The sequence below is a fragment of the Pseudomonas sp. R5(2019) genome (genome assembly GCF_009905435.1).
Lineage (GTDB): Bacteria > Pseudomonadota > Gammaproteobacteria > Pseudomonadales > Pseudomonadaceae > Aquipseudomonas.
In genome coordinates this window covers 1-113,371 of sequence record NZ_JAAAMT010000012.1, presented here as the reverse complement: position 1 = coordinate 113,371, position 113,371 = coordinate 1, and the positions used below count along the sequence as shown (strand labels likewise).

Here is a 113,371-nt window from a genome sequence, read left to right as displayed (position 1 = left end):
CGTCGCTGGGCAAGTGCCAGCCCAGGCTTTTGTTCAGCTCGCGCAGGGACGCGGCGCCTTCGATGACGAAGCGGCCATCGGCCTGGGGGTGGATATGTGGGTTGTCGAGGCTGTGCTCGTCTTCGAATTCGCCGACGATTTCTTCGAGAATGTCTTCAAGGGTAACAATGCCCTGTACCTCACCGTATTCGTCGACCACGATGCCCAGGCGCCGCTGCTGTTTGTGAAAGTTCAGCAGTTGCAGCGGCAGCGGCGTGCTTTCGGGGACGAAATAGGCCGGGTAACAGGCTGCCAGCAGGGCTTCGCGGGTCAGCTGCGACTTGGGTAGCAGGTGGCTGATCTGGCGGGTATTGAGCACCGACTCGACCTGGTTGATATCGCTGTGAAACACCGGCAACCGGGTGTGGCGGCTGATGATCAACTGCTCGGTGATGGCTTCGATGGAATCATCAAGGTTGATGCCATCGACTTCGCTGCGGGTGACCAGGATATCGTTGACCGTGATCCGCTCCAGTGCCTGGATACCGCTGAGCAGGTGTGGCTTGGGCGGGCGTCCGTTGTGGTCCTGCGTGTCGAGGGGCAGTGCGCCCGGTTCTTCATCGTCCTGATGATTAACGGCACTCGGCCGAGCAGTGAAGGGGCGCAACAGCAGGCGAGCGATGCCTTCCAGCAGCCAGGCCAGCGGATAAAGCGCCTTGAGCGGCAGGGGCAGCAGGCCATTGCCCAGGCTGATGAAGGCCAGCGGCTGGCGCTTGGCGAGCAGGCGCGGCAGGTAGTCGGCCAATACCAGCAGAATAATCATGGCGCAGACGCCACCCAGCCAGATTCCGGGCTCCCCCCATTCGCGCTGGGCCAGCAGGATGGCCAGAATGACCGTCAGCCCCTTGCACAGCAGGTTGCCCAGCACCAGGCTTTGCAGTGGGAAGTCCAGCCTCGGCCGGTCGCCGGCGCGGGTTTTTGGCCGCTGTGCGGCCAGGTGCTGATGAGCGGCTTCAACGCCGCCCAGCAAAATTGACCAAAGCAGCGCCAGGACGAGGATGCCGAGCAGCGGGCCGGTGGGCAGGTTGGTCATGGGCGCTCAGATATGCAGGATGAATTCGCGTACCAGCTTGCTGCCGAAGTACGCCAACATCAGCAGGCAGAAGCCGGCCAGGGTCCAGCGAATGGCCTTGTGGCCACGCCAGCCGAGACGATTGCGCCCCCAGAGCAGAACGCTGAACACGAACCAGGCCAGGCACGCCAGCAAGGTCTTGTGCACCAGGTGCTGGGCGAACAGGTTGTCGAGGAACAGCCAGCCGGAGATCAGCGATAGCGACAGCAACACCCAGCCGGCCCACAGAAAGCCGAACAACAGGCTTTCCATCGTTTGCAGCGGCGGGAAGTTGCGAATCAGCCCGGACGGGTGCTTGTGCTTGAGCTGGTGGTCCTGCAGCAATAGAAGCAGGCTCTGCACCACGGCAATGGTGAACATGCCGTAGGCCAGGATCGACAGCAGGATATGCGCAAGAATACCGGGTGATTCATTGATCACCGGCACCGTACCGGTGGGGGCGAACTGGGCGATCAAGGTGGTGAGCAGGCCCAGCGGAAACAACAGCAACAGCAGGTTTTCCACCGGAATGCGGGCGCAGGCCAGCAGGGTCAGGCCGATCACGGCGGCGGCAATCAGGCTGGCGGCGCTGAAAAAGTCCAGGCTCAGGCCCAGAGGCGTCAGCAACTGCCAGAACAGCGCTGTGGCCTGGGCAATGACGGCCAGTGTGCCGAGCAGGCACAACAGCCGTTTGTCGGCCTTGGCGCCTTGTCCTAGACGCAGGCCTTGATAGAGGATCGCAGCGGCATAGAGAAGGGCGGCGGCGAGGCTGGGTAGCAAGCTGGGTGACAAGGGGAGCATAAGTCCTGTTAGGCGAACCCGAAAGTCGCTGAGTTTGGCATAGAACGCCGTTCACACGAAAGACTGCGGCACCAGACATATGGTGTCCGTGTCGCGCAGTCTTCGCTATAATCCGCGACCTGCTCACGCCACAGGCTCGCCGAGAATGTTTGAAAACCTTACCGACCGTCTTTCCCAGACGCTGCGCCATGTCACTGGCAAGGCCAAACTGACCGAAGACAATATCAAGGACACGCTGCGCGAAGTGCGTATGGCCTTGCTCGAAGCCGACGTCGCCTTGCCGGTCGTCAAGGACTTCGTCAACAAGGTCAAGGAACGCGCCGTCGGTACGGAAGTGTCGCGCAGCCTGACCCCGGGCCAGGCGTTCGTGAAGATCGTCCAGGCCGAACTCGAAGAGCTGATGGGCGCAGCCAACGAAGACCTGTCGCTGAACGTCGCGCCACCGGCTGTGGTGCTGATGGCGGGCTTGCAGGGTGCGGGCAAGACCACCACCGCCGGCAAGCTGGCGCGCTTCCTTAAAGAGCGCAAGAAAAAGACCGTGATGGTGGTGTCGGCCGACGTCTACCGTCCGGCGGCGATCAAGCAGCTCGAAACCCTGGCCAATGACATTGGCGTCACCTTCTTCCCTTCGGACTTGAGCCAGAAGCCGGTAGCGATCGCAGAAGCCGCGATTCGCGAGGCCAGGCTGAAGTTCATCGACGTGGTAATCGTCGACACCGCCGGCCGCCTGCACATCGATGCCGACATGATGGCCGAGATCCAGAGCCTGCACGCGGCGGTCAAGCCGGTCGAGACGCTGTTCGTCGTCGACGCCATGACCGGCCAGGATGCGGCCAACACCGCCAAGGCTTTCGGTGACGCGCTGCCGCTGACCGGTGTGATCCTGACCAAGGTCGACGGCGACGCCCGTGGCGGTGCTGCCCTGTCGGTGCGCGCGATCACCGGCAAGCCGATCAAGTTCATCGGCATGGGCGAGAAAACCGAAGCCCTTGAGCCTTTCCACCCTGACCGGATCGCCTCGCGCATCCTCGGTATGGGTGACGTGCTGAGCCTGATCGAACAGGCCGAGCAGACGCTGGACAAAGAGAAGGCCGACAAACTGGCCAAGAAGCTGAAGAAGGGCAAGGGTTTCGACCTGGAAGACTTCCGCGACCAGCTGCAACAAATGAAGAACATGGGTGGCCTGGGCGGCCTGATGGACAAGCTGCCAAACATCGGTGGCGTCAACCTGGCCCAGATGGGCAACGCCCAGGGCGCGGCCGAGAAGCAGTTCAAGCAGATGGAAGCCATCATCAACTCGATGACCCCGGCCGAGCGTCGCGACCCTGACCTGATCAGCGGCTCGCGCAAGCGCCGGATCGCCCAGGGCTCCGGCACCCAGGTGCAGGACATCGGCCGCCTGATCAAGCAGCACAAGCAAATGCAGAAGATGATGAAGAAGTTTTCTGCCAAGGGCGGCATGGCCAAGATGATGCGCGGCATGGGTGGAATGTTGCCAGGTGGCGGCGGCATGCCCAAGCTGTAAAGAATTCTGATGAACGGCAGTCGCACTCGCCTGAGTGCTGCCTTTTATCCGAACCCGCCTCGGCGGGAACCTAGTGCCGCTGCGTGCAGCGGCTTCAATGGCAAGTCATGACGGCAAGCACCTGCGCGCCGGAAAAAGGCATTTGCAAAAGTCCGTATATTCCTTGAGAATATGCGGCCTTTCGGGCACCCGTGTGCCCGCTGTGCATTATGATTTGCAGCACCGACTACAGGAACGATGTTCAATGCTAACCATTCGTCTTGCCCGTGGCGGCTCTAAAAAGCGCCCATTCTACCAACTGACCGTAACCGACTCCCGCAACCCGCGTGACGGTTCCCACAAAGAGCACGTTGGTTTCTTCAACCCGGTTGCTCGTGGTCAGGAAGTCAAACTGTCTGTGAACCAAGAGCGCGTAGCCTACTGGCTGAGCGTTGGCGCACAGCCTTCTGAGCGTGTTGCTCAGTTGCTGAAGGAAGCTGCCAAGGCCGCGGCCTGAGCAATATGAACGCGACGCCAGAAAATGCAGATGACCTGATCGTTGTCGGCAAGATTTTTTCGGTTCACGGCGTTCGCGGCGAGGTGAAGGTGTTTTCCTTTACCGATCCGATTGAAAACCTGTTGGATTACCCTCGCTGGACGCTTCGGCACGAAGGCAAGGTAAAGCAGGTAGAGCTGGTCAGTGGCCGTTCCACTCAAAAGGACCTGGTCGCCAAGCTCAAAGGCCTCGACGATCGCGATGAAGCCCGTCTTCTGAGCGGTTACGAGATTTGTATCTCGCGTAGCCTTTTGCCCAACCTGCCTGTCGACGAGTACTACTGGTACCAGTTGGTAGGTCTGAAAGTCATCAATCAGGACGAACAGCTGTTCGGCACGGTTGATCACCTGTTGGAGACCGGCGCGAACGATGTAATGGTGGTCAAGCCTTGCGCAGGCAGCCTGGATGATCGCGAGCGTCTATTGCCCTATACGGAGCAATGCGTGCTGGCAATCGACCTGGGTGCAGGCGAAATGAGGGTTGAATGGGACGCGGACTTCTAAACGATGGCGAGCCTTCGTGTCGAGGTCATTACGCTGTTCCCCGAAATGTTTTCGGCCATCAGCGAGTACGGCATTACCAGCCGCGCGGTGAAACAGGGGTTGTTGCAACTGACCTGTTGGAATCCGCGGGACTACACCACTGATCGACACCATACGGTAGATGATCGGCCGTTTGGCGGTGGTCCGGGGATGGTGATGAAGATCAAGCCCCTCGAAGATGCTCTGGTTCAGGCCAGGCAGGCAGCAGGGGAAGCGGCGAAGGTTATTTACCTGTCGCCACAAGGCCGTCAACTGAATCAGTCGGCGGTACGCGAACTGGCGAATGCGGAATCGTTGATTCTCATCGCAGGTCGTTATGAAGGCATCGACGAGCGGTTCATTCAGGCTCATGTCGATGAAGAGTGGTCGATTGGGGACTACGTATTGTCTGGCGGCGAGCTGCCAGCGATGGTCCTGATTGATGCGGTTACACGACTGCTGCCCGGAGCTTTAGGGCATGCGGACTCCGCGGAGGAAGATTCCTTCACGGATGGGCTGCTTGATTGCCCGCATTACACCCGACCGGAAGTATATGCGGATCAGCGTGTTCCCGACGTGTTGCTCAGTGGCAACCATGCACACATCCGGCGATGGCGTTTACAGCAGTCCCTTGGGCGGACCTATGAACGACGCGCCGATCTTCTGGAAAGTCGCTCACTTTCTGGAGAAGAGAAGAAGCTGCTGACGGAGTATCTCCGTGAGCGGGACGATAGTTAACGTATCGATGGTAGATCAGACGATTTACCTTAGGAGCACAGCATGACCAACAAAATCATTCTGCAACTCGAAGCCGAGCAGATGACCAAAGAGATCCCGACCTTTGCCCCGGGCGACACCATTGTCGTTCAGGTGAAAGTGAAGGAAGGTGACCGTTCCCGTCTGCAGGCGTTCGAAGGCGTTGTCATTGCCAAGCGCAATCGCGGCATCAACAGCGCATTCACCGTTCGCAAAATCTCCAACGGTGTTGGCGTTGAGCGTACTTTCCAGACCTACAGCCCGCAAATCGACAGCCTGGCCGTGAAACGTCGTGGTGACGTGCGTAAAGCCAAGCTGTACTACCTGCGTGACCTGTCTGGTAAAGCAGCTCGCATCAAGGAAAAACTGGCTTAAGTCCAGTTTTGCCAGCGGTCACGGGGCCGCGATGCAGAAAAAAGCAGCCTTCGGGCTGCTTTTTTGTGCCTGGAATTTGGCTTGGCCCGCTCATGTGTGGGCCACCTGCTGGTCAACACATTCAGCGACCGGGCAAATTCGTTCATTCAAGCTCCCTAACCTGGCTGTGTTGTGGAAGACTAGCGCGGTGTTTTGCCAATCTCTATTTTTCGAGCCCTCATGCCTGCCGTCGAACACCCCCTGATCGATCAATACCTCGATGCCCTCTGGCTGGAAAAGGGCCTGGCCGACAATACCCGCGAGGCTTACCGCAGTGACCTGGCGCTGTTCAATGGCTGGTTACAGGAGCAGGGCGTGGAGTTGCCCAAGGCCGGCCGGGAGATGATTCTCGACCATCTGGGCTGGCGCCTGGAGCAGGCCTACAAGCCCCGCTCGACCGCGCGATTTCTCTCCGGCGTGCGTGGCTTTTATCGCTATCTGTTGCGCGAAAAGCTGATCGAGCTCGACCCGACCTTGCAGATCGAGATGCCACAGCTGGGTAAGCCATTGCCCAAATCCTTGTCGGAAGCCGACGTCGAATCGCTGCTGCAAGCTCCTGATACCAGCGAGGCGCTCGGTCAGCGCGATCGGGCGATGCTTGAAGTGCTCTACGCCTGTGGCTTGCGCGTCACTGAACTGATCAGCCTGACGCTGGACCAGGTGAACTTGCGCCAGGGCGTGTTGCGGGTCATGGGCAAAGGCAGCAAGGAGCGGTTGGTGCCGATGGGTGAGGAGGCCGTGGTATGGCTCGAGCGCTACCTGCGCGATGGTCGCAACGACTTGCTGGGCGGGCGTCCCAGTGATGTGCTGTTTCCCAGCCAGCGTGGCGACATGATGACCCGCCAGACGTTCTGGCACCGGATCAAGCACCACGCCACCGTCGCCGGCATCGGCAAGGCCCTGTCGCCGCATACCCTGCGGCATGCCTTCGCGACCCATTTGCTCAACCATGGCGCGGACCTGCGTGTGGTGCAGATGCTGCTGGGGCACAGCGACCTGTCCACCACGCAGATCTATACCCATGTGGCCAAGGCGCGATTGCAGGAATTGCACGCCCGACATCACCCGCGGGGTTGAATTTCAGAAAGTGTCTTGTCCGCGAAGGCGGTCGTGCACGAAAAGCTGCCGTATGGCGCGCATGCGCAGTCGGCCACGCCGGGCATCTATGGTAGGCTTGGCCGGTTTGATGTCCGCCTTCAGGAGTTTTCATGCGCGTGACCCAGTTTTTTGCCGCCGCCGCGCTTGCGCTGGTCAGCACTTTCGCCCTTGCCGACAACCCCGAACAGGCCATTCGCAAGACCCTCGATGCCTTGAACCTGGATGTGCCGGTCGACAGCGTCGCCGCCAGCCCCGTCAATGGTCTGTATGAAGTCAAGCTGCAGGGCGGCCGCGTGCTCTATGCCAGCGCCGACGGCCAGTTTTTCATGCAGGGTTACCTGTTCCAGATGAAAGACGGCAAACCGGTCAACCTGACCGAGAAGGTCGAGCGCCAGGCCATTGCCAAGAGCATCAACGGCATTCCAGCCGGTGAGATGGTCGTTTACCCGGCAGTGGGCGAGACCAAGTCCCACATCACCGTGTTTACCGACACCACCTGCCCGTATTGCCACAAGCTGCACGAAGAAGTGCCCGAGCTGAACCGCCGAGGTATCGAAGTGCGTTATGTCGCCTTCCCGCGTCAGGGCCTGGGTTCTGAAGGTGACAAGCAGTTGCAGGCCGTCTGGTGCTCCACCGACCGCAACAAAGCGCTCGACAGCATGATCAAAGGCAATACCATCAAGGCGCCAACCTGCGCCAACCCGGTTGCCCGTCAGTTCCAGTTGGGCCAGTCGATTGGTGTCAGCGGTACACCGGCCATCGTTCTGGAAGACGGCCAGGTCATTCCGGGCTACCAGCCGGCCCCGCAAGTTGCGAAACTGGCGCTGGCAACCAAGTAATCATTCATCAGTACGTCGCAGGGCAGCCTGCGGCAGATTTTACGGCCGGCCTCGCGTCGGCCGTTTCATGGGGAGTTCACAGTGAAACCGGTCAAAGTAGGCATCTGTGGGTTGGGGACCGTCGGTGGCGGTACCTTCAATGTACTTCAGCGTAACGCCGAGGAGATCGCCCGCCGTGCCGGGCGTGGTATCGAAGTGGCACAGATTGCCATGCGTTCGCAAAACCCGAATTGCCAGATTACCGGTACCCCCATTACCGCTGATGTGTTCGAGGTCGCGACCAACCCCCAGATCGATATCGTCATCGAATTGATCGGCGGCTACACCGTTGCCCGCGAGCTGGTGCTCAAGGCCATCGAGAACGGCAAGCACGTGGTCACCGCCAACAAGGCGCTGATTGCCGTCCACGGTAACGAGATTTTCGCCAAGGCCCGGGAGAAGGGCGTGATCGTTGCGTTCGAAGCGGCCGTGGCCGGCGGCATCCCGGTGATCAAGGCCATCCGCGAAGGCCTGTCGGCCAACCGCATCAACTGGGTTGCCGGCATCATCAACGGTACTGGCAACTTCATTCTGACCGAGATGCGCGAAAAGGGCCGTACCTTCGAAGACGTGCTGGCCGAAGCGCAAGCGCTGGGCTACGCCGAAGCGGACCCGACCTTTGACGTGGAAGGCATCGATGCCGCTCACAAGCTGACCATCCTCGCCTCGATCGCCTTCGGTATCCCGCTGCAGTTCGACAAGGCCTACACCGAAGGCATCACCAAGCTGACCACTGCCGACGTCAACTACGCCGAAGCGCTGGGCTACCGCATCAAGCACCTGGGCGTGGCGCGCAGCACTGCCCACGGCATCGAGTTGCGTGTACATCCGACGCTGATCCCGGCCGACCGCCTGATCGCCAACGTCAATGGCGTGATGAACGCGGTGATGGTCAATGGCGATGCCGCCGGTTCCACCCTGTTCTACGGCGCCGGCGCCGGCATGGAGCCTACGGCTTCGTCGGTGGTTGCCGACCTGGTGGACGTGGTCCGTGCCATGACCTCCGACCCGGAAAACCGCGTACCGCACCTGGCGTTCCAGCCCGACTCGCTGTCGGCACACCCGATCCTGCCGATCGAAGCCTGCGAAAGCGCCTACTACCTGCGTATCCAGGCCAAGGATCACCCGGGCGTACTGGCCCAGGTCGCGAGCATCCTGTCCGAGCGCGGCATCAACATCGAATCGATCATGCAGAAGGAAGTCGAAGAACACGACGGCCTGGTGCCGATGATCCTGCTGACTCATCGCGTGCAAGAGCAACGCATGAACGATGCCATCACCGCCCTGGAAGCCTTGGAGGATGTGGTCGGCAACGTGGTGCGCATCCGCGTCGAACAATTGAATTGAGCAGCAACTGATTTAGAGGAATAGGTCATGCGTTATATCAGTACTCGCGGCCAGGCCCCGGCCCTGAACTTTGAAGACGTGCTGCTGGCAGGTCTTGCCAGCGACGGCGGTCTGTATGTGCCCGAGAACCTGCCCCGGTTCACCCAGGAAGAAATCGCTTCCTGGGCCGGTTTGCCCTACCACGAGCTGGCGTTCCGGGTGATGCGCCCGTTCGTCACCGGCAGCATCGCCGATGCCGACTTCAAGAAGATCCTCGAAGAAACCTACGGCACCTTCGAGCACGCTGCCGTGGCGCCGCTGCGTCAGCTCAATGGCAATGAATGGGTGCTGGAGCTGTTCCACGGCCCGACCCTGGCCTTCAAGGACTTCGCCCTGCAATTGCTCGGCCGCCTGCTGGACCACGTGCTGGCCAAGCGTGGCGAGCGCGTGGTGATCATCGGTGCCACCAGCGGTGACACCGGTTCTGCCGCCATCGAAGGTTGCCGTCGTTGCGACAACGTCGACATCTTCATCCTGCACCCGCACCAGCGCGTGTCGGAAGTTCAGCGTCGGCAGATGACCACTATCTTCGGCGAGAACATCCACAACATCGCCATCGAAGGCAACTTCGATGACTGCCAGGAAATGGTCAAGGCCAGCTTCGCTGACCAGGGCTTCCTGAAGGGCACTCGCCTGGTGGCGGTCAACTCGATCAACTGGGCGCGGATCATGGCCCAGATCGTCTACTACTTCCACGCAGCCCTGCAGCTGGGCGGCCCGGCGCGTTCGGTGGCATTCTCGGTGCCAACCGGCAACTTCGGCGACATTTTCGCCGGCTACCTGGCACGCAACATGGGTCTGCCGATCAGCCAGCTGATCGTCGCCACCAACCGCAACGACATCCTGCACCGCTTCATGAGCGGCAACCAGTACGTCAAGCAAACCCTGCACGCGACCCTGTCGCCGTCGATGGACATCATGGTTTCCTCGAATTTCGAGCGCCTGCTGTTTGATCTGCACGGTCGCAACGGTGCCGCGATTGCCGGCCTGATGGACACCTTCAAGCAAGGTGGCGGTTTCAGCGTCGACGAAGACCGCTGGACCGAAGCGCGCAAACTGTTCGACTCGCTGGCCGTGGATGACGAAGCCACCTGCGAGACCATCGCCCAGGTCTACGCCCAGACCGGCGAAGTGCTCGACCCGCACACCGCCATCGGCGTCAAGGCCGGCCGCGAGTGCCGCCGCAGCCTCGACACCCCGATGGTGGTGCTGGGTACCGCGCACCCGGTCAAGTTCCCGGATGCGGTCGAGAAGGCCGGTGTCGGCAAGGCGCTGACCCTGCCCGCGCACCTGACCGACCTGTTCGAGCGAGACGAGAAGTGCACCGTACTGCCGAACGACCTGAAAGCCGTCCAGGCCTTCGTCAGCCAGCACGGCAATCGCGGCAAGCCGCTGTGATTGAGGCCCGTCTTGTGACGGGTCTGTGAGTGTGACAAAAAGCCCCTGGTCGAAAGATCCGGGGCTTTTTGTTGGGTGCATGTCTTGCCGATTGACCGTTACCAGGGGCCATTGAACAGTTTGCGGGTGTCGATGCTGTTCTGCAGCGAGCGCTTGTGTACCTCGCGTTCGTGCTGGGCGGCTTCATGTTGTTGCTGCTCGGTGAGAGGGGCGTTGGTGATGGGGCGATTGCTGCCCCGGTAGATTCGGCGATAGCGCAGGTAACCCTGCGTCTCCCAGCTGCCGGGCACCAGGTCGACACAGCCGGTCAGCCAGTGGGGCTGATGGAGCGGGCGGAAACCGGCGTAGGAGTCGTGCACGTAGTTGGCGAACAGGAACGCTTCCGGCGTCAGGTTTTCCGGGTTCTCGGGTGTGCCCAGCGGTGCATGGGCCTTCAGGTGGGTCAGCACCTCACTGGCTTCCGCCGCCAGCGTGGCGCGCCGCAGGCCCTTCTGCACGGCCAGGCCGGCGAACAACTCGGGGCTCCACTGTGCCGCCAGCCGGTATCGGTCCATTTCCTCCTCGGTCATTCCCGTCAGCGCTGCAATGTCGGCCGACAGGGTTTCATTGGCACCGGCCATGTCCTTTCGGTCCTGCTCATTGGCGCGCTGTACCCAGGAGAGGCGGGTCGCGTAGACGGTGCGAACCTGATAGCGCCAGGCCAGGTAGGGGAGCAGCCATTGGGCGGTGGTGGCTTCGCAGGGGCTGGCGGACATGAAGGCGGTGTAGGCGTTGCGCACGTCGGGGTGGATGTCGAAGGGGTTATAGGCACCGTCGTTGGCCAATTTCTTATTCAATGGTACTTGCGCTGTTTTGGCTGCTTGGTACATCAATTCCAGCGGAATCTGCGACAGTACATCGCTGGCCTGGCCGCTGGGGCTGCGCCCTTGGGATGTGTGGCCGTAACCGCCGCCAACATCCGAGTGCATGCCCGGCAAGGCCAGCTGTATAGCGCGCTTGGGTAGGCTGCCGTCGGCCAGGCGGATGCTCTCCAACGGAAACGAGGTACGGTTCTCGTGCATGGCGATGTAATGCACGCATTGATGCACTGTGTCTGGAATGCGTAGCGACTCGGGCTTGGCCCAGGCGAAGTGGCCGTCTCCTCCCAGGCTGTCGGAAATGCCCACTGACGCCACGGTGTCGAATATGCCCAGAAAGCGCAGTTGAGTCGGCACGCCGCACAGTCGGTCGCCTTTGAGCAATGGGCTTAGCCAGTTGCAGAACACGCGTGCTTGCGCCGCCCCCCGTGAGAACCCGAACACATCGATGGTGATGTTGATGAGGGTGGGCTGCGTCGCCTTCGCCACCTTTTCGGCTATTCGCTGCGCTTGATTGTGGAAGAACGCCTCGGCGTGGGCTCGCCTGCCGTTGGCTTCACACAACAACCCGCCGATGGTGCGCATGCCCACGGCATCGAGGGCTTGGGAGTCTTGGACGCTACCTGCCAGGGGAGTGTAGGAGAGTGTTTTGGGGTTGTAGGTGCGTGTGCCGTTGCGGCACAGGGCCATGAAAGTTTCAGGTGCGTAGGCGCGTCTGCCACTCGCGACAGCTTGATGGATGAAGTCAAGAACACCCAACAAGGCGAAATTGATACGCCCATCTCCCCCGCGTCCCATGGAAGGGCCGAACATTGCGTAATCGTCCTCGCCAATATCCGGGAATGGTGTGCCCACGCCAGGGATGTAGAGTCGATGGAGTCCCAGCTGTGGTTGTTCCGGAAAAGCTTGATAGAGCCTTGCCACATTACTGTCTTTACGTGCCTGACGTTGAGTCATCCCCAGACCGGGATTGCAGCCCTCGGCCTCATCCCAATCCTGATTATTGCCAGTACCATCAAAAAAGACACCGATTTGCACGGTTGTTTCGCAGTTCTCGGTTTTAGTAAGGCATTGCGGAAAAAGGGGAAAAACGTCCGGTGTCGGACCTTTGGGATGAGCCTTGAATATTTCACTCACTCTAGTCGCTCCATGACGGTTGGTTGATCTTGCGGCGGACAATGGGAGGCCCAACCGTCGTAGACATCCCAGGGATGTTTCTGTGGGATTGGATCGTGCGGGCCGAGATAGTCGGCATTGGGTCCGTATATTCCGGGACCGATATCGGAAGAGACCACCCGCACTGAACCGTCACCCATGAAATGCACCCATGCATGGCCGACCTTGTCGTAGCGCTCCACGGGTACGCTGCGTTCAAAGCTTTCCCAACCGCAGTCGCGCCAGTTGGTGACATTCCACTGCACCACGGCGGTCAGGTCTGGTCGCCATGTTCTCGGCAAGCTGGCACAACAGACCACGCTCCCACCTTTACCGGCCTGGAAGCCGCTGGTGCCGTTGAGCGAGAAGTTCTGCACGCTCATGTGGTCGGGTAGGTGATCGATACCAGTCAAGCCGGCGGAAACGCTGTCCTCGCGGGTGTCGCAGGCCATAAGTGGAAGGCAAAGGCATAGGAGTAACAGACATCTTTCAATCACTGGAGTCGCTCCATGACAGTTGGCTGGTCTTGCGGCGGGCAATGGGTACTCTGGGGGCCGTAAACTTTCCAAGGATGTTTTTGAGGGATTAGGTCATGCGGGCCGGGATAGTCGGCATTAGGTCCGTAAATACCGGGACCAATATCGGAAGACACCACCCGTACCGAACCATCGGCCATGAAGTGCACCCAGGCATGGCCGACTTTGTCGTAGCGCTCTACCGGTACGCGGCGTTCGAACCTTTCCCAGCCACAGTCGCGCCAGTTGGTCACATTCCACCGCACCACGGCGGTCAGGTCCGGCTGCCACTTTCTCGGCAAGCTGACGCAACAGACTTCGCGTCCGCCTTTACCGGCCTGGAAGCCGCTGGTGCCGTTGAGCGAGAAATTCTGCACGCTCATGTGGTCGGGTAGGTGATCGATACCAGTCAACCCGGCGGAAACGTTGTCCTCACGGGTGTCGCAGCCCATTAGCAGCAGACAAAGGCTCGGGAGTACCAGCCATTTTTTTTTCATTGCAATCGCTCCATGACTATTGGCTGGTCTTGCGGCGGGCAATGAGAGGCCCAGCTGCCGTAGACGTCCCAGGGATGTTTCTGCGGGATCGGATCGTGCGGGCCTGGGTAATCGGTATTTGCTACACGGATGCCCGGACCAATATCGGAAGAAACCACCCGTACCGAACCATCGCCCATGAAGTGCACCCAGGCATGGCCGACCTTTTCGTAGGGCTCCACGGGCACACGGCGCTCGTAGCTTTCCCAACCGCAGTCGCGCCAGTTGGTCACATTCCACTGCACCACGGCGGTCAGGTCTGGCCGCCACGATCTAGGCAAGCTGACGCAACAGACTTCGCTACCACCTTTTCCGGCTTGAAAGCCGCCAGTGCCGTTGAGCGAGAAGTTCTGCACACTCAGGTGGTCGGGCAGGTGATCGATGCCGGTCAACCCGGCGGAAACGCTGTCCTCGCGGGAGTCACAACCTGCCAGCACCAGGCTCAGCAGCGGTGCGGCCATTCTCAGGGGAAAGATCATGTCCGCCTTCCCGTTCCAATCTGGGCGAACTCCAGCACTCGGCTGATATCCCCGCTGCGCTGTGCCTGTAGCAACGCCGACTGGAACTGCTCTTGCTTCAACAATAGGCCGGCGGTCTGCCAGATCACCCGATTGGCCGCCACTTGAACCGGTACGCTTTCCACACCCATGCGGCGCAACCAGGCGTAGGTCTGGCAAGTCCAGTGGTAGCGCTCGTGGGGCTGACCGTGCGGGGGCAGGCCGTCGTCGATCTGGGCGGTAGCGTCGAACAACTCACCGATTCGACCGTTCTCGATGAGTTGATGCCACTGCTGCGGTTGCAGCCGCAAAGGTAATGAGACCTCGGCAGCCACCTCGTCGGGATGCGGTGCCAGGGCCTTGTGAACGTTGCCGGTCAAATCGAGGTGATTCCAAGTGTTGATAGGGCCCAGCGTGGCACGGCGTTGTGCGGGCGTCAGGGTGCGCCAGAGATCGCTGAAGGCACGGCCGTCCGCATAGCGGAAATAGTAACGTTGCGTGCCGCCGGATTGCAGATAGCGCAGGGCTCGCAGGTGCTCCAGCAACGCAGGGAGTGGCGCCCGGCAAGTCAGGCCGCTGCAGGCAAAACGCTGTTCGGTGCCACTGGTGAGGAGGGTGCGGGTGTATTCGTTGACAGGGTCGGTGGTGGGCAGCAGCCAGGGCCCGACGCTGGCTGCCTGCTCGCCCAGATCGTCGTAAAGACGATACAGGCCAGGTTGCTCCAGCAGCCATGACGGGGCGGTGCTGTTCAGCAACGCCCCGTCGAACAGGTAATAACGCTGCGTGTTGGCTGGAATATTCATCGTACGGGGACCACAGCGCCGCCCGTGCGGGCCGCGCGCAGAAAGCATGCCAGGCAGAAGTCGCTGGCCTCCCCGGCATCGGGCTTGCCATCGATGACATAGGGGGTGCCGCGGCCTTCTGTAGCGACGCTTATGGGGGCTTTGACGTAAATGGCCACGGCATCCAGTGTGATGCCAGCATCGTCGATGCTGATGGTGCCGCCTGGCCCTTTGATGATCAGGCTTTCTCCAGCCTGCAGCTCGTACAGCCGAGTTCGACTGCGGATTGCTTGCCCGGCCTGCAACTCGACATGCCCTGCGACGGTCTGCTCAAGGTTACCGCCGATGTTTACCCAGTGATTGGCGCCGGTCTTGTCACGGCGGTTGTTGTCGACCTCTTCGGTGCGGTCCTTGCCGGTGCGGATGCTGTGGTTGCGGCCAATAGTGAGAAATTCGTCCTGACGGATGTCGTGGCGGCGGTCCTGGCCGATATGGACCTGCTCGTCATTGCCTACGGTCTCCTGGCGGTCGTGGCCGATGGTGATGGTTTCATCGTGTTCGACCTGTTCGCAGCGGTCATGACCGACGAAGGTGGTTTCATCGTGGTTGACGTGGAGGTTCTGATCCTTCTGAGCGTGGACGTAGATTTTTTCCTGCCCCGCCTCGTCCTCGAAACGCAGTTCGTTGAAACCCTTGCCCTTGTGGGTTGCGCTCTTGATGGTCATCCGCGTCTTGTGTTTCGGCAGTTCATAGGGCGGCAATTGCAGGCGGTTGTAGGTGCGGCCGATGATCAGCGGCTGGTCGCAGTCGCCGTCGAGATAATGGATGACCACTTCCTGGCCGATGCGCGGAATGGCCATGTGGCCCCAGGTGGCGCCAGCCCAGTTCTGCGCCACGCGGATCCAGCAGGAGCTGTGCTCGTCGTGCTGGCCTTGGCGGTCCCAGGGGAACTGGACTTTCACCCGGCCGTATTCGTCGGTGTAGATTTCTTCCCCCGGCGGGCCGACCACCACGGCGGTCTGCGGGCCGTCGATGCGCGGGCGGGGCAGGGGTTCGGCGCGCCATTCGGCGTCGTCTGCCACCAGGTCAGCGACGTAGCTATAGCGGGTACCCTGCTGGGCGTCGGCGCTGTCTTCGGCCTGGCTGGTGTGCTGGATGCCGTGGTGGACCATGCGCACCGGCCGCCAGCCACGATTGAGGTCTTCTCGGGGATGGCCTTCCAGATAAAAAGAGATTCCTGGTTGCAGGCGCGGATCATCGCCCTCGACGCAGGCCATGCGTGCATCGCGGCGATGGCCGCGCAGGCGGTTGGTCAGGATCGGCTTGGCGACCTCGTCGAATTTGTGTCGGCCGGGGTAGTCGTAGCGCTCGTAGCCACGGCCCTGGTGGTCGAGGTCGGAGCCCTCCAGGCTGTGTTGGTGGGTGTAATTCGGGTGCTGGAAGGTGTAATCGCGCTGGGTCTGGCGGGCGGTGCGCACGTTTTCGCTGTAGGCGAAGCGGCGCAGCGCCGGTTGCGGTTGATCGCCGCCGGGCGCCGGATTGTAAAGCACGGGTTCGTCGTCGAGACGACCGTGGATAAACAAGCGGTCGCTGTGGACCAGCTGGTGGCCTTCGGCGCTGTGGCGGAAGGAATAGAAGAAGCCTTCCTCGCGCAGGATCCGTTCGATGAAGTCGTAGTCCGTGTCGCCGGCCTGCACGCAGTACTCACGCGGTTGGCGCGCCTCAGTGACGCGTTGCTCGTAGTCCAGCGTGAGGCCGTGGGGCTTGAGCACGGCGTGGGCGATTTGCGGGACAGTCAGGGTCTGGAAGATGCGCCAGTCGGAACACAGCTTGAGCCGCGCTAGGCGCGGTTCGACCATGGCGCGGTAACGGGTCCGTCTGAACCCCGTGTCACCTTGCACGAAGGACGACACTGCGCCATGAACAAAGCGTACCGGCGTCTGGCCATGCCAGATCGTCAGCAGCCCCGGGCGATCGAGGACCTGGCCGAAGTCGATGGCGGGGTTGGGGCTGGTCAGTTCCAACGATAGAAGGAAGGTTTCGGACAAACCTTCGGTAAGAGTGAACTCGACGACATCGAAGGCGCCGGGGGTTTCACCGCCGAGAATGTCGAAAGTAAAGCGCAGATCGGATTGGCTGGGCATGACGAGCTTCCTGCTATTCCATCCCGCCCACCGTGAGTTGGCGGACGGTTAAAAGGGTAAGCGTCAGCGCCTGGATGGGGGCGAATATCAAGCCATTCAGGGTGCTACGACAGTGAACGCCCGAATCCTGCGGTCATTTCCAGGCTCAGAAAATAAGACGCTTCCCAAATGCAGGCTGATTTTTCCGCTGCTTCCGAGAGGGTGACATTTCCCGACTGCTTTAGGATTTGTCCTATGTGAGTGGCCGGTACTGTTTATTAGAGTGCCGACTCGCCGCTTGGGAGCAACGCCGATGCAGTCACTCAAAGTCCTGATTCTGGAAGACCATCCTTTTCAATTGATGGCGTTACATCAGATGCTCAACGCCAATGGCGTTTTTGACGTCTTGACGGCTTCCAGCGTCGAGGCTGCGTGCCAGTCTCTGGAAAAACGCGGGCCGATCGATATCGCCATCTGTGACCTGCTCATGGACGGGCTTGACGGCGCGGCCTTTATCCAACATCTGGCTGATAAGCAGTGGGCCCAGGCGATCATTGTGCTGAGCAGTGCCGAACGCACGGTGCTCGACAATGTCGTGCGATTGGCCGAGCACCAGGGCCTGCGGGTACTCGACAGCGTGCAAAAGCCGGTCAACATCCCCACCTTGCATGCTTTGCTCAAACACTATCAACAGGCCTGCTCGCCGCGCACAGAGGACGTGCCGGTTGCTCAAGCCTTCGAGCGCAAGGCCCCGTCAGCCCGGGTGAACCGGCGTAAACCATTCAATCTGTAACATTCGCCCGGCATTCTCGAAGTCAGCGGCCCTCCTGTTGCAACTTGACAGGCCGACCATCGGTCATTGCTTAGCACCTTTGACGTTAAACAAGAGAATGGTGATCGAGATGGAAACTATCAGCGTATTGCTTAACGAAGCCCTGACGCCCTATCAGGTGCGCCTGGACGCTTGGGATGTGGAGGGCGGCTGTCGTGTAACCCTGACTGACACGGACGGCAGCCTGGTGCTGGCCCGCGGTTTGAGCCGGGCTCAACTGGCCGACAAGCGCCTGCTGATCGATGTGGTCGATGGCTTGCACCGTGACCTGCGAGTGGCCGAAGGGCGCCTGCAGCCTTGTGTGATCGCCGCCTTGCGCAATGCCGAACAGGGCAGGGCCTTTGTCAGCTCGATGGCCTGACCCGGGGAACCTTCTGGAAATGCTGCACTCCTACATGACAGGACAGGTGGACAGACATTGAGCTCCGATGCTTGCCCTCCCTGTCACGCTGGTCCATCCGGACCTGGTTTAGCCCCGATTGGCCTCCCCACCAGTCGGGGTTTCTTTTTGCCTGAATTCAGGGGCCAGGATGAGCAAAGAAGCGCTGGGCGTCCTTGAGGTATTGCTCGCGCAAGTCCGGGTCCAGCCAGCGGGCATAAAAGGCGTCCACCCTCGAATCCTTGCGCAATAACAGCAACTGCGCGTTGATCAGAGCGATCGCCTCGCGGCCTTGGGCGGTATTGGAGCAACCGATATGGATCAGTTGATACTGATCAACCCCCTTGATCGGCACAAAGTCGAATTCATCGGCGCTCAGGCCCAGTTTCTGGCGGATATAGCGGATTTCCGGCCAGTACCCGAGCAGCGCCTGCAGGCGCCCCAGGTGCTGCATCTGCAGCAGGCTGCCGACGGCATCGTTGCCGTAATGGGGGGCGAGTGTCTGTGGGTTGGCGTTTTTCAGCATGCTGTCAATCTGAGTGCCATAGCTGCGTTCGGCCACCAGCCCCACTTTGAGGGTGCCTGCCGCCAGCAATGCCGGAAAATCCAGCGCTTGGCCATGCATGAAGGGAACAAGCTTCTGGCGGTCCTGATCGCGGACGATCAAACCATTGCTGAGGGTTCGATAGCTGGGGGTTGAATAGGCGACGAATTTGGCCCGTTCCGGCGTCCAAAGCAAGGTCGGATCGCAGGTGAACGCGGGCGTCTGGAGCATCTGCAAGCCCCGCGCCCGGTTGACTCGCAGTAGCCTGTGGTTGTATTGCGGCAGGCCCTCGATCAGCAGCGGCAGCATCTGATCGACGGCTCCCTGACCCTTGAGATCGCCTTCCAGGATGGTCAAGGGCGGCAAGTCGCGCAGCAGCCAGGTCAGGGTCGGCTTGTCATCGGCCACGGCAACTGCACAGGCCAACCACAGGGTCAGCCACGCAGCGGTTCTCCAAGGCTTCCAGCGATGGGTCATGGCCTGATCGTTCCTTGAAAGTGGATGAACCCTTTTTACCTATCGCTGGCGGCTAGATGGCGCCTAGTTCGCGCAAGCGCGCAATGGCCTGTGAATCATAGCCCAGCGTTGTCAGCACTTCGTCGCTGTGGGCGCCCAGCTGCGGGCCGACCCAGTCGGCGCTGCCGGGGGTATCGGAGAGCTTGGGCACGATGCCTGGCATCTTGAACGGCTTACCGTCCGGCAGACGTGCCTGGAGGAACATTTCCCTGGCCAGGAATTGCGGGTCCTGGAACATGTCTTGCGCCGAATAGATGCGGCTGGCCGGCACCTGGGCCTGATTAAGCACGTTCATTACCTCATCGAGCGGCAAGGTTCGGGTCCAGCGGTCGATGACCCCATACAGTTCGTCACGGCGCAGGTCACGACCATCGTTGCTGGCTAGCGAGGGGTCGTTGGCCAGATCGTCACGACCGATGGCGGCCATGAAGCGCTTGAAGATCGCATCGCCATTGGCACCGATCTGCACATGCCGTCCGTCGGCGGCAGTGTGGATCGAGGAGGGCGTAATACCCGGCATGATGTTGCCGGTGCGCTCACGTATAAAGCCGAACACGTCGAACTCCGGCACCATGCTTTCCATCATGGCGAAGATGGCTTCGTACAGCGCCACGTCCACCACCTGGCCCTGGCCGCCGTTGACCTCCCGGTGACGCAGCGCCATCAGGGCGCCGATCACGCCCCACAGCGCTGCAATCGAATCGCCGATGGAGATCCCGGTCCGCACCGGCGGACGGTCCTCGAAACCGGTGATATAGCGCAGCCCGCCCATGGATTCACCGACCGCGCCAAAGCCCGGCTGGTCTTTCATCGGGCCGGTCTGGCCGAAGCCCGAGAGGCGCACCATCACCAGTTTCGGGTTCAAGGCATGTAGGGTCTCCCAGCCCAGCCCGAGCTTTTCCAGCACGCCGGGGCGGAAGTTCTCGATCAGGATATCGGCCTCGCTCAACAGCTTTTTCAGCACGTCGATACCGTCGGGGTGCTTGAGGTTGAGCGTCAGGGATTTCTTGTTGCGGGCCTGCACGAACCACCACAGCGAGGTCCCTTCGTAGAGTTTGCGCCACTTGCGCAACGGGTCGCCGCCGTCCGGCGATTCGACCTTGATGACATCGGCACCGAATTCGGCGCAGATACGCGAGGCGAATGGACCGGCGATCAAGGTGCCGAGTTCGATGACTTTCAGACCGGCGAGGGGTTTGGCGGCGAGTGACATGGAAGGTCCGTGGCAGCTGGGCAGAGGCAATGGTTTTATCACAGCCCGGGGCCGCCCAGAAACACAATCGGCGAATCTGCGTGGCGGGCCGGTCGTTCCCCGCCTGCGCATCGGTTAGACTGTGCGACTTTTCCTTGATGCAAGAAGTCCCGTACATGGCCCAGCCGTCCACGACCTACAAGTTTGAACTGAACCTGACTGACCTCGATCGGGGTGTGTACGAGAGCGTCAAGCAGACCATCGCCCGTCACCCGTCGGAAACCGAAGAGCGCATGGCGGTGCGGTTGCTGGCCTACGCGCTGTTCTATAACGAGCGCCTGGCTTTCGGCCGTGGACTGTCGGATGTGGACGAACCTGCCCTGTGGGAAAAAAGCCTGGATGACCGCGTGTTGCACTGGATCGAAGTCGGCCAGCCTGACGCTGACCGCCTGACCTGGTGCTCACGCCGCACCGAGCGCACCAGTTTGCTGGCCTACGGCAGCCTGCGTGTCTGGCAGACCAAGGTGATAGACGCGGTCAAGGGGCTGAAAAACGTCAATATCGCGGCGGTTCCTCAGGATGTGTTGGAAGTCCTGGCCCAGGACATGCCGCGCGCCATCAAATGGGACGTGATGATCAGCGAGGGCACCGTGTTCGTCACCGACGACCGTGGCCAGCACGAAGTGCAGCTGGAGTGGCTGCTCGGCGAGCGCGGCTGATCCACCCCCCTGAGCGGCGACCCCTGGCGGGCGCCGCTTCACCTCACCCCAAGCCACGGAATGTCCTCTCGTCCCATGCGTATCGAACCGCGTCTGCTGCCCGAAACCCTGCCTTTTCTCGGTGACCTGCCGCCCTTGCTGACCCGGCTATATGCCGCGCGCGGGGTGCAGTGCGAAGCGGAGCTGGATAAAAGCCTGGCACGGTTGATCCCGTATCAGCAGCTCAAGGGCATCGACGCGGCGGTGGACCTGCTGGTCGAGGCGCTGGCACAGCGCCAGCGCATTCTGATCGTTGGCGACTTCGATGCTGACGGCGCCACCGCCAGTACCGTCGGCGTGCTCGGCCTGCGCTTGCTGGGGGCGGCGCATGTGGACTACCTGGTGCCGAACCGCTTCGAGTTTGGCTACGGCCTGACCCCGGAAATCGTTGCCGTTGCGCTGCAACGCCAGCCGCAGCTGCTGATTACCGTGGACAACGGCATCTCCAGCACTGAGGGTGTAGCCGCCGCCAAGGCCGCCGGGCTCAAGGTGCTGGTCACCGACCACCACCTGCCGGGCAACGAACTGCCGGCCGCCGATGCCATCGTCAATCCGAACCAGCCGGGCTGTGCGTTCCCGAGCAAGGCGCTGGCCGGTGTCGGGGTGATTTTCTATGTGTTGATGGCGCTGCGGGCGCGCCTGCGTAGCCTGGGCCACTACGAGACCCGGCTGCAGCCGAACATCGGTGAACTGCTGGACCTGGTGGCACTGGGCAGCGTGGCTGACGTGGTGCCGCTGGACGCCAACAACCGCATCCTCGTCCATCAGGGCCTGGAGCGCATTCGTGCCGGCCGGGCACGGCCAGGGCTCAAGGCGATCCTGGAGGTGGCACGCCGTGAGCATGGGCGCATTACCTCGACAGACCTGGGCTTCATCCTCGGCCCGCGCCTGAACGCGGCCGGCCGGCTGGATGACATGAGCCTGGGGATCGAATGCCTGCTGTGCGATGACTCGACGCTGGCGCGGGAAATGGCCGTGCAGCTCGATGAGCTGAATCAGGACCGTAAATCCATCGAGCAGGGCATGCAGCGCGAAGCCCTGGCCCAGCTCAAGGACTTGCCGCTGGAATCGATGCCGTTTGGCCTGTGTCTGTTCGACGCGGATTGGCACCAGGGCGTGATCGGCATCCTCGCCTCGCGCCTGAAAGAGCGTTACCACCGCCCGACCATCGCCTTTGCCGACGCTGGCGAAGGCATGCTCAAGGGCTCGGCGCGCTCGGTGCCGGGGTTTCATATCCGTGATGCGCTGGATGCGGTCGCCGCGCAAAACCCACAATTGATCAGCAAGTTCGGCGGCCACGCCATGGCCGCCGGGCTGTCGCTGCCAGCGGACAACTTCCCGGCCTTTGCCGCCGCCTTCGACGCCGAAGTGCGCCGGCAGCTGCGCGAAGACGACCTGACCGGGCGGCTGCTGTCGGATGGCACCCTGGCGGTCGAAGAGTTTCACCTGGAACTGGCGCGTGCCTTGCGCCACGCCGGGCCCTGGGGCCAACACTTTCCCGAGCCGCTGTTCCACGGTGTGTTCCAGTTGGTAGAGCAGCGGGTGGTCGGTGAGCGGCATTTGAAGGTGGTGCTCAAGACCGAATGCGGTTCGGTGAAGCTCGACGGGATCGCCTTCGGCATCGACCGCGAGGTCTGGCCGAACCCGTCAGTGCGCTGGGTGGAGCTTGCGTACAAGCTTGACCTCAACGAGTTTCGCGGCCAGGAAACCGTGCAGCTGCTGATCGCGCACATGGAGCCGCGCTGATCAAAGGTTGGCGGTTAATCGTCCGGGCGGCGGTCAAACTGGTCTAGGCTCAAATCACTGTCTGATGGGTCGTGTGAACCTGCGGGGAAGATTCTCGTCTTCGGCCTTTCAATCAGCATCTGGAGCCTTACCACTTGATTTGAGAGGTGCCCCATGAGTCTGCTGCTCGAACCCTACACCCTGCGTCAATTGACCCTGCCCAATCGTGTCGCGGTTTCACCCATGTGCCAGTACTCCAGCGTCGATGGGCTGGCCAATGACTGGCATCTGGTCCACCTCGGCAGCCGTGCCATTGGCGGCGCCGGCCTGGTCATTACCGAGGCGACTGCCGTGACGGCCGAGGGCCGAATCACTGCGCAAGACCTCGGTCTGTGGAACGACGAGCAGATCGAGCCGTTGCAGCGTATCACCCGCTTTATCACCGCCCAGGGCGCCGTCCCTGGCATTCAGCTGGCCCACGCCGGGCGCAAGGCCAGTACCTACCGGCCCTGGTTGGGCAAACACGGCAGCGTGCTGGTCAGTGAGGGTGGCTGGGTACCGGTGGGACCTTCGAAAATCGCGTTCGACCCCGAACACACGGCGCCGACGGAATTGACCGAGGCGCACATCCAGGAAGTCATCCAGGCCTTTGTCGATTCGGCCAAGCGCGCGTTGGTGGCCGGTTTCAAAGTGGTGGAAGTCCACGCAGCCCATGGTTATCTGCTGCACCAGTTTCTATCGCCCTTGAGCAATCAGCGCCGAGACGCGTACGGCAGCTGCTTTGAAAACCGTATTCGCCTGACCTTGCAAGTCACCGAAGCGGTGCGGGCGGTCTGGCCAGAAGAACTGCCGGTGTTTGTCCGCCTGTCGGCCACCGACTGGGTCGAGGATGGCTGGAACCCCGATGAAACGGTGGAGTTGGCGCGCCGGTTGAAAGCGCTGGGAGTGGACTTGATCGATGTGTCCTCGGGCGGCACCTCTGTGAAAGCCGAAATTCCGGTAGGCCCGGGCTATCAGACCCAATTCGCCGAAAAAATCCGCAAGGAATCGGGGATTGCCACCGGCACCGTCGGCATGATCACTGAACCTGCCCAGGCCGAGCACATTCTGCGCACCGGTCAGGCCGACATTATCCTGCTGGCTCGCGAGTTGCTGCGCGACCCGTACTGGGCGCTGCATGCCGACGACGACCTGGGTGGCCACAAGGCGGTCTGGCCCGCGCAATATCAGCGGGCGACTCACCGCGACCAGCCGATTCATGAGTCTGATTTGAGGGATTGAACAAAACCTCGCCGGGCGCTTTTGATTTTGAATGCAGGAGCAGAGCGTGCTCGCGATACAGGCGCTGCGGTGTATCAGATGCAACGCGGTGATGCCATCGCGGGCAAGCCTCAATGCCAGTCAGTTAAGGCATTGAACGACACAAAACTTGTGGGAGCGGATTTACCGGATCGCCGGACCGCCGCGAATCCAGACACCGCGGTTTTCAGGTATTGCGCGTCGTCATTATTCGCGGATAAATCCGCTCCCACATGTAATTCGCCTTAACTGACTGGCATTGGGGCAAGCGACAGGAATGGAGACCGGTGTGTGAGCAAAGCTTGCTCGCGATGCAGGCGCTGCGGTGTATCCGGCACACCGCGTTGATTTCATCGCGGGCAAGCCCCATCAAAAGCCTCGGCCGTTGAGTGTGTCGGTTTGTATCTATTTATTACGCATACGGCACCGCACCCTGGATCCACTGTCTGATTCTGTGTCGACAAGTATCCGCGCGTCGACGCCGACCAGCGCCGCTGGGATGTGCAGTTTCGCGGTCCAGGAGGCCGCCCCATGTATCGCCGACTTTTGCTGATCGTTTTGCTGGGTTTGCTGACAACGGCTTGTGTACCTTACGGAGGATCTGCCTACTACCGCGCTGATGTGTACACCGTAGACCGCTATTCCTATCCGGGCTATCGAACCTACTCTCCCTACCCGTACAGCCGCGGCTATTACATGGCGCCGCAGCCTCGTTATTACTATGCGCCGCAACCGCGTTACTACCGGGCACCGCCGCCTCATCACTACTACCACCCGGCACCTCCGGGGTATCGGGGCCACCCGAACCGTGGCTACTCCCCCCGTTATCGCCAAGGATCGCGTCATGGGTATGACCGCGGCTATCACCGAGGTTATGACCGCAACCACGACGGTCGTCCTGATCGCGACTGGAACCATTGATCGCCAATCAATAACTGCAAAGGTCCGCCAGCGGATGGCGGCCTTCCCAGGCCTTGCTGAAATGCGCATCCACCACCTCCTGGGCAATGGCGGCAATGTCCGGCCAGTGCCAGCGAGGCTGTTGGTCCTTATCGATCAGCCGGGCGCGCACACCCTCACTGAACTCCGGATGCCGGCAACAATTCAGGCTCATGCTGTATTCCATCTGGAACACCTGCGCCAACGACAGGTGGCGGGCACGCTTGATCTGCTCCCAGACCAACAGCGCAGTCAGCGGGCAGCCTTCGTTCAAGGTGCGTGAAGCGCGGGCCAGCAGGGCGTCCGGGTGATTGCGCAGATGGCTGATTGCGCGCCAGGCACAGACCGGGTCACTGACATCCAGCAACGTATCGATCAGGTGACGGCGGGGTAGCCACTGCGCTTCAGGCAGCGCCTTCTGCGCTTCCTGCTCCAGGGCTTTGAGCAGGCTATTGAGCTGCATTTGCGTCTGTTCCTGCCAGTTCAATTGCAGCAGGCCGTTGAGCAGTTTTTCCTGATGCTCGTCGAGCAGAAAACGGTCCCCCAGGCCCAGGTCCAGCGCGTCGCGAGCGTTGATATGGGCGCCGGTCAAGCCCAGAAACAGGCCCAGTTTCCCCGGCATGCGCGTCAGGAACCAACTGGCGCCGACGTCGGGGTAAAGGCCAATGCTGATCTCTGGCATGGCCAGCCGGCTGCTGGGGGTGACAATGCGAATATTGGCCCCCTGCAACAGCCCCAGGCCACCCCCCAGCACGTAGCCGTGGCCCCAGCAAATCAGCGGCTTGGGGTAGGTATGCAGGGTATAGTCAAGTCGGTATTCGGCAGCGAAGAATTGCGCCGCCACCGGTGGCACTTGACCTGGATGATGGCGACAGGCCTCGACCAGGCTGCGGACTTCGCCGCCGGCGCAGAACGCCTTGCGGCCTTCACCGCGAAGCAGCACGCAGACGATCTGATCATCCTGGACCCAGTCGGCCAGTTGTTCGCTGAGCATCTCGATCATGGGGAACGACAAGGCGTTCAGGCTGTTTTCGGCGTTCAACGTGGCGATGCCGATGCGGGCACCATCGACGCCAGTTCGCTCCTCGAATAGCAGGTTCATGGCAAACCTCGGTCGGTTACGTGGTTATCCAGTATGGCGCCTTGACGGGAAAACGCCCGTTGCCGGTCGGATCGATTGACAAGCGCGGCGCTGTTTCCTAGTGTCCGCGCATTGTTTTTTCAGGTAGCCCCATGACCACCGACGACGACCGCATCAAACTCGAAGCCAGCTGGAAGCAGGCATTGCGCCGCGAATTCGATCAGCCTTACATGCACCAGCTGCGTGAGTTCCTGCGCCAGGAACATGCCGCCGGCAAGGAGATTTTTCCGCCAGGGCCGATGATCTTCAATGCCCTGAATTCGACGCCATTGGATCAGGTCAAGGTCGTCATCCTCGGCCAGGACCCGTACCACGGCCCGGGCCAGGCCCATGGCCTGTGCTTCTCGGTGCAGCCAGGGGTGGCGCCGCCGCCGTCGCTGGTCAATATTTACAAAGAGCTCAAGCGCGACCTGAATATCGACATTCCCAATCACGGCTACCTGCAGCATTGGGCCGATCAGGGCGTGCTGATGCTCAACACCACCATGACCGTGGAGCGGGCCAACGCGGCCTCCCACGCCAACAAAGGCTGGCAGCATTTCACCGACCGCATTATCAGCCTGGTCAGCGAACATCAGTCCAATCTGGTGTTCCTGCTCTGGGGCGCCCATGCCCAGGGCAAGCAGAAACTGATCGATGCGACCAAGCACTTGGTGCTGACGTCAGTACACCCGTCGCCACTGTCGGCTTATCGCGGGTTTATCGGCAACGGCCACTTCAGCAAGACCAACAAGTTTCTCGAGCAGCGCGGGCTGACGCCGATCGACTGGCGCTTGCCGCCGCTTTAGGAGCGCTCGTTCTCGCTGATCACCACAGACTGTAGGAGCATGGCTTGCCAGCGAAGAGGGCAACGCGGTCTGTCTGGATGATCGCGGTGCATTCGTCGCGAGCGAGCTCGGCTCCTACCGGGGAGGGGGTGTTTCGGGTTGTTTGCTCCAGTGCCGGAACAAGGGTTCGGCCAGGAACAGCACGAATAGCAGCCGCATCACCTGCAAGGCTGTAACCAGCGGTACTGAGAGTTGCAGGGTTTGAGCCGTCAAACTCATCTCCGCGATACCGCCGGGCATCATGCCCAGCGTCAGCGAGCGCAGATCCAGTTGGGTCAGCGCGCTCAAGGCCCAGGCCGAAAGGCCTGCGATCAGCATCGTCAGAGCCGTTCCCAACAGGGTGCGGCCCAGAAACGACGGTGCCCGGCGAAAGAAAGCCCGATTGAAATGGCAGCCCAGGCCGCTGCCAATCAGCCACTGGCCAATCTGGCTGGCGCCATTGGGCAGGCCGATGTGCAAGTCCAGGCCAATACTCGCCAACGCCGCGATCAATAAGGGGCCAAACAGCCAGGGGTTGGGTTGCTTGAGCTTTTGCCAGATCCAGGCGGCGAGGGCGCCCAAGGGGAACACCAGCGCCAGCCAGCGCCAATCGACGGTGCCACCATGAACCACGGGCACACCGTCTCCGAGCAGGTACTTGAACACCGCCGGCACGCACAGCACCACCACCAGCACCCGCAGGCTCTGACCTGCCGCCACGCGGCTCAGCGAGGCGCCATGGCGAGCACCGAGGTTGACCATCTCGCCGGAGCCGCCGGGCATGCTGGAGAAGAACGCGGTGGCGCGATCTTCACCGGTGCGGCGCAGTAACCACACGCTGACCACGCTGGCGACACTGGTCACCCACGCGCCGAAAAAAATCAGCCAGAAATGGCTGACGACCTGCTCGATCACCACCGGCGTGAAGTGCAGGCCGATGCCGATCCCGATGATCCACTGCCCGCACTTGCGCCCGCCGGGGATCTCGGTCAGTTGCCAGGGTGTCAGGCAGCGGACCAGCAGGATGGCCAGCAGTGAGCCGATCATCCACGGCAAAGGCCAGCCGATCTGGCTGGCCACAAACCCGCCGGCCAGACCGACCAGCGGGGTTCCCCACCACGATTGCAGAAACCGTTCAGACATCGGCTACCGCACGACGCGAAACGCTGCGCCGACGCCAGATGCGCACCAGCGGGAGCATCAACATGAGGGCGGTCAGGACCCAGACACCGAAGGTGATCGGGCTCGACCAGAGGATGTCCAGTGCACCGTTGGAAATCGACAGCGCCCGGCGCAGGTTCTGCTCCATCAGGCCGCCGAGGATAAAGCCCAGCAGCACCGGCGACAGCGGGAAATCCAGCTTGCGCAGGATGTAGCCGAAGATGCCGATGCCGATCATCAGGAACAGGTCGAAGGTGGTTGCATGCACCGCGTACACGCCGATCGCGGTGATGATCGCGATCATCGGCACCAGCGCCCAGTTCGGCACGGCGAGGATGCGGGTGAAGATGCGGATCATCGGAATGTTCAGGATCACCAGCATGATGTTGGCGATGAACAGCGAGGCGATCAGGCCCCAGACGATGTCCGGCTGTTGTTGGAACAGCAGTGGGCCAGGGGTGATGTTGTACAGCGACAGGGCGCCGATCATCACCGCCGTGGTGCCCGAACCCGGTACGCCCAGGGTCAGCATGGGCACCAGCGCGCCGCAGGCCTCGGCGCCAATGGCGGTTTCAGGCGCCGCCAGGCCGCGCTTGTCGCCCTGGCCGAATTTGCCGCTGGCACCGGCCAGGCGCTTTTCGGTCATGTAGGCCACGGCGCTGGCCAGTGTCGCACCGGCGCCTGGCAATACACCCATGATGAAGCCGAGCAGGCCGCAACGGACGTTGACCGCAAATACCGACGCCGCTTCCTTGAAGTTGAACATCATGCGCCCGGTGGCCTTGACCGCCTCCTGGCCATGGTGGGTCTTCTCCAGCAACAGCAGGATCTCGCTGATGGAAAACAGGCCCAGCACCAGCACCACGAACTGGATACCGTCGGCCAGGTGCACGCTGTCACCGGTAAAGCGGTAGACGCCGCTGTTGGCGTCGATCCCGACACCCGAGAGGAACAGGCCCATCAGCGCCGCGATAAAGGTTTTCAGTGGCTTGTTACCGGCCATGCCGCCCAGGCAGACGATGGCAAACACCATGAGCACGAAATATTCCGCCGGCCCGAAGGCAATCGCCCATTTGGCCAGCAGCGGCGCGAACAGCACCATGCCGCAGGTGGCGATAAAAGCACCGATGAACGAGCTCCAGGCCGACAGCGACAGGGCCACCCCAGCCATGCCCTGGCGTGCCATCGGGTAGCCGTCCAATGTGGTCATCACGGTAGAGGCTTCACCGGGGATGTTCAGCAGGATCGAGCTGATCCGCCCGCCGTATTCACAGCCCAGGTACACCGCCGCCAGCAGGATCAGCGCCGATTCCGGCGGCAGGCCAAGGGCGTAGGCAATCGGGATCAACAGGGCCACGCCGTTGATCGGGCCCAGGCCCGGCAGCAGGCCGACCACGGTACCGATCAGGGTGCCACACAGGGCGGTCACCAGGTTGTACGGGCTCAGCGCAACACCGAAGCCCTGGCTCAGATAGCTGAAAGTATCCATATCAATTCTCCAGAACGTCGAGTAGGCCGAGCGGCAGTGGCACGTCCATGGCTTTATCGAACAGCAGATAAATACCGACGCTCATCAGGCAGATGATCACCACGCTGGGCAACCAGCGCCCGCCGTACAAGCGTGCCATCGGCACACCGATCAGGATGCTGCTGAGGATGAAGCCCAGGGGCTCGAACAGGCCGGCGAAGACCAGCAGCAACAGCACGCACAGGCCGATCTTGGTCAGCGTGGGTCGGTCCAGTTCGGGTTCCTCATCGCCGCGCTCGATCGGCGTCGGCAAAACGGCCAGGTACAGCAGCGCTACGGCCATCAGGCCAAGCATCAGCAGAGGGAAGGCGCGGGGGCCAACCGGTTCGTAGGAAAATGCGGCCTGATAGGGCCAGGCCATGACGGCCAGCGTGGCGCAGACAAGCAGCAGCACCAGCGCAAAGATGCGTTGCAGGACCATGGGGAAACTCCTTCGCGGCGCCCGCCGTTGAACGGGCGCGACCGGGGGTGCCTGCCTTGGCTCAAGGCAGGTTGCTTATCACTGGATCAGGCCGAATTCCTTGGCCAGCAATTTGTAGTCGGCCACCTGTTTCTTCACGTAGGTGTCCAACTCTGCACCGGTCATGGCGAACGGGAACAGCTCGCGCTGGTCACGCAGCTTGGCGAATTCTTCGGAGGCCAGCAGCGTGTCAAAGGACGTTTTCCACCAGTTGTATTCCTCGTCAGTGACCTTGGGCCCGACGTAGAAACCGCGGACCACCGGCCAGACGATGTCATAGCCCTGTTCCTTGGCGGTGGGGATGTCTTTCATTGTCGGCTCGTCCAGGCGCTTGTCGGAGAACACGGCCAACAGGCGCATGTCGCCGCTGAGAATGTGCGGCATGGAGTCGGAGATGTCGGTACTGCCGACCTGGATATGGCCACCGAGCAGCGCGGTGGCGATTTCGCCGCCGCCTTCCAGCGCGACATAACGCAGGTCGCGCGGGTTGATCCCGGCGGCCTTGGCGATCAGCGCGGTCTGCATCCAGTCCTGGCTGCCGACGGTGCCACCGGAGCCGATCACGACTTTGCTCGGGTCTTTCTTCAAGGCCGCGACCAGGTCGTCGAGGGTCTTGTACGGCGAATCTTTCTTCACGGCGATAGCGCCGTAGCTGGTGCCGACCGCCGCCAGCCAGCGCACGGCATTTTCGTCGAAGCGACCGAACTTGCCCTGGGCCAGGTTCAACAGCGAGCCACTGGACCAGGCCACCACGGTGCCAGCATCGGCCGGGCGTTGAGCCACCACGGCGTTGTACGCGACCGCGCCGACACCACCGGGCATGTAGGTCACACGCATCGGCTTGGTGAGGATTTTCTCGTTGAGCAGGGCGCTCTGGATCAGTTTGCAGGTCAGGTCAAAACCACCGCCGGGCGAGGCCGGGGCGATACACTCGGGGCGTTTGGGCTCGGCCGCGAGGACGTTGCCGGCCAAAAGCAGGCAACTGGTGGCGAGGGCGATTCGGCGCAGTGAAAGATTCATCGACAGTCTCCAGAGGTATTGTTGTTATGGGTTATTACCAAAGAGCCACGCTGTAGCTCACCAGCAGTCGCACTTCGTCGGCATCACGGGCGAAGTTCGAACGGTAGGTGGCATTACGCAGGCGCACGGCGACGTTTTTCAGGGCGCCGCTTTGCACCACGTATTTGATTTCACTGTTGCGCTCCCACTCCTTGCCAGTGTTGCCGTTGGCCAGGGACACATTGTCGCCACTGATGTAGCGGCTCATGAAGGTAAGGCCAGGGATGCCCAGTTTGGCGAAGTCGTAGTCATAACGCAGCTGCCAGGAGTGTTCATCGGCCCCGGCGAAGTCGTTGATCTGGACGAAGTTGACCAGGTACGGGTCAGAGCCATCGACATACGGGAAAGCCGTGTCGCCCGACATGTGCTGGTAGGCCGCGCTGAGCTTGTGCCCGCTCAGGGCATAACTGACCAGGCCGTTGAGCGAAGTGTTGTCGATGTTGCCGCCACGGGCCTGGCCCTGGTCATCACTGAAGGCCATGCGCAAGTCGGTGCCGAAGGTGCCCGGGCCGAACGGCTGGGAGGCGATCAGGCCAACGAAGTGCTGACGATACACATCGTCCAGCTGGGCGAAGTGGTAGCTGCCGGTGATCTTGTCGGTGAGTTTGTAATCCAGGCCGGCCATGTCGAAATGATTGCCGGCCACGGTGCCGAGGAAGCGACCGTTCTTGTTGTTGAGCGCGATGTCTTCCTTGTTGGTGTCGTCGCGGTCCTTGGCCTTCTCCAGGCGCCCGCCGGTGAAGGTCAGCTTCTTGAATTCGCTGGAGGTCAGCAGACCGCCTTCGAAGGTTTGCGGCAGGATGCGGCCATCGTTGGGGCGCAGGGTCGGCAGTTCCGGGATCAGGGTGCCGATCTTCAACTCCGTGGCGGAAATCTTCACTTTGCCGGTCAGGCCGAGCTTGGAGTATTCGTCGGCGGCGCGGCCGTCATCGTGGGTCGGCAACAGGCCGGTACCGGTGCGGTCGGGGCTGGAGTCGAGCTTGACCCCGAGCATGCCCAGGGCATCGACGCCGAAACCGACGGTGCCTTCGGTGTAGCCCGATTCCAGGTTGAGCATAAAGCCCTGGGCCCACTCGTCACGCTTGGATTGCTGCGCGCTGGTGCCGTCGCGAAAGTCGCGGTTGAAGTACATGTTGCGGGTTTCGAAGGTGGCGCTGCTGTCTTCGAAGAAGGCGGCCTGGCCCAGCGGCGAGAAGCCTGCAAGTGCGGCGGCGCTGGCGAGAACAGTAGGGTGCTTACGGAAACTGCGGGCAGGCTTGGCGGCCTGAGTCTGCATAGACGGCATCGAGTGATGACTCCGTTATTGTTCTTATTAGTCGAAAACGCGTCGTGGCGTTTTTCGCTGTACAGCTCTGCTGGAGAGAGCCGTGAGGGGATACTAGGGGCTGAAACTTTCGCTAACCTTTCAATTGTCATTCATTGTTACAACACTTCACAGGCGCTGATCCGCCTGTAAACTCCGCGCCATCCAACGCCCTCCCATCAGGAGAAAACGATGCGTGTGCTGCTCGTCGAAGACCATCTGCAATTGGCCGAAAGCGTGGCTCAGGCCCTGAAAAGCTCGGGCCTGACCGTGGACGTGTTGCATGATGGCGTCGCTGCCGACCTGGCCCTGGCCAGCGAGGAATATGCGGCCGCAATCCTTGATGTGGGCCTGCCGCGCATGGATGGCTTCGAGGTGCTGGCCCGCTTGCGCGCCCGCGGCAAGAACCTGCCGGTGCTGATGCTGACCGCCCGTAGTGACGTCAAGGACCGGGTCCATGGCTTGAACCTGGGCGCCGATGACTACCTGGCCAAGCCATTCGAGTTGACCGAGCTGGAAGCCCGGGTCAAGGCCCTGCTACGCCGCAGTGTGCTCGGCGGCGAGCGTCAGCAGCGCTGCGGCGAACTGGTCTACGACCTGGACACCCGCCGATTCAGCCTCGCCGGCGAGCTGCTGACCCTGACTTCCCGCGAGCAGGCCGTGCTCGAAGCATTGATCGCACGCCCGGGGCGGGTCATGAGCAAGGAGCAGCTGGCGGCGCAGGTGTTCGGCCTGGACGAAGAGGCCAGCTCCGACGCCATCGAAATCTACGTCCATCGACTGCGCAAGAAGCTCGACGGCCAGGCCGTGGCCATCGTCACCTTCCGGGGGCTCGGCTACTTGCTTGAGAGCCGCGATGCGTGACGCCAACAGCCTGCGCTGGCGGCTGCTATGGAACCTGGCGCTGCTGTTGGTGGTGTTGATGCTTGCCAGTGGCCTGAGCGCTTACTGGAACGGCCGTGAAGCGGCCGATACCGCCTACGACCGCACCTTGCTGGCCTCTGCACGAACCATCGCCGCCGGGTTGTCCCAGCGTGACGGCACCTTGAGTGCCGATGTGCCCTATGTGGCCCTGGACACCTTTGCCTATGACAGCGCCGGTCGCATCTACTACCAGGTCAACGACATCCATCAACGGCTGATTTCCGGCTACGAGAATCTGCCTGCGCCGCCGCCCGGCACCCCGCGCACCGATGACTACCCAGCGCTGGCGCGCTTCTACGATGCCCAATATCTGGGCCAGGATGTGCGGGTGGTGAGCCTGCTCAAGCCGGTGACCGAGCCGAACATGAACGGCATGGCCGAGATTCGCGTGGCGGAAACCGAAGAGGCGCGGGTGCGTATGGCGCGCGGGTTGATGGCCGATACCCTGCTGCGTCTTGGCATGCTGGCTCTGGGGGCCTTGCTGCTGGTGTGGTTTGCGGTCAGCGCCGCCTTGCGCCCGCTGGAGCGCTTGCGTAGCGCCGTCGAGGAGCGCCAGCCCGATGATCTGCGGCCCTTGCCGTTGGTGGAGGTGCAGCGCGAACTGTGGCCGCTGGTGCAGAGTCTGAACCATTTCACCGAGCGCTTGCGCGGGCAGTTCGAGCGCCAGGCGCAATTCATTGCCGAAGCCGCCCATGAACTGCGCACACCGCTGGCGGCATTGAAGGCGAGGGTCGAGTTGGGACTGCGTTCAAACGAGCCACCGGTGTGGCGCCAGACCCTGGAATCAGTGGCGCAGGGCACTGATCGGCTGACGCATCTGGCCAACCAGCTACTGTCGCTGGCGCGGGTCGAGAACGGCGCCCGCGCCATCGCCGAGGGCGGTGCCCAGCGGCTCGACCTCAGCCAACTGGCCCGCGAGCTGGGCATGGCCATGGCGCCATTGGCCCATGCCCGTGGCGTCGCCCTGGCGCTGGAAGCGGAGCAACCGGTCTGGCTGCGCGGCGAGCCGACCTTGCTCAACGAACTGCTGAGCAACCTGGTCGACAATGCCTTGGCCCACACTCCGCCGGGTGGCAACGTGATTCTGCGGGTCAACCCGGGTGTACTTGAGGTCGAGGATGATGGCCCGGGTATTCCGGCCGATGAACGGGACCGGGTGTTCGAGCGTTTCTACCGGCGCGGTGCCCATGGCACCGGCCTTGGCCTGGCGATTGTCGGTGAAATCTGCCGCGCGCACCTGGCTCAGATCAGCCTGCACGATGGCGAGCAGGGCGGCCTGAAGGTGCGGGTCAGCTTTATTGGCGATTAACGGAACATGTGGCGGGCGTCGATCAGCTCGCCGCTGTTCAACAGCGCCGCCGGGTCCAGGCCCAGTCGCTTGAGCGCCGGCACGCTTTCAAGGGGCTGGTCGCCGCCGGGCGACTGGTTGAGCAGCGTCGCCACTTGCACCACATCGGCGTAATCCGCCTGGCTTGCCTGGCGCGCCAGCTGTTGGTACTGCCCGGGCACAGCGGCGAGCATCCGGGGAAATTCCCAGGCGCTGAGGATCTTGTCGCCCAGCACGGGGTGAATGTGCTCGATCACATGATTGAGGCGCACCGGGTCCGACAGCAGCTCGTTGTGCTCTTCGGCATAGGTGAGGATCGGCAGGATGCCAATCAGGTGCACCAGCCCGGCCAAAGCACCCTGATCGGCTTGCAACTGACGATGACGCTGGCACAGTTCATGGCTCAGGCCGGCCACGGCCAGGCTGCAGGCCCAGACATCGCGCATCTTCTGTTCAACCACCGGCGAGCGGGCATGGAAGATCTGTTCGATCACCAGGCCAATGGCGAGGTTGCAGCTGTAGTTGATGCCCAGCCGATTGACCGCGGTTTGCAGCTCGGTGACTTCTGTGCTGGCCCGCAGCATGGGGCTGTTGACCACCTTGATCAGGCGGGCGGAGAGGGCAGCGTCGCGGCCGATGACCTTGCTCAGGGTGCCGACGCTGATGTTGCTGTCTTCGGCGGCCTCGCGAATTCTCAAGGCTACTTCGGGCAGGGTGGGCAGTACCAGGTCATCCTTGTCGATGGCAGCCAGCAACTGCGATTGAACCAACTGGGCCAGCTCGCTCATCTTTCTTCTCTAGCGGGTGTCACAGGCCCATGCGCCATCCAGCCAGGCTGGCGGCGACAGGGGGCCTTGCACACAATCAATCAGCGCTGGATTTCGCGATCGCGATCCAGTTCGTAGGGCAGGGTCAGCAAAGACAGGCGTGGGCCTTCCAGGCTGCCCAGGTGCAGGATGCCGCCTTCAACGGCTTCGGCTTGCAGCACGGCGAGCAGCTCGATGCCGTTTTCGGCCTGTGCGGCGATGCAGACTTCACCGATGGCGCTGGTGTGAGTAGGCGAAAACACCGGGGTGCCGGGCTCGGGCAGGGCGTTGCCGGCCAGTTCCAGACGATACAGGCGGCGCTTGAGTTTGCCCAGGTACTGCATGCGTGCGACGATTTCCTGGCCGGTGTAGCAGCCTTTCTTGAAGCTGACACCGCCGACGGCTTGCAGGTTGAGCATCTGCGGGATGAACAGCTCACGGGTCTGGGCCATGACCTGGCCGATACCGGCGCGAATCTGACCCAGCAGCCAGGCGTTCAGGTCGGCTTCGGGCAGCGTGGTGGCCAGTTGGGCCTTGACTGCGTCGGCCTGTTCGGCCGGCGCCCAGAGCTCGCTGCGCTCAGCCGACACGCGGATGGCGAGCAGGCCATTAGCCCGCGCTACGCTGTTCTCTTCGATGGGCAGTTCCAGGCCCAGGCTGGCCAGGGTGGCATCGCCCTGGCTCAGGCCGAAGCGAACCCAGGCTGCCGATTCGTCGGTCAATTTGGACTTGGAAAACACCGCGTACTTTTTCAGGTCTGCCAGTTGCGGCTCGACCAGCTCGCTGGCCATGGCCAACAGGCAGCCATCACCTTCAAGTACCAGCCGGAAGCTGGACTGCATGCGGCCCTTCTGGGTGCAGCGAGCGCCGAGGCTTGCGGTGCTGTCGTTGAGGTAATTGAGGTTGCAGGTCAACTGGCCTTGCAGAAATTTGCCGGCATCAGAACCGCGTACGGCCAGGACGCCTTCGTGGGAGAGCATGCAGAAAAAAGCTGAGTCGGCCATTGGTCATCGCAAGATAAAGAGACTGGCGCTCATGATAGAGCGAGCCGGGAAAAATAGGTAGGCGAGTAACGTTTCCGGACCATCGGATAAGTGCCGCAGCGCCAATTGGCTCTGTATACTGTGCGGCCTATTTGAGGAGAGCTCCATGGTCGAAGATGTTGAACTCAACCGGCTCTACTGGCATAGCCGTCGCGGCATGCTTGAGCTGGACGTGCTGCTGGTCCCCTTTGTCAAGGAGGTCTACCCGCACCTCAACGACGTGGATCGCGAGTGCTACCGCAAGCTGCTGGAATGCGAAGACCAGGACATGTTTGGCTGGTTCATGGAGCGCGCGGAGTCCGAAGACCCTGAGCTGCAGCGCATGGTCCGGATGATTCTGGATCGTGTCCAGCCCAAGTGAAGGCTTCACCTGCCGCTGGCAACGCTCATGGCGTTTGCTGGCGGCGTACCTGCTGGCGCAGTGCCTGGCGCTGTTCGCCCTGCTGATGCTTGCCGTGCCGGTCTGGCTCAGCCTGATCGGTATCGGCGTGTGTCTGGCCCATGCCCTGTGGGCCTTGCCCCGCCACCTGTTATTGACCAGCCCCCATGCCGTCAGCGGCCTGCGCCGCGATGCCAGCACCTGGTACCTGTGGACCCGTGCGAATGGCTGGCAAGCGGTGCAGCTGTTGCCCGACAGCATGGCGCTGCCCGGGTGGGTGTTGTTGCGCTACAAAAGGCCCGGCGAGCGCCGGGTGCGTAGCGCCTGCATTCTTGCTGATGCGCTGGAGCCGGTGCAGCACCGGCGTCTGCGCTTGCGGCTGAAGTTCAGTCGACGTAGGTGGGCGGCACCAGAATAGTGTCCAGCGCTTCGGGCAGCATGTCCGGGTAGTCGAGGGTGTAGTGCAACCCGCGGCTTTCCTTGCGCTGCATGGCCGAATGGATCATCAGCTCGGCAACCTGGGCCAGGTTGCGCAGCTCGATCAGGTCGCGGCTGACCTTGTAGTTACTGTAGAACTCGTCGATTTCATCCAGCAGCAGGCGTACCCGGTGCTCGGCACGTTGCAGGCGCTTGTTGGTCCGTACGATCCCCACGTAGTCCCACATGAAGCGCCGCAGCTCATCCCAGTTGTGGGCGATGATCACGTCTTCGTCCGAGTCGGTCACTTGGCTGGCGTCCCAGCATGGCAATTGCTTGGGCATGCCGACCGCGTCGAGTTTGCCGATGATGTCCTCGGCGGCTGAACGGCCGTAGACAAAGCATTCCAGCAACGAGTTACTGGCCATGCGATTGGCCCCGTGCAGGCCGGTGAAACTGGTTTCGCCGATGGCGTAGAGACCCGGTACGTCGGTGTGGCCTTGCTCGTCGACCATCACGCCGCCGCAGGTGTAATGCGCCGCCGGTACCACCGGAATCGCCTGGCGGGTGATATCGATACCGAATTCCAGACACCGCTCATAGACAGTCGGGAAGTGGCTTTTCACGAACGTTTCAGGCTTGTGGCTGATGTCCAGGTAGACGCAGTCCACCCCCAGGCGTTTCATTTCGTGGTCGATCGCGCGGGCAACGATATCGCGCGGGGCCAGTTCGGCACGTGGGTCGAAGCGCGGCATGAAGCGTTCGCCATTGGGCAGCTTCAGCAGTGCGCCTTCGCCGCGCAGCGCTTCGGTGACCAGAAAGCTCTTGGCCTGCGGGTGATACAGGCAGGTAGGGTGGAACTGGTTGAATTCCAGGTTGGCGACCCGGCAGCCGGCACGCCAGGCCATGGCAATGCCATCGCCGCAAGCACCGTCCGGATTGCTGGTGTACAGGTAGACCTTGGCGGCGCCGCCGGTGGCCAGCACGGTGAAGCGTGCACCATAGGTATCGACTTCGCCACTGCGGCGGTTGAGCACGTAGGCGCCCAGGCAGCGATCACCGTCCTGGCCCAGGCGGCGCTCGGTGATCAGGTCGACGGCCACCCGCTGTTCCAATAGTTCGATGTTCGGCCGCAGGCGAGCCTGGTCCAGCAGCGTGGTGAAAATCGCAGCGCCAGTGGCGTCGGCCGCGTGAATGATCCGCCGGTGGCTGTGACCGCCTTCACGGGTCAGGTGAAATTCGAAGCTGCCCTCTTCGGGATTGGCGTGCTCGTCACGGGTAAAGGGCACGCCCTGGTCGATCAGCCACTGGATCGATTCGCGGCTGTGCTCAACGGTGAAACGCACGGCATCTTCATGGCACAGGCCACCGCCGGCATTGAGGGTGTCTTCAACATGGGACTGCACCGTGTCGGTGTCGTCGAGGACCGCGGCCACGCCGCCCTGGGCCCAGAACGTCGAGCCATTGGACAGGTCGCCCTTGCTCAATACCGCGATGCGCAAATGCGCCGGCAAGGTCAGTGCCAGGCTCAGGCCGGCGGCACCGCTGCCAATCACAAGGACGTCATGTTGAAACTGCTGGCTCATGTCTGGATTCCGCGCAAAACAACGTAGAAGGTGCAGGGCTGCTAGGGCCGGCCCACTAGTATATAGAGGGTGGGATCGGCACAATAGCCGGGCACTTATGGCAATGTGAAACTATCGTGAACGGGTACAGGGCGGTCTTTATAGCAGTGGTGCCAGCGGCTTTGCCACGTCCAGCGCTGTCTTTTGTCCTGTTTCGTTGCCCAGGCACCGGTATTCACCCCTGAATACGGGGGGGGCGGGACGATAACCGGGAACTTTCGGCGGTACCCGGTAATCCATAGAAGGTTGCCCGTCATAAGGGAAAACAGCGTCGAGGCGTGTGCCCGTTGGGGCGCTCGATTTCGATGACCAGATTATTGACGCAGCCGGCCCGGACCGCGCTGCGTTTTTCGTGCAGAGCCGACGAAGGGCCTGCAGGAAACTCGCTGGAGGGGAGAACTTTTGCGAAAAGCCCGAGTCTATGTTTGCAAGCCTGATCGATGGCTTTTGCAACGCTCCTTCCAGTTCAACGAGGAGTGTTCATGCTAACCCAGGAAGAGGATCAGCAGCTTGTCGAGCGCGTGCAGCGTGGTGACAAGCGAGCGTTCGATCTGTTGGTGCTGAAGTATCAGCACAAGATTCTCGGGTTGATCGTGCGATTCGTGCACGACGCCCATGAAGCTCAGGATGTGGCACAGGAAGCATTCATCAAAGCCTACCGAGCGCTTGGCAATTTTCGTGGCGACAGCGCGTTTTACACCTGGCTGTACCGCATCGCCATTAACACGGCGAAAAACTACCTGGTGTCCCGCGGACGACGGCCACCGGATAGTGATGTGAGTTCCGAGGATGCGGAGTTCTACGACGGCGATCATGGCCTCAAGGATCTCGAATCACCGGAGCGTGCACTGCTCCGTGATGAGATCGAAGGCACTGTCCATCGAACCATCCAGCAACTGCCAGAAGATTTGCGTACGGCGTTAACTTTACGTGAATTCGATGGTCTGAGTTATGAGGACATTGCGAGCGTCATGCAGTGTCCGGTGGGTACCGTGCGCTCTCGAATTTTCCGCGCTCGGGAGGCCATCGATAAAGCCCTGCAACCTTTATTGCAGGAAACCTGAGACAGCGGCGACAGCCAAGAGAGGAACCGTCATGAGTCGTGAAGCCCTGCAGGAATCGCTGTCCGCGGTGATGGATAACGAAGCGGACGAACTGGAATTGCGTCGGGTATTGAGTGCCCTGGACGACGCCGAAACACGTGCTACCTGGTCACGCTATCAAGTAGCGCGCGCCGTGATGCACAAGGACCTGCTGGTGCCGCGCCTGGATATCGCCGCCGCAGTGTCTGCCGCGCTGGCCGATGAAACCACCCCGGCCAAGGTTTCCCGTGGTCCATGGCGTAGCCTGGGACGTCTGGCCGTGGCCGCGTCCGTAACGGTTGCCGTGCTGGCGGGTGTGCGTTTGTACAACCAGGACGAGATTTCCGGTGTCGAACTGGCCGCACAACAGCCTCAACAAGGCCTGGCTGTGCCACAAGTTCAAGGCCCGGCCGTTTTGGCAGGCTATAGTGAAAGCTCCGAGCAAGCGACCGGTCCCATGGCCAGTGGCGTATTGCAAGGTCAGCCAGGCTGGCACGACCAGCGTCTGCCGGGCTACCTGCGTCAGCACGCCCAGGAAGCAGCCTTGAAAGGGACCGAAAGCGCTCTACCTTATGCCCGTGCGGCTAGCCTGGAAAACCGCTAAGACCGCTAAGGAGGATCATGCGCGCCATACCCTTCATCCCGCTCTTGCTCGGTGGATGTTTGACCTTGCCGGCACTTGCCGCTCAATCATCGACCGATGCCGCAGACTGGCTCAATCGTCTGGCGCAGGCCGAGCAACAGCAGAGTTTTCAGGGCACTTTCGTTTACGAGCGTAACGGCATCTTTTCCACCCACGAGATCTGGCATCTGGTCCAGAACGGCAAGGTCAGCGAGCGGCTGTTGCAGCTCGACGGATCTGCCCAGGAAGTCGTGCGTGTGGACGGGTATACCCAGTGCGTGAGCGGGACCCTGGCAGCAGGGGTAGGTAACGCTTCGAACGCCTCCAGGCGGGTCCTGGACCCCTTGAAGCTGATGAACTGGTACGACTTGAAAGTCGCCGGTGAATCGCGTGTGGCAGGTCACAAGGCGGTCATCGTTACGTTGGCCCCGCGCGACCAGCATCGTTTCGGTGTCGAACTGCATCTGGATCGTGAGACCGGCTTGCCGCTCAAGTCCTTGCTGCTCAACGACAACGGTCAGCTGCTTGAACGCTTCCAGTTCACCCGGCTCGACACGGCCGACACCCCCGCTGAAGCCCAGTTGCGCCCCAGCGGCAACTGTAAGCCAGTCAGTCAGGTCGCCGCCCTGGCTGACAACGACGCGGTCCGTTGGCGCTCGGACTGGCTGCCACCAGGCTTCGAGTTGACCAGCAGTTCTGTGCGTCAGGACCCACAAACCAAAAGCACCGTCAGTAGCTTGATGTATGACGATGGCCTGGCCCGTTTCTCGGTGTTCCTGGAGCCCCTGAACGGCAGTGCGGCCGTTGATACACGCACCCAACTGGGCCCCACCGTGGCTGTTTCGCGCAAGGTGACCACGCCCAAGGGCGAGGTGATGGTGACGGTGGTGGGTGAGATCCCCATCGGCACTGCTGAACGGATTGCGCTTTCCATGCGTGCTCTGGATGCCCAGGCCAGCAAATGAGTGAAACGGGACTATGAGTGCTCGACCACGGATTTGGCTGACGCGAGGTGGCCCATGCCCCTTGCGCGTCTGAGAGGCCGACATGTTTGGTGAGCATTGCGGGTTGCAAAATACTGAAAATTTTTCTATAGGTCAGGTCCTCCAGGGTCTGGCCTTGTTTGCTTTTGACAGCAATGTACAAGCCGACGCGTAAACCTGGTCTCAGCCTTCGGGGTGGGTCCGGGTTTTTTGCGTTTGCAGGGCCCTAATGCTTAACCATGCTCGTTTTGACGGGAGCCGTATGTCGATACCACGCTTGAAATCCTATCTAACACTGTTCGCCGCCTTGCTGATGCTCGGCCAGGTGGTCACGGCCCAGGCTGAAGCCTTGCCTGACTTTACGACGCTGGTCGAGCAAGCCTCGCCTGCCGTGGTGAACATCAGTACGCGCCAGAAGCTGCCAGAGCGTAAAGCTTCGGCGCAGATGCCCGACCTGGAAGGCCTGCCGCCCGGTATTCGCGAGTTCTTCGAACGCAACATGCCGCAGCAGCCGCGCCCGCCGCGTGGTGATCGTCAGCGCGAAGCCCAGTCGCTGGGCTCGGGTTTCATCATTTCCGCCGACGGCTATGTACTGACCAACAACCACGTAATCGAAGGCGCTGACGAAATCGTCGTGCGCCTGTCCGACCGCAGCGAGTTGCAAGCCAAGCTGGTGGGGACCGATCCGCGTACCGACGTGGCCCTGCTGAAGATCGAAGGCAACAACCTGCCGATCGTCAAGCTGGGCGACTCCAACAAGCTGAAGGTCGGTGAGTGGGTACTGGCCATCGGTTCGCCGTTCGGCTTCGACCATTCGGTCACCAAGGGCATCGTCAGCGCCAAGGGCCGGACCCTGCCGAACGACACCTATGTGCCGTTCATCCAGACCGACGTGGCGATCAACCCGGGTAACTCCGGTGGCCCGCTGTTCAACATGGACGGCGAAGTCGTGGGGATCAACTCGCAGATCTTCACCCGTTCCGGCGGCTTTATGGGCCTGTCGTTCGCGATCCCGATCGACGTCGCGCTGGACGTCTCCAACCAGCTGAAGAAGGACGGCAAGGTCAGCCGTGGCTGGCTGGGCGTGGTGATTCAGGAGGTCAACAAGGACCTGGCTGAATCTTTCGGTCTGGACAAGCCAGCCGGTGCGCTGGTCGCCCAGGTCCTGGAAGACGGCCCGGCGGCCAAGGGTGGCCTGCAAGTGGGTGACGTGATCCTGAGCATGAACGGCCAGCCGATTGTCATGTCTGCTGACCTGCCGCACCTGGTCGGTAGCCTCAAGGATGGCGCCAAGGCCAGCCTGGAAGTGATCCGTGAAGGCAAGCGCAAAAACCTGGATATCACTGTCGGCGCATTGCCTGACGAAGATCTGGACCTTGCCAGCAGCGGCAAGGGTGGCGTCGAGCGCAGCAGCAACCGCCTGGGTGTTTCCGTCACTGACCTGAGCAGCGACCAGCAGAAAGCCCTGGACCTCAAGGGCGGCGTGGTGATCAAGGAAGTGCTGGACGGCCCGGCCGCGCTGATCGGCCTGCAGCCGGGTGATGTGATCACCCACCTGAACAACCAGGCAATCCTCTCGGCCAGGAGCTTTACCGAAATCGCCAAGGAACTACCGAAAAACCGTTCGGTGTCCATGCGCGTGTTGCGTCAGGGGCGTGCGAGCTTCATCACCTTCAAGCTGGCTGAATAAGCCTGGGTGAATGAAAAAAAGGGGGCGGTCATCACTGACCGCCCCTTTTTACCTGAAGATCACTTTAATGTGGGAGCGGATTTATCCGCGAATAGCTTCGCTGCGGTTCGCCTGATACACCGTGGGGAAGCTATTCGCGGATAAATCCGCTCCCACATTCTCTGCTCAGCATTTGGCTTGTATCAGACCTCAATTCAAGACGTACGCCAGGTAATTTCCTCTTCCCCGTCGGCACTGATCCTTACCCAGCGATCGGCATCGTCCTCGCCTTCTTCTTCAACCCAGCTCCCCGGCGCACAGCGCACCTCGACGTTCAACGCGGCAAACGCGGCGCGGGCGCAGGCGATGTCGTCTTCCCACGGGGTCTGGTCGCTTTCCAGGTACAGGCTGTTCCATTTGCCGACGGCCTTGGGCAGCCAGGTGACCGGCACGCCGGCAGCGCTGCACTTCCAGGTCTGGCCCTTCTGCACCCACTCGGAGCAAGGCCCCAGGGCGCTGCCGAGCCAGGCGGCGATGGCCTTGTGGTCGACGTCGGCGTCTTTGAGGTAAATCTCGATATCGGGCTGGCGCATGGACATCCTCACGGGGTGGTTGAACAATCCATTCGCGGATTATTGCAGGACAAAATAATCGTAACGCATCGACACCGTCACCTCGAAAGGCTCGACTTGCTCGATGACCTGCGCCCGGCGCTCGGCGCTGGCGCGCCAGCCATGCGGCGTCATGGCCAGCAGATTGGCGCGCGCCTGGCTGTCGGCCAGGCTCAAGGTGAAACGCAGGGTCTCGCTGTGGGCATGCTGCATGCCCGCCGGGACCTGTGCCAAGTGCTTGTCATCGACGTAATCGCGCACTTCATCGTAGAGCTTCTCGCGCAGCTCGATCAGGTGCTCGCTGGTCGGGCCAACCCGCATCAAACCGCCCCCCGGGCTGAGCAGACGCTTGGCTTCGTTCCAGTCCAGAGGGCTGAAGACGCTGGCCAGAAATTGGCAACTGGCATCGGCCAAAGGGATGCGCGCCATGCTTGCCACCAGCCAGGTGACGGCCGGGTTGCGTCGGCAGGCACGTTTGACGGCCTCGCGGGAGATATCCAGCGCATAGCCTTGGGCCTGGGGCAGGGCGTCGGCGATCTGGGCCGTGTAATAGCCCTCGCCACAGCCGATATCCAGCCACTGCGAGGGCGCACGTTCGGCGGCCAGCTCTGCGAGGCGGCGGGCGACCGGCGCATAATGACCGGCGTTGAGGAAGTCGCGGCGGGCTTCGACCATGGCCTGATTGTCGCCCGGGTCGCGGCTGTTCTTGTGCTGCACCGGCAACAGGTTCAGGTAGCCCTGGCGGGCGCGGTCGAAACGATGGCCGGCCGGGCAGGCCACGCCGTTGTCCAGCGCCGCCAGGGCGGCGCTGCAAATCGGGCAAGTGAGCATCAGGCAAGCAGCTTGATCAGGGTGTGGTAGTAGATCTCGGTCAGCACATCCAGGTCGCTGGCCAATACGCGTTCGTTGACCTGGTGGATGGTGGCGTTGACCGGGCCCAGTTCGACGACTTGCGTGCCGAGAGTGGCGATAAAGCGTCCGTCGGAGGTGCCGCCGCTGGTGGATGCCTGGGTTTCACGGCCGGTGATCTGTTTGATACTGGCCGACACCGCGTCGAGCAGGGCGCCCGGCTCGGTCAGGAACGGCAGGCCGGACAGTGCCCAGTCGATGTGCCAGTCCAGCTCGTGCTTGTCCAGGATCGCCGCCACGCGCTGCTGCAGGACTTCGACGGTGGATTCGGTGGAGAAGCGGAAGTTGAACAGCGCCACCAGCTCACCGGCGATGACGTTGGTCGCGCCCGTGCCGGCATTGACGTTGGAAATCTGGAAGCTGGTGGGCGGGAAGAACGCATTGCCGTGATCCCAATGCTCGGCGGCCAGTTCTGCCAACGCCGGAGCGGCCAGGTGAATCGGGTTCTTGGCCAGGTGCGGGTAGGCTACATGGCCTTGAACCCCGCGCACTGTCAGTTTGGCGCCCAGCGAGCCGCGACGACCGTTCTTGACCACGTCACCGACCAGCGAAGTGCTCGACGGCTCGCCGACAATGCACCAGTCCAGGCGCTCCTTGCGCGCGGCCAGGCGCTCGACGACGGCTTTGGTGCCGTGGTGGGCCGGGCCTTCTTCGTCGCTGGTGATCAGGAAGGTGACCTTGCCCTTGTGGTTCGGGTAGTCGGCGACAAAGCGCTCGGCGGCCACTGTCATGGCGGCCAGGCTGCCTTTCATGTCGGCCGCGCCGCGCCCGCAGAGCATGCCGTGCTCGTCGATCAGGGCATCGAACGGGTCGTTCTGCCAGGCCTGGACCGGGCCGGTTGGCACGACGTCGGTGTGGCCGGCGAAGCACAGTACCGGGCCGTCTTGAGTGCCGTGGGAAGCCCAGAAGTTATCGACGTCTTCGATCCGCATCGGCTCCAGCGTGAAGCCTGCTTCGCCCAGTCGCTGCATCATCAGCTTCTGGCAGTCGGCGTCGACTGGCGTGACCGACGGACGGCGGATCAGGTCGCAGGCCAGTTGAAGGGTAGGCGAGAGGTCGGCTGGGGCCGTCATGGGGAAACTCCGAAAGCAAAGGCTGGGGCGCAGAAAAGGCCGATATCTTAAAGCAAAAACGGCGGCCAAAGGCCGCCGTTTAGTCCGTGCGCCGATTTTATCCGGCGGTCGCAGGTTCCGTTGCATCCGCAGGCTTGGGCAGCGACGACAACATCGCCATGATCAGCGCTGCCAGGTACGGCAGCGACTGCACCAGCAGCATGGCCACCCAGAAGCGCATGTCCGAGCTGGGCAGGCCCTGAACCAGGTAGATACCCAGGGCAGCGCCCCACAACAGCAGCATGATGAACAGCTCTTCACGGGCTTCGGAAAGTGCCACGAACAGGCCATGGCTGTCGGCGTTTTTCGGGGTGCGGAAGAACGGGATGCTGCTGGTGAAGAACCCGTACAGCACGGCCTTCGCGATGGTGTGCGACAAGGCCAGCCCCGCCAGCGCAGCCGCGAAGGCATCCTTGAGGTTGACCCCAACGGCGCGGCGGTACAGGAACAGGATCTTGCCGACCTTGAAGAAAAACAACGCCAATGGCGGGATCGCGAAGATCAGCAGCGGCGGGTCGACCCGTTGCGGCACGATAATCATCGCCGCCGACCAGAGCAGGGCGCCGACGGTGAAGAAGATATTCATGCCATCGGCCACCCAGGGCAGCCAGCCTGCGAGGAAGTGATAACGCTGGCCACGGGTCAGCTCGGTGTCCTTGCCACGCAACAGGCTCGCCGTGTGGCGCTTGATGATCTGGATCGCGCCATAGGCCCAGCGAAAGCGCTGCTTCTTGAAGTCGATAAAGGTATCGGGCATCAGGCCCTTGCCGTAGCTGTTGTGCGAATAGGCGGCCGAGTAGCCCTTTTCGAACACACGCAGACCCAGCTCGGCGTCTTCGCAAATGCACCAGTCAGCCCAGCCCAGCTCTTCGAGCACCGAGCGGCGGGTCATGGTCATGGTGCCGTGCTGGATGATTGCATCACGGTCGTTACGGGTGACCATGCCGATATGGAAGAAGCCCTTGTATTCGGAGTAGCAGAGCTTCTTGAAGGTGCTTTCGTTCTGGTCGCGGTAGTCCTGCGGCGACTGCACCACGGCGATTTTCGGGTCGGCGAAGTGCGGCACCATGTGCTTGAGCCAGTTACGGTCCACGCAGTAGTCCGAGTCGATCACCGCGATCACTTCGGCGTCTTTGGCGGTGTGCGGGATCAGGTAGTTCAGCGCGCCGCCCTTGAAGCCTGCCAGGGGCGATACGTGGAAGAACTTGAAGCGTTCGCCCAGGGTTTCGCAGTGGGCCTTGATCGGCTCCCAGACAGCCGGGTCCTTGGTGTTGTTGTCGATGATCAGGACTTCAAAGTCCGGATAGTCGAGGTTGGCCAGGGCATTGAGGGTCTGTTTGACCATCTCTGGCGGCTCGTTGTAGCACGGCACGTGCACCGAGACTTTGGGTCGGTAGGCGGTGTCGGTGTGCACCGGCAGGAATTCGCGCCGACGCTTGTGAATCCATACCGCCTCGGCCAATTCGTGCGCTTCGGTCAGCAAGACGATAAACACGCCCAGCGCCCCGAGCGCGAGCAAGAAGCCCACCGTCAGGCTGAACCAGGTGCTGTATTGCTGGCTGTAGTCATAACCGATCCACACCAGTACCGAACCGCACAGGAAGGCGATAAAGGTCAGGAAGGTGCGCCCGCGCTGACGCAGGGCCGAACCGTCGATCAACAGCAGCGCCAGCGACAGCATGGCCAACACCACCGAGCCTACAGCCAGCACGCGCCACTGTGGAATCGCCACCACTGGGCCTTCGAAGTTGAATTTCTGCTGGCGAGCGCCGTTGAACACGCCCCAGTAAGCGCCCACCGAGCCTTCGTCGCTGACTTTCCACGGCTGGTCGTAGGCTTCGATGACAAAGTAGTTGTAGCCCTGGCGGTTGAGCTTGTTCACCAGCGTGCGCAGGTAAATCGCCTGGTCGGCCGGGGTCGCATCGGCGCCGCCACGCATGCGGCCGTTGCTTGGCCAGCCCACTTCAGACAGCAGCAGCGGCTTTTTCGGGAACAGCTGCTTGAGGTCACGGGCGCGGTCGAGGACGAACTGGCCGGCGTCCTTCATGGGGATAAACTCCCAGTAAGGCAGGACGTGAGCGGCAATCAGGTCGACGTGCTTGGCCAGTTCAGGGTGTTCTTTCCAGATATGCCATTGCTCGGAGGTGGTGACCGGTACCTTGACCGCCGCCCGGACCCGATCCAGATACTTGATCAGCTCTTCGGGGGTGATTTCCTTGCGGAACAGCGCTTCGTTACCCACCGTCACCCGCACGACGCTGCGCGAGGTGTTGGCCAATTCGATAGCGCGGGTGACCTCGCGCTCGTTGCGTTCCTGGTCCGGGCTAATCCAGATCCCCAGGGTTACTCGCAGGCCGAATTCTTCGGCCAGGCGCGGAATATCCCCCAGCGAGCCGTCAACCGAATAAATCCGGATGCTGTCGGTCAACTTGCTCATCTGTTCCATGTCCTGACGCATTTCATCGTCAGACGGGTACTGATTCTTTTGCGGGGTTTGTCCAAGGCGGAACGGTGAGTAGGAAAAGCCGGAGATCTGCTCAGGCCAGTCGGGTGCTGACACAGGGCGGTTGATCAGCGCCCAGAACCCTGTGAACAGCGCGGCGATCGCCACGACAATCACCAGGTTGATTCCAAATTTACGCGATGACATAGGTCGTTCGAATTCCAAAGGGGGAAGCGGGCGGGGCGGCGTCCTGCCTGCGTTAATCCGGGTATACAGCGCACAAAAAGCCGGTGCGATTTGTAGGCTGGACATTGGATTTGTTGCAACGGACTAAGTTCGCTTGCCCGCGCATTTGTCGTCCAGGTCTGTGCGACAGTCGAACTATTAAAGCAGGATTACGCCCAAGGCTGGTAATTGGCTGGCCGGCCGGCGGGTTTCCGTTGGGCACCCGGTTCCACGTGCAAGGTGCTCTCTTGGGCGTTGCGGCCTATAATGCGCGCCGGTTTTTTCGGGTTCAGGTCATGAGTACAGAAGATCCACGGTTTGCTGGCGTTGCCCGTTTGTATGGGGTCGATGGCTTGCAGCGGCTGCGCGACGCCCATGTGGCGATTGTCGGCATTGGCGGCGTCGGTTCCTGGGCGGCGGAAGCGATGGCGCGCAGCGGTGTCGGCGAGATTTCCCTGTTTGACCTGGACGACGTCTGTGTCAGCAACACCAACCGTCAGTTGCACGCACTGGAAGGCAATGTCGGTCAGGCCAAGGTCGAGGTCATGGCCGAGCGGCTGCGGGCGATCAATCCGGCTTGCACGGTCCACGCGGTGACTGATTTCGTTACCCGCGAAACCATGGCCGAGTACATTCATAACGATCTTGATTGCGTGATCGACTGCATCGACGCCGTCAATTCCAAGGCGGCACTGATCGCCTGGTGCAAGCGTCGCAAGATCCAGGTCATCACCACCGGCGGCGCCGGCGGGCAGATCGACCCGACCCAGATTCGCGTGGGTGACCTGAACCGCACCTTCAACGACCCGCTGGCCTCCAAGGTGCGTTCGACCTTGCGTCGGGACTGGAACTTCTCTCGCACGGTCAACCGCAACTACAGCGTGCCGTGCGTGTTTTCCACCGAGCAACTGCGCTATCCCAAGCCTGATGGCGGCATCTGCCTGCAGAAGAGCTTTGTCGGCGATGGGGTCAAGCTGGACTGCGCCGGTGGTTTTGGCGCGGTGATGATGGTGACGGCGACCTTTGGCATGGTCGCCGCCAGCAAGGCGGTCGAGAAACTGATCTCGGGCGTGCGTCGTCCGTCTGACCGGCAAAAGCCGGATCAGCCACCCGCCGCCAGTTGACCCATGCGTTGCAGCACGGCATTCAGGCCGTTGCTGCGCGACGGCGACAGTTGCCGGCCCAGGCCCAACTGGGTGAACCACTCGGCCAGATCCAATTGACCCAGTTCGGTGCTGGAAAGCCCTTCGACCCGCACCAACAGCAACGCCAACAAGCCCCGAATCAGGCGGGCATCACTGCTGGCGTTGAATTGCCATCGGCCGTTTTCCTGGCGTGCCACCAGCCAGACCTTGCTTTCACAGCCGTGCACCTGATGCTCCGGGGTTTTCTCGCTGTCGGCCAGCGGCTGCAGGCGTTCACCCCATTGCATCAGCAGGCGCGCGCGTTGTTCCCAGCCGGCCGCCTGGCTGAAGCTGTCGAGCGCGGTTTGGGCGTGTTCGGGCAGGCTCATCGCAACAGCTCCAGGGCTTGATCCAGGGCATCAAAGAAGCGCTTCAAGTCTTCGGAGTCGTTGTACAGGGCCAGCGACACCCGCACGGCACCTGACAATCCGAGGCTTTTCAGCAGCGGCATGGCGCAGTGATGGCCGGCGCGCACGGCAATGCCTTGTTCGGTCAGCAGGTGCGAAAGGTCGGCGTTATGAACCCCTTCAACGACAAAACTGGCCAGTGCCAGCTGCGGCCGGCCGAGCAGGCGCACGCCCTCGCGTTCGCCCAGGCCGCGCAGCAGGTGCGTATGCAGCAGGGCTTCATGGCGCAGGACGGCATCCTGATCAAGGCTGGCCAGGTAATCCAGTGTTGCACCCAGGCCGATCACACTGGCGATCGGTGGCGTGCCGGCCTCGAAGCCCAGCGGTGCAGGTCGGAAGGTTGCGCTCTGATAGTCAGCGTCGGCGACCATTTCGCCACCGAACTGCCAGTGTCCAAGCCGTGCCAGTGCCTCGCTTCGGCCGTAGAGCACGCCCAGGCCGTCGGGCCCGTAGAGCTTGTGGCTGGAGAACACATAAAAATCGCAACCCAATTGAGTCACGTCATGGCGACCATGGACCACGCCTTGGGCGCCATCGACCACGGTCATGGCACCTTGCGCCTTGGCCAGCGCGATCAGTGCTTCAAGCGGCTGCCAGGCGCCCAGTACGTTGGACAGTTGGCTGACGGCGACGAGGCGAGTGCGAGGACCGATCAGCGTGCTGGCAGCGGCCAGGTCGATGATGCCGTTCGCGTTGAGCGGCAGCACCACCAGCTTGAGCCCCTGGCGCAGGGCCAGTTGCTGCCAGGGCAGCAGGTTGGCATGGTGCTCCAGGGCGCTGATGACGATTTCATCACCGGCAACGAAGTGCTCCTGCAGGCCGTACGCCAGCAGGTTCAGTGCTGATGTCGCGCCGTGGGTAAAGATGATCTGTTGAGCGCTGGCTGCGTTGAGCCAGCGTGCGACCTTTTCCCGGCTGTCTTCGAACGCTTGGGTCGCGAGCGCGCCGGGCAGGTGCTGGGCACGGTGCACATTGGCAGCACCATGGCTGTAGTAATGGGAGAGGGCATCAAGCAGGGCTTGGGGCTTCTGCGTGGTGGCGGCGCTGTCCAGGTAGGTCTGGTGCTGCCGTTGCAGGGCGGCGATGGCGGGAAAGTCCGCACGCCACGGGGAAAGCTGGAACATGATGATCGGGCCCTGGGCATCGAGCCCGGCGCAGGCCGGGCTCGATTGGCCACTCAGTTGTGAGCGTGCAGCGCTTCGTTCAGCTCGATGGCCGACTTGTGGGTTTTGCATTCCACAGCGCCGGAAACCGAGTTGCGACGGAACAGCAGGTCAGGCTGGCCAGCCAGGTCGCGGGCCTTGACGACCTTGACCAGTTGGTTCTGCTCGTCGAGCAGGGCAACCTTGGTGCCCGCGGTGATGTACAGGCCGGCTTCGACGGTGTTGCGGTCGCCCAGCGGGATACCGATACCGGCGTTGGCGCCGATCAGGCAGCCTTCGCCGACCTTGATCACGATGTTGCCGCCACCGGAAAGGGTGCCCATGGTCGAGCAACCGCCGCCCAGGTCTGAACCCTTGCCGACGAAGACGCCGGCCGAAACACGGCCTTCGATCATGCCCGGGCCTTCGGTGCCAGCGTTAAAGTTGACGAAGCCTTCGTGCATGATGGTGGTGCCTTCGCCGATGTAGGCACCCAGGCGTACGCGGGCGCTGTCGGCGATACGCACGCCGGTCGGCACGACGTAGTCGGTCATTTTCGGGAACTTGTCCACCGAGAAAACTTCCAGCAGCTCGCCTTTGAGGCGTGCTTCCAGTTGCAGCTCGGCCAGTTCGCTCAGGTCCACCGCGCCCTGGCTGGTCCAGGCAACGTTCGGCAGCAGCGGGAAGATACCGGCCAGGCTCAGGCCGTGTGGCTTGGCCAGGCGGTGCGACAGCAGGTGCAACTTCAGGTAAGCCTCAGGCGTGGAGGTCAGCGCTGCATCTTCGGCCAGCAGGGTAGCGACCAGCGGCTTGTGGCTTTCGGCCAGGCGGGTCAGCAGGGCAGCCTGTGCAGGGTCGATGGCCTTGACGGCCTCGGCCAGCTGCGAGGCCTGGGCGGTGGTGAAGGTGATGGCCTGGTTGCCTTCGGTGTAACCCAGCAGGGGTGCGACAGCGGCGACCAGTTCGGCCGACGGATTGACCAAGGGTTGTGCATAGAAGACTTCCAGCCAGGCGCCTTGACGGTTCTGGGTGCCGACACCAAAGGCCAGGCTGAACAGAGTGTTGGACATGCAGTTACCTCGTTGCGATAAGAGTGGGCGCTTGTTACCGGTCGTCAGTTGACCGCCGCCGCATAAATGTCAGGTTTGAAGCCAATCAGCGTTCGCCCGCCCAGATCGAGCACCGGGCGCTTGATCATGGACGGTTGCGCGAGCATCAGTTCGATGGCCCTGGCCTGATCGAGGTCGGCCTTCTGCGCATCGTCGAGCTTGCGGAAGGTGGTGCCGGCGCGGTTGAGGACGACTTCCCAGCCGTGCTCGTCGCACCAGCGGGTCAGGTGCGCACGGTCGATACCGACGCTTTTGTAGTCGTGGAAGCTGTAGCTGGCGTTGTGTTCATCGAGCCAGGTTCGCGCTTTTTTCATGGTGTCGCAGGCTTTGATGCCGAAGAGAATGTAAGCCATTGATTCATACGAGGTGCCCGGCTGACCGGACGTCCTCACAGTCTCCTTAAACGAATCGCCGAATTATGCGACATCGATCCACTCGGCGCCACGGCTTGGTGGCGGTCATTTTTGCCCCGCCGAGGCAGGCGCCCAATTTAATCCGTCAATATTGCAGTTGCACGCGTGTTGTGTGGTGTCCCTAACCCGTTGATTCCAAGGATTTTGTAGTATTCAGTAACATGTTATCTGGCCATCTGCGACTTTTGTGCAGCGGCCGGACCGGGGCCTCAGTCGCTACTATGAGTCTTTGGGGCATGTGCCCCTGTTTGGAAGACGAGGGGATCCCTGCCTTATGCAGTCTGCTTATACCGTGCTGATCCTGCTGATGCTGGTCAGTGTCTCCAGATTGCTCGGGCGGGTGATCCCCTTGCCCTTGCCACTGGTTCAGATTGGCGCGGGAGCATTGTTGGCGTGGCCGACGCTGGGGCTGCATGTGGCCCTGGACCCTGAATTGTTTCTTTTCCTGTTCTTGCCGCCGCTGCTGTTTTCCGATGGCTGGCGGATGCCCAAGGCAGACTTCTGGCGCCTGCGTGGGCCGATCCTGACCCTGGCGGTTGGCCTGGTGTTGTTCACGGTGGTGGGGGCGGGGTATTTCATCCATTGGCTGATGCCGACTATTCCCTTGCCGGTAGCCTTTGCCCTGGCGGCCGTGCTGTCGCCCACCGACGCCGTCGCCGTGTCGGCTATTTCCCAGGATCGTTTGCCGGTGCCCTTGATGCGCATGCTGCAGGGCGAGGCGTTGATGAACGATGCGTCGGGCCTGGTGACCTTCAAGTTCGCGCTGGCCGCCGCCATTACCGGGGTGTTTTCGCTGGCCGAGGCCAGCCTGGCGTTTGTGCTGGTGGCCTGTGGCGGCCTGGCCATCGGCGTGGCCCTGAGTTGGGTGGTCGGGCGGTTGCGTTCATGGATGATCGCCCGAGGCTGGGACGACCCGGCCACCCATGTGGTGTTCATGTTGCTGTTGCCCTTCGCGGCCTATGTATTGGCCGAGCGGCTGGGCGCTTCGGGGATTCTGTCGGCTGTGGCGGCGGGGATGATGCAAAGCTGGGTTGATTTGCTGCCACGCCAGACCAGCACCCGGCTCTTGAATCGCAGCGTCTGGTCGCTGCTGGAGTTCGTCTTCAACGGATTGATTTTCCTGTTGCTGGGCTTGCAGCTTCCGGACATCGTCAAGGCCGTTGCCAGCCATGAAACTTCCTTGTGGCCGACGCTGCTGTGGCGCTGCCTGGATGTGGCGGCGATCTTCCTGGTGCTGATGGTTTTGCGCTTCGTCTGGGTGCAGGGTGTCTGGCGCCTGATCAATAAAATGCGGCACTGGCGCGGCAAGGAAAACCTGGCCATGGTGCCCAATGCGCGCTCGTGCCTGTTGCTGACCCTGGGCGGTGTACGTGGGGCAGTGACCCTGGCAGGCGTGATGTCAGTGCCCTTGCTGCTGGCGCCGGGCGCTGCCTTTCCGGAGCGAGACCTGCTGATTTTCATTGCTGCAGGGGTGATTCTGCTGTCGTTGGTGGCGGCTTGCATCAGCTTGCCGCTGCTGCTGCGCGGCATTCCCAAAAGCCAGGATGATGCCTTGCGCGATCACGTGCGCGATGCCTGGCGGCGCACCGCCCAGGCGGCGATTCGCGCCCTGGAAGTGGATGAAACACCTGATCCGGCGGCGACCCAGGATGCGACCCAAGCGGCGCAGGCGGCTCTGGCGGCGGAAGTGAAAGCACGGGTGATGGCCGAATACCGGCATCAGCTGGAAGTGTTCAATGATTCGGCCCAGGCCCAGGCGCTGGCCTGGCAGATGGATCAGCTGGAGCGCCGCTTGCGCCTGCGGGCGCTGAAGGCTCAGCGCCTGGAGCTGTACAAGCTGCGGCGTCATCACAAGATCGGTGATGAGGTGTTGCGGCAGGTGCTGGGCGAACTCGATATGAGCGAGGCCAGCCTGGGGCAGCTTAAGTAGGAGCCGAGCTTGCTCGCGATGGCATCGCCGCGGTGTAACGGAAATACCGCGGTGAGGCCATCGCGAGCAAGCTCTGCTCCTACACGTGTTCGGGTTAGCCTTTGAGGAAATCGCGAATCCGCTCAGCTGCCTCGACGCACTCGGCCAACGGCGCAACCAGCGCCATCCGCACACGACCTGCCCCCGGGTTCACGCCGTCGACTTCGCGCGACAGGTACGAGCCCGGCACGACGGTCACGTGCTGTTGTTCAAACAGGCCGCGGCAGAACTCGGCATCGTCCATCGGCACTTTTGCCCACAGGTAGAAGCCACCATCCGGTTTCTGCACATCCAACACCGGGGCGAGGATCTCCAGTACAGCGTCGAACTTCTCGCGGTACAAGGCGCGGTTGGCGCGCACGTGGACCTCATCGTTCCAGGCGGCAATGCTCGCCAGTTGGGTTTGTACCGGCATGGCGCAGCCGTGGTAAGTGCGGTATAGCAAGAAGTCCTTGAGGATATCCGCATCACCGGCCACGAAGCCTGAGCGCAGGCCTGGCAGGTTGGAGCGCTTGGACAGACTGTGGAATACCACGCAACGCTTGAAGTCGCTGCGGCCCAGCGCTGCGCAGGCACTCAGCAGGCCGGGCGGCGGGGTTTGTTCGTCGAAGTACAGCTCGCTGTAGCACTCGTCGGCGGCGATCACGAAATCGTACTGGTCGGCGAGGGCAATCAGCTTCTTCAGGGTTTCCAGCGGGATCAGTGCCCCGGTCGGGTTGCCGGGCGAGCACAGGAAGAGAATCTGGCAACGCTTCCAGACATCAGCCGAGACGGCATCGAAATCCGGGTTGAAGCCGTTTTCATCCAGGCATGGCAGGTAGTGTGGCTGGGCGCCAGCCAGCAGGGCGGCACCTTCGTAGATCTGGTAGAACGGGTTCGGGCTGACCACCAGCCCGTCAGCACTGCGATTGACCACTGCCTGAGTGAAAGAGAACAGCGCTTCGCGGGTGCCATTGACCGGCAGCACATGGCGAGCCGGGTCGAGCCAGCCGGCTGGCACCTGGAAGCGACGCTCGCACCAGCTGGCAATCGCTTCGCGCAGGGCAGGAATGCCCAGCGTGGTCGGATATACCGCCATCTGCTCAAGGTTGGCCGACAGCGCTTCGGCGACAAAGCTTGGCGAGCGGTGCTTGGGCTCGCCGATCGACAGCGCGATGGCGCGCTTGTCGGCCGCCGGTTTCACGCTGCCGAGCAGCGCGCGCAGTTTCTCGAACGGGTAGGGCTGAAGCTGGGTCAAAGCATTGTTCATTCGGGTCGGGTCTCGCGGATGATCAAACTAGATGGACAGGCGGCTCAATTCGATACTGTTGCTCTGGTTGACGCTCAGTTGTTCGACAATGGCATCCTGCAGCCGACTGCACAGTTGTGGGTCGGAAAGCGGCTGGTTGTGGGCGTCGGTAATGAAGAACACGTCTTCTACCCGCTCGCCCAGGGTGGCGATCTTGGCGTTTTGCAGTGACAGGTCGTACTCCAGGAAAATCTTGCCGATCCGCGCCAGCAGGCCTGGGCGGTCCGGCGCGCTCAGTTCCAGGATCGTGACCGGGCGCTGGGCATCGTTGTGGATCGTCACCTGCGGGGCAAAGGCAAAGTGCTTGAGCTGGCGCGGCACTCGACGCTGGATGATGGTCGGGTAGTCGTCCGGGTTGCGCAATGCCTCGGTCAGGCCGTCGCGGATTTCCTTGATGCGCACCGGGTTGTCGCCGATCGAACCGCCATCGTTGTCGAGCACGATGTAGGTGTCGAGGGTGAACTGGCTGCTGGAGGTGATGATACGGGCGTCATGGATGTTCAGGTTGAGCTGGTCCATGGCGGCCACGGTCACCGCGAAGAAATCGTGCTGGTCCGGTGCATAGATGAAGATCTGGGTGCCGCCCTCGAACTCGCGCTGGGTCGTCTCCTTGATCAGCACCAGCGGGCCGCCGTCGCTGGGTTGCTGCAGGATTGCGTCGCTGTGCCAGGCCACGTCGCCGGCGGTATGGCGCAGGAAGTAATCGTCGCCCAGCTGCGACCAGAGTTGTTCGACGTCGTCCGGGTCGGTGCCACTGCGCACCAGAATGTCCAGGGCCGCGCTTTGGGTCTGGCGAATCTGCTCTTCGCGGTCCAGCGGGTTCTCCAGGCCGCGGCGCAGGGCACGCTTGGTCTCGGTGTAGAGCTGGCGCAGCAGGCTGGCGCGCCAGGAGTTCCACAGGCTCGGGTTGGTCGCGTTGATGTCGGCAACCGTCAGCACATAGAGGTAGTCGAGCCGCGTATGGTCGCCCATCAGGTGGGCGAAGTCATGGATCACTTGCGGGTCGGAGAGGTCCTTGCGCTGGGCGGTGGTAGACATCACCAGATGGTTTTGCACCAGCCAGACGATCAGGCGGCTGTCCCAGTGGGGCAGCTGATGGCGATGGCAGAAGGCTTCGGCATCCACGGCGCCCAGCTCGGAGTGGTCGCCGTGGCGGCCCTTGCCGATGTCGTGGTACAGCCCGGCCAGGTAGATCAGTTCGGGCTTGGGCAGTTTGCCCATCAACTTGCTGGCCAGCGGAAACTTCTCGGAAACCGGCGTGTACTGGAGCTTGCGCAAGTGCTTGATGAGGTTGAGCGTGTGCGCATCGACGGTATAGATGTGGAACAGGTCGTGTTGCATCTGGCCGACGATATGACCGAATTCCGGCAAGTAGCGCCCCAGGATGCCGTAGCGGTTCATGCGCCGCAGATTACGGTGGATACCGATCTCGCACTTGAACAGCTCGATGAACAGGCTGGTGTTGCGGATATCGTTGCGGAACTCGTCGTCGATCAGGTGCCGGTGCTCGCGCAACAGGCGGATGGTGTCGGCGCGCACCCCTTTGATTTCCGGGTGTTGAGCCATCAGCACGAAGATTTCCAGCATGGCGAACGGCGTGCGCTTGAACACGTTCACGTGCGTGGCTTCGATATAGCCGTCGTGCAACTGGAAGCGCGAGTTGAGCGGCTGGGTGCTGCTGCTGGCATCGTCGGCGAGGATCAGCTCTTCGAAGTGCTGAATGATCAGGTCGCTCAGCTCGGCGATGCTCATGACCACCCGATAGTACTTCTGCATAAAGCGTTCGATGGCGCGCTTGGCATTGTCGTCCTTGTAACCCAGCAGCGCGGCGATGCTGCGCTGATGGTCGAACAGCAGGCGGTCTTCCGCGCGACCGGCGAGCATGTGCAGGGCATAGCGCACCTTCCAGAGAAACTCCTGGGAGGAAGCCAGCAGGTTGTTCTCGCTTTCCAGCAAAAAGCCTTCGCCCGCCAAGGCATGCAAGTTCAAGGTGCCGTACTGGCGGCGGGCGACCCAGAGCACCGTCTGGATGTCGCGCAAGCCACCGGGGGAGCCCTTGACGTTGGGTTCCAGGTTGTACTCGGTGTCGTTGTACTTGTGGTGTCGCGCCTTCTGTTCGGCACGCTTGGCCAGGAAGAACTCCTTGCTTGGCCACATGTGCGCCGTGCTGGTGACTTCGAGCATGCGCAGGCGCAACCGTTCGGGGCCGGCGATGGTACGGCTTTCCATCAGGTTGGTGATGATCGTCAGGTCACCACGGGCCTGTTCGGCGCACTCCTCGATCGAGCGCACGCTTTGGCCAACTTCCAGGCCAATGTCCCACAACAGGGTCAAAAAGCGCTCGATGGAATCGCGAAAGATCTCGTGATCGGCGTTGTCGAGCAGGATCAGCAGGTCGATGTCGGAGTAAGGGTGAAGTTCGCCGCGGCCATAACCCCCGACCGCGACCAGGGCGATATCGGCGTCCTCGCTCCAGTCGAAGTGGTTCCAGGCCTGCTGCAGGATATTGTCGACGAGCCAGGCGCGGTCTTCGATCAGGCGGCGGATGTCACGGCCGCTTTTGAAGCGCCCGTCGAGCACTTCGCGGGCTTGGCGAATGGCCTTCTTGAAAGCGGCGATGGGGCTGGCTTTCAACGCCAGTTCGGCCTGGAACTGACCCCGGTCGAACAATTCTGGATCCACCTGCGGCATCGTCGCTTTCCTTACTGATTGGACAAGGGCGCTCAGGCCGAGGTGCGGGCGATGGTGTCATCGCTGCGCAGGGTAAAGATCTCGTAGCCGTCGGCGGTCACCAGGATGGTGTGCTCGTATTGGGCGGACAACTTGCGGTCCTTGGTGATCGCGGTCCAGCCGTCGCCGAGCAGGCGGGTCTCGGCCTTGCCCTGGTTGATCATCGGTTCGATGGTGAAGGTCATGCCTTCCTTCAGTTCCATGCCGGTGCCAGCGCGACCGTAGTGCAGCACCTGAGGCTCTTCGTGGAACACCTTGCCGATGCCGTGGCCGCAATACTCGCGAACGACCGAGAAACCGTTCTTTTCGGCGTGCTTCTGGATCACTTCGCCGATATCCCCCAGGCGTGCGCCGGGACGCACGACTTCAATGCCCTTGTACATGCATTCCTGGGTGATTTTCGACAGGCGTACTGCCCACTCGGGCACGTTGCCGACATGGAACATCTTGCTGGTGTCGCCGTGGTAACCATCCTTGATGACGGTGATGTCGATGTTCAACACATCGCCATTTTTCAGCGGCTTCTCGTTGGGGATGCCGTGGCAGACCACATGATTGATCGAGGTGCAGATCGACTTGGGAAACCCCTTGTAGTTCAGCGGCGCCGGGATCGCTTGCTGCACGTTGATGATGTAATCGTGGCAGATACGGTCCAGTTCCTCGGTGGTCACGCCAGGCTTGACATGCTCCCCGATCATTTCCAGCACCTCGGCCGCCAGACGGCCGGCGATGCGCATCTTCTCGATGTCTTCGGGGGTTTTGATGGTGACGGTCATTAAGGCTCTCTCGGCGCCGGCGGGCGCGGGTAAACTCGGGAAAGGCGCAATTCTACCAGACGCATGGCCGGTTCTGGCGGGTGTGGCAAGGTTGCAACCTTATATATAGACATCTTGGCTCGGGTAGAGCGGGGCTGTGATCATTCTGGCGCGAATCCTGGCCATGCGCAAAACCCTGGCGAGCGGTTGTTATTTCGGGTTTCGTTGCTCGAGGTTCTGTGGTATAAAATGCGCCGCTTTCCGGGACTACCCAGGAAGCACTAACCCGCACATGCATCGGCACGATGACCTGGGTGCCCTCAGCCACTGAGCTGCCGGTTGGTCATTGGGATGCGTGGAGGCCTAACCCGACTTATCAAGGAACTATCATGTCCCAAGTCAATATGCGCGATATGCTGAAGGCCGGTGTGCACTTCGGCCACCAGACCCGTTACTGGAACCCGAAAATGGGCAAGTACATTTTCGGCGCGCGCAACAAGATCCACATCATCAACCTTGAAAAAACCCTGCCAATGTTCAACGACGCTCTGACGTTCGTAGAGCGCCTGGCCCAGGGCAAAAACAAGATCCTGTTCGTCGGCACCAAGCGTTCCGCCGGCAAGATCGTAGCTGAAGAAGCAGCACGTTGCGGCTCGCCGTACGTCGACCACCGCTGGTTGGGCGGCATGCTGACCAACTTCAAAACCATCCGTGCTTCGATCAAGCGTCTGCGCGACCTGGAAACCCAGGCCGAAGATGGCACCTTTGCCAAGCTGACCAAGAAAGAAGCCCTGATGCGCTCCCGTGATCTGGAAAAACTGGATCGCAGCCTGGGCGGTATCAAGGACATGGGCGGCCTGCCTGACGCACTGTTCGTCATCGACGTTGATCACGAGCGCATCGCGATCACCGAAGCCAACAAGCTGGGCATCCCGGTCATCGGCGTTGTCGATACCAACAGCAGCCCGGAAGGCGTTGACTACATCATCCCAGGCAACGATGACGCCATTCGCGCCATCCAGCTGTACATGGGTTCGATGGCTGACGCTGTTATCCGTGGCCGCAACCACGTTGCTGGCGGTACCGAAGAGTTCGTTCAAGACGCTCCTGCTGCAACAGTAGAAGGCTGAGTCGGTAACGCCTGGCGTTGACTCAGTACGCAAAAAGGGGGCTTTGCCCCCTTTTTGCCACCTCGAAATCCCCCTGGCGTCGTCATTGCGTTTTTATCGAGCATAAGTATCGAGCACAGCCGGCGGCGGATTTCCAGAATTGAATCGCCCTGAACGGGTGGAATGGTTGAAAACCTATCCAAGAGGAATTTGAAATGGCAGAAATTACTGCAGCGCTGGTAAAAGAACTGCGCGAGCGCACCGGCGAAGGCATGATGGACTGCAAAAAAGCCCTCACCAAGGCTGGCGGCGATATCGAAAAAGCCATTGACGACATGCGTGCCTCGGGCGCCATCAAGGCTGCCAAGAAAGCAGGCAACGTTGCTGCTGAAGGCGCTATCGCTACTAAAGTCGCTGAAGACGGCAAGTCTGCCGTGATCCTGGAAGTCAACTCGCAGACCGACTTCCTGGCTCTGCAGGACGACTTCAAGGCCTTCGTTGCTGCCAGCATCGAAAAAGCATTCGCTGACAAACTGACCGACGCAGCGCCGCTGATCGCCGCTCAAGAGCCAGCACGTGAAGCTCTGGTTGCCAAAGTTGGCGAGAACGTCAATATTCGCCGCCTGACCCGCGTTGAAGGCGACGTGGTTGATGCCTACCTGCACGGCAACAAGATCGGTGTTGTGGTCGCTCTGAAAGGCGGCAACGCTGAGCTGGCCAGAGACATCGCCATGCACGTAGCCGCCAGCAACCCTGAGTTCCTGCTGCCTTCGGAAGTTTCGGCCGACGCTATCGAGCGCGAAAAAGGCGTCTTCATGAGCCTGAACGAAGACAAGATCAAGGGCAAGCCAGCCGAAATCGTCGAGAAGATGGTTGCTGGTCGTATCACCAAGTTCCTGGCTGAAGCCAGCCTGGTCGAGCAGGCGTTCGTCAAGAACCCTGAAGTCAAGGTCGGTGAACTGGCCAAGAAAGCCGGCGCTGAAATCGTTTCGTTCACCTACTTCAAAGTCGGTGAAGGCATCGAGAAGCCAGTTGACAACTTCGCAGAAGAAGTTGCCGCTCAAGTGGCTGCTGCCAACAAGCAATAAGACGGATTAATCTCTGTCGCCCCAAAGAGGCTGCCCGCTCACGCGCGCAGCCTCTTTGTCAAAGTGAAGGACGGATTCCGGCTTACGAGGCCCGCATCCATGGCGCTGTCGCAGCGCCAAGCTTAGAGTTGGCCTGGCTGAAAACAGCCGGCTCAGAATTTTTTAAAACGCCGCAGGAGAGATTCGCAATGGCTCAGCAGGTGAGTGGTCGTCAACCTCGCTATAAACGCATTTTGCTCAAACTTAGCGGCGAGGCCCTGATGGGTTCCGAGGAGTTCGGGATCGATCCGAAAGTACTGGATCGCATGGCGCTGGAAGTTGGCCAGCTGGTCGGCATCGGCGTTCAGGTCGGTCTGGTCATCGGCGGCGGCAACCTGTTCCGTGGCGCTGCCTTGAGCGCAGCCGGCATGGATCGCGTTACCGGTGACCACATGGGCATGCTGGCAACCGTAATGAATGCCCTGGCCATGCGCGATGCGCTGGAGCGTTCCAATATCCCGGCCATCGTCATGTCGGCGATTTCCATGGTCGGTGTCACCGATCACTACGACCGTCGCAAAGGTGTTCGTCACCTTAATTCCGGCGATGTGGTAATTTTCGCTGCCGGTACCGGCAACCCTTTCTTTACCACCGATTCGGCCGCTTGCCTGCGCGCGATTGAAATCGACGCGGACGTGGTATTGAAAGCGACCAAGGTCGATGGTGTGTACACTGCCGATCCATTCAAGGACCCGCATGCCGAGAAATTCGATCGCTTGACGTACGATGAAGTACTGGATCGCAAGCTGGGCGTGATGGACCTGACCGCAATTTGCCTGTGCCGCGACCACAAGATGCCGCTGCGGGTGTTTAACATGAACAAGCCAGGTGCGCTGCTGAACATCGTAGTGGGCGGCGCTGAAGGAACTCTGATCGAGGAAGGCGAAGAATGATCAACGAAATCAAGAAAGACACCCAGGAGCGCATGCAGAAGTCGCTCGAGTCGCTGGCGCATGCCTTCAGCCGTATCCGTACCGGCCAGGCGCACCCCAGCGTTCTTGAAGGCGTGATGGTCCCGTACTACGGCGCTGATACGCCGATCAAGCAAGTGGCCAACATTACCGTCAAGGACGCCCGTACCCTGCAAGTCGTCGCCTTCGAGCGCAACATGCTCGGTGCTGTCGACAAGGCGATCGGCAGCGCCGGCCTGAACCTGAACCCGACCAACCTTGGCGAGTTGCTGCTGATCAGCATGCCAGCGCTGACCGAAGAAACCCGCAAGGGCTTCACCAAGCAGGCTCGTGATGCCGCTGAAGATGCGCGTGTTGCCGTGCGCAACATCCGTCGCGATGCGCTGAGCCAGTTCAAGGATCTGGTCAAGGAAAAGGAAATCAGCGAAGACGACGAGCGTCGCGCTGCTGACGACATTCAGAAGCTGACTGACAAGTTCGTGGCTGAAATCGAAAAGGCTGTGAAGCAAAAAGAAGCAGATCTGATGGCCGTTTAAGGGTCGGTATAGTTTATTCATGGATAAGACCAAACAGGCAGTGACTGGCGCGGTTCCGCGCCATGTCGCAATCATCATGGACGGGAACAATCGCTGGGCGAAGAAGCGCTTCCTGCCCGGCGTGGCCGGCCATAAGGCTGGCGTGGACGCGGTGCGCGCGGTCATCGAGGTGTGCGTGAAGTCGGGCGTTGAAGTCTTGACGCTGTTCGCCTTCTCGAGCGAGAACTGGCAGCGCCCGGCCGACGAAGTCGGGGCACTGATGGAACTGTTTTTCTCGGCGTTGCGGCGTGAAGCCCGGCGCTTGAATGAAAACAACATCAGCCTGCGCATTATCGGCGACCGTTCCCGTTTCCATCCCGAGTTGCAGGCCGCCATGCGCGAAGCAGAAGCGATGACTGCCGGCGAAGGTCGCTTCATTCTGCAGGTTGCCGCCAATTATGGTGGGCAGTGGGATATCGCCCAGGCCGCACAGCGCCTTGCCCGCGAAGTTCAGGCGGGGCATTTGCGCCCTGAGGACATTACCCCGGGCCTGCTCCAGACCTGTTTGGTGACCGGCGACCAGCCATTGCCCGACCTGTGCATCCGCACCGGTGGCGAGCACCGCATCAGCAACTTCCTGCTGTGGCAGTTGGCCTATGCCGAGCTGTATTTCTCCGACCTGTTCTGGCCGGACTTCAAACACGAGGCCATGCGCACTGCGCTGGCCGATTTTGCTTCGCGTCAGCGGCGCTTTGGTAAAACGAGCGAGCAGGTCGAAGCTGGAGCCCGCGCTTAATGCTTAAACAACGAATCATCACTGCGCTGATTCTGCTGCCGGTTGCTCTGTGCGGGTTCTTCCTGCTCACGGGCGCCGGCTTTTCCCTTTTTATCGGCCTGGTGGTCACCCTGGGTGCCTGGGAATGGGCGCGTCTGGCCGGCTTCGAGGCGCAGCCGCTTCGCATCGTTTACGCTGCGATCGTCGCAGGCTTGCTGTTCTTGCTGTACCTGTTGCCGGAAATGGCGCCGTGGGTATTGGGCGCATCGATTCTATGGTGGTTGCTGGCGACCTGGCTGGTGGCTACCTATCCGCGCACGGGCGACCTGTGGTCCAGCGTCGCCTGTAAATTGCTGATCGGCCTTTTGGTGCTGTTGCCGGCCTGGCAAGGGCTGGTCCTGATCAAGCAGTGGCCGCTGGGTAACTGGTTGATCATGGCGGTCATGGTGCTGGTGTGGGGCGCGGACGTCGGCGCCTACTTCTCCGGCAAGGCCTTCGGCAAGCGCAGGCTGGCGCCGGAGGTCAGTCCGGGCAAGAGCCGCGAGGGCTTGTATGGCGGCTTGCTGGCCAGCCTCTTGATTACCGCTGTGGTCGCTGTCCAGCGTGAGTGGAGCGCTGCCGAATTGATTCAAGGCTTGTTCGGCGCCACCCTGGTGGTGCTGGTGTCGGTGGTGGGTGACCTGACTGAAAGCATGTTCAAGCGCCGTGCCGGCATCAAGGACAGCAGCCAGCTGCTGCCCGGGCATGGTGGTGTGCTGGACCGCATCGACAGCCTCACCGCTGCCATTCCTGTGTTTGCCGTGGTGCTCTGGGCTGCCAACTGGGGCGTACTGTGAGTCGCCCGCAACGGATCACCGTGCTGGGTGCTACCGGTTCCATCGGTCTGAGCACGCTGGACGTCATTGCTCGCCATCCCGAGCGCTATCAGGTGTTTGCCCTGAGTGGCTATTCGCGCCTGAGTGAGCTGCTGGCGCTGTGCGTGCTGCACACGCCGGCGTTTGCCGTAGTGCCGCATGCTGAGGCTGCTGGTGAACTGCAGGCGCAATTGCGGGCGGCCGGGCTTGCGACCGAAGTGCTGGTGGGGGAGGAGGGCTTGTGCCAGATCGCTTCTGCCGGCGAAGTCGACGCGGTCATGGCGGCTATCGTCGGGGCGGCGGGGTTGCGCCCGACGCTGGCGGCGGTGGAGGCAGGCAAGAAAGTCCTGCTGGCAAACAAGGAGGCGCTGGTGATGTCCGGTGCCTTGTTCATGCAGGCCGTGCGTCGCAGTGGCGCGGTGCTGCTGCCGATCGACAGCGAGCACAATGCGATTTTCCAGTGCTTGCCGGGCAACTTCTCCCAGGGGCTTGGCGCAGTCGGCGTTCGCCGCATTCTGCTGACCGCTTCGGGCGGGCCGTTCCGCGAAACCCCGATGAACGAATTGGCGTCGGTCACGCCAGAACAGGCCTGTGCGCACCCCAATTGGTCCATGGGTCGCAAGATCTCGGTGGATTCGGCCAGCATGATGAACAAGGGGCTGGAGTTGATCGAAGCCTGCTGGCTGTTCGATGCGCGTGCGCAACAGGTCGAGGTCGTGGTGCACCCGCAAAGCGTGATTCACTCACTGGTCGACTACGTCGATGGCTCGGTGTTGGCGCAGTTGGGCAACCCGGATATGCGCACCCCCATCGCGCATGCCCTGTCCTGGCCTGAGCGGATTGACTCCGGTGTAGCGCCTCTGGATCTGTTTGCTATCGCGCGGCTGGACTTCCAGGCGCCTGACGAGCAGCGTTTCCCGTGTTTGCGCCTGGCTCGCCAGGCTGCAGAAGCCGGCAATAGTGCGCCCGCCATGCTCAATGCCGCCAACGAAGTGGCGGTGGCAGCTTTTCTGGATCGGCGCATCCGTTATCCGGAGATCGCGAGTATCATCGAGGAAGTGCTGGACGGCGAAGCGGTTGTCGCGGTCAATGAACTTGAGGCCGTGTTCGCCGCCGATACCCGGGCGCGTGAGCTGGCTGGGCAATGGTTGAGTCGTCGCGGTCGCTGATGGGCAAGCACGCTGGCGAGGAGGGCCGAAACCTGTGAACGTCATTCGGAGAACGAAATGAGTGCGCTTTACATGATTATCGGCACCCTGGTGGCATTGGGTGTGCTGGTTACCTTCCACGAATTCGGCCACTTCTGGGTGGCGCGTCGCTGTGGCGTCAAGGTGCTGCGCTTTTCGGTCGGCTTCGGTACGCCGCTGTTGCGTTGGCATGACCGCCAGGGAACCGAGTTCGTCGTGGCAGCCATCCCGCTGGGCGGCTACGTCAAAATGCTCGACGAGCGTGAAGGCGAAGTGCCTGCCGATCAGCTCGATCAATCCTTCAATCGCAAGTCGGTGCGTCAGCGCATCGCTATTGTCGCGGCCGGCCCTGTCGCCAACTTCCTGCTCGCTATCCTGTTTTTCTGGGTTCTGGCCATGCTCGGCAGCCAACAGGTGCGCCCGGTCATCGGCGCAGTCGAAACAGGCAGTATCGCGGCGGTCGCCGGGCTGCACGAAGGGCAGGAAATTGTTGCCATCGATGGTGAGCCGACCAGCGGGTGGGCCGCTGTCAATCTGCAGCTGGTCAGTCGCCTGGGTGAGAGCGGCACCTTGCAGGTGTCGGTGCGCGAACAAGGCGCCACAGTGGAGCAGGCCCGCTCGCTCGCCTTGAACGACTGGCTCAAGGGTGAAGATGAGCCTGATCCGATCGCTTCGCTGGGTATTCGCCCGTGGCGTCCTGCATTGGAGCCGTTGTTGGCCGAGCTGGATCCGAAAGGCCCCGCCCAGGCGGCGGGCCTGAAGTCTGGTGATCGTCTGTTGAGCCTCGATGGTCAGGCGCTGACCGATTGGCAGCAACTGGTCGACCTGGTGCGCAAGCGCCCGGACGCCCGGGTTGTCCTGCGCGTCGAGCGCGACGGGGCCCAGCTGGACGTGCCGGTCAAGCTTGCCAGTCGCGGCGAAGGCAAGGCCAAAGGGGGTTATCTTGGGGCGGGCGTAAAAGCTGTCGAGTGGCCAGCAGCGATGCTTCGCGAAGTCCGTTACGGGCCGCTGGATGCCGTGGCTGAAGGCGTTCGACGGACCTGGACGATGAGCGTCCTGACCCTGGATTCGCTGAAGAAAATGTTGTTCGGCGAGCTCTCGGTAAAAAACTTGAGCGGACCGATAACCATTGCTAAAGTGGCGGGCGCTTCGGCCCAGTCCGGTGTAGGGGATTTTCTGAATTTCCTTGCCTACCTGAGCATTAGCCTGGGGGTTCTTAATCTGCTGCCCATCCCTGTGCTGGATGGGGGGCATTTGCTGTTCTACCTGATTGAATGGGCGCGTGGTCGTCCGTTGTCCGATCGGGTGCAAGGTTGGGGGATTCAGATCGGTATCAGTTTGGTAGTCGGGGTCATGCTGCTTGCCCTGATAAACGATTTGGGTCGACTGTAACGCTTCGCTCAATTGCGAACCTGCCGCCCTTGGCGGCAGTTTGTTTATTGCCAGTTGGAATAAGAAAGGACTTCATGAAACGTCTGTTGCTAACTGCGGTTTTCACCGTGATGATGATCGCTGAAGTTCACGCCGAGTCCTTCACTGTCTCCGATATCCGCATCAACGGGCTGCAACGGGTTTCTGCCGGCAGCGTGTTTGGTGCCTTGCCACTGAACGTCGGTGATAAGGTAGATGATAGCCGTCTGGTGGAATCCACGCGTTCGCTGTTCAAGACCGGTTTCTTCCAGGATATCCAGCTGGGTCGTGAAGGTAACGTCCTGGTCATCACCGTGGTCGAGCGTCCTTCGGTGTCCAGTATCGAGATCGAAGGCAACAAGGCGATCTCCACTGAAGACTTGATGAAGGGCTTGAAGCAGTCCGGCCTGGCCGAAGGCGAAATCTTCCAGCGGGCAACGCTCGAAGGCGTGCGTAACGAACTGCAGCGCCAGTATGTGGCCCAGGGTCGCTACTCCGCCGAGGTCGATGCCGAAGTCGTGCCGCAACCGCGCAACCGCGTGGCCTTGAAGATCAAGATCAACGAAGGCACCGTCGCCGCTATCCAGCACATCAACGTGGTGGGTAACTCGGTATTCCCCGACGAAGACCTGATCGACCTGTTCGAGCTCAAGACCAGCAACTGGCTGTCTTTCTTCAAGAACGACGACAAGTACGCCCGTGAGAAGCTCTCCGGCGACCTGGAACGTCTGCGTTCCTACTACCTCGATCGCGGCTATATCAACATGGATATCGCCTCGACCCAGGTATCGATCACCCCGGACAAGAAAAACGTCTACATTACCGTCAACGTCAACGAAGGCGAGAAATACAGTGTTCGTGAGGTCAAGCTGTCCGGTGACCTGAAAGTGCCGGAAGACGAGATCAAGGCCCTGCTGCTGGTCAAGCCTGGCCAGGTGTTCTCGCGCAAGGTCATGACCACCACCTCCGAGCTGATCACCCGCCGTCTGGGTAACGAAGGCTACACCTTCGCCAACGTCAACGGCGTGCCACAACCTCATGATGAAGACAACACCGTCGACATCACCTTTGTGGTCGACCCGGGCAAGCGTGCCTACGTCAACCGCATCAACTTCCGTGGCAACACCAAGACCGAAGACGAAGTGCTGCGTCGCGAAATGCGCCAGATGGAAGGCGGCTGGGCTTCGACCTACCTGATCGACCAATCCAAGACCCGTCTGGAGCGCCTGGGCTTCTTCAAGGAAGTCAACGTCGAGACCCCGGCCGTACCGGGCACCGATGACCAGGTCGACGTGAACTACAGCGTCGAAGAGCAGGCCTCCGGCTCCATTACCGCCAGTGTCGGTTTTGCCCAGAGCGCCGGTCTGATCCTCGGTGGCTCGATCAGCCAGAACAACTTCCTGGGTACCGGTAACAAGGTCTCCATTGGCCTGACCCGAAGCGAATACCAGAGCCGATACAACTTCGGTTTCGTGGACCCCTACTGGACCGCAGACGGTGTGAGCCTGGGCTATAACGCCTTCTATCGCACCACCGACTACGACGAGCTTGATGTCGACGTCGCCAGCTATGCCGTGGACAGCCTCGGTGCCGGCGTCAACGTCGGTTACCCGATCAGCGAGACCTCGCGCCTGACCTTCGGCCTGACCGTCCAGCAGGACGAGATCAACACCGGCCTGTACACCGTTGACGAGATCTTCGATTTCATCAATCAGGAAGGCGACAAGTACGTGAACTTCAAGGCTTCGGCCGGCTGGTCCGAATCGACCCTGAACAAAGGCGTGCTGGCGACCCGTGGTCACTCGCAAAGCCTGGTGCTGGAAACCACGACGCCGGGCAGCGACCTGTCGTTCTTCAAGCTCGATTATCGTGCTCAGCTGTTCCAGCCGATCAACGACAAGTACACCATGCGGTTCCACACGGAGCTGGGCTTTGGTGATGGCTACGGTTCGACCTCGGGCCTGCCGTTCTACGAGAACTACTTTGCCGGTGGCTTCAACTCGGTACGTGGCTTCAAGGACAGCACTCTCGGCCCGCGCAGTACGCCGAGCAAAGGGACCAACCCAGGTACAGCGCTCGACCCGGATCAGGACCCGCTGCCGTTCGGTGGCAACGTACTGGTCCAGGGTGGTGCGGAAATCCTGTTCCCGCTGCCATTCGTCAAAGACCAGCGCTCCCTGCGGACCTCGTTGTTCTGGGATGTGGGTAACGTGTTCGACACCAACTGCGGCTCCAAGCCTGACTGCGAGAAAGTCGGCCTGTCCGGGCTTGCCAGTTCCGTGGGTGTGGGCGTGACCTGGATCACTGCATTGGGCCCGCTGAGCTTCAGCCTGGCGATGCCGGTCAAGAAGCCGGACGAAGCCGAAACCCAAGTGTTCCAATTCTCCCTCGGTCAGACCTTCTAAGCGTCTGACCCAAGCTAACGACAACGGATTCTGTAGGAGTGCATCGTGCGTAAGTTGACTCAACTGGCTATCCTGGCTACGGCCCTGATCGCGACCCCGGCTTTCGCCGACATGAAAATCGCCGTTCTGAACTATCAGATGGCACTGCTCGAATCCGACGCGGCGAAGAAATACGCTGTCGATGCAGAGAAAAAATTCGGTCCGCAACTGACCAAGCTGAAATCCCTGGAAAGCAGCGCCAAGGGCATCCAGGACCGTCTGGTCAGTGGTGGCGACAAGATGCAGCAGGGCGAGCGTGAGCGCCTGGAGCTTGAATTCAAGCAAAAGGCCCGCGACTTCCAGTTCCAGTCCAAGGAACTGAACGAAGCCAAGGCCGTGGCTGACCGCGAAATGCTCAAGCAGCTGAAGCCGAAACTGGATGGCGCCGTTGAGGAAGTCATCAAGAAAGGCGGTTACGACCTGGTCTTCGAGCGCGGTGCCGTGATTGATGTCAAACCTCAGTACGACATCACTCGCCAAGTCATCGAGCGCATGAACCAAGCGCGCTGATCATGATCGTGACCATGAAGCTCGGTCAACTGGCCGAGTTCCTCGGGGCTGCCGTGCGTGGCGCCGAGGAGAAGGAGATCAGTGGGCTGGCCACCTTGCAGGAGGCTGGCCCTGGCCAGCTGACCTTCCTGGCCAACCCGCAATATCGCAAATACCTGGGCGAGACCAAGGCCGCTGCGGTGTTGCTCAAGGCTGCCGATGCCGAAGGCTACGCTGGCGACGCGTTAATCGTCCCCGATCCGTACCTGGCCTACGCCCGGATTTCCCACCTGTTCGATCCCAAGCCCAAAGCTGTGGCCGGTGTTCATCCGACTGCTGTGGTGGCGGCGGACGCGCAGGTTGACCCGAGCGCCAGTGTCGGTGCATTCGCCGTTATTGAAAGCGGTGCCAGCATTGGTGCTGACGTCACCGTCGGTGCGCATTGCTTTGTCGGTGCCCGTTGTGTGATTGGCGAAGGCGGCTGGTTGGCGCCGCGCGTCACCCTCTACCACGATGTTCGCATCGGCAAGCGGGTGGTGATCCAGTCTGGCGCGGTACTGGGTGGTGAAGGCTTCGGCTTTGCCAATGAAAAAGGCGTCTGGCAGAAGATTGCCCAGATCGGTGGGGTCTGCATCGGCGACGACGTCGAGATTGGCGTCAATACCGCCATCGACCGCGGCGCACTGGCCGACACCCGCATTGGCAATGGCGTGAAGCTTGATAACCAGATCCAGATTGCCCACAACGTACAGGTGGGTGATCACACCGCCATGGCCGCATGCGTCGGGATTTCCGGCAGTACCAGAATCGGTAAGCATTGCACCATCGCGGGCGGCGTCGGTATGGTCGGCCACATCGATGTGTGTGATAACGTTTTCGTCACTGGCATGACCATGGTGACCCGTTCGATCACTGAACCAGGCGCGTATTCGTCCGGTACAGCGATGCAGCCAGCAGCAGAATGGCGCAAGAGTGCGGCGAGAATTCGCCAACTCGATGATATGTCGAAACGCCTGCAGCAATTAGAAAAGCGTCTCGAAGCAGTGACCTCAAGCGGCCAGGCTTCATCAGAAGGCTGAAACCATTTCCACATCAAGTGTGCACAGCCGCTAGACTGCCTCCTTGATTTGCTTACAGGAGTGCTGCGTGTCAGTCGCGCGCTCCTTATTTACTACAGGCTTCCCCTCGAAATGATGGACATCAACGAAATTCGCGAATACCTGCCTCACCGTTACCCGTTCCTGTTGGTGGACCGGGTAGTGGAGCTCGATGTCGAGGCTCAGCGCATTCGTGCCTATAAGAATGTCAGCATCAACGAACCGTTTTTCAACGGCCACTTTCCTGCTCACCCGATCATGCCGGGTGTATTGATCATTGAAGCCATGGCCCAGGCGGCCGGCATCCTGGGTTTCAAGATGCTCGACGTGAAGCCTGCCGACGGCACGCTCTACTACTTCGTGGGCTCCGACAAGCTGCGCTTCCGCCAGCCTGTCCTGCCGGGCGACCAACTGATCCTTGAAGCCAAGTTCATCAGCTGCAAGCGTCAGATCTGGAAATTCGATTGCCAGGCTTCGGTCGACGGCAAGCCCGTGTGCTCCGCTGAAATTATCTGCGCGGAACGCAAACTATGAGTTTGATTGACCCTCGCGCAATCATCGACCCGTCGGCCGTGCTGGCCCCGGGTGTCGAAGTCGGCCCCTGGTCGATCGTCGGCGCCGGTGTGGAAATCGGCGAGGGAACCGTGATTGGGCCGCACGTGGTGCTCAAGGGCCCGACCCGCATCGGCAAGCATAATCGCATCTACCAGTTTTCCTCGGTGGGTGAGGACACGCCTGACCTGAAGTACAAGGGTGAAGAAACCCGCCTGGTGATCGGTGACCATAACGTCATCCGTGAAGGCGTGACCATTCACCGGGGTACGATTCAGGATCGATCGGAAACGACCCTGGGCGACCATAACCTGATCATGGCCTATGCCCACATCGGCCATGACAGCGTCATCGGCAACCATTGCATCCTGGTCAACAACACTGCGTTGGCCGGGCATGTGCACGTCGATGACTGGGCGATCCTGTCCGGTTTCACCCTGGTCCATCAGTTCTGCCACATCGGCGCCCACAGCTTCTCCGGCATGGGCACGGCCATTGGCAAGGACGTGCCGGCATTCGTGACGGTCTTTGGTAACCCGGCCGAAGCCCGCAGCATGAACTTCGAAGGCATGCGCCGTCGGGGCTTCAGTGAAGATGCGATCCATGCCCTGCGCCGAGCCTACAAGGTGGTTTACCGCCAGGGGCTGACCGTGGAGCAGGCCATCGTCGAGTTGGCCGAACCTGCCAGCCAGTTTCCTGAAGTGGACGTGTTCCTCACGTCGATCAAGACTTCGACCCGCGGCATTACTCGCTGACCATGGGCGCACTACGTGTAGCGCTGGTGGCGGGTGAGGCCAGCGGCGATATCCTTGGCGCGGGCCTGATGCGCGCGCTCAAGGAGCGCCACCCGGATGTTCAATTCATCGGTGTGGGTGGTCCGCTGATGCAGGCCCAGGGCCTGGCCTCTTATTTTCCGATGGAACGTTTGGCGGTCATGGGGCTGGTCGAAGTGCTCGGCCGTCTGCGTGAGTTGCTCAAGCGGCGCAAGCTGCTGATCGAGACCCTGATCGAGCAGAAGCCCGATGTCTTCATCGGTATCGATGCGCCGGATTTCACCCTCAATATCGAGCTCAAGCTGCGTCAGGCCGGAATCAAGACCGTGCATTACGTCAGCCCGTCGGTGTGGGCGTGGCGGCAGAAGCGCGTGCTGAAGATTCGCGAAGGCTGCGACCTGATGCTGACGCTGTTTCCATTTGAGGCACGCTTCTATGAAGAGCAAGGGGTACCGGTGCGTTTCGTCGGTCACCCGCTGGCGGATACCATCCCTCTGGACGCTGATCGCGCCGCCGCCCGTGCTGAGCTAGGCTTGCCGGAAGGGCCGTTGGTGGCCTTGATGCCGGGCAGTCGCGGTGGTGAAGTCGGGCGCCTGGGCGCATTGTTTCTGGATGCGGCGCAGCAGCTGCGCGAGCAGTTGCCGCAGGTGCGTTTTGTGCTGCCGTGCGCCAACCCGGAACGTCGTCTGCAGCTGGAGCAGATGCTGCAAGGCCGCGATCTGCCGCTGACGCTGCTCGACGGCCAGTCGCACCTGGCGCTGGCGGCGTGCGACACGGTATTGATCGCCTCGGGCACTGCCACCCTGGAAGCGCTGCTGTACAAGCGGCCGATGGTGGTGGCCTATCGCCTGGCGCCGCTGAGTTACTGGATTCTCAAGCGTATGGTGAAAAGCCCGTACGTGTCCTTGCCGAACCTGCTGGCCCAGCGTTTGCTGGTGCCGGAGCTGTTGCAGGAGGCGGCAACGCCCGAAGCACTGGCCCGTACCGTGGCGCCTCTGGTGGGTGCCGGTGCCGAGCAGACCGACAGTTTCGATCAGATTCACCGAACGCTGCGTCGTGACGCCTCGAATCAGGCCGCCGACGCCGTTTTGGCCTTGTTGGGTAAGCAATAAATGCAGATGAGCATGGGACTGGATTTCGATCTGGTCGAAGACCTGGTGGCCGGTGTCGATGAGGTGGGTCGTGGCCCGCTGTGCGGCGCCGTGGTAACGGCGGCGGTCATCCTGGACCCCAATCGTCCGATTCTGGGGCTCAATGATTCCAAGAAGCTGACTGAAGCCAAGCGCGAGAAACTCTACGACGAGATCTGCGAGAAAGCCTTGGCCTGGTGCATCGCTCGGGCTGAAGTCGACGAGATCGACCGTCTCAACATTCTGCAGGCCACCATGCTGGCCATGCAGCGTGCGGTGGAAGGCCTGAGCATCACACCGAAAATGGCGCTGATCGACGGTAATCGCTGCCCCAGATTGGCGGTGCCGTCTGCGCCGGTGGTGCAGGGTGATGCCAAGGTGCCAGCCATTGCTGCCGCCTCAATCCTGGCCAAGGTCAGCCGGGATCGGGAAATGGCCGCATTTGAATTGATTTACCCGGGCTACGGCATCGGCGGGCACAAGGGTTACCCGACCCCTGTGCACCTGGAAGCCTTGGCGCGGCTGGGGCCGACCGCCATTCATCGTCGCTCGTTTGCCCCGGTGCGGGTGGCGCTTGAGGCGCGTCTGGCGCTTGATCCGGATTTCACACCCGCCTGACTGGCTGATGTTTTTATCAAGGCCCGGTACAATCCGGGCCTTGTCGTTTTTCGGTTGCTATAGGATCTCCATGTCGGTTTCTTTCGTTCATCTACGCCTGCACACCGAATATTCGCTGGTCGATGGTCTGGTGCGGATCAAGCCGCTGGTCAAGGCCCTGGCCGGGATGAACATGCCCGCCGTGGCGGTGACTGACCAAAGCAACATGTGCTCGCTGGTCAAGTTCTACAAGGCCGCCATGGGCGCCGGCATCAAGCCGATCTGCGGTGCCGACCTGTGGCTGGCGAACAAGGACCCGGATGGGCCGCTGAGCCGTATCAGCCTGCTGGCGATGAACGCCAAGGGTTACCGCAACCTGACCGAATTGATCTCCCGCGGCTTTATCGAAGGCCAGCGCAATGGCCTGGTGATCATCGAGCGCGATTGGGTGCCGCCCGCCAGCGAAGGGTTGATTGCCCTCTCGGCGGCCAAGGAGGGCGATATCGGCATGGCGTTGCTTTCCGGCAACCCTGCCGAGGCCGAAGTGCTGCTGCGCGAGTGGATGGATATTTTCCCGGACCGCTTCTACGTTGAAGTGCAGCGCACCAACCGGACCAACGACGAAGAATACCTGCACGCCGCCGTAGCCTTGGCTGACCGCCTTGGCGCGCCGCTGGTGGCGACCAACGATGTGCGCTTTATCAAGCAGAGCGATTTCGAAGCCCACGAAACCCGGGTGTGCATCGGCGAAGGCCGGGCGCTGGATGACCCGCGTCGGTCGAAAAACTACAGCGATCAGCAATACCTCAAAAGCGCCGAGGAAATGGCCGAGCTGTTCAGCGACCTGCCTGAGGCACTGGAAAACACGGTCGAAATCGCCAAGCGCTGCAACATTGAAGTCAAGTTGGGCAAGCACTTCCTGCCTGACTATCCGATCCCCGATGGCATGACCATCGATGAGTACTTCCGCAAGGTTTCCTTCGACGGCCTGGAAGATCGTCTGCAGGTGTTGCTGCCGCGTGACACCACTGAAGATTACGACGCCAAGCGCCAGGTCTATGTCGATCGGCTCAATTTCGAGCTGGATATCATCATCCAGATGGGGTTCCCCGGTTACTTCCTGATCGTTATGGACTTTATCCAGTGGGCCAAGAGCAACGGCGTGCCGGTAGGTCCTGGGCGGGGTTCGGGTGCCGGCTCGCTGGTGGCCTATGTGCAAAAGATCACCGACCTCGACCCGCTGGAATATGACCTGCTGTTCGAACGTTTCCTCAATCCGGAACGGGTTTCCATGCCCGACTTCGACGTCGACTTCTGCATGGACGGTCGTGACCGGGTCATCGACTATGTGGCCGACAAGTACGGCCGCAACGCGGTAAGCCAGATCATCACGTTCGGCTCCATGGCGGCCAAGGCTGTTGTGCGTGACGTGGCGCGGGTACAGGGCAAGTCCTACGGTCTGGCCGACCGCCTGTCGAAGATGATCCCGTTTGAAGTCGGCATGACGCTGGAGAAAGCGTTCGAGCAGGAAGAGATCCTGCGCGACTTCCTCAAGGTCGACGAGGAAGCCCAGGAAATCTGGGACATGGCCCTCAAGCTCGAAGGTGTGACGCGGGGCACCGGCAAACATGCCGGTGGTGTGGTTATCGCCCCGACTAAACTGACCGACTTTTCGCCGATTTCCTGCGACGAGGAAGGTGGCGGTCTGGTAACCCAGTTCGACAAGGACGACGTCGAGGCCGCCGGCCTGGTGAAGTTCGACTTCCTCGGTCTGCGGACCCTCACCATCATCGACTGGGCGCTCAAGACCATCAACCGCGACCGCGCCAAGGTCAACGAAGCGCCGCTGGACATCGCCTTTATCCCGCTGGACGACAAGCCGACCTACGCCCTGCTGCAGAAGGCCGAAACCACGGCGGTGTTCCAGCTTGAATCCCGGGGCATGAAAGAGCTGATCAAAAAGCTCAAGCCCGACTGCCTCGAAGACCTGATTGCACTGGTTGCCCTGTTCCGTCCGGGGCCGCTGCAATCGGGCATGGTTGACGACTTCATCAACCGCAAGCACGGTCGCGCGGAGCTTGCGTACCCGCATCCCGATTACCAGTACGATGGCCTCAAGCCAGTATTGGCGCCGACCTACGGCATCATCCTGTATCAAGAACAGGTGATGCAGATTGCCCAGGTCATGGCCGGTTACACCCTTGGCGGTGCGGACATGCTGCGTCGAGCGATGGGTAAGAAAAAGCCCGAGGAAATGGCCAAGCAGCGCGGCGGTTTCATCGAGGGTTGCGCCTCCAACGGCATCGACGCCAACCTCGCCGGTAACATTTTCGACCTGGTGGAGAAATTCGCCGGTTACGGCTTCAACAAATCCCACTCCGCTGCCTACGGCCTGGTGTCGTACCAGACGGCCTGGCTGAAGGCTCATTACCCGGCGCCGTTCATGGCGGCGGTGCTGTCGGCGGATATGCACAACACCGACAAGGTCGTGACCTTGATCGAAGAAGTGCGGACCATGAAGCTGCGCCTGGATGCGCCGGACGTGAACGCCTCCGAATTCAAGTTCACGGTGGATGAAGACGGCCGGATCATCTACGGTCTGGGCGCGATCAAGGGTGTCGGTGAGGGCCCGGTAGAGGCTATCGTCGAGGCGCGCGCAGCGGGGCCGTTCAAGGATCTGTTCGATTTCTGCGAGCGCGTCGACCTCAAGCGCATCAACAAGCGGACCCTCGATGCGCTCGTTCGCAGCGGCGCGCTGGATCGCCTGGGGCCGTACTTCCATGACGAATTGAAGGCCTACCAGGCCAACATCGACCGCAACCGTGCCGTGTTGCTGACGGCCATGGAAGAGGCGATCAAGTCGGCCGAGCAAACCGCGCGCACCCACGACAGTGGCCATGCCGACCTGTTCGGCGGGCTGTTTGTCGAGCCGGATGCCGACGTCTATGCCAACCATCGCAAGGCCAAGGAGCTGACGCTCAAGGAGCGTCTGCGCGGCGAGAAGGAAACCCTGGGCCTGTACCTGACCGGTCACCCGATCGACGAATACGAAGGCGAGATTCGCCGCTTCGCTCGTCAGCGGATCATTGACCTCAAGCCTGCCCGTGATACCCAGACCGTGGCCGGCATGATCATTGCGCTGCGGGTGATGAAGAACAAGAAGGGCGACAAGATGGGCTTTATCACCCTCGATGACCGCTCGGGCCGAATCGAGGCCTCGTTGTTTGCCGAAGCGTTCCACTCGGCGCAGTCGTTGCTGCAAACCGATGCCATGGTGGTGGTCGAAGGGGAGGTCAGCAACGATGACTTTTCCGGCGGTCTGCGCCTGCGGGTCAAGCGGGTGATGAGCATGGAAGATGCACGCACCAACCTGGCCGAGAGCCTGCGCCTGAAGGTGCATGCCCAGGCGCTGAAGGGCGATCGTCTCACCTGGCTTGGCGATCTGTGCAAGCGTCATCGCGGTGCCTGCCCGATCACCCTGGAGTACACCGGGCCCGATGCGAAAGCCTTGCTGCAGTTCGGCGAGGGTTGGGCGATCGACCCGGCGGACAGCTTGATTCAAGCTCTGCGTGACCAGTTCGGGCGTGAGAACGTCTTTTTGCAATATCGTTGAGCGGATGCTCGGGCCAAGCCCGGGAATCGGCTCGACCTGTGATTTAATCTCGACCTGAATGCGCCTGATCCCTTATGGTGGGCGCTAAACGGATCAACCGGCCGGCCGCTTGGCCGTCGACCCAAGACGGAAGCCTATGAACCCGAATTTTCTCGATTTCGAACAGCCGATTGCTGACCTGCAAGCCAAGATCGAAGAGCTGCGCCTGGTCGGTAACGACAACTCTCTGAACATCGGCGATGAAATTTCCCGTCTGCAAGACAAGAGCAGCACGCTGACCGAAAGCATTTTCGGCAACCTGACCAGTTGGCAGATTGCGCGCCTGGCGCGTCACCCGCGTCGCCCGTACACCCTGGATTACATCGACCACATCTTCACCGAGTTCGATGAACTGCACGGCGACCGTCACTTCTCCGACGACGCCGCTATCGTCGGTGGCGTTGCCCGTCTGGACGACAAGCCAGTGATGGTCATCGGTCACCAGAAAGGCCGTGACGTGCGCGAAAAGGTTCGCCGCAACTTCGGCATGCCGCGTCCTGAAGGCTACCGCAAGGCGTGCCGCCTGATGGAAATGGCCGAGCGTTTCAAGATGCCGATCCTGACCTTCATCGACACCCCGGGCGCCTACCCTGGCATCGACGCCGAGGAGCGTAACCAGAGCGAGGCCATCGCCTGGAACCTGCGCGTCATGGCACGCCTGAAAACCCCGATCATCGCCACGGTTATCGGCGAAGGCGGTTCGGGCGGCGCACTCGCCATCGGTGTCTGCGACCAGCTGAACATGCTGCAATACTCCACCTACTCGGTGATCTCGCCGGAAGGCTGCGCTTCGATCCTGTGGAAAACCGCAGAGAAGGCGTCGGACGCTGCCGAAGCGATGGGCATTACCGCTGAGCGCCTGAAAGGCCTGGGCATTGTCGATAAGGTCATCAATGAGCCACTGGGCGGTGCACACCGTGATCCCGCTGCAGCCGCTGCCTCGATCCGTCAGGCGCTGGGTGAGCAGCTGTCGATGCTCAAGAAGTTCGACAACGACGCCTTGCTGGCACGTCGTTATGAGCGCCTGATGAGCTACGGGCTCTGATGTCAGGCTGCTGATAGACCCCTGTGGGAGCGGATTTATCCGCGAATACAGACACCGCGGTATTTCTGACAAATTGCGGTGTCTGTATTCGCGGCGGTCCGGCGATCCGGTAAATCCGCTCCCACGTTTGCCTCAAGCTCCACCGCGCAGGAGGGTCCTGATGCCTGCTTTCCCTCCAAGCCTGCAATCCCGGCTTCTGACTCACCTGGCCCCCTGGCGCAATGCCCCGGCCTGGTACATCGCCCTCTCTGGCGGTCTCGACTCCACCGTCCTGCTGCATCTGATCGCCCAGCTGACCCACAGCGAAAAACTCCCCCCGTTGCGCGCGCTCCATGTTCATCATGGGCTGCAAGCCGCTGCGTCCGGTTGGCCTGCACGGTGCAAGTCGCTTTGCGACAGCCTGAACGTGCCGCTACAAGTCATTCACGTACAGGTCGAGGCCGGTGCCAGTCTTGAGCAGCAAGCGCGTGACGCGCGCTATGCAGCCTTTGCTCAAGTGCTGGGTCAGGACGAGGTGCTGTTATTGGCACAACACCGCGATGACCAAGCGGAAACTCTGCTGTTTCGGCTGCTGCGTGGCAGCGGCTTGCGGGGCCTTGCCGCCATGCCTCGCCAGCGTCGGCTGGCCGCCGGTCATCTGCTGCGCCCCTTGCTCGATGTGCCTCGCGGTGAGTTATTGGGCTATGCGCAGGCCCATGGCTTGAGCTGGATCGATGACCCGTCCAACACCGACAGCCGTTTCTCGCGCAACTTCCTGCGTAATGAGGTGATGCCCGTTCTGGCTCGGCGCTGGCCGCAGGCGGGAGCCAGTATGGCCCGTGCCGCGGAGCATCTGGCCGAGGCTCAGGGCCTGCTCGATGAGCTTGCCGAACAGGATCTTTCAGTCGCCGCGACGCCCAGCGGTTTTGAGTGGCTCGGCCTGTCGTCCCTGGCGTTGGCGCCGCTGTTGGCACTGTCATCAAAGCGTCAGCGCAATGCCTTGCAATGCTGGTTGGCGCCACGCACGCGCCTGCCCGACAGTCGACACTGGGCCAGTTGGGAAAGCTTGCGTGACGCCGGTGCATCGGCGACGGCGCTGTGGCAACTGACCGACGGTCAACTGCATCGCGCGGGCGGTCGATTGTGGTGGTTGTCAGGTGACTGGCTGCTGGTGCCTGAGGGCACCATTGGCTGGCAAGCCACCGCGCAACCATTAAGCCTGCCGGGCAACGGCAAGGTCTGGCTGAGCGGCGATCTGCCGCAGGGGCGCCTGCGAGTCGGCTACCGCCAGGGCGGCGAAGTACTTGCCCTTTCAGGTCGCGGACATCGTGATCTGAAACGCCTGCTCAACGAATGGGGCTTGCCCGCATTCGCCCGCGCCAGGCTGCCTTTGCTGTATCTGGATGAGCAACTGGTCGCGGTGGCAAACCGGCCTGGTGCGGGAGCAGGCAACCTGCAGCTGCACTGGTTGCCACCGACGAACGCGCAAGGTTTGAGATGAAAGGGGGTTTCCGGTAGACTACGCTCCCTTCTTGATACAGCTTCTGTTGATTCAACCGAATCACAGTTGTTGCCGGTTACCACGCAGTCTTTGCTGGGCGATTCTGAAAATGTGTAGCGAGTTCCATGCCGGGTGCTTTTTCCCCGGTCTGTCAAAACGCGGCAGTTTTTCAAGGTGCACCGTAAAATTTGCAGGTGATCGGGGGCCTCGGCCTTCCTTCGCTTTCCCCGGCGGCTCTGACCGCTTTAACGCAGACTTCTAGGGTTTTTCATGACGCGCTACATCTTCGTCACGGGCGGTGTTGTTTCTTCATTGGGGAAAGGCATTGCATCGGCATCCTTGGCGGCCATCCTGGAGGCGCGGGGACTTAAGGTCACCATGCTCAAGCTGGATCCGTACATCAACGTCGACCCGGGCACCATGAGCCCGTTCCAGCACGGTGAAGTGTTCGTCACCCACGACGGCGCCGAAACCGACCTGGACCTGGGCCACTACGAGCGGTTCATCCGCACGACCATGACCCAGAACAACAACTTCACCACTGGCCGTGTCTACGAGCACGTGCTGCGCAAAGAGCGCCGTGGTGATTACCTGGGCGCTACCATCCAGGTGATTCCGCACATCACCGACGAAATCAAGCGTCGCATCATCAAGGGCGCCGGCGATGCCGACGTGGCCCTGGTTGAAATCGGCGGCACGGTCGGCGACATCGAGTCGCAACCGTTCCTCGAAGCGATCCGCCAACTGCGGGTTGAAGTGGGTTCCAAGCGCGCGATGCTGATGCACCTGACGCTGGTTCCGTACATCGCCACCGCGGGCGAAACCAAAACCAAGCCAACCCAGCACTCGGTCAAGGAACTGCGTTCCATCGGCCTGCAGCCTGATGTGCTGATCTGCCGCTCCGACCACCCGGTCGACGTGTCGTCGCGTCGCAAGATCGCGTTGTTCACCAACGTTGAAGAGCGTGCGGTGATTTCGCTGGAAGACGTCGACACCATCTACAAGATCCCGGCTGTGCTGCACGCCCAGGGCCTGGACGATTTCGTCGTCGAGCGTTTCGGCCTGCAATGCAACGGTGCCGACCTGTCCGAGTGGGAAAAGGTCGTCGATGCCAAGCTCAATCCAGAGCACGAAGTCACCATCGCGATGGTCGGCAAGTACATGGAGCTGCTGGATGCGTACAAGTCGCTGATCGAAGCGATGAGCCACGCCGGCATCCAGAACCGCACCAAGGTCAACCTGCGCTACATCGACTCCGAAGACATCGAGAACCAGGGCACTGGCCTGCTCGAAGGCGTGGACGCCATTCTGGTACCGGGCGGCTTCGGTCTGCGCGGTGTCGAAGGCAAGATCACCGCCGTGCAATACGCTCGCGAGAACAAGGTTCCGTACCTGGGTATCTGCCTGGGCATGCAAGTGGCCGTGATCGAATTCGCCCGTAACGTCATGGGCTGGAAAGACGCCAACTCCACCGAGTTCGACCGTACTTGCGGTCACCCGGTCGTGGGCCTGATCACCGAGTGGGCAGATGCCACCGGCGCGGTCGAAACCCGTACCGAGTCGTCCGACCTGGGCGGCACCATGCGTCTGGGTGCGCAGGAATGCCAGCTGGAAAGCGGCACCAAGGTTCACGACTGCTATGCCAAGGACGTGATCGTCGAGCGTCATCGTCACCGCTACGAAGTAAACAACAACCTGTTGCCGCAACTGATCGAGGCCGGTCTGAAGATTTCCGGTCGTTCGGGCGATGGCGCACTGGTCGAAGTGGTCGAAGCGAAGGAACATCCATGGTTCGTCGCCTGCCAGTTCCACCCGGAGTTCACCTCGACACCGCGTGACGGTCACCCGCTGTTCAGCGGTTTCGTCAAGGCTGCACTGACTCAGTATCAGAAAAAGGCCTGACCCATGGCACAGAAGATTATCCGTGTAGGCGCGATCGAGATCGCCAATGACAAGCCGTTTGTCCTGTTCGGCGGCATGAACGTGCTGGAGTCGCGGGACCTTGCCCTGAAGGTGTGCGAAGAGTACGTGCGGGTCACCGAAAAGCTCGGTATCCCCTATGTGTTCAAGGCCAGCTTCGACAAGGCCAACCGCTCCTCCGTGACCTCTTACCGTGGCCCCGGCCTGGAAGAGGGCCTGCGGATTTTCGAGGAGATCAAGGCCACCTTCGGCGTGCCCTTGATCACCGACGTGCATGAGCCATTCCAGGCAGCGCCAGTGGCTGAAGTCTGCGACATCATCCAGTTGCCAGCCTTCCTGTCGCGCCAGACCGACCTGGTGGTGGCCATGGCCAAGACCGGTGCCGTGATCAACATCAAGAAGGCGCAATTCCTCGCACCTCAGGAAATGAAACACATTCTGGCCAAGTGCGAAGAAGCCGGTAATGATCAGTTGATTCTCTGCGAGCGGGGTACCAGCTTCGGGTACAACAACCTGGTGGTGGACCCGCTCGGCTTCGGCATCATGAAGCAGTTCGAGTACCCGGTGTTCTTCGACGTGACCCATGCCCTGCAGATGCCGGGCGCTCGCTCGGATTCCGCCGGCGGTCGCCGCGCCCAGGTCACCGACCTGGCCAAGGCAGGCCTGAGCCAGGGGCTGGCCGGTTTGTTCCTCGAGGCGCATCCGGATCCGGACAACGCCAAGTGTGACGGCCCTTGCGCCCTGCGCCTGGACAAACTCGAGCCATTCCTGAGCCAACTCAAGGCTCTGGACGACCTCATCAAGAGTTTTCCGACAGTAGAAACCGCGTAATCCTCGAATCTCCGGTAAAGTACCGCACGATTTCTCGCTCTGACCCTCGGGTCGGAGCCTGACCGTCTTCAGGCCTGCCAGTCGCTAACGCCTGCAGACGCTCACGTTTTTCTTCAGCTGCGTCGTTTTCGTCAATTTTGGAGTGCGTACAACAATGGCAAAAATCGTCGACATCAAAGGTCGTGAAGTTCTCGACTCACGTGGCAATCCTACCGTCGAAGCTGACGTGCTTCTGGACAACGGCATCATCGGCAGCGCTTGCGCGCCGTCCGGTGCTTCCACTGGCTCGCGCGAAGCGCTGGAGCTGCGTGATGGCGACAAGAGCCGTTACATGGGCAAGGGCGTGCTGAAAGCCGTTGCCAACATCAACGGCCCGATCCGTGACGCACTGCTGGGCAAGGATCCGGTTGACCAGAAAGCCCTGGACCGCGCCATGATCGAACTGGACGGTACCGAGAACAAGGGTAACCTGGGCGCCAACGCCATCCTCGCCGTGTCCCTGGCCGCTGCCAAGGCTGCTGCCCAGGACCAGGACCTGCCGCTGTACGCGCACATCGCCAACCTCAACGGCACTCCGGGTGTCTACTCGATGCCGGTTCCGATGATGAACATCATCAACGGCGGCGAGCATGCCGACAACAACGTCGACATCCAGGAGTTCATGGTTCAGCCGGTTGGCGCCAAGACCTTCTCCGACGGCCTGCGCATGGGTACCGAGATTTTCCATCACCTCAAAGCCGTGCTGAAGGCCCGTGGCCTGAACACTGCCGTTGGTGACGAAGGCGGTTTCGCGCCGAACCTGGCTTCCAACGAAGACGCGCTGTCGGCTATCGCCGAAGCCGTTGCCAACGCTGGCTACAAGCTGGGCACTGACGTGACCCTGGCCCTGGACTGCGCTGCCAGCGAATTCTTCAAGGATGGCAAGTACGATCTGGCCGGTGAAGGCAAGGTATTCGACGCCGAAGGTTTCGCTGAATACCTCAAAGGCCTGACCGAGCGCTACCCGATCATCTCGATCGAAGACGGCCTGGACGAGTCCGACTGGGCTGGCTGGAAGATCCTGACCGACAAGATCGGCGAGAAAGTCCAACTGGTCGGCGACGACCTGTTCGTGACCAACACCAAGATCCTGAAGGAAGGCATCGACAAGAGCATTGCCAACTCGATCCTGATCAAGTTCAACCAGATCGGCACCCTGACCGAAACCCTGGAAGCCATCCAGATGGCCAAGGCTGCCGGTTACACTGCCGTGATCTCGCACCGTTCGGGCGAAACCGAAGATTCGACCATCGCCGACCTCGCTGTCGGGACCGCGGCTGGCCAGATCAAGACCGGTTCGCTGTGCCGCTCCGACCGCGTTTCGAAGTACAACCAACTGTTGCGCATCGAAGAGCAACTGGGCAGCAAAGCGGTTTACCGTGGTCGCGCCGAGTTTCGCGGTTAAGCCTGAGATGGTAAAAAGACACTAGGGTCTGCTTCAAGCGTCGCATGTTGACGTTTTGGCAGCCCTGCTGTGAGCTTCATCACGAAGCCTGGCCAGTGCCAGGCTTCGTGCCATAAGACGCTCCACAGCTGCGGTCGTCTTTTTCCACTGGATATCTAGATGCGCAGTCCTTATTGGTTGTTCCTCGTCTTGCTCCTGCTGCTCGGTGGCCTGCAGTATCGCCTCTGGGTGGGCAATGGAAGCCTCAAGCAAGTGGCTGACCTGAAGCAACAAATCGCCGACCAGCACGCTGAAAACGAGCGCTTGCTGGAGCGCAACCGTGTACTGGACGCTGAAGTACTCGAATTGAAAAAGGGCATGGAGACCGTTGAAGAACGCGCTCGCCATGAACTGGGGATGGTCAAGGAGGGTGAAACCCTCTACCAGATGGCGCAATGAGCCAGTCCCTGCCTGCCTTCTGGGCAGTGATTCCCGCCGCGGGCATTGGCGCCCGCATGGCTGCCGACCGACCCAAGCAATACCTGGAACTGGGCGGCAGAACTATTCTGGAGCATAGTCTCGACTGTTTTCTTGACCATCCCTGCTTGAAAGGGGTGGTGGTCAGCCTGGCGGCTGATGATCCTTACTGGCCTCACCTGCAATCGGCTCGCGACGCGCGTATCCAGCGTGCCGCTGGTGGCCGTGAGCGCGCGGACTCGGTACTCAATGCCCTGTTGTTGCTGCATGAACAAGGCGCGGCAGACGACGATTGGGTGCTGGTTCACGATGCGGCGCGGCCAAACCTGGCCCGTACCGACTTGGACAAGCTGCTGGCGGAGCTGGCGGATGATCCCGTTGGTGGCCTTTTGGCAGTCCCGGCCCGTGACACCCTCAAGCGTGCTGACGCCCGGGGTCGGGTCAGTGCCACAGTCGATCGCAGCACCATCTGGCAAGCCTTCACCCCGCAGATGTTTCGCCTTGGCGCATTGCACCGGGCTTTGGCAGACAGCCTGGTGGCCGATGCGGCGATCACCGACGAAGCCTCGGCCATCGAATGGGCCGGCCAGGCCCCGCGCCTGATCGAAGGGCGCAGCGACAATATCAAGGTCACCCGCCCTGAAGACCTGGAGTGGCTACGCCAGCGCTGGGCCCTGCGCCGCTGAATCCACCGGCAATCCCCCGTAGGTGCAAGGCTTGCCTGCGATGGGCTGCGAAGCAGCCCCCAGGGCCCATGCGCGCCCCATCGCAGGCAAGCCTTGCTCCTACAGACCCCACGCACCATTGGTGTGGGAAGGGGTAGTCAACCTGAAGCGGTCTGGTACTCAGGCCGCTTGGCCAGGCCCTCGCGCAGATAATCCACCAGCTTTCGCACCTTCGGCGACAGATGCCGTTGCTGCGGATACAACGCCCACACCGCGGTATTCGGCGGCTGGTGCGCTTCGAGCAACGACACCAGTGCGCCACTGCGCAAGTGCTCCAGCACGTAATAATCCGGTAGCTGGCACAAACCAACACCCCGCAGCGCCGCATCCAGCACTGCTTGCCCGCTGTTGCAGCGCCAGTTGCCCTGGACCCGCTGGGCGAACTCGCGGCCGTTTTGCTGCAGTTGCCAGATGTCCGAGCTGCCAATCAAGCAGTTGTGGCGGCTGAGCTCCGACAGGCTGTGCGGCCTGCCGTAGCGCTCAAGGTAGGAGGGTGAGGCGCACAGGTACATGCGCCGCGGCGCCAGGCGCGCCGCCACCAGTCGGGACTCTTGCAAGCGACCGAGGCGGATCGCCAGGTCCAGCCCTTCATGCACCAGGTCCAGGGTGCGATTGCTCAATTCGATATCGACCCGCAGCTGCGGGTAGGCGGCCATGAATTGCGTCACCAGCGGCACAATAAAGCGCTCGCCATAGGCCACCGCGCAGGTCATGCGCAGCAGGCCCTTGGGTTCGCTGTTCAAGTCGCCGATCGCACGTAAAGCCTCTTCGCGGCCATCCTGCAGCCGCTGGCAGTGTTGCAGGAAAGTCTGGCCGGCTTCGGTAAGCGTGACGCGGCGGGTACTGCGGTACAGCAACCGCGTTTGCAGGCGGTCTTCGAGGCGAGCGATCTGCCGGCTGATGTGAGACGACGATACGCCCAGTCGTTCGGCTGCCGCCGTGAACTGGCAGCATTCGGCGACGGCAACGAATTCGTCGATCCCTTCCCAGCGGTTCTCGCTCATGATTATCCCTGTGCAGCAATAATGTTTTGTCTTCGACCTGATTATTCATCAGTCGGCACTCAATTACACTGATTGGATGTTTGCCCACCTCTGCAGGAGAAGAAGATGATCAAGTCCCGTGCCGCTGTTGCCTTTGAGGCGAAGAAACCGCTGGAGATCGTCGAAGTTGATGTCGCGATGCCCAAGGCCGGTGAAGTGCTGCTGAGGGTGGTGGCCAGCGGCGTGTGCCATACCGACGCCTACACCTTGTCCGGTGCGGACCCGGAAGGCATTTTCCCCTCGATCCTGGGTCATGAAGGTGGCGCCATCGTTGAAGCGATTGGCGAAGGCGTGACCTCGGTGGCGGTCGGCGATCACGTGATCCCGCTGTACACCCCGGAATGCCGGAAGTGCAAATTCTGCCTCTCGGGCAAGACCAACCTGTGCCAGGCCATTCGCGCGACCCAGGGCAAAGGCCTGATGCCTGACGGCACCACGCGCTTTTCCTACAACGGCAAGCCGCTGTTCCACTACATGGGTACCTCGACCTTTTCCGAGTACACCGTGCTGCCGGAAATTTCCGTGGCCAAGATCGACAAGAAAGCACCGCTGGAGAAGGTCTGCCTGCTCGGTTGTGGTGTGACCACCGGGATCGGTGCAGTCCTGAATACCGCCAAGGTCAAGGCCGGTGACACCGTGGCCATTTTCGGTCTGGGTGGCATTGGTCTGTCGGCCGTGATTGGTGCGGTGAAGGCCAAGGCCAGTCGGATTATCGCCATCGACATCAACCCGGCCAAGTTTGAAATTGCCCGTCAGCTGGGCGCCACCGATTGCGTCAATCCGAAGGACTTCGATCGTCCGATCCAGGAAGTGATTGTCGACATGACTGACGGCGGCGTGGACTTTTCGTTCGAGTGCATCGGCAATGTGCAGCTGATGCGTGCGGCACTGGAATGCTGCCACAAGGGCTGGGGTGAGTCGGTCATCATTGGTGTCGCCGGTGCCGGCCAGGAAATCTCTACCCGTCCGTTTCAGCTGGTGACCGGTCGCGTCTGGCGTGGTTCGGCATTTGGCGGCGTGCGTGGGCGCACCGAGCTGCCAAGCTACGTGGAAATGGCCGAGAAGGGCGAAATCCCGCTGGATACCTTCATCACCCACACCATGGGGCTGGAAGACATCAACAAGGCCTTTGACCTGATGCACGAAGGCAAGAGCATTCGCAGCGTCATCCATTTCTGAGGTCTGTCATGAGCCTGGAAAATATTTCCTGCCAGAAAAGCTTCGGTGGCTGGCACAAGCGCTACCGCCACACCTCCGAAGTGCTGGGCTGCGACATGGTCTTTGCGGTGTACCTGCCGCCGCAGGCCGAGCAGGGCGGCAAGTTGCCGGTGCTGTACTGGCTGAGCGGCCTGACCTGCACGGATGAAAACTTCATGCAGAAGGCCGGCGCGCACAAGCTCGCCGCCGAGCTGGGCTTGATCATCGTCGCGCCCGACACCAGCCCTCGTGGCCCGAGCGTACCAGCAGATCCGGATGGCGCCTGGGACTTCGGCCTGGGTGCAGGCTTCTACCTCAACGCCACGCAGCAGCCCTGGGCCGAGCACTACCAGATGCATGACTACGTGGTGAAGGAATTGCCTGCGCTGGTCGAGGCGCATTTCCCTGCCTCGCGGCAACGTGGCATCAGCGGCCATTCCATGGGTGGTCACGGCGCGCTGGTGTGCGCCTTGCGCAACCCGGGTCGGTATCAGTCGGTATCGGCCTTCGCGCCCATCAGCAATCCGATGGATTGCCCGTGGGGGCAGAAGGCGTTTTCGCGCTACCTGGGCGATGAGCGTTCGCGCTGGCGCGGGTGGGATGCTTCGGTGTTGATCAGCGAGGCGAGCGAGCGCTTGCCGCTGCTGGTCGATCAGGGTGATCGCGATGATTTCCTCGCCAACCAGCTCAAGCCCGAGGTGCTGGCCCAGGCGGCACGCGCGGCCGGTCACCCGTTGGAGTTGCGCCTGCAGCCAGGTTACGACCATAGCTATTACTTCATTGCCAGCTTCATCGACGACCACCTGCGTCATCATGCCCAGGCTCTGTGCAAGGGTGGCAAATCCTGAGCCCAAGGTTGCGCAAAGCAGGTAGAATCACGCCCTGACTCACTCAGGGCGTTTTTTTATGCGTATTGGCCACGGCTATGATGTGCACCGTTTCGCTGAAGGCGAATTCATTACCTTGGGCGGTGTACGAATCCCGCACGCCTTCGGCCTGCTCGCTCACTCCGACGGCGATGTGTTGTTGCATGCCTTGAGCGATGCCTTGCTCGGCGCCACCGCCCTGGGTGACATCGGCAAGCATTTCCCGGACACCGACCCTCAATTCAAAGGCGCCGACAGCCGCGTGCTGCTGCGTCACGTGGTGGGTTTGCTGCAGGCCAAAGGCTGGAAGGTTGGCAACGTCGACGCCACCATTGTTGCCCAGGCACCGAAAATGGCCCCCCATATTGAAAACATGCGCACGCTGATCGCCGAAGATCTGGCCATCGAACTCGATCAGGTCAACGTCAAGGCCACCACCACCGAGAAGCTGGGCTTCACCGGTCGCGAGGAAGGCATTGCCGTTCACGCCGTTGCCTTGTTGCTGCCAGCATGACCGAACTGGAACTGCTCGGCCCACGCGCCTGGGGTGAAGCCCTGGGCACCGCTGTACTGAAGGCGACCGCGGAAGATTTCCAGGTCGATGAAGTGCTCGATATCCCCTTGAGCGGCGAAGGCGAACACCTGTGGTTGTGGGTGGAAAAACGCGGTTTGAATACCGAAGAGGCAGCCCGGCGCCTGTCGCGGGCAGCCGGTGTTCCGGTGCGGGCCATCAGCTACGCGGGGCTCAAGGACCGGCAAGCCCTGACCCGCCAGTGGTTCAGCCTGCATTTGCCAGGCAAGGCCGACCCGGATCTGTCGGCGGCCGAAGATGAAACGCTGCGCATCCTCAAGCGCACCCGCCACCAGCGCAAGCTGCAGCGCGGTGCTCATTCCGCCAATGGTTTCACCTTGCGCCTGACGGGCTTGTCCGCCGATCCCAAGGCTCTGGATACGCGGCTTGAGCGCATGGCCGCCGAAGGGGTTCCCAACTATTTTGGCACCCAGCGCTTTGGCCATGATGGCGGCAATATCGCCGCCGCCCGGCACTGGGCTGAGCGCCAGGCGCTGCCGGAGCAGCGCAACACCCGTTCACGCCTGTTGTCGTCGGCTCGCAGTTATCTGTTCAACCAGGTGCTGGCGGCGCGGGTTGCCGAAGGCAGCTGGAACACGGCACGGGTTGGCGATTTGCTGGCATTCACCGACAGCCGCAGTTTTTTCCCGGCAGGCGTTGACGAGTGCAGCGATCCGCGTCTGGCGATTCTCGACCTGCACCCCACCGGCCCGATGTGGGGCGCTGGCGACTCGCCGGCCGGCAGTGATTCGCACGCGCTGGAACAGGCCGTGGCGCAGGTCAATTGGCCACTATGCCAATGGCTGATCCTGGCGGGAATGGATCACGAACGTCGCATCCTGCGACTGCCCATCCAGGGCCTGACATGGCATTATCCCGAGCCTGATATTCTGCAACTGGAATTCGTTCTCCCGGCCGGATGCTTCGCCACCGTTGTGGTGCGCGAACTGGTCGATCTGGTCTCGGCAGAACAGACGGACAGCCCATGCGTATTCTGATTTCCAACGACGATGGGGTTACGGCCCCCGGTCTCGCCGCGCTTCATGCTGCGCTGGCGGACTATGCCGAGTGTTCAGTGATTGCACCGGACCAGGACAAAAGCGGGGCCAGCAGTTCGCTGACGCTGGACCGGCCGCTGCACCCACAGACTTTGGCCAATGGTTTCATCAGCCTCAATGGCACTCCGACCGATTGTGTCCACCTGGGCCTCAACGGCTTGTTGTCGCATCAACCCGATATGGTCGTGTCGGGTATCAATCTAGGGGCTAATCTTGGAGATGACGTGCTGTATTCCGGCACCGTGGCGGCAGCTCTGGAGGGTCGATTTCTGGGCAATACCTCGTTTGCCTTCTCGTTGCTCTCGCGCCAGCCCGATAACCTGGCGACTGCGGCCTACTATGCTCGCAAGCTGGTGGAGGCTCACGATCAGCTCAACCTGGCGCCGCGCACGGTCCTGAACGTCAACATCCCGAACTTGCCGCTGGATCACATACGCGGGATCCAGCTGACTCGCCTGGGGCATCGTGCCCGCGCGGCCGCGCCGACCAAGGTGGTCAATCCCCGTGGCAAGGAAGGCTACTGGATCGCGGTGGCCGGGGACGCCGAGGACGGTGGTCCGGGAACTGACTTCCATGCGGTCATGCAGGGGTACGTATCGATTACGCCACTGCAGCTGGACCGAACCTTCAATGACGCTTTCGATAGCGTGAAGGGTTGGCTGGAGGGGATGCGCTGATGCGAAAACAGGACGACCTGATGCGAGGCGGAATCGGCTTCACCTCCGAGCGCACGCGCGAGCGGCTGATCCAGCGGATGCGCGAGGAAGGGGTAACCAACGAGCGCGTGCTCGATGTCATTCGGCTCACGCCCCGGCACCTGTTCGTGGATGAGGCGCTGGCCCATCGCGCCTATGAAGACACCGCCTTGCCGATCGGCCATAACCAGACCATCTCCCAGCCGTTCATTGTGGCGCACATGAGTGAGCGGCTGCTGGAGGCCGGGCCGCTGGACAAGGTCCTGGAAATCGGCACCGGTTCGGGCTATCAGACGGCCATCCTGGCGCAATTGGTGGAGCGAGTGTTTTCGGTCGAGCGGATCAAGGTCCTGCAGGATCGGGCCAAGGAACGCCTGGCCGCACTGAACCTGCGCAACGTGGTGTTTCGCTGGGGTGATGGCTGGGAAGGTTGGCCGGCGCTGGCGCCTTACAACGGTATCATCGTCACCGCTGTAGCCTCGGAAGTGCCCCAGGCCCTGCTCGATCAGTTGGCTCCTGGCGGTCGGATGGTCATCCCGGTGGGCGCGGTCGGTGAAGTGCAGCAACTGATGCTGATCGTGCGTGAAGAACATGGATTCTCGCGCCGAGTGCTAGCCTCAGTACGGTTCGTTCCCTTGCTTCATGGGCCCTTGGCCTGAATATAGCGCTGGCACTTGGGAATTCTGTCTCAAAGCGCCGGTCTATGGGCGGGTCGAACTCTGAAAAGTGCGCTCAATCAAATTTTGTCGTTACTTTGGCGTCGGTAATTCGTCGTCGTCTGGTTATAATTGCAACATTATTTCATTTGGTCACCACTAGAGGGAGCGGCGGGTGAGTCTCACAGTCATTCGGCAGCGTGCGGGTCTATCGAGCTTAAAGCTTCTGGTGATTGGTCTTGCTTTCGGCACTTTCCTGGCAGGGTGCAGCAGTTCCTCCAGCTCCTCCAGCAGTGCGCGCGTGGTCGATCGTGCGGCTCCACAACGACCGACAGTCACAACCGGTCAGTATGTGGTGCGCAAGGGTGACACGTTGTTCTCCATCGCCTTCCGTTATGGCTGGGACTACAAAGCGCTCGCAGCGCGCAACAATATCCCGGCGCCTTACACGATTCGCCCGGGGCAGGCGATCCGCTTTGACGGGCGCTCCAGTGGCGCGCCGACAACGGTGGTGGCCCAGTCCGGTTCCTCACCTTCCTCCTCGAGCAAAACCACGATCATCAAGCGTCCTGTGAACGCCAATGGCACCGTTGCAATCGAGCCCGTACCGTCCACCCTCCCGTCGTCTGCCGTCGAGCCTGTGCCCACGCCAGTGTCTGCCGCAGAGCGTTCGACAGGGGGCTGGTCATGGCCTGCAAACGGCATTCTGATTGGTAAATTTGCTTCAAACGGTAGTTTGAATAAAGGCGTTGATATCGCGGGTGATTTGGGACAGCCTGTTTTTGCTGCCTCTGATGGTTCGGTGGTTTATGCCGGGAGTGGCTTGCGGGGCTACGGCGAGCTGATCATCATCAAGCACAACGATACTTACGTAAGCGCCTACGGCCACAACCGCAGGCTGTTGGTTCGGGAGGGACAGCAGGTCAAGGTCGGACAGACAATTGCAGAAATGGGTTCAACGGGGACTGACCGGGTGAAGCTGCATTTTGAAATTCGCCGCCAAGGTAAACCTGTCGATCCGCTGCAATTCCTGCCGCGTCGTTGATTGCATTCCCAGCCTGTTCCTTCACGTAAATGGGGACAGGCTTTAGTGCTGCCAAGGAATCGGCGTCGCTAGAGCTTGAGGTCGAACTCAGCAAAGGACTATAACAATGGCTCTCAACAAAGAAGCGCCGGAGTTTGACATCGACGATGAGGTGCTCCTTATGGAAGCCGACATCGTTATGGAATCGGTGTCCGACGAAGAACCTGCTGTACCTTCGGTTCGTACCAAGGCTAAAAGCTCCACCACGCTTAAACAACACAAGTACATCGATTACACCCGTGCGCTCGATGCTACCCAGTTGTATCTGAACGAAATCGGTTTTTCCCCTCTGCTCTCACCGGAAGAAGAAGTTCACTTCGCGCGCCTGTCGCAAAGTGGTGACCCGGCCGGGCGCAAACGCATGATCGAAAGCAACCTGCGGCTGGTAGTGAAAATTGCCCGGCGCTACGTTAACCGGGGCCTTTCCCTGCTCGATCTGATCGAAGAAGGCAACCTTGGCCTGATTCGCGCGGTCGAGAAGTTCGACCCTGAACGCGGCTTTCGTTTTTCGACCTATGCCACGTGGTGGATTCGTCAGACCATCGAACGGGCAATCATGAACCAGACCCGCACGATCCGTTTGCCGATCCATGTGGTCAAGGAACTCAACGTCTACCTGCGCGCAGCTCGCGAACTGACCCAGAAGCTCGACCACGAGCCTTCGCCGGAAGAGATCGCCAGCCTGCTGGAAAAACCGGTAGGCGAGGTCAAGCGCATGCTGGGCCTGAATGAGCGGGTTTCCTCGGTGGATGTTTCCCTGGGCCCGGACTCGGACAAAACCCTGCTCGATACACTTACGGACGACCGCCCCACCGACCCTTGTGAGCTGCTACAGGACGACGATCTGTCCCAAAGCATCGACCAGTGGCTCAGCGAGTTGACGGACAAGCAGCGTGAAGTGGTGGTCCGCCGCTTTGGTCTGCGCGGCCATGAAAGCAGTACGCTGGAAGATGTTGGCCTGGAGATTGGCCTCACCCGTGAAAGGGTTCGCCAGATCCAGGTGGAAGGCCTGAAACGCCTGCGCGAGATTCTCGAGAAAAACGGGCTGTCCAGCGAGTCCTTGTTCCAGTAGTACCAAGGCTCGGCTGTCTGCAATGCAATCGCCCCGACTGGTTCGGGGCGTTTTCATGTCTGGCCCATGCAAAGAGTTTTCAGGTCTGAGGACGGGTGTAAGCGTTCACTTACCCGTGGTGTAAGCGGTTGTGAGCAGGTGCTGTGGCCAGGTGGCCTGGAAGGGCTTGGGTTTTTATCTAACTGCCTGAAATCAAAGCCTGTTTGTTGGGTGTATCGTCAGGTTTCGGTTTCTTTTTGAAAGGTTTCGCCAATTGCTTCGCCCGCCAGAACCTCTAGTATCAGCACTGTGTCTACGGACAGACACAGGCTATCAAGGATGACGGCCAGGGACATCGCAGGAAGCGATTCATCAGGATGATGACAGGGACAAGCAGGGACTATGGAAAAAATGTGGGCGGGTCATACCGCCCCTTTTTTTGTCTGCACAAAAGTGCTCTTGCTCTTGATCCTGGTGCGCGCAAAATACCGTGCCCACAAAAAAAGGCCCTCGTGGGGCCTTTTTTGAATCCGGTGCGTTTAGCGCTCCAGATCCGCGAGCTTGTCTTTGACGCCATCGAACTCTTCAGCATCCGGCAGCGGATCTTTTCGTTCAGTGATGTTCGGCCAGATATCCGCCAGCTCGGCGTTCAACTCGATAAAGTTTTCCATGCCTGCCGGAATTTCGTCTTCCGAGAAGATCGCTTGGGCAGGGCATTCAGGCTCACACAGTGCACAATCGATGCACTCATCCGGGTGGATAACCAGGAAGTTCGGGCCTTCGTAAAAGCAGTCCACCGGACAGACTTCTACGCAGTCGGTGTACTTGCACTTGATGCAGTTGTCGGTGACGACGAAGGTCATTTCTCGTTTTCTCCTCAGGCGGCGGCAACGGAACCCATCCAGACAGGGCTCCGCCAGGTTTGGGTCAGGCAGCCGGCGGACCAGGCTAGGAGTCCGCGGCGTTCCCAAACCGCGCGGGATTCTATCAGCTTGAGCGTGCGTGCGTTAGACCCGTGTCTTAAGTGTATAGAGCAAATCGAGTGCCTGACGCGGAGTCAGGTTGTCGATATCGGTGCGCGCAAGCTCGTCGAGCACCGGATGTGGCAGGCTGGCGAACAGATCGCTTTGATGCGGGACCGACGTCTGGCCGGGTTTGGCAACGGGTGTCTCAACGGCCAGGCTTGAGGTTTCCAGGCGGCTCAAGTGTTCCCGCGCGCGCTGGATCACAACCCCTGGCACGCCGGCCAGTTGCGCCACCGCCAGGCCGTAGCTTTGGCTGGCTGGGCCCGGCAGTACATGGTGCAGGAAGACGATTCGCTCATTGTGCTCGGTGGCGTTCAGGTGAACGTTGGCCACCAGCGGTTCGTTTTCCGGCAGTACGGTCAGCTCGAAGTAGTGGGTGGCAAACAGCGTGCAGGCGCGCAACTGTGCCAGCCGCTCGGCTGCGGCCCAAGCCAGCGACAGACCGTCAAAGGTGCTGGTGCCGCGGCCCACTTCGTCCATCAGCACCAGGCTGCGTTCGGTGGCGTTGTGCAGGATATTCGCGGTTTCGCTCATTTCGACCATGAAGGTCGAGCGCCCGCCGGCCAGGTCGTCGCTGGAACCGATCCGGGTGAAGATCCGGTCCACCAGCGACAATTCGCAGCTCGCGGCCGGGACGAAGCTGCCGATATGGGCAAGCAGCACGATCAACGCCGTTTGCCGCATATATGTCGATTTACCGCCCATGTTGGGGCCGGTAATGATCAGCATGCGCGTGCTGTCATCGAGCGCCAAGTCGTTGGCCACGAACGGGGTGGTCAGCACCTGCTCCACTACCGGGTGACGGCCCTGGGTGATGCGCATACAGGGCTCTTCGACGAAGCTTGGACAGTTCAGGTCCAGGTTCAGCGCGCGTTCGGCCAAGTTGCTCAATACATCCAGCTCGGCCAGCGCCGCAGCGGTGTCCTGCAACGGCGGCAGATGCCCGATCATGGTTTCGAGCAAGGCGTCGTAGAGCATTTTTTCCCGGGCAAGGGCGCGGCTCTTGGCGGACAGGGCCTTGTCTTCGAAGGCCTTGAGTTCGGGGGTGATAAAACGTTCGGCGCCCTTGAGGGTCTGACGCCGAATGTAGTCGCCCGGAGCCTGTTCGGCCTGCTTGCTCGGCAATTCGATAAAGTAGCCATGCACGCGGTTATAGCCGACCTTGAGGTTGGCAAGGCCGGTGCGGGCCTTCTCGCGGGCTTCCAGGTCGATCAGGAACTGACCGGCGTTCTCGCTCAGCGACTGCAGCTCGTCGAGTTCGCTGTCGTAGCCGGTTTTCAGCACGCCGCCATCGCGGATGACCGCAGGCGGGTTATCGATGATTGCCTTTTGCAGCAGGTCGGCCAGTTCCGGGTAAGTGCCGGCAATGGCTGCCAGGCGCGCCAGGTGCGGTGCTTCCAGCTCGGCCATGGCGTTTTGCAGCTCTGGCAATGCGCCGAGGGCATCACGCAGGCGAGCCAGGTCGCGTGGGCGGGCATTGCGCAGGCCGATACGCGCAAGGATCCGCTCGATATCGCCGATTTCCTTGAGTTGCGGCTGCAGCTTTTCGAAACGGTAGGCCTCGAGCAGGCAGCGAATCGAACCCTGGCGTGCCGTGAGTACTTTAAGGTCGCGCAGCGGGCGGTTCAGCCAGCGGGTCAGCAGGCGGCTGCCCATGGCGGTCTGGCAACGATCGATCACCGATTGCAGGGTATTGTCGCGGCCACCGGCCAGGTTCACGTCCAGCTCCAGGTTGCGCCGGCTGGCGCCGTCGAGCACCACGGTGTCGTCCAGGCGTTCGTGGCGCAGGCTGCGCAGGTGGGGCAGGGCGGTGCGCTGGGTTTCCTTGGCATAGCCAAGCAGGCAGCCGGCGGCACCGATGGCCAGGGTCAGCTTCTCGCAGCCGAAGCCTTTAAGGTCCTGGGTCGAGAACTGCTGGCACAGGCTTTTGAAAGCCGAGTCACGGTCGAAATCCCACGGCGCGCGGCGGCGCGAGCCACGGCGCTTTTCGGCGGGCAGGCCTTGCGGCCAGTCGTCCGGAATCATCAGCTCGACCGGGTTGATGCGCTCAAGCTCCGCCAGCAGATTTTCCCAGCCCTTGATTTCAAGCACACTGAAGTTGCCGCTGGTGATGTCCAGCACGGCCAGGCCGAACAGGCGTTCATCGCCAAGCACGGCGGCGATCAGATTGTCGCGACGCTCATCGAGCAGGGCTTCATCACTGACAGTGCCGGGGGTAATGATGCGCACCACCTGGCGCTCGACCGGGCCCTTGCTGGTTGCCGGGTCGCCAATCTGCTCACAGATCACCACCGATTCGCCCAGCTTCACCAGCTTGGCCAGGTAGCCTTCGGCAGCATGGTACGGAATACCGCACATGGGAATCGACTGGCCCGCGGACTGCCCACGCGCAGTCAGGGTGATATCCAGCAGTTTCGCGGCTTTTTTCGCGTCTTCGTAGAAGATCTCGTAAAAGTCGCCCATGCGGTAAAACATCAGCTGGTCCAGGTGCTGGTTCTTCAGCTTCCAGTACTGCTGCATCATCGGGGTGTGGTTTGAAAGGTCACTCATGCGCAAACGTGGCTCGCAGTGTCGATTAGACAATAAGGCAAGCGGCGAATAGTACAGGGATTTTCCCTCGCTTGCCGAACGCGGGGCAGCAATCGGCACTCTATGTATGAGACCGCGGAGGCTGTCGCAGCTTGCAGCATATTCTCGGGTTCGCTGCCCTTGCATGGCTGCATGCCTCGTGTACGGTAGGCAACCGGAACCCCTCAACGGAGCGCGTCATGGACCCGATCACCCAACTGGCCAGCACCCTCGGCGAGCGTCTGCGCCGCCTGAATGCCCAGGTCACCACCGCCGAGTCCTGTACCGGTGGTGGCATTGCCGAGGCCATCACCCGAATCGCCGGCAGTTCAACCTGGTTCGAGGCCGGCTACGTGACCTATTCCAATGCCCAGAAAAGCAAGCAGCTGGGCGTTGCCGACGCGTTGTTCGCCACAGTGGGGGCGGTCAGCCGTGAAGTGGTCGAGGCCATGGTGCGCGGTGCACGTGCCGAAAGCGGGGCACGGTTCGCCGTGGCGGTCAGCGGGATCGCCGGCCCGGACGGCGGCTCGCCACAGAAGCCGGTCGGTACCGTGTGGCTGGCCTGGTCGGCCGGCGAACGAGAGCTGGTTGAGTGCCGACACTTCCCTGGCGACCGTGACGAAGTCCGCCGACAAACGGTGAAGGCCGCGCTAGAGGGGCTGATCCAGCTTGCTGCCGAAGAAATAGCAAATCGGGGGTAGGCGGTTGCAAAACCCTGTGGAATAATACTGGCTACTTATACAGTTATTCTGGCCGTCAGGCCTTATTGAATTACGAGGACTTCAATGGACGACAACAAGAAGCGTGCCTTGGCTGCGGCCCTGGGTCAGATCGAACGTCAATTCGGTAAAGGTGCGGTCATGCGCATGGGCGATCACGATCGCCAGGCCATCCCGGCCATCTCCACCGGCTCGCTCGGTCTGGACATTGCCCTGGGCATCGGCGGCTTGCCCAAAGGCCGTATCGTCGAAATCTACGGTCCTGAATCTTCCGGTAAAACCACACTGACCCTGTCGGTCATCGCCCAGGCGCAAAAAATGGGTGCCACCTGTGCGTTCGTCGATGCCGAGCACGCCCTGGACCCTGAATACGCCGGCAAGCTGGGCGTCAACGTCGACGACCTGCTGGTTTCCCAGCCGGACACCGGCGAGCAGGCACTGGAAATCACCGACATGCTGGTGCGCTCCAACGCTGTTGACGTCATCATCGTCGACTCCGTGGCCGCACTGGTTCCAAAGGCCGAGATCGAAGGCGAGATGGGTGACATGCACGTGGGCCTGCAGGCTCGCCTGATGTCCCAGGCGCTGCGTAAAATCACCGGTAACATCAAGAACGCCAACTGCCTGGTCATCTTCATCAACCAGATCCGCATGAAGATCGGTGTCATGTTCGGCAGCCCGGAAACCACCACCGGTGGTAACGCGCTGAAGTTCTACGCTTCGGTCCGCCTGGATATCCGTCGTACCGGCGCGGTCAAGGAAGGTGACGAGGTTGTCGGTAGCGAAACCCGCGTCAAGATCGTCAAGAACAAGGTTGCCCCTCCTTTCCGTCAGGCTGAGTTCCAGATCCTCTACGGCAAGGGCATCTACCTGAACGGCGAGATCATCGACCTGGGCGTTCTGCACGGTTTCCTGGAAAAGGCCGGTGCGTGGTACAGCTACCAGGGCAGCAAGATCGGTCAGGGCAAGGCCAACTCCGCCAAGTTCCTGCAAGAGAACCCGGAAATCGCCGCCGCCCTCGAGAAACAGATTCGCGACAAGCTGCTGACCGGCGCGCCAACCGTCAAGCCGGGTGCCGCTGCAGTAGAAGTGGAAGAAGCGCCTGAAGACGCCGACGCCAACTTCTGATCCCATGTCCGTAGTACTCGATACCCCCGTCGCGGTGCGACGGACAGCCATGGACCTGCTCGCGCGACGCGAGCACGGTCGAGTCGAGCTGACGCGTAAACTGCGTCAGCGCGGCGCCCCGCCTGAATTGATCGATGAAGCGCTCGACCGCCTGACGGAAGAGGGTCTTCTGAGTGAATCCCGTTATCTGGAAAGCTTTATCGGCTATCGCGCACGCGCTGGCTACGGTCCTGTTCGCATCCGGGAAGAACTCGGGCAGCGCGGCTTGCAGCGTTCCGATATCGAGCAGGCCTTGCGAGAAAGCGGGGTCGATTGGCAGGAGCACTTGCGTGACACCTGGCAGCGAAAATTCTCCGGCCAGCGTCCTGCGGATCAGCGCGAACGGTCAAAGCAAACGCGCTTTCTGGTCTATCGGGGATATTCGATGGAGATGGTGGGCCGCTTGTTGAGCGGCCGTGACCTGGATGATTGAATGACAACGCTGCCAACCTTCATAAGGTTGGCAGTTTTGTTTTGGGCGTCAGTTGACTTTCAGGGGTTCACGCGATGAGCGTTGTACGGATGGCGTCTGCTGTTGCCCTTGGGGTTTAACCCAGTTTTCCTCAAGGTTGATAAAATCGACCAACGCTCGCAAACGACCGTGATCGCGCCCATTGAAGGTAAAGGCCAGCCGCGCCAGATGGCTGTACTGGGGTTCGTCATGCTCTTCCCCGTTGTAGGCATGTTGATGGAAGGTGTCGCTCAGGCACAGGTCGGCGAAGTCGGTCTGCATGGTGGTCAAGGCATTTTCGGTCAACGCATGGTGCATGCGGATCACGAACAGGTTTTTCAGCCAGCGGCTGGAGTGGTAGTTGCCGTAGAACTGGTTGATCTGCTGGACCGCCTCTTCGGCGCTATAGACCAGTCGTATCAGTTTCATGTCGCTGGGCAGAATGTAGCGGTTGTCCTCCAGCTCGCGCTTGATAAAGCTCAACGCTTCCTTCCAGAACGTCCCGCCGGGTGCATCCAGCAGCACCACAGGCACCAGCGGGCTCTTGCCAGTCTGGATCAGCGTCAGCACTTCCAGTGCTTCATCCAGCGTGCCGAAGCCGCCAGGGCAGAGCACCAGTGCGTCAGCCTCCTTGACGAAGAACAGCTTGCGAATGAAAAAGAAGTGGAACGGCAGCAATTTGTCGGTGCCTTCCACGGTGGCATTGGCATGTTGTTCAAAGGGCAGGGTGATATTGAACCCCAGGCTGTGTTCCAGCCCGGCACCTTCGTGGGCCGCCGCCATGATGCCGCCGCCGGCACCGGTGATGACTGTCAGGTCCGAGCGTGCCAGCGCGGCGCCCAGTTCACGAGCCAAGGCATAGAGGGGGTGTTCGACAGGCGTTCGGGCTGAGCCGAACACGGTGACCTTGCGCTTGTCCCTGTACTGTTCCAGTACGCGGAAGGCGTGATCGAGTTCACGCAAGGCCTGCAGGGTAATCTTTGCGTTCCAGCGATCGCGGTCGTCCTGGGCCATGCGCAGGACAGTGAGGATCATGTCGCGGTAGAGCGGCTGGTTTGGGCTATTGGGTGCCACCAGATTGATCTGTTCTTCGACCTTGCTGGTGAGGTCGATACCGTTGCTCTTGAAGTAAGTGGATAGGAAATCATTCGGTTTATAAGGCATTCAACGTCTCCTTCTGCATCGCAACCTTTGGCCTGAGGGCATTGCGGTCAGGCCGCGACACTGTATGTATCGCTGGTTACCGTGCGTGCAAGGCGGCGGTTACTTAAGCGCCACCTGCGCCGGTAAGGCAGTGTTTGCTTCCATACAGTATCTGCTTTGTCTTATGGCAATCATTCAACCAGTGGTTGGGCAATCCCCTCCGCTTGCCCGTCAGGAAATGGGGATTCGTCTTTCTAAATCTAGACCCTGCCGGATCTTTATGCTGACTTGATCATGTGCTCTTAAAACCATGACTGGCAATCAGTTTGTCGAGCTACAGAGGGCGCCGAAAGCCTGAGGGAAGCGGGCGCACATGACGCGCCAGCTGGTGCGATGGCGCGTCAACGGAGGAGGGTGTTACTTCTTCTTCGGCGGGTTGGTCATGCCGCAATCGGCAGCCGTGAAGCGTTCGGTAGTGACCGGGCGATTGGTTTTGTATTCGGTGAAGTCGTATCGCATGACCGCACCCTTGGCCAACAACTGGCGGTAGCCATTGTTCAGGCACACGCTTTTGCCCAGCTGAAAGCGTACCGCATCCGGATTGGCACGCATTTTCACCGCATGGCTTTCGCGCACGCTCAGGTGATTGATCAGCTCCTTGCCACTCACCGTGTAGCCCTGGTCAAGAATGTCGTCGTTGATCGCCCTCGGGGTGCCGACGCTGCTTTGCTTGGCGACCTTGTCCAGCATCTTGTCGAGCTCAAAGTCTTTCAGCGATGCAGCCTGGACGCCCAGCGGCAGCGCGAGCAGCAAGGTGATGGACGGAACGATAAAACGCAGCATGCAACTCTCCTGATTCGGTGACTGGCGATTGGACCAGCGACCTGGCGGTACGTTCAGTGCGGCCTCCGCGGGGTGGACGCTGTAGCGTAAACCGTGAGTGATTAGGGGGGCGATTATAAGGGACGTCGCCGTGGCGCTCTATCTCATTAGCAGCACGGGCGATCTGATAAACTCGCCAGCTTTTGAGCTTGCGAGTTGTTGTCGTGTCGATCCTGTCCTGCCTTTGTTGTCCGCGCTCATGAGCAATGCTGTTTCTCTGCTGCGCGATGAGCGCCTGGCTCGTTGCGTCAAGCCCTTTACCGCCCGTGGCTCGCGTGCCCCGCGTTGCCCGGATTGCCGAGTGATCCCCAGCCACTGCCTGTGTGCCTGGCGACCCCGTGTCGAGGCTCGCTCGGGCATGTGTCTGGTGATGCACGATGTGGAACCGCTTAAACCCAGCAATACCGGCTGGTTGATTGCCGACACCATTGCCTGGACCCATGCCTTCAACTGGCAACGCAAGCATGTGGACGAAGCCTTGCTGGCACTGCTCGATGATCCCCAGTGGCAGCCGTATCTGGTGTTTCCCGGCGAGTTCGTCGAGCCGCAACGGGTCGTGACCCAGGTGGCGCCGGCCCACGGCAAGCGGCCATTGTTCATCCTGCTGGATGCAACCTGGACGGAAGCACGCAAGATGTTTCGCAAAAGCCCGTACTTCGATCGCTTCCCGGTCCTGAGCCTGGAGCCGGAGCGCCTGTCTCGCTACAAGCTGCGGCGTTCCAAGCGTGACGATCATTTTTGTACCGCCGAAGTCGCCGCGATGTGCCTGGAGCTGGCGCAAGACCTGACGGCTGCCGATGCGCTGGACGCTTACCTGGATGTCTTCAGCACCCATTACCTGAGCGCCAAGTTCCAGTTGCCGATTGATGAGCAGGATGCCGTGCACACGCGCTTGCAGCCGTATCTGTAGTCGCGACCGGTTGATTGGTCTGCTGCTGGCGGTCACCAAGGCATCGGGCACTACAATGGCATTATGCTCCTTTGAACTTGACCACCCGGGCCCGCCTCGGCATCCTTGGCGCCGATTCGGGCACGACGAAGGTCTGAACACGCGTATTTTGGGCGTTAGGGAATGTCCAGCGGCGTACGGTGCACAACACCGATGCCTTGAGTTGCCTCGGCAAGCGTCCTCAAAAAAGGCGCTTGCACAGAACAGGATCATTTGATCGATGGCCACATACGAAATCCTGATAGCCGATGACCACCCTTTGTTTCGCAGCGCATTGCACCAAGCCCTCACCCTGGGCCTGGGCAAGGAAACCCGACTGGTCGAAGTCGCGAGTATCGCTGAGCTTGAAACCCGTCTGACAGAGAAATCCGACTGGGATCTGGTCCTGCTGGACCTGAACATGCCGGGGGCCTACGGCTTTTCCGGCCTGGTCCTGCTCCGTGGTCAGTACCCACAGGTCCCGGTGGTAATGGTCTCGGCCCAGGAAGAAGCCTCGGTGATGGTGCGCTCGCGCGAGTTTGGCGCCAGCGGTTTCATCCCTAAATCCAGTTCGCTTGAAATCATCCAGCAAGCGGTGCGCAAGGTGCTCGACGGTGATGTCTGGTGGCCGCCGCAAGCGTTCGAGGCCGTCAGTGTCTCGGCCGAAGCCAAGGCCGCCAGCGAAGGCCTGGCCAGCCTGACACCCCAGCAGTTCCGGGTCTTGACCATGGTCTGCGAAGGTTTGCTGAACAAGCAGATCGCCTATGAATTGAGCGTGTCCGAAGCCACCATCAAGGCCCACGTCACGGCGATTTTCCGCAAGCTGGGCGTGCGTACCCGAACTCAGGCCGCCTTGCTCCTGCAACAACTTGAATCGATCTCGTCGAGTTGAGTGGCCTGTCCTTCACGCTTTTTTGACCCGATCTGAACTAGCGTTTCCACCTCCTTGGTTGCAGTAGCCCATTTATGTCGCCTTTCAAGGGCCAGACCGGCCTCAAACGTATTTTCAATGCTGCGCGTTACTCGCTGGACGGGCTGCGTGCAGCCTATATCGGGGAAGCCGCGTTCCGTCAGTTGGTGCTGCTCAACGTGCTGATGGTGCCCCTCGCCTTTTGGCTGGACGTGAGCCGTGCCGAGCGTGCCGTGTTGATTGCGGTGTGTCTGCTGTCGCTGATCGTTGAGTTGTTCAACTCGGCGGTCGAGGCGGCCATTGACCGCATCTCGCTGGAGCGCCACCCGCTGTCCAAGAACGCCAAGGACATGGGCAGCGCCGCCCAACTGGTGACGTTGACCATGATCGCGCTGGTCTGGGGCGTGGTGCTGCTTTAAGCGATACTCGGCAGGACGATCTCGTCGCTGCGCCTGACACCGGCGGTGAAGGCGCGGCAAAGTTCGAGAAACTCGCGCATGGCCGAGGTCTGGTATTTCTGTTTGTGCCAAATGAAATAAAACTGCCGGGCCAGATCCAGCTCCGGGGTTTCCACCGGCACCAGGCTGCCCCGGCGAAAGGCATCGCGCAGGGCCAGGCGCGAAATGCAGCCGATGCCAAGGCCCGACTCTACCGCGCGCTTGATGGCCTCGGTGTGTTCCAGCTCCAGACGAATATTCAGTGAATTGCGATGATGTCGCATGGCCTGGTCGAAGGTCAGGCGCGTACCGGAGCCCTGTTCGCGCAGTATCCATGCCTCGCGGGTCAAGGTCTCCATATCCACGCTGGCGCGGTTGGCGAGGGGGTGTTGCGGTGCGCAGAACACCACCAGCTCATCCTCGACCCAGGGCTGCACTTCAAGGTCGGTGTGGTTGCAATCGCCCTCGATCAGACCCAGATCAATTTCATAGTGGGCCACCTGCTGCACAATATGAGCGGTGTTCTGCACGTGCAGCTTGATCTGGCTTTCCGGGTGCAGCTGCATGAAGCTGCCGATCAGCAGGGTTGCCAGGTAGTTGCCAATGGTCAAGGTCGCGCCCACGGCCAGGGAGCCGAAACCGGACTTGCCGTTAAGCAGGTCTTCGATTTCCTTGGCCTGGTCGAGCAGGGCCACCGCCTGCGGCAGCAGTTGATGGCCCAAGGCGTTGAGGCTCAGGCGTTTGCCGGCGCGGTCGAAGAGTTGGCAGCTCGACTGGCGTTCGAGTTCGGTAATAGAGGTGCTCGCGGCCGACTGCGATAATGCCAGCATGCCGGCGGCACGTGAGACGCTTTCCTGCTGGGCAACGGCGACGAACACCTGAAGCTGACGTAAAGTAAATCGCATATCTATATAACCGATAACCTATATCTTAATAATCCATTTAACAGATATTCTCACTGCCTCTAAACTACGGCACAATCGCGCTCTCGCTCAGCGCCGCGTTTTTCTTCAGGAGCCCCGTACATGAGCAACATGAACCACGAACGTGTCCTCAGTGTCCATCACTGGAACGACACCCTGTTCAGCTTCAAGTGCACCCGCGACCCGGGCCTGCGCTTCGAGAACGGCCAGTTCGTGATGATCGGGCTGCAACAAGACAATGGCCGCCCACTCATGCGCGCCTACTCGATCGCCAGCCCTAACTGGGAAGAGCATCTGGAGTTCTTCAGCATCAAGGTGCCGGATGGCCCGCTGACTTCGCAGTTGCAGCACCTGAAGGAAGGCGATGAAATCATCATCAGCAAGAAGCCTACCGGCACCCTGGTGCTTGACGACCTGAACCCGGGCAAACACCTGTACCTGCTCAGCACCGGTACTGGCCTGGCACCGTTCATGAGCGTCATCCAGGACCCGGAAACCTACGAGCGCTTTGAAAAAGTGATCCTGGTCCACGGCGTTCGCTACGTCAACGAGGTCGCCTACCGCGAGTTCATCACCGAGCACCTGCCGCAGAACGAGTTTTTTGGCGACGCATTGCGTGACAAGCTGATCTACTACCCGACCGTGACCCGCGAACCGTTCGAGAACCAGGGCCGCCTGACCGATCTGATGCGCAGCGGCAAGCTGTTCAGCGACATCGGTCTGCCGCCGATCAACCCTCAGGATGACCGTGCAATGATTTGCGGTAGCCCGAGCATGCTCGATGAAACCAGCGAGGTACTCGACAGCTTCGGTCTTAAAGTGTCCAAGCGGATGCGTGAGCCAGGTGATTACCTGATCGAACGCGCTTTCGTGGAAAAATAATCCACGAAATAAGCTGACAAAAAAACGCCCGCTCAATACGGCTTGATCGGGCGTTTTTTTATGGTTCATCGCGCAATTGCGGGATAGCCACACCGAAACCACACAGATCTAAAGCCGAACAAACAAGGCTGGCAACTCCAAATTCACAGGCCATGGTACGTTGCAACAAATGTGGGAGCGGATTTATCCGCGAAGCGCCGCGCGGGCGGCGCTCGATTTCGGCAGCGCCGGAAAACCCAAGGCAAGCACTTGGAAGCCTTGATACGGTCCTCAGGCAACCCTCTTCATTCTGATGGGGGAGGCGAGGAGGGCTGCCAGCAGATCGCATGAGCCGTGGGAGGTGTCTGCCTTGGTTTTTCATTGTTCTTGAGATCGCGCGCCGCCCGCGCGGCGCTTCGCGGATAAATCCGCTCCCACATTTGTTGCAACGTGCCATGGCCTGTGAGATTGGGGTTGTCAGCTTTGCTTGTAGGGCGGGAGATCGCGGTGGCGCAGGCATAAAAGGTTCTTGCTCTAGCTTTTGATCTTCTGTACGCAAAAAGCCCAGGCACCGCGGATCGTCCCTTCAGGAGCCAGGAGCCAGGACCCCAGGGCGTTTTCAGGCTGCTGCCGGCACTACCGTCAACACGGTGATGGTGTCCGGGGCTGGATAGTGCCAGCGCACGTCCACATCCCAGAAGCAGGCGCCGTATTGACGTTCAGGCGCGGGCGTCTGGTAGGCCGGGCGGGGGTCCTGCGCCAGGCACTGCTCGATCAAGGCCACCAGCGGCTCGCCAAGACGTTGTGCATGAACCTGGGCCTGCACCAGCGCCTCATCGCTCCATCGCACTGCAATCAGTGCTGGAGCAGCGCTGGCGATCCCATTGAAGGCATCCTCGACGCTGTCGGCATAAGGCACGTAAGGCTTGATGTCCAGCACCGGGGTGCCGTCGAGCAAGTCGATGCCCGACAGCCACAAACGGTCTGCTTCAACACGCTCGAGCTTGACCACCGATTGGCCGATGCCATTGGGGCGATGGGTGGCACGGGTGGCGAACACGCCCATGGATTTGTTGCCGCCCAGGCGCGGCGGGCGCACCTTCAGCCGTGGCTTGTCTTCCAGGGCTTGATGGAACAGGAACAGCAGCCAGACATGGCTGACCTGTTCCAGCCCTTGTACCGCATCGCCCTGATTGAACGGCGGCAGCAATTCCAGCACGCCCCGCGCCGCTGGTGCCAGCTGAGGCTGGCGCGGGATGGCGAACTTTTCCTTGAAGCAGGAATGCACGATACCGATCGGCGAGACGCTGTGGTTCATGGTCAACCAGGGCGTACGCGCTGGGCCAAGCCCTTGAGGAAGTTGCGCAACAGCTGGTCGCCACAGGCGCGGTAGTTGTTGTGGCCGGCCTTGCGGAACAGCGCGCTCAGTTCGGGCTTGGAGACGGGGAAGTCCACCGACTTGAGGATGGCCGTCAGGTCTTCTTCTTTCAGCTCGAAGGCCACACGCAGCTTTTTCAGGATGATGTTGTTGGTCACTGGCAGCTCGACCGGCACCGGTGGACGGCTGTCGTCCTTGCCGCGCTTGAAGGTCACCAGGCCGTCCAGGAAGTGCGCCATCAGTTCGTCCGGGCAGTGGGCGAAGCCTTCTTCTTCCTCTTTCTTCACGAAGCTTGTGACATCGGCCTGATCGGCCTCGAAGCCGGTCAGCTTGATGATGTCGGTCATTTGCTTGTCGTTGAGGTTGAGCATGTAGCGCACGCTGCGCAGTACATCGTTGTGAATCATGGTCGAATCCTGAGAAAGCGCGCCGCCGGTTGGCGACGTCGAAGAAAGGGGGGGTTAGAACTTTTCCTTGGCGGACAGGTAGCGCCACTGGCCCAGCGGCAGCTTGCCCATGGACACGCCACCGACGCGGATGCGGCGCATCGACACGACGGTCAGGCCAACGCTGGCGCACAGCTGGGCGATCAGGCCTGGAGCCGGGTTCTTCATGGCCATGCGCAGGCGGGTTTCGTTCTGCCAGCTGGCCTTGACCGGCGGCAGCTCGCGGCCTTTCCACTTCACGCCATGATTCAGGCGGTTAAGGCCGTGCTCGGCGATTTCGCCACCGACTTCAACCACGTATTCCTGTTCAAGCTTGGCGATGTCGTCGGTGAGCTTGCGTACGATCCGCCAGTCCTGAGTAAAGATCTGTAGCCCATTGGCGCCTGCTTGCAAAGGCGCGGCGCAGGCCAGGCGGGCAAAGTGCCCCTTGAGCGGGCGACGGCCATAGCGGTGCTCTTCTGCCAGCGTCTCGGCGGTGATGCCGGGCAGGGCGCTGTCGCTGGTTTGATCGGCAGGCTGGTTGAGCAGCAGCGTCACAGGCTCGGGTGCAACCGCCTGGGCGCCGGCCGCCAGCTCGACCTTCTGGTCGCCGACCTTGAACTGCGGTTCGTCGATGACCACGCCATCCACCGAGACCCAGCCACCCTCGATGTACAGTTCGGCCTCCCGGCGCGAGCAGCCAGTCAGTTCGATGAGGCGTTTTGAAAGGCGGATGGGGTCTGTCATGTGCAAGGCCGTTACAAGAAAAGGATGACATTGTAACCGCCTGGCGCCGGTTTATCCCGGCAACATTCGACGGTGGTGGTTTCAGCCCGGGTTGAGGCCGCAAGAGCGAGTCAGGCGCAGGTGCAGCAAGGGGAAGGGTTGGCCCATGCCGTCGGTTTCCGAGCGGCCGATTTCTTCGAAGCCCAGTTTGGCGTAGAAGCCGCGGGCCTGGGTGTTCTGCTCGTTTACGTCCAGTTCGCTGGCGTTCAGGTGCTTGACGGCGTATTGCAGCAGCGCTTGGCCGATACCTTGGCCACGATGCTCAGGGGCCACGAAGAGCATTTCGATCTTGCCGGCGGCAATGCCGGCGAAGCCTGTGATGCGCTGGCGCGCGTCCTTGCAACAGATCAGCATGACCGCATCCAGGTACTGCTCACGGACGAGGCCGCGCAACACGGTGATATAGCCGTCCGGTAAAAAGTCATGGGTGGCGCGTACCGAGGCCTCCCAGACCTCGGTCAATTCGTCGTAGTCGCTTTGCCGTGGGGTTTGCACGACCGGGTAGTGGCGCATGCCAGATGTTCTCCTCCTGTTGTCCATTGACCAGGGACGATAGATGGCATCAAAACAGTGCGCCACTAAAAGCATCGCGGGCAAGCCTTGCTCCCACATCCGCGAGGGGTGTGGGAGCAAGGCTTGCCCGCGAGGAAACCAGCGCGATCCAGAGCCGAATCAGATCACTTCAGCCCACAGGTCATATTCGTCGGCATCCGTTACCCGGCACCAGACCTTGTCGCCCGGCTTGAGGTTGTTGTCGCCGCCGATGAAGACGTTACCGTCGATCTCGGGGGCATCGAAGAAGCAGCGGCCGACAGCGCCTTGTTCGTCGACTTCGTCGATCAGCACTTCGATGTCCTTGCCGATCTTCATCTGCAGGCGTGCGGCGCTGATGGCCTGCTGGTGCGCCATGAAGCGGTCCCAGCGGTCCTGCTTGACGTCATCCGGGACCACGTCCAGGTTCAAATCGTTGGCCGGTGCGCCTTCAACCGGCGAGTACTGGAAGCAGCCGACGCGGTCGAGCTGGGCCTCGGTCAGCCAGTCCAGCAGGTACTGGAAGTCTTCTTCGGTTTCGCCAGGGAAGCCGACGATGAAGGTGGAGCGGATGATCAGGTCCGGGCACTGTTCGCGCCAATTCTTGATTCGTGCCAGGGTCTTGTCTTCGAAGGCCGGGCGCTTCATCGCCTTCAGAACCTTGGGGCTGGCGTGCTGGAAGGGGATATCCAGGTACGGCAGGATCTTGCCGGCCGCCATCAGCGGGATCACGTCGTCGACGTTCGGGTACGGGTAGACGTAGTGCAGGCGCACCCAGACGCCCAGGGTGCTGAGCGCCTGGCAAAGCTCCAGCATGCGGGTTTTCACCGGCTGGCCGTTCCAGAAGTCGGTCTTGTACTTGACGTCGACGCCGTAGGCGCTGGTGTCCTGGGAAATCACCAGCAGTTCCTTGACACCGGCCTTGACCAGGCGCTCGGCCTCGCTCAACACGTCACCTACCGGGCGGCTGACCAGCTTGCCGCGCATGGACGGGATGATGCAGAACGAGCAGCTGTGGTTGCAGCCTTCGGAAATCTTCAGGTACGCGTAGTGGCGCGGGGTCAGCTTGATCCCCTGCGGCGGCACCAGATCGATCAGCGGGTTATGGTCCTGGCGTGGCGGTACCACTTCATGGACGGCATTGACCACTTGTTCGTATTGCTGAGGGCCGGTGACCGACAGCACGCTGGGGTGAACGTCGCGAATGGCGCTTTCTTCCACGCCCATGCAGCCGGTCACGATCACGCGGCCGTTCTCGGCGATGGCTTCGCCGATCACCTCGAGAGATTCGGCCTTGGCGGAGTCGATAAAGCCGCAGGTGTTGACCACCACGACGTCGGCATCCTGATAGGTGGGGACGACTTCATAGCCTTCCATGCGCAGTTGCGTAAGGATGCGCTCGGAATCGACCAGGGCTTTTGGGCAGCCCAGGGAAACGAAGCCAACCTTTGGGGCGGCAGGCGTAGGGACGGTGGACATGGCTAACCTCGGTGTTGAAGGAGCAGTTGCGCAGTGAACGTAACTGCCCTGGCGGGCGCTGCGAGCGCCTCTGGTCAAAAAGTGCGCAATTCTAGCGGCCGACAGCGCGCTTGACCAGCTTTAAACGGGGAAATACGACGAGTGCTGCGCTATGCTTCGACGCGTTGAGCCGCAGTGGATTTTGACCTGCGGTGATAAAGCGGGTTGCGCGCGCGCAGACGCAGGTTTTTCGTCAATTTGGCGCAAGCCCGGAGCTTGGTTCCAGGGGGGATGATGGCTCAGGCGAGTAGTCAGGTGGCTAACGAGCATTCGACGGCCAAGCCATTGAGCATGCTGGTGGCGGCAGTTGGGGTGGTGTACGGCGATATCGGTACCAGCCCGTTGTACACCCTCAAGGAAGTGTTTTCCGGTGAGTATGGCGTGCCTGTCAATCACGACGGCGTGCTGGGGATTCTGTCGCTGATCCTGTGGTCGTTGATCTGGGTGGTTTCGGTCAAGTACGTGCTGTTTATCCTGCGCGCCGACAACCAGGGCGAGGGTGGGATCATGGCCCTGACCGCGCTTGCGCGACGGGCGTCGACGGCTTATCCGCGGTTGCAGACGCTGCTGGTGGTGTTTGGCTTGTTCGGCGCTGCGTTGTTTTACGGCGACAGCATGATCACCCCGGCGATATCGGTGCTGTCGGCAGTCGAGGGCCTGGGGCTGGCGTTTGAGGGTATCGATCACTGGGTTATCCCGGTGTCGCTGGTGGTGCTGGTAGCGCTGTTCTTGATCCAGCGCCACGGTACGGCTCGCATCGGCATTCTGTTCGGGCCGGTCATGGTCGCCTGGTTCGGGGTGCTGGCAGCGCTGGGGGTGCATGGCATCGTCCAGCATGCCGAGGTGTTGTATGCCTTTAACCCGATGTGGGCGGTGCGCTTTTTCATTGTTCACCCCGGCATGGGCGTGGCGATCCTCGGTGCCGTGGTACTGGCGTTGACGGGCGCCGAGGCGCTGTACGCCGACATGGGGCACTTTGGGCGCAAGCCGATCGCCCGTGCCTGGTTCGCCCTGGTGCTGCCGGCGCTGGTGTTGAACTATTTCGGTCAGGGGGCGTTGCTGCTGGAAAACCCTGACGCGGCACGCAACCCGTTCTATCTGCTGGCCCCCGGTTGGGCGCTGGTACCTTTGGTCGGCCTGTCGACGCTGGCCACGGTGATTGCTTCTCAGGCGGTGATATCCGGGGCCTTTTCCTTGACTCGGCAGGCGATCCAGCTGGGCTATGTACCCCGTATGCATATCCAGCACACCTCCAGCGCCGAGCAGGGCCAGATCTATATCGGCGCGGTGAACTGGTCGCTGATGGTGGGTGTCATTTTGCTGGTGCTGGGCTTTGAGTCGTCGGGCGCGCTGGCATCGGCCTACGGCGTGGCGGTGACCGGTACCATGCTGATCACCACCATTCTGGTGTCGGCGGTGATGTTGCTGTTATGGAAGTGGCCGCCGATTTTTGCGGTGCCAATCCTCTTGGGCTTTCTGTTCGTCGACGCGTTGTTTTTCACGGCCAACGTGCCGAAGATCTTTCAAGGCGGTGCCTTTCCGATATTGGCGGGTATCGCGTTGTTTGTGCTGATGACCACCTGGAAGCGCGGCAAACAGGTGTTGGTGGACCGCATCGACGAGGGCAGCCTGCCCTTGCCGATCTTTATCGGCAGTATTCGCGTGCAGCCTCCGCATCGGGTCGAGGGCACGGCAGTGTTCCTGACCGCACGGGCGGACGCCGTGCCCCATGCGTTGTTGCACAACATGCTGCACAACCAGGTCCTGCATAAGCAGGTGGTATTGCTGACGGTGGTGAACGAAGATTCGCCGCGTGTTCCGGTTCAGAACCGTTTCGAGGTCGAAGCCTATGGCGAGGGCTTTTATCGGGTGATCCTGCACTTCGGTTTCATGGATGAGCCAGACGTGCCGGCTGCCTTGAACCTGTGCCACCTTGAAGCGCTGGAGTTCAGCCCTATGCGCACCACGTACTTCCTCAGCCGGGAAACCGTCATCCCCTCGAAGCTGGTGGGCATGGCGCGCTGGCGGGGGTTGTTGTTCGCCTTCCTGTTGAAGAATGCCAACGGCAACCTGCGCTTCTTTAACCTGCCGCTCAACCGGGTGATCGAGTTGGGTACACAGGTGGAGATATAGGGCCCTGAAAAGCATCGCGGGCAAGCCCCAATGCCAGTGTAGGAGCGGACCTGGCCGCGATGGGCTGCGCAGCGGCCCCGGCGATTCTGAAATCATCTGCACTTGCTGGCTCAATCGCAGATGCCAATGGCCTCAGGGGCCGCTGCGCGGCCCATCGCG

The 113,371-nt window shown here is 61.1% G+C and carries 107 protein-coding genes (1 of these 107 cut by a window edge); 66 read left to right on the top strand and 41 right to left on the bottom strand.

Going from position 1 to position 113,371, the window contains the following annotated elements; genetic code table 11:
* Positions 1-1,072, bottom strand: the 5' portion of a protein-coding gene (locus GUY40_RS10800; protein ID WP_166568946.1) for a transporter associated domain-containing protein. The gene continues 158 nt to the left of window position 1, outside the view; the window shows 1,072 of its 1,230 coding nt (coding positions 1-1,072); the start codon lies at positions 1,070-1,072; the stop codon falls past the left edge of the window.
* A gap of 6 nt (positions 1,073-1,078) precedes the next feature.
* On the bottom strand, positions 1,079-1,891 hold the full coding sequence (locus GUY40_RS10795) for a cytochrome c biogenesis protein CcsA (protein WP_166568945.1): 813 nt from the start codon (positions 1,889-1,891) through the stop codon (positions 1,079-1,081).
* A gap of 145 nt (positions 1,892-2,036) precedes the next feature.
* Here GUY40_RS10795 and ffh point away from each other — a divergent pair, with 145 nt between their 5' ends.
* From ffh to thrC, 9 genes are all read left to right on the top strand, one after another.
* Positions 2,037-3,416, top strand: a complete 1,380-nt coding sequence (gene ffh / locus GUY40_RS10790; protein WP_166568944.1) for a signal recognition particle protein — start codon at positions 2,037-2,039, stop codon at positions 3,414-3,416.
* Positions 3,417-3,660: 244 nt separating this feature from the next.
* Positions 3,661-3,912 carry a 30S ribosomal protein S16 gene (rpsP, locus tag GUY40_RS10785; RefSeq protein WP_166568943.1) on the top strand — a complete coding sequence of 84 codons (252 nt, stop codon included), beginning with the start codon at positions 3,661-3,663 and terminating at the stop codon, positions 3,910-3,912.
* A 5-nt stretch (positions 3,913-3,917) separates the two neighbouring features.
* The gene (rimM, locus tag GUY40_RS10780; RefSeq protein WP_166568942.1) at positions 3,918-4,454 is read left to right on the top strand and encodes a ribosome maturation factor RimM; all 537 of its coding nucleotides are present in this window, start codon (positions 3,918-3,920) and stop codon (positions 4,452-4,454) included.
* 3 nt (positions 4,455-4,457) lie between these two features.
* A complete protein-coding gene (trmD, locus tag GUY40_RS10775; protein ID WP_166568941.1) occupies positions 4,458-5,210 on the top strand; it encodes a tRNA (guanosine(37)-N1)-methyltransferase TrmD in 753 nt (250 codons plus the stop codon).
* A gap of 42 nt (positions 5,211-5,252) precedes the next feature.
* Positions 5,253-5,603 carry a 50S ribosomal protein L19 gene (rplS, locus tag GUY40_RS10770; RefSeq protein WP_166568940.1) on the top strand — a complete coding sequence of 117 codons (351 nt, stop codon included), beginning with the start codon at positions 5,253-5,255 and terminating at the stop codon, positions 5,601-5,603.
* A gap of 219 nt (positions 5,604-5,822) precedes the next feature.
* Positions 5,823-6,719 (top strand): site-specific tyrosine recombinase XerD, encoded by an 897-nt coding sequence (gene xerD, locus GUY40_RS10765; protein WP_166568939.1) that lies wholly within the window; start codon positions 5,823-5,825, stop codon positions 6,717-6,719.
* Positions 6,720-6,850: 131 nt separating this feature from the next.
* A complete protein-coding gene (dsbC, locus tag GUY40_RS10760) occupies positions 6,851-7,579 on the top strand; it encodes a bifunctional protein-disulfide isomerase/oxidoreductase DsbC (protein ID WP_166568938.1) in 729 nt (242 codons plus the stop codon).
* A gap of 81 nt (positions 7,580-7,660) precedes the next feature.
* The gene (locus GUY40_RS10755) at positions 7,661-8,965 is read left to right on the top strand and encodes a homoserine dehydrogenase (RefSeq protein WP_166568937.1); all 1,305 of its coding nucleotides are present in this window, start codon (positions 7,661-7,663) and stop codon (positions 8,963-8,965) included.
* A 27-nt stretch (positions 8,966-8,992) separates the two neighbouring features.
* On the top strand, positions 8,993-10,402 hold the full coding sequence (gene thrC, locus GUY40_RS10750; protein WP_166568936.1) for a threonine synthase: 1,410 nt from the start codon (positions 8,993-8,995) through the stop codon (positions 10,400-10,402).
* 98 nt (positions 10,403-10,500) lie between these two features.
* On the opposite strand, the gene GUY40_RS10745 is transcribed toward thrC, so the two are convergent.
* The gene (locus tag GUY40_RS10745; protein ID WP_371924776.1) at positions 10,501-11,949 is read right to left on the bottom strand and encodes a DUF2235 domain-containing protein; all 1,449 of its coding nucleotides are present in this window, start codon (positions 11,947-11,949) and stop codon (positions 10,501-10,503) included.
* 45 nt (positions 11,950-11,994) lie between these two features.
* Here GUY40_RS10745 and GUY40_RS28770 point away from each other — a divergent pair, with 45 nt between their 5' ends.
* Positions 11,995-12,423, top strand: a complete 429-nt coding sequence (locus GUY40_RS28770) for a hypothetical protein (RefSeq protein WP_371924774.1) — start codon at positions 11,995-11,997, stop codon at positions 12,421-12,423.
* Here GUY40_RS28770 and GUY40_RS10740 read toward each other — a convergent pair.
* The 5 genes from GUY40_RS10740 to GUY40_RS10720 are packed head-to-tail and all read right to left on the bottom strand — an operon-like array spanning position 12,393 to position 16,888.
* The gene (locus GUY40_RS10740; RefSeq protein WP_166568934.1) at positions 12,393-12,866 is read right to left on the bottom strand and encodes a DUF3304 domain-containing protein; all 474 of its coding nucleotides are present in this window, start codon (positions 12,864-12,866) and stop codon (positions 12,393-12,395) included. The two genes, GUY40_RS28770 and GUY40_RS10740, sit on opposite strands and share 31 nt — an antisense overlap.
* A 41-nt stretch (positions 12,867-12,907) precedes the next feature.
* On the bottom strand, positions 12,908-13,426 hold the full coding sequence (locus GUY40_RS10735) for a DUF3304 domain-containing protein (RefSeq protein WP_166568933.1): 519 nt from the start codon (positions 13,424-13,426) through the stop codon (positions 12,908-12,910).
* Positions 13,423-13,944, bottom strand: coding sequence for a DUF3304 domain-containing protein (locus GUY40_RS10730; RefSeq protein WP_218585443.1), 522 nt, complete (start codon positions 13,942-13,944; stop codon positions 13,423-13,425). The genes GUY40_RS10735 and GUY40_RS10730 overlap by 4 nt, the downstream gene beginning before the upstream one ends.
* Complete coding sequence (locus GUY40_RS10725) at positions 13,941-14,765, bottom strand: DUF4123 domain-containing protein (protein ID WP_166568932.1); 825 nt, start codon at positions 14,763-14,765, stop codon at positions 13,941-13,943. The genes GUY40_RS10730 and GUY40_RS10725 overlap by 4 nt, the downstream gene beginning before the upstream one ends.
* Entirely contained in the window at positions 14,762-16,888 is a 2,127-nt protein-coding gene (locus GUY40_RS10720; RefSeq protein ID WP_166568931.1) for a type VI secretion system Vgr family protein, read from the bottom strand. Before GUY40_RS10720 ends, GUY40_RS10725 begins: the two co-directional genes overlap by 4 nt.
* Positions 16,889-17,180: 292 nt before the next feature.
* On the opposite strand from GUY40_RS10720, the gene GUY40_RS10715 reads away from it, so the two are divergent.
* Positions 17,181-17,660 (top strand): response regulator, encoded by a 480-nt coding sequence (locus GUY40_RS10715; RefSeq protein ID WP_166568930.1) that lies wholly within the window; start codon positions 17,181-17,183, stop codon positions 17,658-17,660.
* A gap of 109 nt (positions 17,661-17,769) precedes the next feature.
* Positions 17,770-18,060, top strand: a complete 291-nt coding sequence (locus GUY40_RS10710) for a DUF3509 domain-containing protein (RefSeq protein WP_166568929.1) — start codon at positions 17,770-17,772, stop codon at positions 18,058-18,060.
* A gap of 157 nt (positions 18,061-18,217) precedes the next feature.
* Here GUY40_RS10710 and GUY40_RS10705 read toward each other — a convergent pair whose 3' ends face one another.
* Both GUY40_RS10705 and GUY40_RS10700 read right to left on the bottom strand, forming a co-directional pair.
* Positions 18,218-19,099 carry a TIGR02285 family protein gene (locus tag GUY40_RS10705; protein ID WP_166568928.1) on the bottom strand — a complete coding sequence of 294 codons (882 nt, stop codon included), beginning with the start codon at positions 19,097-19,099 and terminating at the stop codon, positions 18,218-18,220.
* Between the two features lie 52 nt (positions 19,100-19,151).
* Positions 19,152-20,351 carry a CaiB/BaiF CoA-transferase family protein gene (locus GUY40_RS10700; protein WP_166568927.1) on the bottom strand — a complete coding sequence of 400 codons (1,200 nt, stop codon included), beginning with the start codon at positions 20,349-20,351 and terminating at the stop codon, positions 19,152-19,154.
* Between the two features lie 155 nt (positions 20,352-20,506).
* Here GUY40_RS10700 and GUY40_RS10695 point away from each other — a divergent pair, with 155 nt between their 5' ends.
* The 4 genes from GUY40_RS10695 to GUY40_RS10680 all read left to right on the top strand — a co-directional run bounded on the left by GUY40_RS10695 (position 20,507) and on the right by GUY40_RS10680 (position 25,033).
* Complete coding sequence (locus tag GUY40_RS10695) at positions 20,507-21,049, top strand: YaeQ family protein (RefSeq protein WP_166568926.1); 543 nt, start codon at positions 20,507-20,509, stop codon at positions 21,047-21,049.
* A gap of 75 nt (positions 21,050-21,124) precedes the next feature.
* Positions 21,125-22,834 carry a single-stranded-DNA-specific exonuclease RecJ gene (gene recJ, locus GUY40_RS10690; RefSeq protein WP_166568925.1) on the top strand — a complete coding sequence of 570 codons (1,710 nt, stop codon included), beginning with the start codon at positions 21,125-21,127 and terminating at the stop codon, positions 22,832-22,834.
* A 153-nt stretch (positions 22,835-22,987) separates the two neighbouring features.
* Positions 22,988-24,094, top strand: a complete 1,107-nt coding sequence (locus GUY40_RS10685; protein WP_166568924.1) for an NADH:flavin oxidoreductase/NADH oxidase — start codon at positions 22,988-22,990, stop codon at positions 24,092-24,094.
* A 549-nt stretch (positions 24,095-24,643) separates the two neighbouring features.
* A complete protein-coding gene (locus GUY40_RS10680) occupies positions 24,644-25,033 on the top strand; it encodes a hypothetical protein (RefSeq protein ID WP_166568923.1) in 390 nt (129 codons plus the stop codon).
* A 7-nt stretch (positions 25,034-25,040) separates the two neighbouring features.
* Here the strand turns inward: GUY40_RS10680 and GUY40_RS10675 are convergent, their stop codons facing one another.
* The gene (locus tag GUY40_RS10675; RefSeq protein WP_166568922.1) at positions 25,041-26,153 is read right to left on the bottom strand and encodes an enoyl-CoA hydratase/isomerase family protein; all 1,113 of its coding nucleotides are present in this window, start codon (positions 26,151-26,153) and stop codon (positions 25,041-25,043) included.
* A gap of 131 nt (positions 26,154-26,284) precedes the next feature.
* Between GUY40_RS10675 and ung the strand changes: the two genes are divergently transcribed.
* Positions 26,285-26,980 carry a uracil-DNA glycosylase gene (gene ung / locus GUY40_RS10670; RefSeq protein WP_166568921.1) on the top strand — a complete coding sequence of 232 codons (696 nt, stop codon included), beginning with the start codon at positions 26,285-26,287 and terminating at the stop codon, positions 26,978-26,980.
* Between the two features lie 114 nt (positions 26,981-27,094).
* Here the strand turns inward: ung and GUY40_RS10665 are convergent, their stop codons facing one another.
* From GUY40_RS10665 to GUY40_RS10645, 5 genes are all read right to left on the bottom strand, one after another.
* Positions 27,095-28,141: an AbrB family transcriptional regulator gene (locus GUY40_RS10665; RefSeq protein ID WP_166568920.1), complete on the bottom strand. Its 1,047-nt coding sequence runs from the start codon at positions 28,139-28,141 to the stop codon at positions 27,095-27,097.
* Positions 28,134-29,648, bottom strand: coding sequence for a tripartite tricarboxylate transporter permease (locus GUY40_RS10660; RefSeq protein WP_166568919.1), 1,515 nt, complete (start codon positions 29,646-29,648; stop codon positions 28,134-28,136). The genes GUY40_RS10665 and GUY40_RS10660 overlap by 8 nt, the downstream gene beginning before the upstream one ends.
* A gap of 1 nt (position 29,649) precedes the next feature.
* The gene (locus GUY40_RS10655; protein WP_166568918.1) at positions 29,650-30,108 is read right to left on the bottom strand and encodes a tripartite tricarboxylate transporter TctB family protein; all 459 of its coding nucleotides are present in this window, start codon (positions 30,106-30,108) and stop codon (positions 29,650-29,652) included.
* Between the two features lie 78 nt (positions 30,109-30,186).
* Positions 30,187-31,173, bottom strand: a complete 987-nt coding sequence (locus tag GUY40_RS10650; RefSeq protein ID WP_178117768.1) for a tripartite tricarboxylate transporter substrate binding protein — start codon at positions 31,171-31,173, stop codon at positions 30,187-30,189.
* Positions 31,174-31,201: 28 nt separating this feature from the next.
* Positions 31,202-32,491: an OprD family porin gene (locus tag GUY40_RS10645; protein ID WP_166568916.1), complete on the bottom strand. Its 1,290-nt coding sequence runs from the start codon at positions 32,489-32,491 to the stop codon at positions 31,202-31,204.
* 210 nt (positions 32,492-32,701) lie between these two features.
* Here GUY40_RS10645 and GUY40_RS10640 point away from each other — a divergent pair, with 210 nt between their 5' ends.
* Both GUY40_RS10640 and GUY40_RS10635 read left to right on the top strand, forming a co-directional pair.
* Positions 32,702-33,373 (top strand): response regulator, encoded by a 672-nt coding sequence (locus GUY40_RS10640; RefSeq protein ID WP_166568915.1) that lies wholly within the window; start codon positions 32,702-32,704, stop codon positions 33,371-33,373.
* Positions 33,366-34,742: a sensor histidine kinase gene (locus tag GUY40_RS10635; RefSeq protein ID WP_166568914.1), complete on the top strand. Its 1,377-nt coding sequence runs from the start codon at positions 33,366-33,368 to the stop codon at positions 34,740-34,742. Before GUY40_RS10640 ends, GUY40_RS10635 begins: the two co-directional genes overlap by 8 nt.
* Here GUY40_RS10635 and GUY40_RS10630 read toward each other — a convergent pair.
* Positions 34,739-35,548 carry an HDOD domain-containing protein gene (locus GUY40_RS10630; RefSeq protein WP_166568913.1) on the bottom strand — a complete coding sequence of 270 codons (810 nt, stop codon included), beginning with the start codon at positions 35,546-35,548 and terminating at the stop codon, positions 34,739-34,741. The two genes, GUY40_RS10635 and GUY40_RS10630, sit on opposite strands and share 4 nt — an antisense overlap.
* 80 nt (positions 35,549-35,628) lie before the next feature.
* Entirely contained in the window at positions 35,629-36,570 is a 942-nt protein-coding gene (locus GUY40_RS10625; RefSeq protein WP_166568912.1) for a folate-binding protein YgfZ, read from the bottom strand.
* A 145-nt stretch (positions 36,571-36,715) separates the two neighbouring features.
* On the opposite strand from GUY40_RS10625, the gene GUY40_RS10620 reads away from it, so the two are divergent.
* Positions 36,716-36,970 (top strand): succinate dehydrogenase assembly factor 2, encoded by a 255-nt coding sequence (locus GUY40_RS10620; RefSeq protein WP_019692540.1) that lies wholly within the window; start codon positions 36,716-36,718, stop codon positions 36,968-36,970.
* Positions 36,954-37,406, top strand: coding sequence for a protein YgfX (locus GUY40_RS10615; RefSeq protein WP_166568911.1), 453 nt, complete (start codon positions 36,954-36,956; stop codon positions 37,404-37,406). The genes GUY40_RS10620 and GUY40_RS10615 overlap by 17 nt, the downstream gene beginning before the upstream one ends.
* On the opposite strand, the gene nadB is transcribed toward GUY40_RS10615, so the two are convergent.
* On the bottom strand, positions 37,375-38,991 hold the full coding sequence (gene nadB / locus GUY40_RS10610; protein ID WP_166568910.1) for an L-aspartate oxidase: 1,617 nt from the start codon (positions 38,989-38,991) through the stop codon (positions 37,375-37,377). The two genes, GUY40_RS10615 and nadB, sit on opposite strands and share 32 nt — an antisense overlap.
* A 521-nt stretch (positions 38,992-39,512) precedes the next feature.
* On the opposite strand from nadB, the gene rpoE reads away from it, so the two are divergent.
* From rpoE to GUY40_RS10590, 4 genes are all read left to right on the top strand, one after another.
* Positions 39,513-40,094, top strand: a complete 582-nt coding sequence (gene rpoE / locus GUY40_RS10605; protein ID WP_166568909.1) for an RNA polymerase sigma factor RpoE — start codon at positions 39,513-39,515, stop codon at positions 40,092-40,094.
* 31 nt (positions 40,095-40,125) lie between these two features.
* Positions 40,126-40,716 carry a sigma-E factor negative regulatory protein gene (locus tag GUY40_RS10600; RefSeq protein WP_166568908.1) on the top strand — a complete coding sequence of 197 codons (591 nt, stop codon included), beginning with the start codon at positions 40,126-40,128 and terminating at the stop codon, positions 40,714-40,716.
* Between the two features lie 17 nt (positions 40,717-40,733).
* Positions 40,734-41,699, top strand: coding sequence for a MucB/RseB C-terminal domain-containing protein (locus tag GUY40_RS10595; RefSeq protein ID WP_166568907.1), 966 nt, complete (start codon positions 40,734-40,736; stop codon positions 41,697-41,699).
* Positions 41,700-41,985: 286 nt separating this feature from the next.
* Entirely contained in the window at positions 41,986-43,407 is a 1,422-nt protein-coding gene (locus GUY40_RS10590; protein ID WP_371924778.1) for a DegQ family serine endoprotease, read from the top strand.
* Positions 43,408-43,601: 194 nt separating this feature from the next.
* Here GUY40_RS10590 and GUY40_RS10585 read toward each other — a convergent pair whose 3' ends face one another.
* From GUY40_RS10585 to GUY40_RS10570, 4 genes are all read right to left on the bottom strand, one after another.
* Positions 43,602-43,979, bottom strand: coding sequence for a hypothetical protein (locus GUY40_RS10585; RefSeq protein WP_166568905.1), 378 nt, complete (start codon positions 43,977-43,979; stop codon positions 43,602-43,604).
* Between the two features lie 39 nt (positions 43,980-44,018).
* A complete protein-coding gene (locus GUY40_RS10580) occupies positions 44,019-44,828 on the bottom strand; it encodes a putative RNA methyltransferase (protein WP_166568904.1) in 810 nt (269 codons plus the stop codon).
* Entirely contained in the window at positions 44,828-45,979 is a 1,152-nt protein-coding gene (dapE, locus tag GUY40_RS10575) for a succinyl-diaminopimelate desuccinylase (RefSeq protein ID WP_166568903.1), read from the bottom strand. The genes GUY40_RS10580 and dapE overlap by 1 nt, the downstream gene beginning before the upstream one ends.
* A 97-nt stretch (positions 45,980-46,076) precedes the next feature.
* Complete coding sequence (locus tag GUY40_RS10570; protein ID WP_166568902.1) at positions 46,077-48,668, bottom strand: glycosyltransferase; 2,592 nt, start codon at positions 48,666-48,668, stop codon at positions 46,077-46,079.
* Between the two features lie 314 nt (positions 48,669-48,982).
* On the opposite strand from GUY40_RS10570, the gene tcdA reads away from it, so the two are divergent.
* Positions 48,983-49,810, top strand: a complete 828-nt coding sequence (gene tcdA / locus GUY40_RS10565; protein ID WP_166568901.1) for a tRNA cyclic N6-threonylcarbamoyladenosine(37) synthase TcdA — start codon at positions 48,983-48,985, stop codon at positions 49,808-49,810.
* On the opposite strand, the gene GUY40_RS10560 is transcribed toward tcdA, so the two are convergent.
* Genes GUY40_RS10560 through GUY40_RS10545 form a run of 4 tightly spaced genes read right to left on the bottom strand, consistent with a single transcriptional unit; the run spans position 49,789 to position 52,881 of the window.
* A complete protein-coding gene (locus GUY40_RS10560; RefSeq protein WP_166568900.1) occupies positions 49,789-50,199 on the bottom strand; it encodes a SufE family protein in 411 nt (136 codons plus the stop codon). The two genes, tcdA and GUY40_RS10560, sit on opposite strands and share 22 nt — an antisense overlap.
* Positions 50,196-51,401 (bottom strand): aminotransferase class V-fold PLP-dependent enzyme, encoded by a 1,206-nt coding sequence (locus GUY40_RS10555; protein WP_166568961.1) that lies wholly within the window; start codon positions 51,399-51,401, stop codon positions 50,196-50,198. Before GUY40_RS10555 ends, GUY40_RS10560 begins: the two co-directional genes overlap by 4 nt.
* 53 nt (positions 51,402-51,454) lie before the next feature.
* Positions 51,455-52,489 (bottom strand): 2,3,4,5-tetrahydropyridine-2,6-dicarboxylate N-succinyltransferase, encoded by a 1,035-nt coding sequence (gene dapD / locus GUY40_RS10550; RefSeq protein WP_166568899.1) that lies wholly within the window; start codon positions 52,487-52,489, stop codon positions 51,455-51,457.
* A gap of 44 nt (positions 52,490-52,533) precedes the next feature.
* The gene (locus GUY40_RS10545) at positions 52,534-52,881 is read right to left on the bottom strand and encodes an ArsC family reductase (RefSeq protein ID WP_166568898.1); all 348 of its coding nucleotides are present in this window, start codon (positions 52,879-52,881) and stop codon (positions 52,534-52,536) included.
* Positions 52,882-53,215: 334 nt separating this feature from the next.
* On the opposite strand from GUY40_RS10545, the gene GUY40_RS10540 reads away from it, so the two are divergent.
* On the top strand, positions 53,216-54,871 hold the full coding sequence (locus GUY40_RS10540; RefSeq protein WP_166568897.1) for a Na+/H+ antiporter: 1,656 nt from the start codon (positions 53,216-53,218) through the stop codon (positions 54,869-54,871).
* Positions 54,872-54,965: 94 nt separating this feature from the next.
* Here the strand turns inward: GUY40_RS10540 and dapC are convergent, their stop codons facing one another.
* From dapC to map, 3 genes are read right to left on the bottom strand one after another with little or no spacing between them, the layout of a single operon-like run.
* Positions 54,966-56,159 carry a succinyldiaminopimelate transaminase gene (gene dapC, locus GUY40_RS10535; protein ID WP_166568896.1) on the bottom strand — a complete coding sequence of 398 codons (1,194 nt, stop codon included), beginning with the start codon at positions 56,157-56,159 and terminating at the stop codon, positions 54,966-54,968.
* A gap of 27 nt (positions 56,160-56,186) precedes the next feature.
* On the bottom strand, positions 56,187-58,889 hold the full coding sequence (locus tag GUY40_RS10530; RefSeq protein WP_166568895.1) for a [protein-PII] uridylyltransferase: 2,703 nt from the start codon (positions 58,887-58,889) through the stop codon (positions 56,187-56,189).
* Positions 58,890-58,921: 32 nt separating this feature from the next.
* Positions 58,922-59,704, bottom strand: a complete 783-nt coding sequence (gene map, locus GUY40_RS10525) for a type I methionyl aminopeptidase (protein ID WP_166568894.1) — start codon at positions 59,702-59,704, stop codon at positions 58,922-58,924.
* Between the two features lie 368 nt (positions 59,705-60,072).
* Between map and rpsB the strand changes: the two genes are divergently transcribed.
* The 23 genes from rpsB to ispD all read left to right on the top strand — a co-directional run bounded on the left by rpsB (position 60,073) and on the right by ispD (position 86,167).
* On the top strand, positions 60,073-60,813 hold the full coding sequence (rpsB, locus tag GUY40_RS10520; RefSeq protein WP_166568893.1) for a 30S ribosomal protein S2: 741 nt from the start codon (positions 60,073-60,075) through the stop codon (positions 60,811-60,813).
* A 194-nt stretch (positions 60,814-61,007) separates the two neighbouring features.
* Complete coding sequence (tsf, locus tag GUY40_RS10515; RefSeq protein ID WP_166568892.1) at positions 61,008-61,880, top strand: translation elongation factor Ts; 873 nt, start codon at positions 61,008-61,010, stop codon at positions 61,878-61,880.
* A gap of 188 nt (positions 61,881-62,068) precedes the next feature.
* Positions 62,069-62,812, top strand: a complete 744-nt coding sequence (gene pyrH / locus GUY40_RS10510) for a UMP kinase (protein WP_099773716.1) — start codon at positions 62,069-62,071, stop codon at positions 62,810-62,812.
* Positions 62,809-63,366 (top strand): ribosome recycling factor, encoded by a 558-nt coding sequence (frr, locus tag GUY40_RS10505; protein WP_166568891.1) that lies wholly within the window; start codon positions 62,809-62,811, stop codon positions 63,364-63,366. The genes pyrH and frr overlap by 4 nt, the downstream gene beginning before the upstream one ends.
* Before the next feature lie 19 nt (positions 63,367-63,385).
* A complete protein-coding gene (gene uppS, locus GUY40_RS10500) occupies positions 63,386-64,141 on the top strand; it encodes a polyprenyl diphosphate synthase (protein ID WP_166568890.1) in 756 nt (251 codons plus the stop codon).
* Positions 64,141-64,956 carry a phosphatidate cytidylyltransferase gene (locus tag GUY40_RS10495; RefSeq protein ID WP_166568889.1) on the top strand — a complete coding sequence of 272 codons (816 nt, stop codon included), beginning with the start codon at positions 64,141-64,143 and terminating at the stop codon, positions 64,954-64,956. Before uppS ends, GUY40_RS10495 begins: the two co-directional genes overlap by 1 nt.
* On the top strand, positions 64,953-66,143 hold the full coding sequence (gene ispC / locus GUY40_RS10490; protein WP_166568888.1) for a 1-deoxy-D-xylulose-5-phosphate reductoisomerase: 1,191 nt from the start codon (positions 64,953-64,955) through the stop codon (positions 66,141-66,143). The genes GUY40_RS10495 and ispC overlap by 4 nt, the downstream gene beginning before the upstream one ends.
* Positions 66,144-66,200: 57 nt before the next feature.
* Positions 66,201-67,553 (top strand): sigma E protease regulator RseP, encoded by a 1,353-nt coding sequence (rseP, locus tag GUY40_RS10485; RefSeq protein WP_166568887.1) that lies wholly within the window; start codon positions 66,201-66,203, stop codon positions 67,551-67,553.
* A 74-nt stretch (positions 67,554-67,627) separates the two neighbouring features.
* Positions 67,628-69,976 (top strand): outer membrane protein assembly factor BamA, encoded by a 2,349-nt coding sequence (gene bamA, locus GUY40_RS10480; RefSeq protein ID WP_166568886.1) that lies wholly within the window; start codon positions 67,628-67,630, stop codon positions 69,974-69,976.
* Positions 69,977-70,021: 45 nt separating this feature from the next.
* A complete protein-coding gene (locus GUY40_RS10475; protein ID WP_166568885.1) occupies positions 70,022-70,525 on the top strand; it encodes an OmpH family outer membrane protein in 504 nt (167 codons plus the stop codon).
* Between the two features lie 2 nt (positions 70,526-70,527).
* On the top strand, positions 70,528-71,583 hold the full coding sequence (gene lpxD, locus GUY40_RS10470) for a UDP-3-O-(3-hydroxymyristoyl)glucosamine N-acyltransferase (RefSeq protein WP_166568884.1): 1,056 nt from the start codon (positions 70,528-70,530) through the stop codon (positions 71,581-71,583).
* 111 nt (positions 71,584-71,694) lie between these two features.
* On the top strand, positions 71,695-72,135 hold the full coding sequence (fabZ, locus tag GUY40_RS10465; protein ID WP_166568883.1) for a 3-hydroxyacyl-ACP dehydratase FabZ: 441 nt from the start codon (positions 71,695-71,697) through the stop codon (positions 72,133-72,135).
* A complete protein-coding gene (lpxA, locus tag GUY40_RS10460; RefSeq protein WP_166568882.1) occupies positions 72,132-72,908 on the top strand; it encodes an acyl-ACP--UDP-N-acetylglucosamine O-acyltransferase in 777 nt (258 codons plus the stop codon). The genes fabZ and lpxA overlap by 4 nt, the downstream gene beginning before the upstream one ends.
* Before the next feature lie 2 nt (positions 72,909-72,910).
* Positions 72,911-74,038 carry a lipid-A-disaccharide synthase gene (lpxB, locus tag GUY40_RS10455; protein WP_166568881.1) on the top strand — a complete coding sequence of 376 codons (1,128 nt, stop codon included), beginning with the start codon at positions 72,911-72,913 and terminating at the stop codon, positions 74,036-74,038.
* 6 nt (positions 74,039-74,044) lie between these two features.
* Positions 74,045-74,674: a ribonuclease HII gene (gene rnhB, locus GUY40_RS10450; protein ID WP_166568880.1), complete on the top strand. Its 630-nt coding sequence runs from the start codon at positions 74,045-74,047 to the stop codon at positions 74,672-74,674.
* A 70-nt stretch (positions 74,675-74,744) separates the two neighbouring features.
* On the top strand, positions 74,745-78,266 hold the full coding sequence (gene dnaE / locus GUY40_RS10445) for a DNA polymerase III subunit alpha (RefSeq protein ID WP_166568879.1): 3,522 nt from the start codon (positions 74,745-74,747) through the stop codon (positions 78,264-78,266).
* 136 nt (positions 78,267-78,402) lie between these two features.
* A complete protein-coding gene (locus tag GUY40_RS10440; protein ID WP_166568878.1) occupies positions 78,403-79,350 on the top strand; it encodes an acetyl-CoA carboxylase carboxyltransferase subunit alpha in 948 nt (315 codons plus the stop codon).
* A 160-nt stretch (positions 79,351-79,510) separates the two neighbouring features.
* Positions 79,511-80,830: a tRNA lysidine(34) synthetase TilS gene (gene tilS, locus GUY40_RS10435; RefSeq protein WP_166568877.1), complete on the top strand. Its 1,320-nt coding sequence runs from the start codon at positions 79,511-79,513 to the stop codon at positions 80,828-80,830.
* A 270-nt stretch (positions 80,831-81,100) separates the two neighbouring features.
* The gene (locus tag GUY40_RS10430) at positions 81,101-82,732 is read left to right on the top strand and encodes a CTP synthase (protein WP_166568876.1); all 1,632 of its coding nucleotides are present in this window, start codon (positions 81,101-81,103) and stop codon (positions 82,730-82,732) included.
* A gap of 3 nt (positions 82,733-82,735) precedes the next feature.
* Positions 82,736-83,581, top strand: a complete 846-nt coding sequence (kdsA, locus tag GUY40_RS10425; protein WP_166568875.1) for a 3-deoxy-8-phosphooctulonate synthase — start codon at positions 82,736-82,738, stop codon at positions 83,579-83,581.
* A gap of 154 nt (positions 83,582-83,735) precedes the next feature.
* Positions 83,736-85,025 (top strand): phosphopyruvate hydratase, encoded by a 1,290-nt coding sequence (gene eno / locus GUY40_RS10420; RefSeq protein WP_166568874.1) that lies wholly within the window; start codon positions 83,736-83,738, stop codon positions 85,023-85,025.
* A 159-nt stretch (positions 85,026-85,184) separates the two neighbouring features.
* Complete coding sequence (gene ftsB, locus GUY40_RS10415; protein ID WP_166568873.1) at positions 85,185-85,463, top strand: cell division protein FtsB; 279 nt, start codon at positions 85,185-85,187, stop codon at positions 85,461-85,463.
* Entirely contained in the window at positions 85,460-86,167 is a 708-nt protein-coding gene (gene ispD / locus GUY40_RS10410) for a 2-C-methyl-D-erythritol 4-phosphate cytidylyltransferase (RefSeq protein WP_166568872.1), read from the top strand. The genes ftsB and ispD overlap by 4 nt, the downstream gene beginning before the upstream one ends.
* Before the next feature lie 137 nt (positions 86,168-86,304).
* Here the strand turns inward: ispD and GUY40_RS10405 are convergent, their stop codons facing one another.
* A complete protein-coding gene (locus GUY40_RS10405; protein WP_166568871.1) occupies positions 86,305-87,210 on the bottom strand; it encodes a LysR substrate-binding domain-containing protein in 906 nt (301 codons plus the stop codon).
* Between the two features lie 105 nt (positions 87,211-87,315).
* On the opposite strand from GUY40_RS10405, the gene GUY40_RS10400 reads away from it, so the two are divergent.
* The 8 genes from GUY40_RS10400 (at position 87,316) to rpoS (ending at position 94,448) form a co-directional block, all read left to right on the top strand.
* On the top strand, positions 87,316-88,428 hold the full coding sequence (locus tag GUY40_RS10400; protein WP_166568870.1) for an S-(hydroxymethyl)glutathione dehydrogenase/class III alcohol dehydrogenase: 1,113 nt from the start codon (positions 87,316-87,318) through the stop codon (positions 88,426-88,428).
* Between the two features lie 8 nt (positions 88,429-88,436).
* On the top strand, positions 88,437-89,294 hold the full coding sequence (fghA, locus tag GUY40_RS10395; protein WP_166568869.1) for an S-formylglutathione hydrolase: 858 nt from the start codon (positions 88,437-88,439) through the stop codon (positions 89,292-89,294).
* 58 nt (positions 89,295-89,352) lie between these two features.
* Positions 89,353-89,826, top strand: coding sequence for a 2-C-methyl-D-erythritol 2,4-cyclodiphosphate synthase (gene ispF / locus GUY40_RS10390; RefSeq protein WP_166568868.1), 474 nt, complete (start codon positions 89,353-89,355; stop codon positions 89,824-89,826).
* Entirely contained in the window at positions 89,823-90,881 is a 1,059-nt protein-coding gene (gene truD / locus GUY40_RS10385; protein WP_166568867.1) for a tRNA pseudouridine(13) synthase TruD, read from the top strand. Before ispF ends, truD begins: the two co-directional genes overlap by 4 nt.
* Positions 90,869-91,618 (top strand): 5'/3'-nucleotidase SurE, encoded by a 750-nt coding sequence (surE, locus tag GUY40_RS10380; protein ID WP_166568866.1) that lies wholly within the window; start codon positions 90,869-90,871, stop codon positions 91,616-91,618. The genes truD and surE overlap by 13 nt, the downstream gene beginning before the upstream one ends.
* Positions 91,618-92,295, top strand: coding sequence for a protein-L-isoaspartate(D-aspartate) O-methyltransferase (locus tag GUY40_RS10375; protein WP_166568865.1), 678 nt, complete (start codon positions 91,618-91,620; stop codon positions 92,293-92,295). The genes surE and GUY40_RS10375 overlap by 1 nt, the downstream gene beginning before the upstream one ends.
* Positions 92,296-92,467: 172 nt before the next feature.
* On the top strand, positions 92,468-93,337 hold the full coding sequence (locus GUY40_RS10370; protein ID WP_166568864.1) for a peptidoglycan DD-metalloendopeptidase family protein: 870 nt from the start codon (positions 92,468-92,470) through the stop codon (positions 93,335-93,337).
* A 106-nt stretch (positions 93,338-93,443) separates the two neighbouring features.
* Complete coding sequence (gene rpoS / locus GUY40_RS10365) at positions 93,444-94,448, top strand: RNA polymerase sigma factor RpoS (RefSeq protein WP_166568863.1); 1,005 nt, start codon at positions 93,444-93,446, stop codon at positions 94,446-94,448.
* A gap of 518 nt (positions 94,449-94,966) precedes the next feature.
* Here the strand turns inward: rpoS and fdxA are convergent.
* Both fdxA and mutS read right to left on the bottom strand, forming a co-directional pair.
* A complete protein-coding gene (gene fdxA, locus GUY40_RS10360; RefSeq protein ID WP_166568862.1) occupies positions 94,967-95,290 on the bottom strand; it encodes a ferredoxin FdxA in 324 nt (107 codons plus the stop codon).
* A gap of 144 nt (positions 95,291-95,434) precedes the next feature.
* Positions 95,435-98,002 carry a DNA mismatch repair protein MutS gene (gene mutS, locus GUY40_RS10355; protein WP_166568861.1) on the bottom strand — a complete coding sequence of 856 codons (2,568 nt, stop codon included), beginning with the start codon at positions 98,000-98,002 and terminating at the stop codon, positions 95,435-95,437.
* A gap of 218 nt (positions 98,003-98,220) precedes the next feature.
* Between mutS and GUY40_RS10350 the strand changes: the two genes are divergently transcribed.
* The 3 genes from GUY40_RS10350 to recX all read left to right on the top strand — a co-directional run bounded on the left by GUY40_RS10350 (position 98,221) and on the right by recX (position 100,339).
* Positions 98,221-98,721, top strand: a complete 501-nt coding sequence (locus GUY40_RS10350; protein ID WP_166568860.1) for a CinA family protein — start codon at positions 98,221-98,223, stop codon at positions 98,719-98,721.
* A gap of 84 nt (positions 98,722-98,805) precedes the next feature.
* Positions 98,806-99,867, top strand: a complete 1,062-nt coding sequence (gene recA / locus GUY40_RS10345) for a recombinase RecA (RefSeq protein ID WP_166568859.1) — start codon at positions 98,806-98,808, stop codon at positions 99,865-99,867.
* 4 nt (positions 99,868-99,871) lie between these two features.
* Positions 99,872-100,339 (top strand): recombination regulator RecX, encoded by a 468-nt coding sequence (gene recX, locus GUY40_RS10340; RefSeq protein ID WP_166568858.1) that lies wholly within the window; start codon positions 99,872-99,874, stop codon positions 100,337-100,339.
* Between the two features lie 48 nt (positions 100,340-100,387).
* Here recX and GUY40_RS10335 read toward each other — a convergent pair whose 3' ends face one another.
* Together GUY40_RS10335 and GUY40_RS10330 are read right to left on the bottom strand one after the other, a co-directional pair.
* A complete protein-coding gene (locus GUY40_RS10335; protein ID WP_166568857.1) occupies positions 100,388-101,521 on the bottom strand; it encodes a TIGR00730 family Rossman fold protein in 1,134 nt (377 codons plus the stop codon).
* Between the two features lie 396 nt (positions 101,522-101,917).
* The gene (locus GUY40_RS10330) at positions 101,918-102,343 is read right to left on the bottom strand and encodes a quorum-sensing-regulated virulence factor family protein (protein ID WP_166568856.1); all 426 of its coding nucleotides are present in this window, start codon (positions 102,341-102,343) and stop codon (positions 101,918-101,920) included.
* A gap of 238 nt (positions 102,344-102,581) precedes the next feature.
* Between GUY40_RS10330 and GUY40_RS10325 the strand changes: the two genes are divergently transcribed.
* The 3 genes from GUY40_RS10325 to GUY40_RS10315 all read left to right on the top strand — a co-directional run bounded on the left by GUY40_RS10325 (position 102,582) and on the right by GUY40_RS10315 (position 104,639).
* Positions 102,582-103,292, top strand: a complete 711-nt coding sequence (locus tag GUY40_RS10325) for a tRNA-uridine aminocarboxypropyltransferase (protein ID WP_166568855.1) — start codon at positions 102,582-102,584, stop codon at positions 103,290-103,292.
* Positions 103,293-103,551: 259 nt separating this feature from the next.
* Complete coding sequence (gene erdR / locus GUY40_RS10320; RefSeq protein ID WP_166568854.1) at positions 103,552-104,202, top strand: response regulator transcription factor ErdR; 651 nt, start codon at positions 103,552-103,554, stop codon at positions 104,200-104,202.
* Between the two features lie 74 nt (positions 104,203-104,276).
* Complete coding sequence (locus GUY40_RS10315; RefSeq protein ID WP_166568853.1) at positions 104,277-104,639, top strand: diacylglycerol kinase; 363 nt, start codon at positions 104,277-104,279, stop codon at positions 104,637-104,639.
* On the opposite strand, the gene GUY40_RS10310 is transcribed toward GUY40_RS10315, so the two are convergent.
* Positions 104,636-105,562, bottom strand: coding sequence for a LysR family transcriptional regulator (locus GUY40_RS10310; RefSeq protein ID WP_166568852.1), 927 nt, complete (start codon positions 105,560-105,562; stop codon positions 104,636-104,638). The two genes, GUY40_RS10315 and GUY40_RS10310, sit on opposite strands and share 4 nt — an antisense overlap.
* 120 nt (positions 105,563-105,682) lie before the next feature.
* On the opposite strand from GUY40_RS10310, the gene fpr reads away from it, so the two are divergent.
* Complete coding sequence (gene fpr / locus GUY40_RS10305; protein WP_166568851.1) at positions 105,683-106,462, top strand: ferredoxin-NADP reductase; 780 nt, start codon at positions 105,683-105,685, stop codon at positions 106,460-106,462.
* Positions 106,463-107,060: 598 nt separating this feature from the next.
* Here fpr and tsaA read toward each other — a convergent pair.
* The 5 genes from tsaA to rimO form a co-directional block, all read right to left on the bottom strand.
* Entirely contained in the window at positions 107,061-107,759 is a 699-nt protein-coding gene (tsaA, locus tag GUY40_RS10300) for a tRNA (N6-threonylcarbamoyladenosine(37)-N6)-methyltransferase TrmO (RefSeq protein ID WP_166568850.1), read from the bottom strand.
* Positions 107,760-107,761: 2 nt separating this feature from the next.
* Positions 107,762-108,226 (bottom strand): DUF1456 family protein, encoded by a 465-nt coding sequence (locus GUY40_RS10295; RefSeq protein ID WP_166568849.1) that lies wholly within the window; start codon positions 108,224-108,226, stop codon positions 107,762-107,764.
* A gap of 54 nt (positions 108,227-108,280) precedes the next feature.
* Positions 108,281-108,991 (bottom strand): rRNA pseudouridine synthase, encoded by a 711-nt coding sequence (locus GUY40_RS10290; protein WP_166568848.1) that lies wholly within the window; start codon positions 108,989-108,991, stop codon positions 108,281-108,283.
* Between the two features lie 81 nt (positions 108,992-109,072).
* Complete coding sequence (locus tag GUY40_RS10285; protein WP_166568847.1) at positions 109,073-109,543, bottom strand: GNAT family N-acetyltransferase; 471 nt, start codon at positions 109,541-109,543, stop codon at positions 109,073-109,075.
* A gap of 159 nt (positions 109,544-109,702) precedes the next feature.
* Positions 109,703-111,040 (bottom strand): 30S ribosomal protein S12 methylthiotransferase RimO, encoded by a 1,338-nt coding sequence (gene rimO / locus GUY40_RS10280; protein WP_166568846.1) that lies wholly within the window; start codon positions 111,038-111,040, stop codon positions 109,703-109,705.
* A gap of 330 nt (positions 111,041-111,370) precedes the next feature.
* Between rimO and GUY40_RS10275 the strand changes: the two genes are divergently transcribed.
* Entirely contained in the window at positions 111,371-113,212 is a 1,842-nt protein-coding gene (locus GUY40_RS10275) for a potassium transporter Kup (RefSeq protein WP_371924777.1), read from the top strand.
* Positions 113,213-113,371: the final 159 nt, after the last annotated feature.

Coding starts and splice junctions, on each gene's coding strand:
- GUY40_RS10795 (WP_166568945.1), bottom strand. CDS start 1,891: ATGCTCCCCTTGTCACCCAGCTTGCTACCCAGCCTCGCCGCCGCCCTT.
- ffh (WP_166568944.1), top strand. CDS start 2,037: ATGTTTGAAAACCTTACCGACCGTCTTTCCCAGACGCTGCGCCATGTC.
- rpsP (WP_166568943.1), top strand. CDS start 3,661: ATGCTAACCATTCGTCTTGCCCGTGGCGGCTCTAAAAAGCGCCCATTC.
- rimM (WP_166568942.1), top strand. CDS start 3,918: ATGAACGCGACGCCAGAAAATGCAGATGACCTGATCGTTGTCGGCAAG.
- trmD (WP_166568941.1), top strand. CDS start 4,458: ATGGCGAGCCTTCGTGTCGAGGTCATTACGCTGTTCCCCGAAATGTTT.
- rplS (WP_166568940.1), top strand. CDS start 5,253: ATGACCAACAAAATCATTCTGCAACTCGAAGCCGAGCAGATGACCAAA.
- xerD (WP_166568939.1), top strand. CDS start 5,823: ATGCCTGCCGTCGAACACCCCCTGATCGATCAATACCTCGATGCCCTC.
- dsbC (WP_166568938.1), top strand. CDS start 6,851: ATGCGCGTGACCCAGTTTTTTGCCGCCGCCGCGCTTGCGCTGGTCAGC.
- thrC (WP_166568936.1), top strand. CDS start 8,993: ATGCGTTATATCAGTACTCGCGGCCAGGCCCCGGCCCTGAACTTTGAA.
- GUY40_RS10745 (WP_371924776.1), bottom strand. CDS start 11,949: ATGGCCCTGTGCCGCAACGGCACACGCACCTACAACCCCAAAACACTC.
- GUY40_RS28770 (WP_371924774.1), top strand. CDS start 11,995: ATGGATGAAGTCAAGAACACCCAACAAGGCGAAATTGATACGCCCATC.
- GUY40_RS10740 (WP_166568934.1), bottom strand. CDS start 12,866: ATGGCCTGCGACACCCGCGAGGACAGCGTTTCCGCCGGCTTGACTGGT.
- GUY40_RS10735 (WP_166568933.1), bottom strand. CDS start 13,426: ATGAAAAAAAAATGGCTGGTACTCCCGAGCCTTTGTCTGCTGCTAATG.
- GUY40_RS10730 (WP_218585443.1), bottom strand. CDS start 13,944: ATGATCTTTCCCCTGAGAATGGCCGCACCGCTGCTGAGCCTGGTGCTG.
- GUY40_RS10725 (WP_166568932.1), bottom strand. CDS start 14,765: ATGAATATTCCAGCCAACACGCAGCGTTATTACCTGTTCGACGGGGCG.
- GUY40_RS10720 (WP_166568931.1), bottom strand. CDS start 16,888: ATGCCCAGCCAATCCGATCTGCGCTTTACTTTCGACATTCTCGGCGGT.
- GUY40_RS10715 (WP_166568930.1), top strand. CDS start 17,181: ATGCAGTCACTCAAAGTCCTGATTCTGGAAGACCATCCTTTTCAATTG.
- GUY40_RS10710 (WP_166568929.1), top strand. CDS start 17,770: ATGGAAACTATCAGCGTATTGCTTAACGAAGCCCTGACGCCCTATCAG.
- GUY40_RS10705 (WP_166568928.1), bottom strand. CDS start 19,099: ATGACCCATCGCTGGAAGCCTTGGAGAACCGCTGCGTGGCTGACCCTG.
- GUY40_RS10700 (WP_166568927.1), bottom strand. CDS start 20,351: ATGTCACTCGCCGCCAAACCCCTCGCCGGTCTGAAAGTCATCGAACTC.
- GUY40_RS10695 (WP_166568926.1), top strand. CDS start 20,507: ATGGCCCAGCCGTCCACGACCTACAAGTTTGAACTGAACCTGACTGAC.
- recJ (WP_166568925.1), top strand. CDS start 21,125: ATGCGTATCGAACCGCGTCTGCTGCCCGAAACCCTGCCTTTTCTCGGT.
- GUY40_RS10685 (WP_166568924.1), top strand. CDS start 22,988: ATGAGTCTGCTGCTCGAACCCTACACCCTGCGTCAATTGACCCTGCCC.
- GUY40_RS10680 (WP_166568923.1), top strand. CDS start 24,644: ATGTATCGCCGACTTTTGCTGATCGTTTTGCTGGGTTTGCTGACAACG.
- GUY40_RS10675 (WP_166568922.1), bottom strand. CDS start 26,153: ATGAACCTGCTATTCGAGGAGCGAACTGGCGTCGATGGTGCCCGCATC.
- ung (WP_166568921.1), top strand. CDS start 26,285: ATGACCACCGACGACGACCGCATCAAACTCGAAGCCAGCTGGAAGCAG.
- GUY40_RS10665 (WP_166568920.1), bottom strand. CDS start 28,141: ATGTCTGAACGGTTTCTGCAATCGTGGTGGGGAACCCCGCTGGTCGGT.
- GUY40_RS10660 (WP_166568919.1), bottom strand. CDS start 29,648: ATGGATACTTTCAGCTATCTGAGCCAGGGCTTCGGTGTTGCGCTGAGC.
- GUY40_RS10655 (WP_166568918.1), bottom strand. CDS start 30,108: ATGGTCCTGCAACGCATCTTTGCGCTGGTGCTGCTGCTTGTCTGCGCC.
- GUY40_RS10645 (WP_166568916.1), bottom strand. CDS start 32,491: ATGCCGTCTATGCAGACTCAGGCCGCCAAGCCTGCCCGCAGTTTCCGT.
- GUY40_RS10640 (WP_166568915.1), top strand. CDS start 32,702: ATGCGTGTGCTGCTCGTCGAAGACCATCTGCAATTGGCCGAAAGCGTG.
- GUY40_RS10635 (WP_166568914.1), top strand. CDS start 33,366: ATGCGTGACGCCAACAGCCTGCGCTGGCGGCTGCTATGGAACCTGGCG.
- GUY40_RS10630 (WP_166568913.1), bottom strand. CDS start 35,548: ATGAGCGAGCTGGCCCAGTTGGTTCAATCGCAGTTGCTGGCTGCCATC.
- GUY40_RS10625 (WP_166568912.1), bottom strand. CDS start 36,570: ATGGCCGACTCAGCTTTTTTCTGCATGCTCTCCCACGAAGGCGTCCTG.
- GUY40_RS10620 (WP_019692540.1), top strand. CDS start 36,716: ATGGTCGAAGATGTTGAACTCAACCGGCTCTACTGGCATAGCCGTCGC.
- nadB (WP_166568910.1), bottom strand. CDS start 38,991: ATGAGCCAGCAGTTTCAACATGACGTCCTTGTGATTGGCAGCGGTGCC.
- rpoE (WP_166568909.1), top strand. CDS start 39,513: ATGCTAACCCAGGAAGAGGATCAGCAGCTTGTCGAGCGCGTGCAGCGT.
- GUY40_RS10600 (WP_166568908.1), top strand. CDS start 40,126: ATGAGTCGTGAAGCCCTGCAGGAATCGCTGTCCGCGGTGATGGATAAC.
- GUY40_RS10595 (WP_166568907.1), top strand. CDS start 40,734: ATGCGCGCCATACCCTTCATCCCGCTCTTGCTCGGTGGATGTTTGACC.
- GUY40_RS10585 (WP_166568905.1), bottom strand. CDS start 43,979: ATGCGCCAGCCCGATATCGAGATTTACCTCAAAGACGCCGACGTCGAC.
- GUY40_RS10580 (WP_166568904.1), bottom strand. CDS start 44,828: ATGCTCACTTGCCCGATTTGCAGCGCCGCCCTGGCGGCGCTGGACAAC.
- dapE (WP_166568903.1), bottom strand. CDS start 45,979: ATGACGGCCCCAGCCGACCTCTCGCCTACCCTTCAACTGGCCTGCGAC.
- GUY40_RS10570 (WP_166568902.1), bottom strand. CDS start 48,668: ATGTCATCGCGTAAATTTGGAATCAACCTGGTGATTGTCGTGGCGATC.
- tcdA (WP_166568901.1), top strand. CDS start 48,983: ATGAGTACAGAAGATCCACGGTTTGCTGGCGTTGCCCGTTTGTATGGG.
- GUY40_RS10560 (WP_166568900.1), bottom strand. CDS start 50,199: ATGAGCCTGCCCGAACACGCCCAAACCGCGCTCGACAGCTTCAGCCAG.
- GUY40_RS10555 (WP_166568961.1), bottom strand. CDS start 51,401: ATGTTCCAGCTTTCCCCGTGGCGTGCGGACTTTCCCGCCATCGCCGCC.
- dapD (WP_166568899.1), bottom strand. CDS start 52,489: ATGTCCAACACTCTGTTCAGCCTGGCCTTTGGTGTCGGCACCCAGAAC.
- GUY40_RS10545 (WP_166568898.1), bottom strand. CDS start 52,881: ATGGCTTACATTCTCTTCGGCATCAAAGCCTGCGACACCATGAAAAAA.
- GUY40_RS10540 (WP_166568897.1), top strand. CDS start 53,216: ATGCAGTCTGCTTATACCGTGCTGATCCTGCTGATGCTGGTCAGTGTC.
- dapC (WP_166568896.1), bottom strand. CDS start 56,159: ATGAACAATGCTTTGACCCAGCTTCAGCCCTACCCGTTCGAGAAACTG.
- GUY40_RS10530 (WP_166568895.1), bottom strand. CDS start 58,889: ATGCCGCAGGTGGATCCAGAATTGTTCGACCGGGGTCAGTTCCAGGCC.
- map (WP_166568894.1), bottom strand. CDS start 59,704: ATGACCGTCACCATCAAAACCCCCGAAGACATCGAGAAGATGCGCATC.
- rpsB (WP_166568893.1), top strand. CDS start 60,073: ATGTCCCAAGTCAATATGCGCGATATGCTGAAGGCCGGTGTGCACTTC.
- tsf (WP_166568892.1), top strand. CDS start 61,008: ATGGCAGAAATTACTGCAGCGCTGGTAAAAGAACTGCGCGAGCGCACC.
- pyrH (WP_099773716.1), top strand. CDS start 62,069: ATGGCTCAGCAGGTGAGTGGTCGTCAACCTCGCTATAAACGCATTTTG.
- frr (WP_166568891.1), top strand. CDS start 62,809: ATGATCAACGAAATCAAGAAAGACACCCAGGAGCGCATGCAGAAGTCG.
- uppS (WP_166568890.1), top strand. CDS start 63,386: ATGGATAAGACCAAACAGGCAGTGACTGGCGCGGTTCCGCGCCATGTC.
- GUY40_RS10495 (WP_166568889.1), top strand. CDS start 64,141: ATGCTTAAACAACGAATCATCACTGCGCTGATTCTGCTGCCGGTTGCT.
- rseP (WP_166568887.1), top strand. CDS start 66,201: ATGAGTGCGCTTTACATGATTATCGGCACCCTGGTGGCATTGGGTGTG.
- bamA (WP_166568886.1), top strand. CDS start 67,628: ATGAAACGTCTGTTGCTAACTGCGGTTTTCACCGTGATGATGATCGCT.
- lpxD (WP_166568884.1), top strand. CDS start 70,528: ATGATCGTGACCATGAAGCTCGGTCAACTGGCCGAGTTCCTCGGGGCT.
- fabZ (WP_166568883.1), top strand. CDS start 71,695: ATGATGGACATCAACGAAATTCGCGAATACCTGCCTCACCGTTACCCG.
- lpxA (WP_166568882.1), top strand. CDS start 72,132: ATGAGTTTGATTGACCCTCGCGCAATCATCGACCCGTCGGCCGTGCTG.
- lpxB (WP_166568881.1), top strand. CDS start 72,911: ATGGGCGCACTACGTGTAGCGCTGGTGGCGGGTGAGGCCAGCGGCGAT.
- rnhB (WP_166568880.1), top strand. CDS start 74,045: ATGAGCATGGGACTGGATTTCGATCTGGTCGAAGACCTGGTGGCCGGT.
- dnaE (WP_166568879.1), top strand. CDS start 74,745: ATGTCGGTTTCTTTCGTTCATCTACGCCTGCACACCGAATATTCGCTG.
- GUY40_RS10440 (WP_166568878.1), top strand. CDS start 78,403: ATGAACCCGAATTTTCTCGATTTCGAACAGCCGATTGCTGACCTGCAA.
- tilS (WP_166568877.1), top strand. CDS start 79,511: ATGCCTGCTTTCCCTCCAAGCCTGCAATCCCGGCTTCTGACTCACCTG.
- GUY40_RS10430 (WP_166568876.1), top strand. CDS start 81,101: ATGACGCGCTACATCTTCGTCACGGGCGGTGTTGTTTCTTCATTGGGG.
- kdsA (WP_166568875.1), top strand. CDS start 82,736: ATGGCACAGAAGATTATCCGTGTAGGCGCGATCGAGATCGCCAATGAC.
- eno (WP_166568874.1), top strand. CDS start 83,736: ATGGCAAAAATCGTCGACATCAAAGGTCGTGAAGTTCTCGACTCACGT.
- ftsB (WP_166568873.1), top strand. CDS start 85,185: ATGCGCAGTCCTTATTGGTTGTTCCTCGTCTTGCTCCTGCTGCTCGGT.
- ispD (WP_166568872.1), top strand. CDS start 85,460: ATGAGCCAGTCCCTGCCTGCCTTCTGGGCAGTGATTCCCGCCGCGGGC.
- GUY40_RS10405 (WP_166568871.1), bottom strand. CDS start 87,210: ATGAGCGAGAACCGCTGGGAAGGGATCGACGAATTCGTTGCCGTCGCC.
- GUY40_RS10400 (WP_166568870.1), top strand. CDS start 87,316: ATGATCAAGTCCCGTGCCGCTGTTGCCTTTGAGGCGAAGAAACCGCTG.
- fghA (WP_166568869.1), top strand. CDS start 88,437: ATGAGCCTGGAAAATATTTCCTGCCAGAAAAGCTTCGGTGGCTGGCAC.
- ispF (WP_166568868.1), top strand. CDS start 89,353: ATGCGTATTGGCCACGGCTATGATGTGCACCGTTTCGCTGAAGGCGAA.
- truD (WP_166568867.1), top strand. CDS start 89,823: ATGACCGAACTGGAACTGCTCGGCCCACGCGCCTGGGGTGAAGCCCTG.
- surE (WP_166568866.1), top strand. CDS start 90,869: ATGCGTATTCTGATTTCCAACGACGATGGGGTTACGGCCCCCGGTCTC.
- GUY40_RS10375 (WP_166568865.1), top strand. CDS start 91,618: ATGCGAAAACAGGACGACCTGATGCGAGGCGGAATCGGCTTCACCTCC.
- rpoS (WP_166568863.1), top strand. CDS start 93,444: ATGGCTCTCAACAAAGAAGCGCCGGAGTTTGACATCGACGATGAGGTG.
- fdxA (WP_166568862.1), bottom strand. CDS start 95,290: ATGACCTTCGTCGTCACCGACAACTGCATCAAGTGCAAGTACACCGAC.
- mutS (WP_166568861.1), bottom strand. CDS start 98,002: ATGAGTGACCTTTCAAACCACACCCCGATGATGCAGCAGTACTGGAAG.
- GUY40_RS10350 (WP_166568860.1), top strand. CDS start 98,221: ATGGACCCGATCACCCAACTGGCCAGCACCCTCGGCGAGCGTCTGCGC.
- recA (WP_166568859.1), top strand. CDS start 98,806: ATGGACGACAACAAGAAGCGTGCCTTGGCTGCGGCCCTGGGTCAGATC.
- recX (WP_166568858.1), top strand. CDS start 99,872: ATGTCCGTAGTACTCGATACCCCCGTCGCGGTGCGACGGACAGCCATG.
- GUY40_RS10335 (WP_166568857.1), bottom strand. CDS start 101,521: ATGCCTTATAAACCGAATGATTTCCTATCCACTTACTTCAAGAGCAAC.
- GUY40_RS10330 (WP_166568856.1), bottom strand. CDS start 102,343: ATGCTGCGTTTTATCGTTCCGTCCATCACCTTGCTGCTCGCGCTGCCG.
- GUY40_RS10325 (WP_166568855.1), top strand. CDS start 102,582: ATGAGCAATGCTGTTTCTCTGCTGCGCGATGAGCGCCTGGCTCGTTGC.
- erdR (WP_166568854.1), top strand. CDS start 103,552: ATGGCCACATACGAAATCCTGATAGCCGATGACCACCCTTTGTTTCGC.
- GUY40_RS10315 (WP_166568853.1), top strand. CDS start 104,277: ATGTCGCCTTTCAAGGGCCAGACCGGCCTCAAACGTATTTTCAATGCT.
- GUY40_RS10310 (WP_166568852.1), bottom strand. CDS start 105,562: ATGCGATTTACTTTACGTCAGCTTCAGGTGTTCGTCGCCGTTGCCCAG.
- fpr (WP_166568851.1), top strand. CDS start 105,683: ATGAGCAACATGAACCACGAACGTGTCCTCAGTGTCCATCACTGGAAC.
- tsaA (WP_166568850.1), bottom strand. CDS start 107,759: ATGAACCACAGCGTCTCGCCGATCGGTATCGTGCATTCCTGCTTCAAG.
- GUY40_RS10295 (WP_166568849.1), bottom strand. CDS start 108,226: ATGATTCACAACGATGTACTGCGCAGCGTGCGCTACATGCTCAACCTC.
- GUY40_RS10290 (WP_166568848.1), bottom strand. CDS start 108,991: ATGACAGACCCCATCCGCCTTTCAAAACGCCTCATCGAACTGACTGGC.
- GUY40_RS10285 (WP_166568847.1), bottom strand. CDS start 109,543: ATGCGCCACTACCCGGTCGTGCAAACCCCACGGCAAAGCGACTACGAC.
- rimO (WP_166568846.1), bottom strand. CDS start 111,040: ATGTCCACCGTCCCTACGCCTGCCGCCCCAAAGGTTGGCTTCGTTTCC.
- GUY40_RS10275 (WP_371924777.1), top strand. CDS start 111,371: ATGCTGGTGGCGGCAGTTGGGGTGGTGTACGGCGATATCGGTACCAGC.